Consider the following 83853-nt stretch of genomic DNA (forward strand, 5'->3'; position numbering starts at 1 on the left):
TTCACCTATGTGCTATCCAACGATGCATTCTATTTCGGCGTGCTGCCCATCTGGGCACAGACCGCTGCCCACTACGGAATTGATGCGAAGGAAATGGCGATTGCCTCGCTGATCGGTCAGCCGGTGCACTTGCTCAGCCCGTTGGTGGCCTCGACGTACCTGCTGTGCGGCCTGCTGGACATCGACTACGGCGACAACCAGCGCGTCTCGCTGAAATGGACCGTGGGCACGGTGATGGTGATGTTGCTGGCGGCGATTGCGATAGGTGCAATCACCGTCATCAACTGAGGAACGACTGTCGCGGGCGGGACAGTCCTTGCGCCCTCAGCTACATACAGGTCGCAACCGCCGCTGAGGAAATACCGCGCCGCCGGTACTCTGGGGCGACCGCCCGGGAGATTTCCAATGACACTACGCACTTGCTTGGCCGCTCTATTGGTACTGACCGCCTCCACCGTCTTTGCCGCCCCTGGTTACGATCATCTTTTTGCATTCGGTGATAGCTACTCCGACAACGGCGCGGGCGAACGCTTCACCAAAACCCTGGCCACGCAGAAGGTCAAGGACGCGCAGGAACTGCCCGGTTCGTTGTATTGGAAAGGCCGCTGGAGCAACGGCCCGACTGCCGTCGAGAACCTGGCACACGCCTTGAAAATACCCTTGACCGACTACGCGGTCGGCGGGGCCAAGAGTGGCAACGGCAACTACTACACCTGGATGGAGCCGGCGCGCGACACCGGCGTTTCGGGCCAGATCGCTGATTACCTGACGTCCGCCAAGGCACACAAGGCGGACCCGAGGGCGCTGTATTTCATCTTCATTTCCGCCAACGACTTTTTTGAATGGGCGGATTTCTCGCACCCGGAATCGGTTGCAGTGCTCAGCCAGAACAGCGTGGCAAATATCCAGACGGCCACCGAGACATTGATCGCTGCAGGCGCGAAGCAGGTGATGGTGGTGGGCACGACGGATTTGACTCATGTGCCGGCGGTGGTGCAGGGCAATCAAGTCGAGAATGCAAAAAACTATCAGCAGACGCTAGAACAAAAACTTCCGGTAGTGCTGAACACATTGGCCAAAACCCACCAGGTCAGCATCAGCTACTTCGACCATGTGGCGTTCAGCGACAAACTGCGCGCCGCCCCCGAGGTTGCTGGGTTCAAAGACCTCGATACGCCCTGCCAACACACCTATCCGGACGTGAAACCGGTGTGTGAAAACCCGGATGCGCATTACTACTGGGATGAATGGCACCCGACGCGCAAGGTCCATGCCCTGGCCGCCGAGGCGATGCTTGAAACCCTGAAGTCCAGCCGCTGACAGCCGGGTTTATTCCGGCTTGAGCAGCGCCTCGTAGTCCGGGCTGATTTCCGCCAGGATCATCAACGCCGCCGCGCCCAGCGCCACGGCGTCGTGCCCGGCGGTGCCCATTTGAATGCGTGGGTGCAGGCGATCCGAGCGGCTGCTGATGGAGCGACTCAGGGGTTCGAGGCGGGCGATCAGCCGGACCAGAATCGCTTGGGGCAGAAAGCCGCTGATGAGGATTGTCTGCGGGTCGAGTACCGACTCAAGAATGTTGATGGCCTGCTTCAACGCGGGCGCCGCTTCGTCGAGCCAGGCGTCGACGCCTTCATTGAGTTCCTCGTCATTCATGACCCACGTCGCCAGGTCCTGCTCGGCCGGATGCCCCAGGTGCTCCAGCAGCGCGGCGATGGAAATGTAGCGCTCCAGGCAGCCCTGATTACCGCAGTAGCAGGTCTTGCCGCCTGGGATCACGGTCATGTGCCCGATCTCGCCGGCGTTGTGCCAATGCCCGGAATACAGGCGGTTGTCCAGGTACAGCCCAGCCCCCAGGCCGCTGCCGATAAACAGATGGACGAAGTTATGCAGGCCGCTGGCGATGCCATACAGCCGCTCGCCCATGGTCGCTGCAGTGGCGTCGTTTTCAATTAGCACCGGAAGGCCGATTTCCCGCTGCAACCTTAGCGGGATGCCCGGGTCGTCCCAGCCGGACATCGCCGTGGGTCCCACGCAGGTCATGCCTTCAACACTGAAAGGCCCCGGCAAGGCAATGCCGACGCCGAGGAAGCGGCCGCCCGCACGCTGCCCGCGCAAATCCTTTACGCAGCCCACGATCAGCGGCAATGCCTGATCGAATGTAGGGTAGCTGACCGTCAATGTCACTTGCGCCACCGTCTCGCCGAGCAGGTCCAGCAACACGGCAATGATGCGATGTTGTTCGACGTGAAAGCCGATCGAGTAGCCGCCTTCGGGGTTCAGCGACAACGGTACCGGTGGCTGGCCACGGCCGCCCTTCTCGGCCGCATGGGCCAGCAAGACCCCCTCTTCCTGCAGCTCGGTGACGATGTTCGACACCGTCTGCGCCGTCAGCGAGGTCAGCCGCGTGAGATCAGCGCGGGTCAGGCGCCCGCTCTGGCGAATGGCTTCCAGGATCACCCGACGGTTGTGCTGTCGGGCATGTTCGGCGTTGGTGCCGGTGGTCACCGCACGTTTGAGCTTGGGATTTTTCATGAGCTGATAATCCGTCGCCGCGATTAATTAAATCAAGTTGAATTAATACTCGCATCGTGCTTTTCTTAGCGCCTCGGACGATTGCGCCTGCAGCAATTTCCGATTACGCCCCATAAAAACAATGACGGGTCGATAGAAGCCCTTGATGGCACGCAATCCCTTTGCAACTGCCCTTGTCCCCTTCTGTCACTCGATTAAGAGGTCGTTCCCCCATGAGCACGTTGACACCCGTCGATCCGGACTTGCCCAACGGCAAACGCAAAATCGGTCTGTTCCCCGCCATTACCCTGAACATGAGCCAGATGTGCGGTGTCGGGCCATTCATCACCATTCCCACCATGATCGTGATCATGGGCGGCCCCCAGGCTTACCTCGGCTGGATCCTTGGCGCCTTGCTCGCCCTGTGTGACGGGTTGGTATGGGCCGAACTCGGTGCCTCGCTGCCCGGCGCGGGCGGTACTTACAATTACCTGCGGGAAGCCTTCGGCAAGCGCACGGGCAAGCTGCTGCCGTTCCTGTTCGTATGGACGGCCATGTTGTTTATCCCGCTGATCATGTCCACCGGCATCATCGGCTTCGTGCAATACCTCACATGGTTCTGGCCCAACATGAGCCAGACCGCCGGCAACCTGATCGGCCTCGCCGTGATCTGGCTGGTGATCGTGATGCTGTGGCGCAAGATCGAGTCCATCGCCAAATTGAGCATCGTGCTGTGGGTGATCATGCTGATCAGCATTGGTGCGCTCATCGCCGCCGCCTTTACCAATTTCCATGCCGACCTGGCCTTCAGCTTCCCCGAGGGCGCCTTCAACCTCGGCGACAGCAGCTTCTGGCTGGGCATGGCCGGCGGCCTGACCATCGGTATTTATGACTACCTGGGCTACAACACGTCGGCGTACCTGGCCGGTGAAGTCGAGCAACCCGGGAAGGTGATTCCCAAGTCGATCGTGTTTTCGATCATGGGCATTCTCGCCATCTACCTGTTGATGCAAGTGGGTGTTTTGGGCGTGGTGGATTGGCACCGCATGCTCGACCCCGAATCCGCGGCCTACAAGTCCGTAGCCTCGGTCGTACTCAGTGAAACCTGGGGCAGCACTGCCGCCGGGATCGTCACCGTACTGATCTTGATCACTGCCGTCGCTTCAGTGTTTGCCGGGCTGCTCGGCGGTTCCCGGGTGCCGTTCGAAGCCGCAAAAGACAAGGTGTTCTTCAACGCCTTCAGCAAGGTTCACCCCAGGCACGCGTTCCCGACCTACGGCATCCTGAGCATGGGCCTGCTGACATCTGTGGGGTTCATGATTGGACGCCTGACTGACCTGAACACGCTGATTCAGCTGCTGACCACGGTGATGATCCTGGTGCAGTCTGTGGCGCAGATCATCTCGTTGCTGGTGCTGCGCAAGACCAAGCCGCACCTGGCCCGGCCTTACAAAATGTGGCTGTACCCGGTACCAGCGATTATCGCGCTGCTGGGTTGGGTTTATATCTATATGGCGTCCAACCATAACGCCCCCGGTGCTTACCCAATCCAGTGGTCGCTGGTGTGGGTAGCGGCCGGCAGCGTGGCCTATCTGCTGTGGGCGCGCGTGCAAAAACTGTGGCCTTTCGATAAGTGATGAGCGTTATGCACGAACCATTGAAAACAACGGGCGCTGCGGCGCCCCGGCAAGGGCTGCTGCTGGCGATTGATGTCGGCGGCACCAAGACGCAGGTCGCCTGCTACAACATTGCACACCCGCGCATGAACACGCGGATTCTCGCGACCCACGCCGACGGTTTATCCGGCGTGCCGGCACTGCAACGCATCCTGGATGCCGCCCATGCCTGTGTGGCCGAGTTCGGCGACCTGCCGGTGCTGAGCGTGGCTGCGGTGTTTCCCGGCGTGGTGCGCGGGCCCACCTTGCTGATGGCGCCCAACACCCCGGGCTTCGAACGCCTCGACCTGCAAGGGTTGATCGCCCAGGCGTTTGGCAATGCCCCGGTAGCCCTCGATAACGATGTAAAGGCCGGCGCCCTGGCCGAAGTCCGCTGGGGCTCGCTGGCCGGTGTCGACAACGCGATCTACCTGAACCTGGGCACGGGCCTTTCGGCGGCGGCGATTGCCAACGGCAAACTGATTCGCGGCCACAACGGCGCCGCCATGGAAATCGCCTACCTGCTGTCACCGTTTCTCGACCCAGCGCAGCCTGATCAGTGGCGTACCTATGAGCACGGTGGCGCGCCGCTGGAAGAGCTGTTTTCCGGTAACGCCTTGAGCGAGTTGGCGGTGCAGATGCTTGGGCACGGGCATCAGGCGCTGGACCTGTTTTCCAGCGTCGACCCGCAGGTACGCCAGGCGCTGGAGCTGCGGATCGCCGCGTGCGCCGTGCAAGTGGCCAACCTGGCGGTGGCGCTGGATGTGGAGCGCATCGCGATTGGTGGTGGCCTGTACCGCCAGGCCTCGACACTGGCGCCGATCCTCGAACAACTGATCCGCCGCGTGGTGCCCTTCCCGCCCACTATCGCCGCTGCGCATTTCACCCACGACGCACCGCTGTGGGGAGCCCTGAGCATGGCCATGGAAGCCGTCGGCTTGAACGCCATCGCGCAGCAGGTGCTCAACGCCGGCAACACCCTTTATCAGGAGTTGAGTCATGTCATTGATGCTCAGTGAAACCGCGTCGATCCCGACTATCCTGCAACGCATGCTTGATGATGACCGCGCCGTGCGCGCACTGGTCGCGCAGTTGGAAAGCGACTTGCCCGAACTGATCATCACCGTCGCGCGCGGCAGTTCGGACCACGCAGCCGCCTATTTCAGCTACGCGATGATGAGCCTGGTGGGCGTGCCCTGCCTGTCGATCCCGCTGTCACTGGCCAGCCTGCAACAACCGCCGCTGCGCCTGAAAAAATGCTGGGTGGCCGCCTTTTCCCAGTCCGGTAAAAGCCCGGACTTGATCGACAGCGTGAGGTATCTGCAACAACAGGGTGCGGCCTCGGTCGCACTGGTCAACACGGCGGACTCGCCACTGGCGGCCATCACCGGGCATGAAATCCTCTTGCCCGCCGGCCTGGAACAAAGCGTGGCGGCGACCAAAAGCTATGTAGCGATGTTAATGGCAAGCGCTCAAATCGTGGCCCGCCTGGCCGCAGATAACACCTTGGGTCAAGCGCTACTCTCGCTGCCACGGCAGATGAATGAAGCCGCGAGCGAGGACTGGTCACCGGTGCTCAACGTACTGCAAAGCGCCGACAAGATGATCGTGATCGGTCGCGGTGCCGCCCTGCCGATTGCCCAGGAAGCCGCGCTCAAACTCAAGGAAACCTCAGGCATTCAAGCCGAAGCGTTTTCCAGCGCCGAGGTCCGGCACGGGCCGATGGAAATCATTGAGGAAGGTTATCCCGTGCTGGCGTTCGCCCCTACGGGCCCCGAGCAAGCGGGCACGCTGGCGTTCGCCGACGACATGCGCGCACGCGGCGCCAGGGTGATGGTAGTGGCGCCACGGGGCACCGCTTGTGCGGGGTTGCTGCCCAGCGTTCCAACCGCGCATCAATTGCTGGAGCCGTTCACCATGATCCAGGGGTTTTACCTGATCGCGGCGCAACTGGCCGTGGAGCGGGGGCGTAATCCGGATCAGCCGAGGTTTTTGAAGAAGGTCACGCAAACCCACTGAGTCAGGGGGAAACCGCCCGGCCGGCGTTGGCCATGGGCGATTGTACCTAGACAATATCAATTAGAGATCACCGCACACTGGTCGCCTGCCGATACTGGCGCGGCGTAAACCCGGTCAACGCCTTGAACTGCCGGGTAAACGCACTGTGGTCGGTATACCCGCACTGCAACGCCACCTCAGTGATCGGCAGCTCGGTATGCAGCAGCCGGTGCGCATGTTCCAGGCGTACCTTCTGGATCATCTGGCGCGGTGTCAGGTGGAACACGCGCTTGCAGTAGCGCTCCAGCTGCGCCACGGAAATCCCGGCGATCCGCGTCAGTTCACCCAACGTGACCCGCCGATTGAAATGCGCCCGGATGTGCTCGTCCACCGCCGCCAGCCGTTGATAGGCCGGGTGGGTTTCGCTGGCGGTTTGCAGGTCGACCGAGATGCCCGCCAGACCGATGATTGCAGCGTCGCGGCTGTACAGCGGCCATTTGTGGGTCAGGCACCAACCCGGCTCGCGGGTACCGTAGAGGTGCAGTTCCAACTGGTCTTCGAGGACAAATCCCTGCTCCAGCACCCGCCGATCCTGCTCGGTATAGCCGGGCCCCAACTGCGCGGGAAATACCTCGGCGCTGGTTTTTCCCAACAGCGGTTGCAAGTCCTTCAAGCCGCACCGCTGCACCAGGGTGCGGTTGGCCAATACGTAGCGCGCCTGCACGTCCTTGATAAAGATCGCGGCATTGGGAATCACGTCCAGCATCGGCAACAGCAACCCCACGCCGGCCAGTAATTCTTCGATGGTCTGTGGACGATTCGACTCGCTCCCTTGGCATAGGGTCGCGAACGCGCTCTGCATCATGACGCTCTCTCCTGCATTTTGCGGACAGGCCAGGCGCCCGGCGGGCGGTGCCTGGCGAGCAGATTGCCGCATGGCGGTAGCCCTGTCGAGCACTCGCAATTGTGCTGATTTCGTCATCGCAGCCTGCGCAAAACATCAATCGCGGCGCCGTTGATGGGTTCACTGTATGGCCACTGCATGCCTATCCAATAACCCACAAGAAGGCGCCGCCATGTCAGCCCAAGGCAAGTTCAAGAAACAGCTTTCATTGATCGACCTCACCTTTATCGGACTGGGAGCGATCTTCGGTTCGGGCTGGCTGTTCGCGGCCAGTCACGTCTCCGCCATCGCCGGACCGGCGGGGATTTTTTCCTGGTTGCTGGGCGGCTTCGCCGTGTTGCTGCTGGGCATTGTGTATTGCGAACTGGGGGCGGCATTGCCCCGCGCCGGCGGCGTGGTGCGCTACCCGGTTTATTCCCACGGCCCGCTGCTGGGCTACCTGATGGGCTTTATCACGCTGATCGCGTTTTCAAGCCTGGTGGCAATTGAAGTGGTCGCCTCGCGCCAATACGCCGCGGCGTGGTTTCCCGAGTTGACGCAGGCGGGTTCCAGCAACCCCACCGTCCTCGGCTGGTTCGTGCAGTTTGCGCTGCTCTCGCTGTTTTTCGCCCTCAACTACCGCAGCGTGAAGACCTTCGCCATGGCCAATAACCTGGTCAGCGTGTTCAAGTTCATCGTGCCGCTGCTGGTGATCGGCGTGCTGTTCACCTTTTTCAAGCCGGAGAATTTCCACGCCCAGGGCTTCGCGCCGTTCGGCCTGTCGGGGATTGAAATGGCCGTGTCTGCCGGCGGGGTGATTTTCGCCTACCTGGGTCTGACGCCGATCATCTCGGTGGCCAGCGAAGTGAAGAACCCGCAACGCACCATTCCGATTGCACTGATCCTGTCGGTGCTGCTCTCCACTGCAATCTACGTGCTGTTGCAGACCGCTTTCCTCGGCGGCATTCCCACCGAAATGCTCGCCAACGGCTGGGCCGGCGTCGCCAAGGAACTGGCCCTGCCGTACCGCGACATCGCGCTCGCCCTGGGCGTGGGCTGGCTGGCGTACCTGGTGGTCGCCGATGCCGTGATCTCCCCCAGCGGCTGCGGCAATATCTACATGAACGCCACGCCACGGGTGATCTACGGCTGGGCGCAAACCGGAACCTTCTTCAAGATCTTCACCCGCATCGACGAAAAGTCCGGCATCCCGCGCCCGGCGCTGTGGCTGACCTTTGGCCTGTCGGTGTTCTGGACCCTGCCCTTCCCGTCGTGGGAAGCGCTGATCAACGTGGTGTCCGCCGCGCTGGTGTTGAGCTACGCCGTGGCGCCGGTGTCCGTGGCCGCCCTGCGCCGCAATGCGCCTGACCTGCCGCGCCCGTTCCGGGTCAAGTGGATGGGCTTGCTCGGCCCCCTGTCGTTCATCATCGCCGCGCTGATCGTCTACTGGTCCGGCTGGAGCACCGTGTCGTGGCTGCTCGGCCTGCAAATCCTGATGTTCGTGGTGTACCTGCTGTGCGGCCGTTTTGTGCCGACCCTGCACCTGAGCCTGGGCCGCCAGGTTCGCTCCTCCGCCTGGCTGATCGGCTTCTACGCCGTGACCATCATCCTGTCGAAACTCGGCAGCTTCGGTGGCCTGGGCATCCTCGGCCATCCCTTCGACACCGTGGTCGTCGCCGCTTGCGCGCTGGGGATTTATTACTGGGGCGCGGCCACCGGCGTGCCGGCGCACCTGGTTCGCCTGGAAACCGAAGACGACGAAAGCGAAGCCCCTGAGCCCGATATCGGCCGGGCACAGCTGGCTTCCTGAGCCTCAGCCAACCACTGGATGGATTGTTCTATGAAACGAGTGCACATCATTGATTCCCACACCGGCGGCGAGCCCACGCGCCTGGTGATGACGGGGTTTCCCACGCTGGCCGGCGAGACCATGGTCGACAAGCTCGACGACCTGCGCACCCGGCATGACCAATGGCGCAGGGCGTGCCTGCTGGAGCCCCGTGGCAACGATGTTCTGGTGGGCGCGCTGTATTGCGCGCCGGTCTCGGCCGATGCCACCTGCGGCGTGATTTTCTTCAATAACGCCGGCTACCTCGGCATGTGCGGCCACGGCACCATCGGCCTGGTTGCCTCGTTGCACCACTTGGGGCAGATCGCGCCGGGGGTGCACAAGATCGACACGCCGGTCGGCCCGGTCAGCGCCACGTTGCACGCCGACGGCGCGGTCACGTTGCGCAATGTGCCCGCCTATCGCTATCGCCAGCATGTCTCGGTGCAAGTGCCTGGACATGGCTTGGTCTACGGCGATATCGCCTGGGGCGGCAATTGGTTCTTCCTGGTTTCCGATCATGGCCAAGCGCTGGAAATGAACAACGTCGAAGCCCTGACCGACTACACCTGGACAATGCTCAAGGCCCTCGAAGCCCAGGGCATCCACGGCGAAGACGGCGCCCTGATCGACCATATCGAACTGTTCGCCGACGCCCCCCAGGCCGACAGCCGCAACTTTGTCATGTGCCCAGGCAAGGCCTACGACCGCTCGCCCTGCGGCACCGGCACCAGCGCCAAGCTCGCATGCCTGGCGGCCGACGGGAAACTCGCCGCCGGTGAGCCATGGATACAAGCCAGCATCACCGGCAGCCAATTCGAAGGCAGCTATGAATGGGAGGGCGAACGTGTGCGCCCTTCCATCACCGGCCGCGCCTACATGACCGCCGACAGCACCTTGCTGATCGACGAACAGGACCCCTTCGCGTGGGGCATCTGAACCGCCCCCGCCCCTTCAATCAAACTGGAGCTGAAACAATGAATACCACTATCTTCACCGGTTGCATCCCTGCATTGATGACGCCGTGCACCGCCCAGCGCAAACCGGACTTTGACGCACTGGTCGCCAAGGGCCGCGAACTGATCGATATCGGCATGAGCGCGGTGGTGTACTGCGGCTCCATGGGCGACTGGCCGTTGCTGACCGAGGCCGAGCGCCAGGAAGGCGTGGCGCGCCTGGTGGCCGCCGGTGTGCCGACCATCGTCGGCACCGGCGCGGTCAACAGCCGTGAAGCCGTGGCCCATGCAGCGCATGCGGCGAAGGTCGGCGCCCATGGTTTGATGGTCATCCCGCGGGTGCTGTCCCGTGGCGCATCGGCGACGGCGCAAAAAGATCACTTTGCAGCCATCCTCAAGGCGGCGCCAAACCTGCCGGCGGTGATCTACAACAGCCCTTACTACGGCTTCGCCACCCGCGCCGACCTGTTCTTCGAACTGCGTCGCGAGTACCCGAACCTGATCGGCTTCAAGGAATTCGGCGGTGCTGCAGACCTGCGCTACGCGGCCGAACACATCACCTCCAAGGACGATGACGTGACCTTGATGGTCGGCGTGGATACCCAAGTGGTGCACGGCTTCGTCAACTGCAACGCCACCGGCGCAATCACCGGCATCGGCAATGCACTGCCACGGGAAGTCCTGCAACTGGTGGCCTTGAGCAAGAAAGCCGCCAAGGGCGACGCCACTGCACGTCGCCAGGCGCGGGAGCTGGAGTCGGCGCTGGCGGTGCTGTCGTCCTTCGACGAAGGCTGCGACCTGGTGCTGTTCTACAAACATCTGATGGTGCTCAACGGCGACAAGGAATACACCCTGCACTTCAACGAGACCGATGCCCTCAGCGATGCCCAGCGTCGTTATGCAGAGAACCAGTACGCGCTGTTCCGCCAGTGGTACGCCAACTGGTCGGCCGAGCAGAACGTCGCTTAACACTATTCAAGGCAGCAAAAATCAAATGTGGGAGCTGTCGAGCTCCGGCGAGGCTGCGATGGGATCACCGCGGTGTACCTGCCAGACCGCAGCGCCTGCATCGCAGCCTCGCTGGGGCTCGACAGCTCCCACAGTGGATTCTCTTCGCCAAGCCCATCTTTACTTTCCAGGACTACGCCATGACTCTGACGGGCACCATGCTGATTGGTCAGCACTCCATTCCAGGCAGCCGCGAGGCCATCCGGGCGATCAATCCTGCCACCAACCTTGCGTTGGAACCCGCCTACGCCGGCGGCACCGCCGAACATGTCGAACACGCCTGTGCGTTGGCCTGGAGCGCCTTCGATAACTATCGCGAAACGCCGTTGGCGGCTCGCGCCGAATTCCTTGAAACCATCGCCAACGAAATCGAAGCCCTGGGCGATAAACTGATTGAACGGGCGATGGCCGAGACCGGCCTGCCCCGCCCACGCATCCAGGGCGAACGCGGGCGCACCTGCCAGCAATTGCGCACCTTTGCCCGCACCGTGCGCGCGGGTGAATGGCTGGATGTGCGGGTGGATACTGCACAACCGGACCGCCAGCCGCTGCCTCGCTCGGACCTGCGTCAACGCCACGTACCGCTGGGGCCGGTGGCCGTGTTCGGCGCGAGCAATTTTCCGCTGGCATTCTCGGTGGCGGGCGGTGATACAGCGTCGGCACTGGCGGCCGGTTGCCCGGTGATCGTGAAGGCACACGGCGCGCATCCTGGCACCAGCGAACTGGTGGGCCGCGCGGTGGCCCGGGCCGTTCAGCAATGTGGCCTGCCTGAGGGTGTGTTTTCGCTGTTGTATGGCTCGGGCCGCGAGGTCGGTATCGCGCTGGTCTGCGATCCGCGCATCAAGGCCGTGGGTTTCACCGGCTCGCGCAGCGGCGGTATTGCCTTGTGCCAGGCGGCCCAGGCGCGCCCCGAGCCGATCCCGGTGTATGCAGAGATGAGCTCGATCAATCCGGTCTACCTGTTTCCCGCTGCGTTGAGCGCACGCGGTGAAGCATTGGCACAAGGTTTTGTCGCGTCCCTGACCCAGGGTGCCGGCCAGTTCTGCACCAACCCCGGGCTGGTGATTGCCGTTGCAGGGCAAGCGCTGGACCACTTCGTCGGCACGGCTGCCAACCTGCTTCAACACAGCACTGCCCAGACCATGCTGACACCGGGGATCTTCAAGGCTTACGAAGACGGCGTCAGCGCCCTGACCCGGCATGCTCAGCTCGCAGGTACCGGTCTGCCGGCAGAAGGGCCGAACCAGGGACAGGCCCATTTGTTCGTGACCCAGGCCCGGGACTTTCTCGCCAATCACAGCCTGCAAGCCGAGATATTCGGCGCCACGTCATTGATCGTGCAATGTGCCAACGTCGATGAGGTCCGCCAGGTCAGCGAACACCTGGAGGGCCAACTGACCGCAACCCTGCATCTGGATGACGACGACCTGGCAACTGCCCGCGCGCTGCTGCCGACCCTGGAACGCAAGGCCGGCCGCCTGCTGGTCAACGGCTGGCCGACCGGCGTTGAAGTGTGTGATGCGATGGTGCACGGCGGACCATTCCCGGCCACCTCGGACTCACGCACCACCTCGGTGGGCACCGCCGCGATCCTGCGATTCCTGCGGCCGGTGTGCTACCAGGATTTCCCGGATAGCTTGCTGCCGACGGCCCTGCAACACGGCAACCCATTGCTGCTGCGGCGCTTGCTCGACGGTCAGAGGGAAGCCTAGAACATGTCCGATAACGTCATGCCAGACGTCGCCGTAGTGGGCGCCGGCATCATCGGCGTCGCCTGCGCGCTGCAACTGGCGCGCCAGGGCCGGCGGGTGGTCATCATCGATCAGCAGGAACCCGGCCACGGCGCCTCGTTCGGCAATGCCGGCCACCTGGCGACCGAGCAAGTGTTCCCCATCGCGGATGCGTCGATCCTGACGCGTTTGCCCGCCATGCTCATGGACCCGATGGGCCCGCTGCGCCTGGACTGGAAATACCTGCCGCGTGCACTGCCATGGTTTACCCGGCTGCTGCTGAACCTGCGCCCGGCGCCCTTCCAGCGCACCGTCGCCGGGATCCGCGCGCTCAATGAAGGCAGCCTGGGCGCCTGGCACCGGCTGCTGGGCAGCATCGAGCGCCCGCACCTGATGCGCGAAGACGGCTCGTTGCTGGTCTTCGAGCGCGCCGAGTCTCGACAGGCCATTGATGCATTGCAGGCACGCATGAGTCAGCAGGAAGTGCCGGTGGACCACTGGCACGCCAGCGTGGTGCAGGACGCGGCGCCACAACTCAGCAAAGGGATTCAGGGCGGGTTGTTCTTTCCTCGCACCGGGCATTTTCTCGATCCCTATGGGGTGGTTTGCGAGCTGATGGAAGCGGCCAAGGCCAGCGGGGTGCAATTTCTCAAGCGCCAGGTCGTGGGCGGGAAGCTGGACGAGCACGGTGTTTCATTGCGGACCGACCAAGGCACCGTGGCCGCGCGCCAGGTGTTGATCGCATGCGGTGCGCACTCAGCCAGCCTGACCGGCGCACTGACTGGCAAAAAGGTCCCGCTGGATACAGAGCGCGGCTATCACCTGATGTTGCCCCATGAGCATGGACGGTTGCCGTTTGCGGTCACGTCATTGGAGCGCAAGTTCATCATGACGCCCATGGACGGCGGATTGCGGCTGGCAGGTACCGTGGAGTTCGCCGGCCTTGATCGCCCACCGAACATGGAACGCGCGTGGCAGTTGCATCGACTGAGCCAGGGGCTGTTTCGTCGTGACTTGAGTGCCGAGGACGCGACGCCGTGGATGGGGTTTCGCCCTTCCCTGCCGGACTCGTTGCCGATTATCGACAAGGTGTGCGAGGGCAAGGTGCTGCTTGCCTTTGGGCATCAGCATCTGGGCCTGACGCAGGCTGCGGTGACGGCTGAGTTGATTGCACGGCTGGCATCGCCTGCGGCCGCGTCCAACGGGCTGCCGGCACTTGGGCCCTATCGGCTGGATCGTTTCTGAGATCATCGGAAACGTCTTGCTACTGTTTCGCACTTTCGGCGATACAAGGCAGGTCATTATCGTGCATGACCTTACGGTTACGCTCCGTTGAGAACCTGCCTTGAACAACCACACCTGTATGCAGCCCCGTCCATCGATGCGCAGAACGCTCCGAAGCGTTGCTTGCGGCATGCTCGCCCTATTGCTCTGCACGACAGCCCTGGCAGAACCGGGCATGCCGCTTGGCCAGAAATCATTCGAAGCGTATCGCGCCGCTACCTTGCAATGGCTGCGGGACCATCGTGACTTCCAGGGCATCGACAAGGATGCCGAACTCAACTGGAACGCCCCGCAGGAATGGCGCCCGGCGGGTGCCCCCAAGCGCGGGATCATTCTGGTGCATGGCCTGGGCGACTCACCCTGGTCTTTCCACGATATCGGCAGCGCACTGGCCGCCCGCGGCTTCCTGGTCAGGACCGTGCTGCTGCCCGGCCACGGCACGCAACCGGCCGACATGCTGCAGGTGCGCATGGAAGACTGGCGCCGGGTGGTGGACGAACAGGCTGCGATCCTTCGCGCAGAGGTGGGAGAAATCTACCTCGGCGGCTTTTCCACCGGCGCCAACCTGGTACTCGACTACGCCTACAAACACGACGACGTCGCGGGGCTGCTGCTGTTCTCTCCCGCGTTCCAGTCCAGCATGACCTACGACTGGCTGACACCCCTGATCAGTTGGGCGCGCCCCTGGCTGCTGGCGCCAGACGCCAGCCGGCCACAACAGAGCCTGGTGCGCTATATGACAGTGCCCACCAACGGTTTTGCCCAGTTCTACCGCAGCAGCCGGCTAGCCCGCCAGGACCTGGAGCGGCGCCCCTATGACAAGCCGGTGTTCATTGCCGTCGCAGCCCACGACTCAGTACTCGATACGCACTACGTGCTGGAGACCTTCCAGCAACGCTTCAGCAACCCCCATAGCCGCCTCGCCTGGTACGGCACATTGCCAGAGAGCGCCTGGGATACCCGCCGTGTAAAAGCGCGTACCGACTACCTGCCGGAGTTAAGGATCAGCCAGTTCTCCCACATGGGGTTGCTGTTCTCACCCGACAACGCTCTGTATGGCGAACAGGGCAGCCTGCGGTTTTGCTGGAACGGCCAGACGGACGACGCAACCCGCGCCTGCGAACAAGGGGCCGACGTGTGGTATTCGGACTGGGGCTACCGTGAGCCGGGCAAGATGCATGCGCGGTTGACGTTCAATCCGTATTTCACCTGGCAGCTTGGGGTGATTGACGAGGTCCTGGGCAAGCAGGACCTAGCGAGTCATTAAACGGCAAATCCGGTAAACCGCGTTTATCCCGCGACGCCCAGGAACGGCAGCGCCAGGTACAACTTGATCACGATCGCATTGGTGATATCGATGAAAAAGGCGCCCACCATCGGCACCACCAGAAATGCAATCTGCGATGGCCCGAAACGCTGGGTCACCGCCTGCATGTTCGCAATGGCAGTTGGCGTGGCACCGAGCCCGAAACCGCAGTGCCCCGCCGCCAGGACCGCCGCGTCATAGTTGCTCCCCATCACCCGGAACGTCACGAAAATCGCAAACAGCGCCATCATCAACGCCTGCGCAGCCAGCAGGATGAAAATCGGCAGGGCCAGCGCGGCGAGGTCCCAGAGCTTGAGCGACATCAATGCAATTGCCAGGAACAACGACAGGCTGACATTCCCGAGCACCGAGACTTCGCGCTCGAATACCTGGTGCCAGCCCAGCGCCGACAGGCCATTACGCAACACCACACCGACAAACAAGACACACACAAACGTCGGCAGCTCAAAGGCCGTGCCCTGGATAAAACCGCTGAGGAACGTGCCCACTTGCAGGCTGATGGCGAGCAGCGCCAGGGTCTCGATAAACGAGAAGGAGGTGATCATGCGCTCTTGATTCGGCTGCTCGAATCCTTTTGGCCCACGCGGTTGTACCGGCGCCAGGGCGGGCGTCTGGACGCGCTTGATCAGCAGGCGAGCGACCGGGCCGCCAATCAGGCCGCCGAGCACCAGGCCAAAGGTCGCGGAAGCAATGGCCAGTTCGGACGCCGACGCCACGCCATACTTCTCGCTGAACACCGCGCCCCAGGCCGCGCCGGTCCCGTGCCCACCCGACAGCGTAATGGAGCCCGCCAACAACCCCATCAACGGATCGAGCCCCAGCGCCTTGGCCAGCGCAATCCCCATCGCGTTCTGGACCACCAGGAGCGCCGTCACCACCAGCAGGAAAATCCCCAGCACCCGCCCGCCTTTCTTCAGGCTGGCGAAATCCGCATTCAAACCAATGGTGGCAAAGAAAGCCAACATCAGTGGCGTCTGCAGCGACGAATCAAACCGGACCTCAATGCCAGCGAGCATACGCAGGACCAGGAGCAGCACCGCCACCACTAAACCGCCGGCCACCGGCTCCGGAATATTGTAAGTGCGCAGGAAACCGACTCGAGCGACCAGCCCGCGCCCAAGTAAAAGCACCAGGGAGGCGGCGACCAGCGTTGAATAGAAGTCGAGTTGAAGCATGGGGCAGCTCTCTGTAGTTATTTATGACGAATCGGGGCAGGCCTATCGATCCTTCGGAACAACACAGGAAGAGTAGTAGTACGACGCCATCTTTAACCTCGGAAAAGTCCTAACGTTGCCGAACGGAATCCCCAGGACGTTCAGGCGAAAGACTTGCGAAGCGCAATCTGAAGGGGCACGACGAGAAAATCGAGTGCATGACAATGGCTGCAGAACTGCGTCTGGACGGGCGCTTTACAGGTCCGCGGCATCCTGCCGACTCAGCGCCCATTCGAATCTGCCCTACCTGGCCGTGCTTCTGTGTTGGCCAATGAGTACCAAGGGACAATTGCGGCCGCTCTGTTGCTGGGCGTCGCAACGGCGCTGGCCGCGAACCTGTACCCTGGGAATAAATATTCCCAATAAAAAAGCCCGCTCAATGCGGGCCTTTTTTTCCATGATTATCCGGAAAAAGGTATGGGTTCAACCATATAGCAATCAACGCAGTCTGAAGTGATGACGTTATCCAGGATCAGAGGGGATTCGGTCGCAGGTCGAAGGAACCCCGTACGAATGGATGCGGTATAGACCCCAACGTTTACTGTATTGAGGCGAGCCCTTGCGTTAATCGACACACAATCAATGCTGTAATTCATCCCCATCCCCAAGCCGCAATTTTCACCACCTGAATTAATCACGCGGGTAGAGTCCTGCCCCTCGATGACGACACCCCAGGCGGTCTGTTCAGGATCGACACCTGGCTCTGTAGCCGTGCAATAACTATCAAGAATGGTGTTGTACTCACCACCGTTGTCCAGCAGCAGCATGCAGCGCCCAGTCCAGTCGACCGACGTGATGTTCTCGATCACACAATGTTGCGCGTAGTGCAGATGCAGCCCTACCGCAGCGTCCCCGGTGAATTCAAGGTTGCGGATGTACACGTTTTTAATCGGGTCACATAAAGCCACGATTGCGCCCTGGGGATGATCACGTTTGATTACGCGATTAACAATCAATGAGTTAGCCAGCACATAAATAACCTGGCGAACCTCCAGCGGGCCGTCGAGTGGCATCGGGTAGGTTGCAAAATCGGTTGAAGCATCCGAGATGACGATCCAGGAACCGTTTGTGTACGGAGTGGTATCAGCCACGGAGATTTCGGTCGTATTGACGTAGGCCGGCGCGGTCAGATAACTGCCCGGGCGAACATTACCCTGGTAGTCGATGGCGGCATAACTCGGATCTGTTGGGTCCAGCGGGTTACGACCGATCCCTGAAACGTCAATAGTGACCTTATCGATCCCTGGGGCAGGCTCGATGATCTGCCCACTGTAGGGCCAGTTGTCATCACGGTTTAGCAGGACTGTTGTCCCGATCGGGCAGTCAGTGCCATTGATTTGAATCCAGCGGTATCCGGCCTTCATCACCGACTGGAGTTGAGGGCCGTTATCCGCAGAGGGATCCGGCGTAAAAACATAAGGGGTATCGCTGTAAATTGACATATGACTTCTCCTGATTTCCCATGGCCATTTTTTGGCGAAACAACTGTACATATATACAGCTAAAAATCCTACAAAAGCAGTATTCTCTAGCTCACTTTATTGCCCACCGACACCGCCATACGCATCACACGCGCCGGACGCGTGATCACTCCGTTGTCGCGTTCAGTGAGGCTGATCGGAGACGGGAAAAGAAGATGCCGAAGCACGCTCGAAAGAAGCACAACGGGATAAATCGACAAGCCAGGGAGGGACGCCGAATTGTCATTTTGAGGAGGTAGGTTGCAAAGGCTTCGCACATCGCAACAAAAAAGGGCCCACCTTTCGGTGAGCCCTTCCAGACCGCCCAGAAGAGCGGATTTTGTTTGGTCGGCGCCATTGGACTCGAGCCAGCGACCCCCACCATTTGAAGGTGATCCCGAGAAATATGTAACCGATTGATCCACAGGGGAAAATTCTCCCTTTTGAAGGCTACGAATTTGCCGTTTCACCCTATAAGAATCAATAACTTAGGGTTGTATATTCCTACAGTAGTCATCCACTCCCAGTGTCCTGCCAACCGAACAACTCGAAATACTCTCGCTACGCCGAAACACGTCTACAATTTCAGCAATTCGAACGGATCTTCGATTACCGCAATACAAAGGAACCATCATGCCACTTATCAATTTTCGATCACGTTTCGCGCTTTCGGCAAGCTTGCCATGACAAGTTAACTATTCTGGCGCGCAGATGGGCGGCATGACGCTGCCTCAAAAGGCGCTCAAGACAATAAAGAATGCATGAAGTGTGCCTTTTTAAGTTTTGTTACTACAGGGATAGTCGAACATGCTTTTATTTTTATCAGCTGTTTTACTGTGCATTCCACTAAGAATATTCGTGCCTGCTCTTGGCGTTGAAATTGCCCCATCTGACTTGCTATGCCTACTTATCCTCCCTTACATACTAATCATTCACCACAAGATAAATAAGTGGCTGCTACTCAGCATAATTTTCTCTTTCATCTCACTAATATACATACAATTATTTATCCAGCCGGGAAACATCGCCAGATCTATTTTCTCCATAGCGTTTTTCTTCAAGCCATACCTGGTCTATTTGCTGGGTAGAAACATTGGAGAGTCAAGCATTCACCCTGACAGGTTCAACAAGACATTGATTTATCTACTCACGGCAACCGCGCTTGCAGCAACGGTTGACGCGATTTTCATGAAGGGCCACGTTACTATATTTACTGAATTTGAGCGTATCCCAGGCGAAGTCATTTACGGTGCCGTCTTCGACCCTACATTTTTCGGTATGAAATTTCATGGTAGCAATGGAATAAATGGAATAGCTGTATTTTTTTCGACGGCATTCATGATTTGTCTAGCGCTAGGCGTAATCATGAAACCCAAAAAAAGCATACGGATTATTTCCTACACTGGAATGTTGTGCAGCTTAATACTCGTACTAGGCAGTGGATCTAGACAAGCTGCATTTGGTTTAATCGTTAGTTGCGTATGTTGCTTCTTCGCGGGAAAAATGACAGTCGGCAGGATATTTAGAGCTGCTCTATACATCACGCTTGCCATCGTTACATCTGCAACCATAATAGCGATTTTTTCAGACTACTTTATTGAATTATTCGCCAAAATACTTTTGATGACAGACAACATCTACTCTGGAAATTGGGATGGAGTTTCATCAGGAAGATTAGGCCTGTACATGATAATTATTGATGACTTAATAAGCAGCCCGATATTTGGTACTGGCTTTGGTGGCTATGGGCTTTTTAACTCTGAGCTTGGCTACTTCGATAACGATGTGAGCACATCAGGTTATACGCCACACAATCAATATTTAGGTGCCATTTGGAAAATGGGAGGTCTTGCTGGATTGTTCTATCTGATATTCCTGTGGAGCATCGTAAAACCTTTCTTCAAAATCCCTCAAAGCGATGAATTTCAAAAGAGATTTTACATTGCAATGATGGCAATGGTCATACCATTCTTTACTGTATTCAATGTATTTCAAGATGGTCTTTCTTCCCCATCTACAGGCCCTATATTTCTGCTGATAATGGGTTTCTACTGGCGACGCGCATTCAACTTAAGCTCAAAAAATAATTCAACAATGCCTGCCCAACCTCACGCTGCATTCCATCCGGTCAATTAAATAAAAAGCATAAGCCGCACTAGGCATACGTATCGTTTTTTAGAGCGCCTCGCGAGAGGGAATGATCGCCAGTCCTAGGGAAGCCTTCGGGTTGGGGGCAAGAGAAAGCCATTCAGGGAATATTTCTTGAGCGAAGAAGGCAGAGAGCGCTCTGAAGACACCGCAGATCGAACTCGGCGAATTGAAGCGGGCGTCCACGGAGCCCGGCATTCTCAGCATGAAGCTTGCTGCCAACCAACGCGACTACCTGCTCAGGGAGAACCAGCAACTGCTGACGGAGCTAAAGAAATTCACAACATAGGCAGAATGACACCAGCTTTTGGCTTTACGAGTGCAATCTGTATAGAATTCGCCACAAAATCGAAACATGTCAGAAATAAAAAGGAAAAATCATGCAACGGATCGCTTTTGCGAACGCCTTACGCGGTATCGCAGCCATCTGTGTGGTCATTGCCCACTACATCCTGATGTTCAACTATCTCCGCGGTGAATTCGGCGGCCTTCCGGCACTTGCGGAGAACCCGTTTCCAGGCATGATGATCAGCGTCTTCAACCCGCTCGACAATTTGAACATGGGTGCGTTCGGTGTTGCTTTGTTCTTCCTGATCAGTGGCCTGGTGATTCCAATCTCAGTCGCCAGCCTGCAAGGCAAGCAGCTCGCAAAAACGAAGTTTGTCATAGGTCGGTTGTTCAGGATCTGGCCTACCTACATTGTCGGGCTGCTGATCACGCTTGGTGCGCTGGAGGTTGCTGCGGGCTACATGGGTTACACAACCTCATACACTGCACCACAAGTACTGATGCAGATGTCGTTGTTCCGTGACTGGTTCGGCAGCTCGACACCGTTGGACGGGGTTGTGTGGACGCTTGAAGTGGAAATCAAGTTTTACCTGGTGGTACTTCTGTGTTGGTCGATGATTGGCAGGGGCAAGCTCTTTCCTCTATTCGCCCTGGGTATCGCAACCATCCTGGCCGCGAACCTCTATCCGGGGAATATCTACCAAACGGGACCGCTTGCCGCCTTTGTTTACCCGATCAAATACATCTTCTTCATGCTGATCGGCGTGGCGTTTAATTATCACTTCCGAGGCCTGCTGAGTCTTGAACGGCTGTTTGCCATTTCCGCAGGAATGCTTTGCGTTTTCGGTTACAGCTGTATCACAGAGGGGTGGCAGATCGAGGTTATCGTTTCCTACTGTGCCGCCTTTGCACTGTTCACATCCTTCTACCTACTGGCCCAGGACTGGAGTGGCGGCCCGGTGTTCGACTTCCTGGCGAATATCAGCTATCCCCTGTATGCATGCCATGGTGCCTTTGGCATCGTAGGAATGCGCATCATGATCGACCAAGGTATCAGCGAAATTCCGGCATTGATTATTCAAACAGCTATAACGATCCTGTTATCTTGGTTGATACACAAGGCCATCGAAAACCCGACACATATCCTTGGCAAGAAGATCGCGAGGTCACTCGACGATCCTAAAAACCTGCAGCACGTTCCGCTGTAACATTAAAAAGCCCGCAAAATGCGGGCTTTTTCATGCCTGTTTTTAGGAAAACGGCTGTGGATTAACGATGTAACAATCGACGCTATCATCACTGATGTATGTGTTCAGGGCGAGCGGGCTGCCTACTTTTGGCCTCAAGAATCCGCTACGGATAGATGCAAACGTTACAGCGGCGTTCACCGTATTCAGCCTGGCCCGGGTGTTTACGAACACGGTGTCAATGCTATAGGTCATCGCCGCACCGTTGCCGCACCGCTCGCCGCCAGAGTTAACTATTTTGGTCGAGTCCTGCCCCTCCACCACCACACCCCAGGCATTTTGCTCAGGGCCTACGCCTGCTTCGGTACCGGTACAGTAGCTATTCAGGATCAGGTTGTTCTCACCGCCGTTGTCGAGCAACAGCATGCATCGACCTCTCCAATCCACCGACGTAATGTTTTCAAGTACGCACTGCTGCGCGTAGTGCATATGCAGGCCGACGGTGGCGTTACCGGTGAACTCAAGGTTGCGGATGTATACGTTTTGGATCGGCGTGCACTTGGCGACAATGGCGCCCAGCGGGTGTTCACGCTTGATCACGCGGTTGATGATCAACGATCCAGCCAGAACAAAGATGACCTGGCGGACTTCCATAGGGCCATCGAGTGGCAGCGGCATATTGGGGAAATCAGTCGACGCGTCAGAAATAACGATCCAGTCGCCGTTGGTGTACTTCGATGAGTCACCGACAAAGATCTGGGTCGTATTCACATGCGCGATGGCGGTCAGGTAGCTGGCCGGAAGCACGTTGCCCTGATAGTCGATAGCCGCATAGCTAGGGTTAGACGGCTGATCCGGGTGTCTGCCCACGCCTGTGCAGTCGATTGTCACCTTGTCGATGCCAGGTGCTGGCTCAATGATCTGCCCGCTATACGGCCATTTGTCGTCACGATTCAGAAGAACGGTGGTGCCGATTGGGCATTCGGTGCCATTGATTTGGAGCCAACGGTAACCGGCTTTCAACAGCGCTTGGATCCGTGGCCCATTATCATTCTCAGGGTCCGGGGTGAAGACGTAAGGGGTATCTCTGTAAATCGGCATGAACTCTCTCTTAATTCTTTTATTGGCGCCAAATCGGCACCGACTAACTGTACATCCATACAGTTATTTTATAAAGGTCTTGCGCAAGCAATTGATAATATTGTTTTTTATCTTGCCTTCTGTGAGAAAGAATCTCTGTCCTGTCAAGACCTACCGTTTATACATTTGATCGCAATCAACGAGCAATCGCTCCGGCGTACGCCTGCCAAGCCGCAGCGCGGTCACGACGCTCCCCCATTCGTCGGTGATGGCGATAATTCGTTGAGCATGCGCTGAGTAACCTTTGGCTCTACGGACTGCATGAAATCCTGTTGTCGCTCAGGCAGAAGCGCCGCCTTCAAGATCCCGTTGACCCGCTCTGCCAAAGCATTTTGGTAGCAGTCATAGCCGCCCGTCATGGAACACCGGATGCCGTGTTTCGCGTGCTGTTCCTGGTACATTCCCAAGCGATACTGGCCGGCTCTGTCCGAGTGATGAACCAGTGGCTGCGCGGTTTGATCCTGATTCACGGCTCGACGTAACCTGCACTACCGACTCGGTGTGCAGACTTTCATGGACCTGGTAATCACGACCTTTCGTGAAAAAGCATCCGTCACAAGTCTCAGATAGGCCACACCTTCCTGAACGGGCAGTTAGGTGATGTCAGCTACCCGGATTTTTTCCGGACCGATTGGAACAACCTGATCAGGACCCGGTTTAAGTAGGTGCGGATAGCGCAGAAAGCGATGATGACTGTCGGTCGTCTTGTGCTACGCCCGCTTGCGGACCACCAGTAAACGCCTTCGGTGCAGGATCGAAAACAGCCGATCTCGCCCCACTTGCAGTTCAAGTTGAGGCTGGCAACGCAGCAAGTGGTGCAGCTTTCGGGTACCCAGACGCGGCCGACGCTGACTTTTTTGTTGAACGAAGTCGGCAACTTTCTGATCCAGAACCAGGCGAGTTGCATCGGTGCGATTGCGTTTGCAGTAAGCCTGTCGGCTTATCCCCAAGCACTGGCAAGCCCTGCTGATGCTCAGGTTCTGGATTGGTTTATGCGCGAGGAATTGCCGGGACGCTTTTTTTACGACAGAGAGACCATAGGCGTTTTTCAAGACATCCACGACCGCCTCGAAAAACTGCGCTTTCTGATTGGAAAACGCCAACTGTTCTTCAAGCATCTTTGATGCGTTGCCATGGCGTTAGTGGTCGGTTTCTGTCGGGCACAGAACCCATCCCGGCGAGCCAATCGATGTGCCGGGGCTCCACTCTTGCCGACCACGCTTGCGTAACCACGTCAGAACGGTGGTTTTGCCTTGAATCCGGTAGCGCTCTTGAGCCTATTTACAGCCCAGCTCGCCGTTTCGACTTGGTCGACGACCGACAATTTAAAGGTCAGCGTGTAGTCTCGATGGCTACGCCTTTTTCCTGTCTCCATTACGCCCTCCTGGAAATAGATCAGAAGGTGTAGACCTCATTCAGGACGAAACACAGGCAACAAAAAAGGGCCCACCTTTCGGTGAGCCCTTCTAGACCGCCCAGCAGAGCGGATTTTGTTTGGTAGGCGCGATTGGACTCGAACCAACGACCCCCACCATGTCAAGGTGGTGCTCTAACCAACTGAGCTACGTGCCTGCTGTGAGGCGGCATTCTACGGAATTCCCGAGGGGTGTCAACACCTTTTTTGCAGCTAAGCCTATGAATATGCGAATTTTTTATTTGTGGCCAGCACAACGGTATTTTCCGGCGGCTGGCAGCGGATTTTCAACTCAGGTAGGATCGGCGCACTCGTAAAAAATATAAAACAGAGGTTCCAGGATGGCGAACACCCCCTACCCCCAGTCGTATTACGCCGCGTCTGCGAATGCGGTACCTCCTCGCCCAGAGCTGCAAGGTGAAGTTGAAACCGATGTGTGCGTGATTGGCGCCGGTTATACCGGCCTGTCCAGTGCGCTGTTCCTGCTGGAAAACGGCTTTCGCGTGACAGTGCTGGAAGCTGCCAAGGTAGGCTTTGGCGCGTCGGGCCGCAATGGTGGGCAGATCGTCAACAGCTACAGCCGTGATATCGATGTGATCGAGCGTAGTGTCGGCCCCCAGCAGGCGAAATTACTCGGCGACATGGCATTTGAAGGCGGCAGGATCATTCGGGAGCGGGTGGCCAAGTATCAGATCCAGTGCGATCTGAAGGACGGCGGTGTGTTCGCGGCACTGAACAGCAAGCACATGGGCCACCTGGAGTCGCAGAAGCGCCTGTGGGAGCGCTACGGCCACACCCAGCTGGAGTTGCTGGACGAGCGGCGCATTCGCGAGGTGGTCGCCTGTGACAACTATGTGGGCGGCCTGCTCGACATGAGCGGCGGGCACATTCACCCGCTGAACCTGGCGCTGGGCGAAGCGGCAGCCGTGGAGTCCCTGGGCGGCACGATTTATGAGCAGTCGGCGGCGACTCGCATCGAGCGCGGCGCCAATCCGGTAGTGCATACGGCGCACGGCAAGGTCAGGGCCAAGTTCATTATTGTCGCGGGCAACGCCTATCTGGGGAACCTGGTTCCGGAACTGGCGGCCAAGTCGATGCCGTGTGGTACGCAGGTGATTACCACCGCGCCACTGGGCGATGAACTGGCGAAGACGCTGCTGCCGCAGGATTACTGCGTCGAGGACTGCAATTACCTGCTGGACTACTACCGCCTGACGAGCGACAAGCGCCTGATCTTCGGCGGTGGCGTGGTGTACGGCGCGCGTGACCCGGCGAATATCGAGGCGATCATCCGGCCGAAGATGCTCAAGGCCTTCCCGCAACTCAAGGACGTGAAGATCGACTACGCCTGGACCGGCAATTTCCTGCTGACCTTGTCGCGCCTGCCGCAGGTCGGTCGCCTGGGGGATAACATCTACTACTCCCAGGGCTGTAGCGGCCATGGCGTGACGTATACCCACTTGGCGGGCAAGGTACTGGCGGAAGCGCTGAGAGGCCAGGCAGAACGTTTTGATGCGTTTGCCGGCCTGCCGCACTACCCCTTCCCCGGCGGACAACTGTTGCGCACGCCGTTTGCGGCGCTGGGGGCCTGGTATTACGGGTTGCGGGACAAGCTGGGATTCTGACCCCGGACCACGGGGCTGGCTTGCCGGCCCCTGTACTTGCCGCGCCGGCACCCAATCGCAGACACAAAAAACCCCGGTCTTTCGACCAGGGTCTTTGCTATCGATCCAACCAAGCCAGCGGCTTGCTTTGGCGTCTCAGGGCGTTCAGTGGGCCCTGGAACAGATATGGCGCAGCGGACGGGACTCGAACCCGCGACCCCCGGCGTGACAGGCCGGTATTCTAACCGACTGAACTACCGCTGCGTATCGCTCAGACTGCTGAAGTGTCACCTTCAACCGCCTTCAAACATCTGACTGACCAACCTTGGCTGTTCAATCTCAAATCTGAAACATCAGACCTGGAAAATATGGCGCAGCGGACGGGACTCGAACCCGCGACCCCCGGCGTGACAGGCCGGTATTCTAACCGACTGAACTACCGCTGCGCGTCGGTGCAACCTTTAACGTTGCGTCTTGCCCTAGGGCAAAACTCTCAAGAAGTGGTGGGTGATGACGGGATCGAACCGCCGACCCTCTGCTTGTAAGGCAGATGCTCTCCCAGCTGAGCTAATCACCCTTTGCTTCGTTGAGGCCGCGAAATTTACGCAGGTAGCGGACCTAAGTCAATAGCCTGCTTGAAGTTTTTCTGAAAAAGACAAAATGGCTTCAGGACCGCGACCCGCCCTACTCGGTGTAAATCATCTTCTTGCTCATGCCGCCGTCGACGACGAACTCTTGCCCGGTGACAAACCCGGCATTGCGCGACAGCAACCACGCCACCATCGCCGCTACGTCTTCCACAGTGCCTACCCTGCCCGCCGGGTGCTGGGCGTGATCCGCATCCGTCAGCGGCTCGGCACGGCGTGCAGCCGGGTCACGGGCATCGATCCAGCCCGGGCTGACGGCATTGACCCGTACTTCCGGCCCGAGGCTGATAGCCAACGCGTGGGTCAGGGCCAGCAAACCGCCCTTGCTCGCCGCATAGGCTTCGGTGTCCGGTTCCGACTGGCGTGCCCGGGTCGACGCCAGGTTGACGATGGCGCCGCCGTGGGCCCGCAGGTAGGGCGCACAGTGCTTGGCCAGCAACATGGGACCACTGAGGTTCACCGCCAGTACACGATTCCAGTAAGCCAGGTCGAGACTTTCCAGGGTGATGTTGCGCGGGTCGGCCACAGCGGCATTGCACACCAGCGCATCCAGGCGCCCGAACTGGCCAAGTACCTCGGCCACGCCCTGGGCAACCTGCCGCTCATCGGCCACGTCCATGGTAATAAACCAGGCGTTGTCGCCGAGCACCTTGGACACCTTGGAACCCCGCTCTCGGTCCAGGTCCGTCAATACCACCTGCCAGCCTTCGCTGATCAACCAGGCGGCAATCCCCAGGCCGATGCCCCGCGCCGCGCCGGTCACCAGCGCGACCCGCCCGTTACTGGCGCTCGCCGCCTCCATGGACCACTCGATCACAGGGCAGCCAACCCACGGGCCAGGTCGGCCTGCAGGTCAGCGACGTCTTCCAGGCCCACCGCAATGCGGATCAGGCTGTCACGGATCCCGGCAGCTTCACGCTCCTGCGGCGCCAGGCGGCCGTGGGAGGTGGTGCTCGGGTGAGTGATAGTGGTCTTGCTGTCACCCAGGTTGGCGGTGATGGAGATCAAGCGAGTCGCATCGATAAAGCGCCAGGCGCCCTCTTTGCCGCCCTTGACCTCGAAACTCACCACGGCGCCGAAACCACGCTGCTGGCGCTGGGCCAACTCGTGTTGCGGGTGGCTCTTGAGGCCGGCGTAGTGGACTTTCTCGATGCCGTCCTGCTGCTCCAGCCACTCGGCCAGGGCCTGGGCGTTGGCACAATGGGCCTTCATCCGCAGGCTCAAGGTCTCCAGGCCTTTAAGGAAGATCCAGGCGTTGAACGGGCTCAGGGTCGGGCCGGCGGTGCGCAAGAAGCCCACCACTTCCTTCATCTGCTCGCTGCGGCCGGCAACCACGCCCCCCATGCAACGGCCCTGGCCGTCGATGAACTTGGTGGCCGAGTGCACAACGATGTCTGCGCCCAGCTTCAGCGGCTGCTGCAATGCAGGGGTGCAGAAGCAGTTGTCGACGATCAGCATCGCGCCCTTGGCGTGGGCCACTTCGGACAATGCGGCAATGTCCACCAGCTCGGCCAATGGATTGGACGGCGACTCGACGAACAGCAATTTGGTGTTGGCCTTGATGGCCGCGTCCCAGCCGGACAGGTCCGCCAGCGGCACGTAGTCGACTTCAATACCAAAACGCTTGAAGTACTTTTCGAACAGGCTGATGGTCGAACCAAACACGCTGCGCGATACCAGGACGTGGTCGCCGGCGCTGCACAGGCTCATGACTACCGCGAGAATCGCAGCCATGCCCGTGGCAGTGGCGACAGCTTGCTCGGCGCCTTCCAGCGCGGCGATACGCTCTTCGAACGCGCGCACGGTCGGGTTGGTGTAACGCGAATAAACGTTGCCCGGTACTTCACCGGCAAAACGCGCAGCGGCGTCGGCCGCAGTGCGGAACACATAGCTGGAGGTAAAGAACATCGGGTCACCGTGCTCACCTTCCGGGGTGCGGTGCTGGCCGGCGCGCACAGCCAGGGTATCGAAAGCTACGCCATCGAGGTCGCTGTCCAAGCGACCGGCATCCCATTCCTGACTCATGCTCTACTCCTCAACTCGAATGCTTTATCAAAGATACAAAACCGGCCCCTCAGGGCCGGTGTCTACTCAGTTGTTGTACAGGTCGATGATCGCGCTGACCGCCTGGGTCTTGATCTTCGAGGAATCGTTACGGGCCTGCTCGATCTTGTTCAGGTAGGCCTCGTCGACATCGCCGGTGACGTACTTGCCGTCGAACACCGCGCAATCGAACTCCTCGATCTTGATCTTGCCACCACCGACGGCTTCGATCAGGTCCGGCAGGTCCTGGTAGATCAGCCAGTCGGCGCCGATCAGGTCCGCAACGTCCTGGGTCGAACGATTGTGGGCGATCAGTTCGTGGGCGCTCGGCATGTCGATGCCGTACACGTTCGGGTAACGCACGGCAGGCGCGGCGGAACAGAAGTAAACGTTCTTCGCACCGGCTTCGCGGGCCATCTGGATGATCTGCTTGCAGGTGGTGCCGCGTACGATGGAGTCATCCACCAGCATCACGTTCTTGCCGCGGAACTCCAGCTCGATCGCGTTGAGCTTCTGGCGCACCGACTTCTTGCGCGCAGCCTGGCCAGGCATGATGAAGGTACGGCCGATGTAACGGTTCTTGACGAAGCCTTCGCGGAATTTCACGCCCAGGTGGTTCGCCAACTCCAGCGCAGCGGTGCGGCTGGTGTCCGGGATCGGGATAACCACGTCGATGTCGTGATCCGGGCGCTCGCGCAGGATCTTGTCCGCCAGCTTCTCGCCCATGCGCAGGCGCGCCTTGTACACCGAAACACCGTCGATGATCGAATCCGGACGCGCCAGGTAGACGTGTTCGAAGATGCACGGGGTGAGTTTCGGGTTCAGTGCGCACTGACGGGTGTGCAGCTTGCCGTCTTCAGTGATGTAGACCGCTTCGCCCGGCGCCAGGTCGCGAATCAGGGTAAAGCCCAGCACGTCCAGGGACACGCTTTCGGAAGCGATCATGTACTCGACGCCTTCGTCGGTATGACGCTGGCCGAACACGATCGGGCGGATGCCGTGGGGGTCGCGGAAACCGACGATACCGTAGCCGGTCACCATCGCCACTACCGCATAGCCACCGACGCAGCGGTTGTGCACGTCAGTCACGGCAGCGAACACGTCTTCTTCGGTCGGCTGCAGCTTGCCGCGCTGGGCCAGCTCGTGGGCGAACACGTTCAGCAGTACTTCGGAGTCCGAGTTGGTGTTGACGTGGCGCAGGTCAGATTCGTAAATCTCCTTGGCCAGTTGTTCAACGTTGGTCAGGTTGCCGTTGTGCGCCAGGGTGATGCCATAGGGCGAGTTGACGTAGAACGGCTGGGCTTCGGCCGAGGTCGAGCTGCCCGCTGTCGGGTAGCGCACGTGGCCAATGCCCATGTGCCCGACCAGGCGCTGCATGTGGCGCTGATGGAACACGTCACGCACCAGACCATTGTCCTTGCGCAGGAATAACCGGCCGTCGTGGCTGGTCACAATACCGGCAGCATCCTGGCCGCGGTGCTGGAGGACGGTTAGCGCGTCATACAGCGCCTGATTCACGTTCGACTTACCGACGATACCGACGATGCCACACATGCGACGCAACCCCTACTTAATGAATCTTGACTGAACACAACTTACTGAGGCGTTTTGGCCGGCAAGAGGTGTTCCTTGAACGGAAGATCAGCGGGTACGCTGATCCCGCTGGCCAGCCACTGACTGCTCCACCCCAAAATGAGGTTTTTGGACCAATCTGCAACCAATAGAAATTTTGGCACGAGTACCGACTCCTGCCACCACGAATCCTGCTGTACCGGCCCCAGGCTCAACAGCCCGACCGCCACGACCACCAGCAAGCCGCCACGCGCGGCGCCGAAGGCCATGCCGAGAAATCGATCGGTCCCGGAGAGGCCGGTGACGCGTATCAATTCGCCGATAAGATAATTGACCATTGCCCCCACCAACAACGTGGCGATGAACATGATGGCGCAGCCCGCGATGACGCGAGCCGAAGGTGTCTCGATGTATCCGGCCAGGTAGACAGACAATGAACCGCCGAACATCCAGGCTACAACTCCTGCGATGATCCATGTCAGCAGCGACAATGCTTCTTTGACGAAGCCGCGGCTCAGACTGATCAAAGCGGAGATGGCGACGATTGCAACGATCGCCCAATCAACCCAGGTAAATGGCACAGTTCAGCCTACAGACGGATAAGGCGGCGCATTTTAGCAGAGCGCTGGGCTATCGGTAAGCTGTGATTGGCAGTGCATTTGAAATCAATGAGTTATAGGGGAAACCGGCCTGTTGCGGCACACCCAAAACACCTGTGGGAGCGGGCGTGCTCGCGAAGGCGGTGGGGCAGCCAATAAATCTGCTGACTGATAAACCGCTTCGCGAGCAAGCCCGCTCCCACATTGACCGCATTCCAGCTTGAATCCTTGCAGCCTCAGCCTTTTTCGGGCTGGAAGCGAACCACAAAACCCTTGAGGTTCTGCTGGCGATCCAACAGGTCCCGCAGGCGATCGGCTTCAGCCCGCTCGATCAGCGGCCCGATGAATACCCGGTTCTTGCCATCGGCGCTGCGGATATAGGCGTTGTAACCCTGGGTGCGCAGCTTCTTCTGCAACGCATCAGCACTTTCGCGGTTAGCCAGGCTGGCCAGCTGGATCGACCAACTGATCGGCAAGCCATTCGGGTCAATACGGCTCTGGCCCACGTCCGGCTTGCCTGGTGCCGCAGGTTGCGGAGCCACAGGTTTTGGCGCTGGCGCCGGCGCCGCAGGCTTCGCAGCAACTGCAGGAGCAGCAGGCGCAGGCTTAACCACCGGCACGCTCGGCTGCACCGGCATCGACGGCGCTTGCTGTGCAGCCACTTCGTCATCGGTCGGCACCGGCTCTTCTTCCGGCAGCGCTTGCGGCTCGGGAACCACCACCGGCTCAACCTGAACCTGAGGCACCGCAGGCGCCTGGGGCGCAGCTGGCGCTTCAACGGTCACTTGGCGCTGCTCATCCTGACGGGAAAACAGCATCGGCAGGAAAATCACCGCCAACGCCACCAGGACCAGGGCTCCAACCATTCGCTGCTTGTATGCGCTATCCAGTAATGCCATGTGCAGCTTCCTCCGTGGAGCGCCGGGCCAACCATTCGAGCGCCTCGGCAACACAATAAAATGATCCGAACAACAGAATCTCATCCTCAGGCGTCGCAACCGCGCACTGGGCTTCCAGGGCGGCTGTCACGCTTGCATGGGACGTCACGGACGCGCCAAGGTTCTGCAAGGCAACCTGCAACTCGATGGCAGGACGACTGCGGGACGTATCCAGCGGTGCAACCGCCCAGGCCTGGACGTCGCCCAGCAAGGGTGCAACCACGCCGTCCAGGTCCTTGTCGGACAACAACCCGAACACCGCGAGGCGGCGACCGGCGGGCGGCGTGCGTGCCAGGCGCCTGGCCAGGTATTCAGCGGCGTGAGGGTTATGCCCCACGTCCAGCAGCAGGTTCAGGCGCTTGCCCTCCCAGTCGAACGTGCGCCGGTCAAGGCGCCCCACCACGCGAGTAGCCTGCAACGTAGCGGCAATCTGCTCGGCATGCCAGGGCAAATCCAGCAACAGGTAGGCTTGCAGCGCGAGCGCGGCGTTTTCCATCGGCAGGTTCAGCAGTGGCAAGTCGCGCAACTCGACGGTTTGACCGCGCGCGTCAAGCCCGCGCCATTGCCAGAATTGGTCGCCAATCTCGAGATTGAAATCACGCCCGCGCAGGAAGAACGGGCAATCCAGCTCGCGCACCTTGTCCAGCAAGGTATGCGGCGGGTCCAGGTCACCGCACAGTGCAGGCTTGCCCTGGCGGAAGATCCCGGCTTTTTCATAGGCCACGGACTCACGGGTGTTACCCAGGTAGTCCGCATGGTCGACGCCAATACTGGTAATCAGCGCCAGGTCGGCATCCACCACGTTGACCGTGTCCAGACGCCCACCCAGGCCGACTTCCAGCACCACTACATCCAGCTGCGCACGCTCGAACAGCCAGAACGCCGCCAGGGTGCCCATCTCGAAATAGGTCAGGGAAATCTCGCCACGCCCGGCATCAAGTGCGGCGAAGGCTTCGCAGAGTTGCTCGTCAGTGGCTTCGACGCCATTGAGCTGCACCCGCTCGTTGTAGCGCAGCAGGTGCGGCGAGTTGTACACGCCGACCTTCAGGCCCTGGGCTTGCAGCAAGGCCGCGACAAAGGCGCAGGTAGAGCCCTTGCCGTTGGTGCCGGTCACCGTGATCACACGCGGCGCCGGCCGGCCCAACCCGAGGCGGGCCGCTACCTGTTGCGAGCGCTCCAGGCCCATGTCGATGGCTGACGGATGCAACTGCTCAAGGTAGGCGAGCCATTCGCCCAGGGTACGTTGGGTCATATGTTTGCAGGCACCGGTGGCACGACAATCGGCTCGATTTTAGGCGCGACGTACACAGGTGTCGGCAGGCCCATCATTTGCGCCAGCAGGCTACCCAGGCGCGGACGCAGTTCGCCGCGCGGAATGATCAGGTCGATCGCGCCGTGCTCCAGCAGGAACTCGCTGCGCTGGAAGCCTTCCGGCAGTTTTTCGCGAACGGTTTGCTCGATAACACGCGGGCCGGCAAAGCCGATCAGCGCCTTCGGCTCACCGACGATCACGTCACCCAGCATCGCCAGGCTGGCGGACACACCGCCGTAGACCGGGTCGGTCAGCACGGAGATGAACGGAATACCTTCTTCGCGCAGACGCGCCAGTACCGCGGAGGTCTTGGCCATTTGCATCAGCGAGATCAGTGCTTCCTGCATCCGCGCACCGCCGGAGGCGGCGAAGCAGATCATCGGGCAACGGTTTTCCAGCGCGTAGTTGGCGGCACGTACGAAACGCTCACCGACGATGGCGCCCATCGAGCCGCCCATGAAGGAGAATTCGAAGGCCGAAACCACCACCGGCATGCCCAGCAGCTTGCCGCTGACGGAAATCAGCGCGTCCTTTTCACCGGTCTGCTTCTGGGCCGCGGTCAGGCGGTCCTTGTACTTCTTGCCGTCGCGGAACTTCAAACGGTCAACCGGCTCCAGGTCAGCGCCCAGTTCGGAGCGACCATCGGCGTCGAGGAAAATATCAATGCGGGCGCGGGCGCCGATACGCATGTGGTGATTGCACTTGGGGCAAACGTCCAGGGTCTTTTCCAGCTCCGGGCGGTACAGCACCGCGTCGCAGGATGGGCACTTGTGCCAAAGACCTTCAGGAACCGAGCTTTTCTTCACCTCGGAACGCATGATCGAAGGGATCAGTTTGTCTACTAACCAGTTGCTCATGCTTTCTTTCTCCAGTACCGGTGGCTTGAACACAGCCCCGCGTATGCCCTTGAGCTAAATTCATATGTGGCGATGACACAAACTGGACGGGGTCAGACGTTCGACCAGCCATTTCCTGCCTGTGCCCTCAGCCTTCCAGACAACCTGCCGTGCAGGGTTGCCACTTCATTTCCGGGCCTCCCACAGGCGGCGCCGGGCTGTTTTACACAGTGGTAGTTATGGACGGCGGCAGACTGCCAGCCGTCACATCGTCCCGCTGCTGTCGCGCACGGCCTGCATGAATGCGCGAATCCTTGCGTGATCCTTGATGCCCTTGCCCTGCTCTACCCCGCCGCTGACGTCCACGGCATACGGCCGAACCTGCTGGATGGCACTGGCCACGTTGTCCGGATTCAGGCCGCCCGCGAGGATAATCGGCTTGCTCAACCCTTCGGGAATCAACGACCAGTCAAACGCCTCGCCCGTACCACCGGGAACGCCTTCGACGTAGGTGTCGAGAAGAATCCCGCGAGCCCCGCCATAGGCAGCGCATGCCGCAGCAATATCGTCCCCGGCCTTGACCCGCAGCGCCTTGATGTACGGGCGCTGGTAGCTCTCGCACTCGTCCGGACTCTCATCGCCATGGAACTGCAGCATGTCCAGTTGCACGGCGTCGAGGGTTTCATTGAGCTCGCAGCGACTGGCGTTGACGAACAACCCCACGGTGGTCACGAACGGCGGCAACGCGGCAATGATCGCCCGCGCCTGCAACACATTCACCGCCCGCGGGCTTTTGGCATAAAACACGAAACCGATGGCATCGGCCCCCGCCTCGACCGCCGCCAACGCGTCTTCTATGCGGGTAATCCCGCAAATCTTGCTGCGAACGGCAGACATGTCGATGAAACCTCAGGGCGTGTCCGGGAAAGTCCCGGATGGTAACAAATGCTTTTGAGGGCGTCAGCCGCCAAGTTCGCTGAAACCTGTGAGGAAGTGTGGCCCGATGAATCGCTGGGGCAATTCGAACTCGTCGCGGTACTCCACATCCACCAGGTACAGGCCGAACGGATGCGCCGTGACGCCGCCGGTACGGCGAATCCGGCTTTCCAGGACTTCCCTGGCCCATTCCACCGGGCGTTCGCCGGTACCGATGGTCATCAGCACCCCGGCGATATTGCGCACCATATGGTGCAGGAACGCGCCGGCGCGGATATCCAGCACGATCATCTTGCCGTGGCGCGTCACCCGCAGGTGGTGGACTTCCTTGATCGGCGACTTGGCCTGGCACTGGCCGGCACGGAACGCGCTGAAATCGTGGATACCTACAAGATGCTGGGCCGCCTCGGCCATGCGCTCGGCGTCCAGCGGGCGGTGGTTCCAGGTGATTTCTTCGTTGAGATGGGCCGGGCGGATCTGATCGTTGTAGATCACATAGCGATAACGCCGGGCGATGGCCTTGAAGCGCGCGTGAAAGTCCGCCGGCATCACCTTGGCCCAACTGACGCTGACGTCGTGGGGCAAGTTGATATTGGCGCCCATCACCCATGCCTTCATCGAGCGCTCGGCCTGAGTGTCAAAGTGCACCACTTGCCCGCAAGCGTGCACGCCGGCATCAGTACGCCCGGCGCACATCAGCGACACCGGTGAGTCGGCGACTTTCGACAGGGCCTTCTCCAGGGTTTCCTGCACCGTCGGCACACCGGAGGCCTGGCGTTGCCAGCCACGATAGCGCGAGCCTTTGTATTCCACGCCCAGGGCGATTCTGAAAAAGCCTGCGGCCGCCATTTCGGCGACCGCGTTATCTATATTTGCCAAGAACTGAGAGCCTGATGAGTTGCGCAAAGGCGGCCATTATAAGGCCGCGCGCCTGGGACGCCATGGGTTTGGTGCCTGGATGGCAAAACGGCAGCCCGAAGGCTGCCGTTGTATTTACCGCGCGTATCAAGCCAACCGGCTGAGCATTTCCTTGGCTTCGCCCTTCTGACCGTCATCGCCTTCCTTGAGCACCTCGCCAAGAATGTCCCGCGCATCGTCGGCGTCGCCCATGTCGATGTAGGCCTGCGCCAGGTCGAGCTTGGTGGCCACTTCGTCGGTACCGGAGAGGAAGTCGAATTCCGGCTCATCGCCACCCAACGCCGCGTCGTCGGCGGTGAAGGACGGTTCGATTGGCGGATGTTCCAGGCTTTGCGACAGGCGATCCAGCTCGGCGTTGACATCATCAAGCTCCGACGCAAACGCGTCCGGCTTGGCCGCTGCAGGCGCCTCGGGTTCGTCGGCCAGGGACAGGTCGAAATCCTCCGGCAGGTCGAGGTCGTCCAGGTCGGCCGGCGTCAGTGTCGGCGGCTCTACCGGCGGCAGGTCCTTCATCTGGTCTTCAAGGCCGGAGAGGAAGTCGTCGTCTGACTGGGTCGACGAGGGTGGATCGAGTTGCAGGTCCAGGTCGAAATCCGACAGGTCTTCCGCGCTGGCCTTGGCCTCGGTCTGCTGTTGCAGCACCGATTCAAAGCTCAGGTCGTCGTCCGACGTCGGGCGGACCACAGCTGGCGAAGCAGCCTCCAGATCGTCCAGGCTGAGGTCGAAGTCAGTGTCAAACGCGTCCGGCGCAGGCTCAGGTGCAGGCGGTGCCGGGTCGTCCTTGAGCAGGTCCTTGACGTATTGGGCGTCGAGAGCGGCAGCGGCAACGGCAGCGCTGACGCCTGCTGCGAACACGGCCATGGCCGGGAAGCGGCTTTTCAGCTGTTCGACCTGGGCATGGTTGTCGCCATTGGCGACCAACTGGCGCTCCTGGGTGACAAACCCGTCCTTGTTGCCCTGCAAGCCGTGGACTTCCATCAGCTTGAGACGCAGGTCACTGCGGGCGGGCTCTTGCTTGATTGCATCTTCCAGCACTTCCGCAGCCTGGTTCAGGTGGCCACGGTCGATATGCGACTGGGCTTGCGCCAGGGCGTCGGTCGGACGCTGCACAGCAACAGGTGCGACCACCGGGGCAATCACCGGGGCAACCACCGCCGCCGGAGCTGGAGCTGGAGCTGGAGCTGGAGCTGGAGCTGGAGCCAGCTTGACGTTCGGCGGCGGTACATCAAGGCCTTCGAAACTGTCAGATGGCAGATCGTGATCAATGTTCGGCGCAAATTCCGGCTCTTCAGCCAGGGCCCGTGCCATGCGCAGGTGCTTTTCTTCTTCAAGCCGCGCATTGCGATGACGGGCCCACAGCAGCAGAAGCAACAGCACCAGCAAACCCGCTGCGCCGCCGATCACCCCCAGCACGATCGGGTTGGTCAGCAGGTCGTTGAATTTACCTTCAGTGCTGGCAGGTGCCGCATCCGGCTTGACCGGGGTCTCGACCGGCGCAGCCGCGGGGGTTGCTGCCGGAGCTGCCGCTGCCGGCGCAGCCGCTTGTGCAGCCAGCTCGGCCGGCATCGCCGCCGTTGCAGCAGGCTGCGCCGCAGCGCCACCCGGGGTCTGCAACTTGGCCAGCTGGTTGTTCTTGAGCTCGATCAGCCGCTGCAGCTTGTCCAGCTGACTTTGCAGGTCAGCCATGCGGCTTTTCAGTTCTTCATTCTCGCGACGGGTCGAATCCAGGCTTTCCTGGGTCACCGCCAGCTTGTTGTTCAAGGCCCGGCTGTCGCCCGCCGCGCCCTTCCCGCCTTTCCTGGCCGCTTCGGCCGAGACCAGACTCAAATTGTCCTTGGTATTGGTCTGCGACGGCGCATTACCCGCCTGGGTACGCTTGGTCGCGTCCAACTGCGCCTTGCCGGCGAGCTGATTGCCGCCACGGAGGCCCTCGCGCCACGCCGCGTTTTGCGCCGTCACTTCAGCAATCGCCTCTGGCTGCGGCAGGCTGGTGCTTTGCCCTGAATCCGGCAGGCGCAGGACCTGGCCGGTTTTCATGCGGTTGATGTTGCCGTCGATAAAGGCGTCAGGGTTCAGCGCCTGAATGGCCAGCATGGTCTGCTGCACCGAGGCGCCATTGCGGTTTTTCGCGGCGATTTCCCACAAGGTGTCACGGGAAGTCGTGGTGTGTTCCTTGGCCTTGGTGACTGCCGGAGCCGTCGTCGCAGGCGCACTCAAGCGTGGCGCGGGTGCAGGTGCACCGGCGGCCGGGGTCGACTGGTCGAACTTGGCCGGGTCCAGCAACACGCTGTAGTCGCGCATCAGGCGACCGTTGGGCCATTGCACCTGCAGCAGGAAACGCACGTAGGAATCCGGCAGCGGCTTGCTGGAGGTGACACGCACCACACTGCGGCCGTTGGGATTGACCACCGGGGTAAAGGTCAGGTCGTTCAGGAACGCCTGGCGATCGACGCCCGCATCCACAAAGGCCTGGGACGACGCGAGGCTGGGGGTGATCTCGGAGGCGGTCAGGCCACCGACATCGAGTAACTCGATTTCCACCGACAGCGGCTGGTTCAGCTTCGACTTGAGGGTCATCTCCCCAAGCTGCAGTGCTTGCGCCATACCGGAGGACAGCGCCGAGGCGGCCGCTATTGCTAACACCAGTTTGCGAACTTGAACCATAGCCTCATCCTTTTTGAACACTCCCCGGCCGGCGAGAAGGTGGGTAACCGCTGCCATTAGGCATGGCGAGCCGATAGGTCACCGACGCGCAATTTTTCCAGCTTGGGGCCAAGCATAGCGCTTGGCTAGAATCAATCTACAAATTGCCGCCAAGTATCTTTTACACAAGGCCTTTTATCAACAACTGCGCCAGCTGTACGGCGTTCAGTGCCGCCCCTTTGCGTACGTTATCTGACGCCAACCACATATTTAGTTCCGCAGGGTCATCAACACCGGCACGAACCCGGCCCACGTAGACCACGTCCTGACCGACCGCATCGCCCACAGCCGTGGGGTAATCGCCCTCTTCCACCAACTCGACACCCGGTGCCGAGTCCAGGGCACGGTTGACGGCAGCGAGATCCACCGCTGCCCCCAATTGCAGTGACACAGTCAGGCTATCGCCAAAAAACACCGGGGCTTGAACGCAAGTGACGGAAATCTTTAGCAAAGGCATTTCCAGCACGGCGCGCAATTCGTGCACCAGGCGTTTTTCCAGGGCGGTGTGGCCTTGCGCGTCAGGCTTGCCGACCTGGGCCAGCAGGTTAAAGGCCATTTGCCGGTCGAAGAACTTCGGCTCCAGCGGGCGCACATTCAGCAACTCGGCGGTCTGCCGGGCGAGTTCGCTGACAGCCTCACGGCCCTGGGCGGAAACGGCGAGGTTGGCGGTGACGTTGACGCGCTGAATGTCCAGCAAGCCGCGCAGTGGCGCCAGCACCACGGCCAGGGCAGTGGCCGACGGGCTTGGGCTGCTGACCTGATAAGGTTTTTTCAGGCCATCGAGGATCTGCGCGTTGGCTTCCGGCACTACCTGCGGCGCCTGATCGGCCGGCAAGGCGCCGGACAAGTCGATCAGGGTGCAGCCCGCAGCGGTGGCGCGCGGGGCAAAACTCAAGGTGACCGCAGGGCCGGCGGCGAAGAACACCAGTTGGACTTTGCTGAAATCGAATTCATCGACTTCCCGCACCCGCACGTTCTTGCCACGAAACGGCACCGAATGCCCGGCCGACTCGCTGCTGGCCAACAGGTGCAGGCTGCCTACCGGGAAGTCCTGCTCTTCGAGGATCTGCACCAGGGTTTCGCCAACGGTGCCGGTGGCGCCGATCACGGCAATATCAAAGGTCTGGGTCATGGGGGCTGCCTCGGGCATTGCGGGGGGAGCGGCACTTTACCGGGTGGCTGGGGGTGAGGCAATTAACCTGGGGGTTGTGGTGTGGCTGATGGCCTCTTCGCGAGCAAGCCCGCTCCCACATTCGAGCGAGTTTCTTCAGTTGAAATGCGATCAAATGTGGGAGCGGGCTTGCTCGCGAAGAGGCCCGAGCGCGCAATAAAAAACCCGCGCCTGTCACCAGAACGCGGGTTTCTTATTACCAGCAGCGATTACCGCTCCAGCAAGATCCGCAGCATGCGACGCAACGGCTCAGCCGCGCCCCACAGCAGTTGGTCGCCGACGGTGAACGCGCCCAGGTACTGCGTCCCCATGTTCAGCTTGCGCAGACGGCCAACCGGCACATTCAGGGTACCGGTCACCTTGTTCGGGCTCAGTTCCTGGATGCTGATATCACGGTTGTTCGGCACCAGCTTGACCCAAGGGTTGTGCTGGCTGATCAGCCCTTCGATATCGGCGATCGGCACGTCTTTGTTCAGCTTGATGGTCAACGCCTGGCTGTGGCAACGCATGGCGCCGATGCGCACGCAGATACCGTCCACCGGGATCGGGCTCTTGAAGCGACCGAGGATCTTGTTGGTCTCGGCCTGGGCCTTCCACTCTTCACGGCTCTGGCCGTTAGGCAATTCCTTGTCGATCCACGGGATCAGGCTGCCGGCCAATGGCACACCGAAGTTCTCGGTCGGGTAGGCCTCGCTGCGCATGGCCTCGGCCACACGGCGGTCGATGTCGAGGATCGCGCTGGCCGGGTCAGCCAGTTGATCGGCGACAGCGGCGTGGGTCGCGCCCATCTGCTTGATCAGTTCACGCATGTTCTGCGCGCCGGCACCGGAGGCCGCCTGATAGGTCATGGCGCTCATCCACTCCACCAGGCCGGCTTCGAACAAGCCGCCCAGGCCCATCAGCATCAGGCTGACGGTGCAGTTGCCGCCGATGTAGTTCCTGGTGCCCGCGTCCAGTTGCTGGTCGATCACCTTGCGGTTGACCGGGTCCAGCACGATCACCGCGTCATCCTGCATGCGCAGGCTGGAAGCGGCGTCGATCCAGTAACCCTGCCAGCCGGCTTCGCGCAGCTTGGGGAAGACTTCGCTGGTGTAGTCGCCACCCTGGCAGGTCAGAATGACGTCGAGGGTCTTCAGTTCTTCAATGTTGTAGGCGTCCTTGAGCGGAGCAATGTCCTTGCCCACGGACGGCCCTTGACCACCTACATTGGAGGTGGTGAAAAACACCGGCTCAATAAGATCGAAATCCTGCTCTTCCAGCATCCGCTGCATGAGCACGGAACCGACCATACCGCGCCAACCGATCAGACCTACACGTTTCATCGCAACTACACCTTGTTCAAAAGTGGGCCGCCTTGCAGCAACATCTGCAAGCGGGCCCGAGAGATTACAGATTCCGCAGCGCGGCGACTACTGCGTCGCCCATTTCTTGCGTACCGACCTTGGTGCAACCCTGGGACCAGATGTCGCCAGTGCGCAGGCCCTGGTCGAGCACCAGGCTCACGGCCTGCTCGATGGCATCCGCGGCGTCGGTCAGGTTGAAGCTGTAACGCAGCATCATCGACACCGACAAAATGGTCGCCAACGGGTTGGCAATGCCCTGCCCGGCGATGTCCGGCGCCGAACCGTGGCACGGCTCGTACATGCCCTTGTTGTTGGCATCCAGGGAGGCCGACGGCAGCATGCCGATGGAACCGGTAAGCATCGAGGCCTGGTCGGACAGGATGTCGCCGAACAGGTTGTCGGTGACGATCACGTCGAACTGCTTCGGCGCACGCACCAGCTGCATGGCGGCGTTGTCGACGTACATGTGGCTCAGCTCGACGTCCGGGTAGTCCTTGGCGACTTCTTCGACGATTTCACGCCACAGCTGGCTGGACGCCAATACGTTGGCCTTGTCCACCGAGCAGACCTTCTTGCCACGCACACGGGCCATGTCGAAACCGACACGGGCGATACGGCGGATTTCACTCTCGCTGTACGGCAGGGTGTCGTAGGCCTGACGCTCGCCATTCTCCAACTCGCGCACGCCCCGTGGCGAGCCGAAGTAGATACCGCCGGTCAGTTCGCGGACGATCAGGATGTCCAGGCCCGCGACGATTTCCAGCTTCAGGCTGGAAGCGTCCGCCAGTTGCGGGTAAAGGATCGCCGGGCGCAGGTTGCCGAACAGGCCCAGTTGCGCACGGATCTTCAGCAGGCCGCGCTCAGGGCGGATGTCACGTTCGATCTTGTCCCATTTCGGGCCACCCACGGCGCCCAGCAGCACGGCGTCGGCTGCGCGGGCACGCTCCAGGGTTTCGTCGGCCAGAGGCACGCCGTGCTTGTCGATGGCCGCGCCGCCGATCACGTCGTGGCTCAGTTCGAAGCCCAGGCTGTACTTGGCGTTAGCCACTTCCAGCACCTTGACCGCTTCGGCCATGATTTCCGGACCAATGCCGTCGCCAGGGAGAATCAGAATCTGCTTGCTCATGCGTTCCTCATTTCATCAAGCGACCCGCCCGTGGGCAGGTCGGGAAAAATTAATCAGCGTTCGGCCCACACCACCAGCACGTCGGTGCTGAAGGTGCCGTCGGCTTGAATCTCGAAATAATCGCGCACTTCCTGGCCCATTGCCTTTTGCAGCTCCAGGATCGCGGCACGCAATACCTCTGGGGTGCGCATGCGCTCGACCCACGAGGTGTATTCCAGGCGCAGGCGCTGGCGGCTGCTGTTGCGCACATGCAAACCGGCTTCGCTGAGCTGGCGCATCCACTCGCCGGCGGAATAGTCACGCACGTGGCTGGTGTCGCGCAGCACTTCGACGGTTTGCAGGTAAGTGTCCAACAGCGGGCTGCCCGGTGACAAGACATCCACGAAAGCGGCCACGCCACCCGGCTTGAGCACCCGGCGCACTTCACGCAGGGCCAGGCCCAGGTCGCTCCAATGGTGCGCCGAGTAGCGGCTGAACACGAAGTCGAATTCGCCATCGGCAAACGGCAAGCGCTCGGCGGCGCCGTGCACGGTGCGGATGTTGTCCAGGCCACGGTCCACGGCAGCGGCGGCGACCACGTCAAGCATCTGCTGGGACAGGTCGTACGCCACCACTTCCTTGACCAACGGTGCCACGTTGAAACTCACATGACCGGCGCCGCAACCCAGGTCCAGCAGTCGTGCAGCGCCCTGCCCGGCCAGTTCGGCCTGGAGCAGCGCGAACTCGGTGCCTTGAGCATGTACTGCGCTGCTCAGGTAGGCCGAGGCCTGTTCGCCGAATTGTTTTTGCACGACTTGGGTGTGGGCAGTGCTGGTCATGATGATGTCCCTGGTTTTTGTGTTGCTGTTGCTGGCCCTTTCGCGAGCAAGCCCGCTCCCACATTCGACCGAGTTCCTTCAGTTGAAATGCAATCAAATGTGGGAGCGGGCTTGCTCGCGAAGGGGCCAGTCCGGTCTACATGGAATCAAGCGTCGCGAAACAACCAAGGCTGGCTGGCCCGGTGTTTGGTTTCAAACGCTGCAATCGCATCACCGTCCTGCAAGGTCAGGCCGATGTCGTCCAGGCCATTGATCAGGCAGTGCTTGCGGAAGGCGTCCACTTCAAAGTGATACACCTTGCCGTCCGGACGGGTCACGGTCTGTGCCGCCAGGTCGATGGTCAACTGGTAGCCCACATCGGCTTCCACCTGCTGGAACAACTCATCCACTTCGGCATCGCTCAAGATGATCGGCAGCAAGCCGTTCTTGAAGCTGTTGTTGAAGAAGATGTCGGCGTAGCTCGGCGCGATGATGCTGCGAAAGCCATATTCTTCCAGGGCCCACGGCGCGTGCTCACGGCTGGAGCCGCAACCGAAGTTTTCCCGGGCCAGCAACACGCTGGCACCCTGGTAACGCTCGGCGTTGAGCACAAAGTCCTTGTTCAGCGGGCGCTTGGAGTTGTCCTGGTAGGCGTAGCCCACGTCCAGGTAGCGCCACTCGTCGAACAGGTTCGGGCCAAAACCGGTGCGCTTGATCGATTTCAAGAACTGCTTGGGAATGATCTGGTCGGTGTCCACGTTGGCACGGTCCAACGGCGCGACTAAACCGGTGTGTTGAGTAAAAGCTTTCATCGGGTATTCCTCAGATCAATTCGCGAACGTCGATGAAACGACCGTTGACGGCAGCCGCAGCAGCCATGGCCGGGCTGACGAGGTGGGTACGGCCACCGGCGCCCTGACGCCCTTCGAAGTTACGGTTGGAGGTGGACGCGCAATGCTCGCCCGACTCCAAACGGTCCGGGTTCATCGCCAGGCACATCGAGCAACCCGGCTCGCGCCATTCAAAACCGGCTTCGAGGAAGATCTTGTCGAGGCCTTCGGCTTCAGCCTGGGCCTTGACCAGGCCCGAACCTGGCACCACGATCGCCTGCTTGATGGTCGAGGCGACTTTGCGGCCCTTGGCGATCACCGCCGCAGCGCGCAAATCCTCGATCCGCGAGTTGGTGCAGGAGCCAATGAACACGCGATCCAGCTGGATGTCGGTAATCGCCTGGTTGGCTTTCAAGCCCATGTACTTCAAGGCGCGCTCAATGGAACCACGCTTGACCAGGTCGGTTTCCTTGGCCGGGTCCGGCACGTTCTGGTCAACGGCCAACACCATTTCCGGCGAGGTGCCCCAGCTGACTTGCGGCTTGATCTGGGCGGCATCGAGAGTAACCACGGTGTCGAACACCGCATCGGCGTCGGAAACCAGGTCTTTCCAGGCTTCGACAGCGGCGTCCCAATCAGCACCGGCAGGTGCGAACGGGCGACCCTTGACGTAGGCAATGGTCTTTTCGTCCGCCGCCACCATGCCCACGCGGGCACCGGCTTCGATGGACATGTTGCAGATGGTCATGCGGCCTTCGATGGACAGGTCGCGAATCGCGCTGCCGGCGAATTCGATGGCGTGGCCGTTACCGCCGGCGGTGCCGATCTTGCCGATCACGGCGAGGACGATGTCCTTGGCAGTGACGCCGAAAGGCAACTCACCTTCCACCGACACCAACATGTTCTTCATTTTCTTGGCGACGAGGCACTGGGTGGCGAATACATGTTCCACCTCGGAGGTACCAATACCGTGGGCCAGGGCGCCAAACGCCCCGTGGGTAGAGGTGTGGGAGTCGCCGCAAACCACGGTCATGCCGGGCAAGGTAGCGCCCTGCTCCGGGCCGATCACGTGAACGATGCCTTGACGCACGTCATTCATCTTGAATTCGGTGATGCCATATTCGTCGCAGTAATCATCGAGGGTCTGCACCTGGAGGCGCGACACGGTGTCGACGATGGCGTCGATCCCGCCTTTACGCTCCGGGGTGGTCGGCACGTTGTGGTCCGGGGTGGCGATGATCGAGTCGACGCGCCAAGGCTTGCGCCCGGCCAGTCGCAGGCCTTCGAACGCTTGGGGCGAGGTCACTTCATGGATGATGTGACGGTCGATGTAGATCAGCGACGACCCATCATCGCGCCGTTTCACTTCATGGGAATCCCAAAGCTTGTCGTAAAGCGTTTTGCCGGCCATCACGCGGTCCTCATCAGGTGTTTCTATGCCCCGGGCCTTGAACGATTCAATAACCCTTTGGCTTGTGAGGCTGATGGTATGGCGCTACATTAAATAACTCAAATTCATATTTTTTATGCTTTGGATTACCAACTGGAATAGCACAATGGACCTGGCCAACCTCAATGCCTTTATCGCCATCGCCGAGACCGGCAGCTTCTCCGGTGCCGGTGAACGCCTGCACCTGACCCAACCGGCCATCAGCAAGCGCATCGCCGGCCTGGAGCAACAATTAAAGGTGCGCCTGTTCGACCGGCTGGGGCGTGAAGTCGGCCTCACCGAAGCCGGACGGGCGCTGCTGCCCCGGGCGTATCAGATTCTCAATGTACTGGACGACACCCGCCGCGCCCTGACCAACCTGACCGGCGAGGTCAGCGGTCGTCTCACTCTGGCCACCAGCCATCACATCGGCCTGCACCGCTTGCCACCGGTCCTGCGCACGTTCACCCGGGAATACCCGAATGTCGCGCTGGACATTCAGTTTCTCGATTCGGAAGTGGCCTACGAAGAAATCCTCCATGGCCGCGCCGAAGTGGCCGTAATCACCCTGGCGCCGGAGCCCCACACGCTGGTGCGGGCCACCCCGGTGTGGGACGACCCGCTGGATTTCGTGGTGGCGCCGGAACACAGCCTGATCAGCAACGGCAGCGTCAGCCTGGCGGACATCGCCCGGCACCCGGCGGTGTTTCCCGGCGGCAACACCTTTACCCACCATATCGTGCAGCGGCTGTTCGAGGCCCAGGGCCTGACGCCAAACATCGCCATGAGCACCAACTACCTGGAAACCATCAAGATGATGGTCTCCATTGGCCTTGCCTGGAGCGTGTTGCCGCGCACCATGCTCGATGACCAGGTGGCACGCATCGCTTTGCCGGGCATACAGCTCAGTCGCCAGCTAGGCTATATCGTGCACACCGAAAGGACGCTGTCGAACGCTGCGCGGGCTTTCATGAGCCTATTGGATGCACAGGTCGATCTGCCAGGGAATCAGGCTTGAATCGCCGTGGCCCGTAGACCGTGGAACCCGCGCCGAACGCCCATCGAGCCAAGGCCCTTTGATAATGCGCAACCCCGTCGATACCGTGCCACCCCTGCCCCGCATCTACGCCCTGGACCCACAGGAGGCGGAGCAAAGCTGGGACAGCGCGCCGCAACTGCTGGCGGCGCTCAACGCTGCCCGGCTGGGCGCCTGGAGCTGGGAAATCGATACCGGCCGGATCAGCTGGTCCCGAGGCACTCAGGCCCTGTTCGGCTTCGACCCGCGCCAGCCGCTGCCTGAAGACCTGGAGTACCTGGACCTGCTGGCCCCCGAGGACCGCACCAAGGTGGTCCGGGCCTTTCATGCGGTGCTGGCCGGCGAACCCGCTGTCCAGGCCATGCACCACCGTATCCAATGGCCCGATGGCAGCCTGCACTGGCTGGAAATCAACGGCAGCCTGCTACCGGACAAGGCCGGGCGTCGTCGAATGATCGGGGTGATCCGCGAAATCACCCACCAGCGCGAGCGCGAACACGCCCTCAGCCATTCGGAAAAGCGCTTCGCCACCCTGTTCCATTTGTGCCCGCTGATGGTCCTGCTGACCCGCCAGGCGGACGGCCTGATCAGCGAAGCCAACCAGTATTTCGAAAGCCTGTTCGGCTGGCCGTTGGCCGATGCCATTGGCCGCAGCACATTGGAGCTGGGCCTCTGGGTACACCCCGAACAACGCGCGCATCTGGTCAAGGCCACCCAGCGCAAAGGCGCCCCCATCACCATGGAAGTGCAGTTTCGCGCCAGCAACGGGCAGGTCCACGATGGCACCCTCAGCGCCCAGAAAGTCGAGCTGGACGGCGAGGACTACCTGATCAGCACCTTCCTCGACACCACCGAGCGCAAGAATGCCGAGCAGGCCCTCAAGGACAGCCAGGAACGCCTGGACCTGGCCCTGGACTCGGCGCAACTGGGCACCTGGGACTGGCACATCCCCAGCGGCATGCTCTATGGCTCGGCCCGCGCCGCCCAACTGCACGGGCTGGAACCCCAACCGTTCCACGAATCCTTCGAGGCCTTCTTTGAAGGCATGCCCCAGGAAGAGCGCGAGAGCATGCGCAACGCCTACCGCACCCTGCGCGAAGGCCCGGCGGGCAACTACCAACTGACCTACCGCGTGCAACTGGAAGACGGCAGTTCACGCTACCTGGAAAGCCGCGCCCGCCTGTATCGCGATGACACGGGCGTACCGTTGCGAATGGCCGGGACCCTGCTCGACATCACCGACCAGGTTGAACGTGAGCAGCGCCTGATCGCATCCGAAGAAAAATTCGCCAGCCTGTTCCTCGCCAGCCCCGACCCAATCTGCGTGACGCGCCTGGAGACCGGCCAGTTTATCGAGATCAACCCGGCCTTCACCCAGACCTTCGGCTGGACCGCCGCCGAGGTGCTCAACAACAACGCCGAGCAGATCGGCTTGTGGGAGGAGTCCAGCCAACGCCTGCAGCGCATCGAGCAGGTGATCCGCGAACAATCCCTGAGCAACGTGGCAATCACCGTTCATCACAAGAACGGCCAGACCCTGAACTGTGTGATATCCAGCCGCCTGATCCAGGTCAGCGACCAACCCTGCATCGTCACCACCCTGCGGGACATCACCCAACAACAGCGCTCGGAAGCGGCGCTCAAGGCCAGCGAAGAGAAGTTCGCCAAGGCCTTTCATTCCAGCCCCGATGCGGTGTCGATCACCGAGCGCGATACCGGGCGCTACGTGGAGGTCAATGACGGTTTCTGCCGCCTCACCGGCTACCGCGCCGAAGAAGCGATCGGCCTGACGCTGTACCAGATCGGCATCTGGGCCGATGAAAACCAGCGCGCGGCGTTATTGGCCGAGTTGCAGATCAAGGGCCGCATTCATCACCTGGAAATGCTCTGGCACAACAAACGCGGCGAAGTGCTGGCGGTTGAAGTGTCGGTGGAGCCCATCACCCTCAATGAAACCCCCTGCCTGTTGCTGACCGCCCGGGACGTCAGCCTGCTGAAAAACGCCCAGGCGCAGATTCGCCACCTGGCCTATCACGACCCCCTGACCAACCTGCCCAACCGCGCCCTGTTGATGGACCGCCTGAGCCAGCAGATCGCCCTGCTCAAGCGCCACAACCTGCGGGGCGCCCTGCTGTTTCTTGACCTGGACCATTTCAAGCACATCAACGATTCCCTCGGCCACCCGGTCGGCGACACGGTGCTGAAGATCGTCACTGCACGCCTCGAAGCCAGTGTGCGCATGGAAGACACCGTGGCACGCCTGGGCGGCGATGAGTTTGTGGTGCTGCTCAGCGGCCTGGAAGGCACGCGCCCACAAGTCAGCACTCAGGTCCAGGAGCTGGCCGATACCCTGCGCGAACTGTTATCCGAACCGATGTTCCTGGATGGCCACCGCCTGCAAGTCACCCCGAGCATTGGCGTGGCGCTGATCCCCGATCACGGCTCAACCCCGGCCGATTTGCTCAAGCGCGCCGACATCGCCCTGTACCGGGCCAAGGATTCAGGGCGCAACACCATCCAGATGTTCCACAACAGCATGCAGAAAACCGCCAGCGAGCGGCTGCGCATGGAAACCGACCTGCGCCTGGCCCTGTCCCGCGGCGAGTTCAGCGTGCATTACCAACCCCAGGTGGATGCGCGCGGCAACACCATCGTCGGCGCCGAGGCCCTGGTGCGCTGGCAACATCCGCAGTTGGGCGCACAGTCCCCGACGGAATTCATCAAGGTCCTGGAAGACAGCGGCCTGATCCTTGAAGTCGGCACCTGGATCCTCGACGAAGCCTGCAGCACCTTCGCGCAGTTGATTGCCGAGGGCCTGGTAGACCCGCTGAACTTCAGCCTGTGCGTCAACATCAGCCCGCGGCAGTTTCGCCAGAATGATTTTGTCGAACGGGTAGAACGCAGCCTGCGCACCCACCACCTGCCTTATACCCTGCTGAAGCTGGAAATCACCGAAGGCATCGTGATCCAGAATCTGGACGACACCATCAGCAAAATGCGCCGCCTGAAAAAGCTCGGCGTGAGTTTTGCGATGGATGATTTCGGCACCGGCTATTCGTCGCTGACCTACCTCAAGCGCCTGCCGGTGGATGCGCTGAAGATCGACCAGTCGTTTGTGCGCGACGCCACCCATGACCCCAACGATGCGGAGATCATCCGTGCCATTGTGGCCATGGCGCGCAGCTTGAACCTGGACGTCATTGCCGAAGGAGTGGAAACCCCTGAGCAACTGGCGTTTTTGCAGGGGCTTGGGTGTCATTTGTATCAGGGGTATCTGCACAGTCGGCCCTTGCCGGTGGAAGGGTTCAGGCAGGTACTGAAGCGAATGCCCCAGGCCACTTCATCGGAATAAGTTGCACCGGATTTTCCTGATGGGCAGCTGCTTTTTGAGCCTGTAGGTTCAAGTGCTTTCCATTTTCGGGCACACCTACCATGCAGGATGCAAAGCACTCCCCGGCGCTGCTGGGCGGCGCCTCGAGATAACCGGCGCCAGGGTTGATGGACACCATGGGAGCAGACAGGGCATACAGCCAATGCTGTTGAATTTCATCCATGAGCAGGAGGTTCCAGAGTCGATGAGAGTAGCCGAGGCCAACTACCTATGCGGACACAGATTGCAAGGCATATGCAGCCGGCTACCATCGGACTTGTCTTTTCTGCGCGCAGAAAAAAGACCACGAGATCTCGTGGCCTGTGTTTCTCAAACTCTGCACCTTTAAACCTAAACCAGCGTTAGCGCCGTGCCCTCTTCATCCATCCAGCTTGATGATTTCAGTGGGTGTTTATACCCGTAATCATCAAAAGCCCCATCAACGACGACAACAGAATGCATGAAGTTCGCCAACGTGCCGGTTGCACCATCTGCCAGCGCCTGGACGCTGCTGCTTCGGGTAAAGGCGAACAAACCCAGACGCCGCAGTGCATCACCAGGGGTCTCGCCATCATTGAGCGTGCTCATCGCCGCTTCAAAGCTCTCGCCGGCACGAAACTCGTGGTTCTCCATTTGCGCCCGCTTGGCGCTGACGGCGTACAGGAAATTCGCATCCTTGAGCAGGCCGGCGTCGGTGCCTTTGAAATTCGAGTGTTCCCGGGCTGTTTTCAGTTCGGCATGGGTCAAGCTGACCTTGCTGGAATCGCGCATCGTCACGGTGTAACCGTCGCGGGTCTCGGTGATGTTTTTATAGATGCCCCGGGGACTTTGCCCATACTTCATCATCGCCGCCTTGATCGCCGATACCGTGACACAGTTCCCCTCGACACCTTGATAGAATCCACTCCAGATATCCCCAGGCCTGACCCCGACCGGTACATTGGAAATAGGCGGGGGCCGCGAGCTTGAACCAACGGGCACTCCGTCCGGTACCTCCTCGGCGAGCATGTAGCCATAAGATTTGACGATAGATGGCTTGTCACCATTGCTGTGCTGCAGGCCATCCAGTACCAAGGCACTCGAATAGCCAAAAGTACTGACCACCCCCACCGCGCCCTGCTCCTGCATCTTGGCGGGTGGCACGATGCGCAAGAAGCCAGTCATGCCCAAGCCCTTCAACACGCGGTATTCCGTATCGCCTTTGAGCGTGTTCGATAAAACCTTTTCAAACGATGCCCCAGGGTCCTGGTCACCGCGGGTCATCTGCTTGCGTTTCGTGTACGCCGCCAGCATGAAGTTGGCCTGCTTCACCGCGTCGGGGTTGTTCCCAGCGAAACGCGAGGCCGTGGTCGCTTGCTGCAACTCTTGCCGGGAAAAATGCAGTTCGAAACCGTCCTTCATCGTGATGTCATAACCGTCTCCCGCCGGGGTGACTTTCTCGAACATATCCGTGGCGTCTGGACCAAACCTCATCATCATCATTTTTATGACGCAGGCATGGCTGCTGCCATCAACAACCTCACCGAATCCTCGCTCGGCCGCGTTAAATCCGCTGAGAATGTCAACGGGCTTGCGGCCACGCCGGGTGGACGGCGTATCGACGTGGGGAACATCGACCGGAGCAACCGGCACATCCCGCTTGACCGGCTTAGCCGTTTGCCCCTCCTTGTCCAGCACGTAGACGTAGGGACGGTCGGGGCGATATTGACGGTCAAACCGATGCGCCACCCCATCCCGAATCAACGCGGCACCGAAGTTATGCGCCTCCATGACGCCGACGGAGTTCTTGCCGACGAGTTGCTCCGAAGGGATCTGCTGCATAAAACGGCCCATGCCCATGCCCTTGAGCAGGTTCGATGCAGTCTCACCCTGTAAGGACGTGGTCAAGGCCGCGTTAAAGCTGCTGCTGATACGGCTGTCGGAACTGGACAATTGTTTGCGCTTGACGAAGACAGCCAATGCGAAATTCGCGTTTTCCACTGTACTGGCATCACCACCGACAAATCTCGACGCTGAGACAGTGCCATGCACTTCATGATCGGCAACATGCAACTTATAACCGTCTTTCAGCGTAACGTCATACCCCGAGCCAACGCGCTTTACTTCATCAAATAGATCAGCGCGCGCAGGACCGAAGGTCGATATCATCATCTGGATAACAGCAGAATGGCTGCTCGTATCAAAATGCTCACCGAACTGTCGCTCGGTAGAATTCAAAGTACTTACACTGTCGACGGATTTATTTTCGCCCCCGTATACACGCGCCGGATGATGGACCGCCGTACTCATTGCATAACCCGTATTCATCGTAATCATGGAGCACTCCTTTAAAGGGCGAACACACAACAGCCCGTGGTAACGCTGCCACTTGTGCACTGCGCTCAGGCATAAAAAGAAAGTGCATGAACACGGCATACAGTATTTTCTGCACGCCATGAACTGCACTCAGTCAGATAATAAGTTCAACAAGATCTAGTTATAGATTTAACGTGTTGCGCAGCAACGATCATCTTCTTATTGTTTTATGGACGGCCCGTTAGCCAACCAATGCAATAGCCCGTCCAAACCGCGGTCTTCCCGCTTTAGTCCCATACATCTCCTCACACCCATCAACCACTGCTACAGAGTGCCTGCTCCTGTTGACCATACCGATCAATGATTTATCAGCAAACGCACTGACCGGAACTTCTTTCATATGCTGGCGCAAGCCCAGACGCTTGAAGCCTTCCCCGGGCCCCGTTTCGTCCTCACCGTCGTTGAGGCTGTTTATCGCGGATTGAAAGCTCCTGCCTGCAGTCCCGTCATTGTTTTCCAGCATCGCTCGCTTGGCGCTGACGGCAAATAGAAAGTGCGCATCCTTGAGCATGCCGGGATCGCGCATCGGGACAAACTTCGAGCCACGCCTGGCTTGGGCCAATTCATCCTTGCTCAAATCCAGCGCGTACCCGTCACGCATGACAATGTGATAGCCATCACCCTTGGCTTGAACAGACTTGAAGATATCGGTCGGGCTTTGACCGAACTTCGCCATCGCCGCCTTGATCGCCGAAATGGTCACGCAATTACCATCAGGGCCCTGGCGAAAACCGTTCCATATATTTGCCGGCTTGGCGCCGTTGCGCTTATCGGACAGATCAGGAAGCGGCTGCGGTGTTGGATCCGGCAGGGGTGCATCCGGCTTGGGCAGCACTGCCGGCGGGGGCGCAGGCGTTACCTTGGTCGCCACTGTATTCGCCAGTTCCTTGCCCGCCAGCAGGCCTTGCAACTGTGTAAAAAACTGGGTGAACAGTTCGAGGAGCTTTGCTAACAGCGGGGTGTCGCTGGCTGTGTTCCCAACGGTACTTTGATCGTTATTACCGAACGATGAGAGGACCTGGTTATTAACGAATACCGGCTGCACGGGAACCGATCGTCCTGGTGTGTTGCCGGTTTGCGAATGTTGATAATAGTTTCTGACCGCGCCCGCATTATTGATTTCTGAACAAGACATATAACCATCCTTCATCAAGGGCCCCCCGACGTTTTTTATCGGGAGCGCCTTGTTGAAAAAAACTGAGGAAGTGGCCGACTTACCTGCTTATCCGGCGGCCGGGATTAAACCGCCAGTCGTTGTCGAACGCTCGACGCCTGCCGCTGGTTTCGAACTCAAAGAAATCCTCAGACGGCCCTGGCGAAGTGATGTCCGGCTCCGGCTTATCCGGCTTCGGAGCATCTGGTTTAGGCGCATCCGGCTTCGGTGGGACCGGAGCGTCTGGCTTCGGCGGGACCGGTGCATCGGGCTTCGGTGGGACTGGCACGTCTGCCTTCGGCGGAACCGGTGCATCGGGCTTCGGCGGAACCGGCACGTCTGGCTTCGGCGGGACCGGTGCATCGGGCTTCGGCGGAACCGGCACGTCGGCCTTCGGCGGAACCGGTGCATCGGGCTTAGGCGGAACCGGCACATCCGGCTTCGGCGGGACCGGTGCATCGGGCTTCGGCGGGACCGGCACGTCTGGCTTCGGCGGGACCGGTGCATCGGGCTTCGGCGGAACTGGCACGTCTGGCTTCGGCGGGACCGGCACGTCCGGCTTCGGCGGGACCGGTGCATCTGGCTTCGGCGGAACCGGCACGTCGGCCTTCGGCGGGACCGGTGCATCGGGCTTAGGCGGGACCGGCTTCGTTGCATCCGGGTGAGGACAATGGCAGTTCATCACTTGGACCGTGACGTTCACGTCGGAACTGCTCCGGGCGTTCGGCTGCACGTCCTTGCCCGATGCGGGGTCTGGCCTGCGGGGCTCTGGCAGGGGTTTAGGCGTTACCTTAACCTCGGAACTCGGGACCGCTGGATTGTTTGCTGGCTTGTCTTTCTGTACCGACACCTCAGGGTTGGGCCCGGACTTGTCCTTGAGTGCAGTGTTCAATACCGGCGAGTTGGTCTCGGCTTTGTCCTTGGCTACAGTGTTCGGCACTTGCGAGTCAGTCCCCGCCTTGTCCTTGGTCGCAGTGTCCGGCACATTCGATTTACTGTCCGCCTTATCCTTCACCGGAGTATCGCTACTCTTTTCGGGTTTAGGCAGCGGGCCAGCATCGGGTACCAACTTGGGCATCCCGCCCTGCCCGGACAGCATGTTCCGTATGGCCTTGAATGCATATTCAAACAACTCGAACAACTTCTCGAGTGCATCCTTGTTGAAGGTGACGGTTCCATCCGTCACCACGGCGGGATTGTTTTTCAATACTGTGCCGGGCGTATTCGCCCGGATTTCGCCGGCGCTCTTGTCGACAGACTTTGGCAGGTCTGCATTCTGCTGATTGAAGTCATTAGTCAAGCGAGGGAAATTATTGACCGACAAATTAGACATAAACAAATCCTTATTCAGTGATTGCCAAAACTCCTTCAGCGGTCTGCAAACAGACCGTCCAGGTTCTGGACTGGAAACAAACCCGAGTGCTGCACACTCCCTACTTTCGTGGGTGTTGCGAGCATCGGGTTCCGAAAATCGGCCTTCACATAAGGAAATCAAATGAAAATAGAGACTTTATCCTATGGACTTTCCGTAAAACATCATGCTTACCCGGTGGTCGCCGTGGGCAAAATGGATATATCAGGCAACAGTCAGCCGTTAAGGCAAATTGATGAAATCACTCACCCACGCCAGTCATTCATATCTGTGTTATTGCGCGCGCCCCTCATACTCCAACTAAAAAAACTTAAAAATATGCGCCGCTGACACCGCAAGACTCTGTAGCAAACAAGAAACTTGCTCACATATATAAAGCAATCAAAAAGCTCTAGTCACGTGCCCACAAACACTCGCTGTTAACGATCCGTGGCCTTATTTCAAGCAAAAAAAAGGGCGCCCACGGCACCCTTTCCTACTGAATTGAAACGCTTATATATATGTACTCAATTTTGCAGCGCAACCGAATCAGGCACCCCTAACAATCGTCCTACCTGCTCCAGGTCGGTTTCCCGCCGCATCAGCGTAAATAGTTCAACTGCTTCGGGATAGTTGCGGGTCAGCATCGCCAGCCATTGCTTCAAGCGTCCCGGCGCCTGGCGCTCGGTCAATTGCTCAACGGATTGCCGCCAGAATTCCTGGAGCATGGGTTGCATCTGCGCCCAAGTCATCTCGACCACCTCTTCCCCGGCCCGCGCGGCAGCAATCTGCCGGGCCAGGTCGGGACGAGCCACCAGGCCGCGACCGAGCATGATGTCTTCGACACCACTGATTTCGCGACACCGCCGCCAGTCTTCAACGCTCCAGATATCACCGTTGGCGAACACTGGCACCTTGACCACCTCTTGCACACGCGGGATCCACTCCCAGTGCGCCGGAGGTTTGTAGCCGTCAGCCTTGGTGCGGGCATGCACCACGATATGCGCTGCGCCGCCTTCGGCCAGGGCCGTGGCGCACACCAGGGCACCGTCGGGGCTGTCGAAGCCCAGGCGCATCTTGGCCGTGACGGGAATATGTGCCGGCACCGCACGCCGTACGTGTTCGACGATCTGGTTAAGCAGCTCCGGCTCCTTGAGCAGCACCGCACCGCCACGGGACTTGTTCACGGTCTTGGCCGGGCAACCGAAGTTGAGGTCAACCACCTGAGAGCCCAGCTCACACGCCAGGGCGGCGTTTTCCGCCAAACACACCGGGTCTGAACCGAGTAACTGCACACGCAGCGGCACGCCGGCAGCGGTCTTGGCACCGTGCAGCAACTCAGGGGCGAGTTTGTGGAAATAGGCAGGCGTCAGCAGGCGGTCGTTGACCCGGATGAACTCGGTCACGCACCAATCAATACCACCGACCCGGGTCAGCACGTCCCGCAGGATGTTGTCGACCAACCCCTCCATGGGCGCCAAAGCAATTTGCATGGAAAACACTCAACGAAAAACGTGGCGCAGTTTACTGGTTTCAGACGCTGGCAGGTAATTCGCCTTGCAGCGCAGGGCCATAACCCTCAAGAAATTCCGACGGCATGCGCTTGGGCTTGCCGCTGGACAGTTCGATGCAGACAAAGGTGGTTTGCGCTCGCAGCAAGGTAGCGCCATCACGCGGGCGTACCAGCTGGAAGCGTCGGGTCATTTTCAGGCGCTGGTCCCAGTCGACGATCCAGGTCGCCAACTGCAGCTCATCGCCTTCGTAACCGGCGGCGAGGTAATCGATCTCATGACGCACCACGGCCATCGCGCGATCCAGCCTGCGGTACTCGCTAAGGTCCAGCCCCAGGCGCTGGGAATGGCGCCAGGCGCAGCGTTCGAGCCAGGACACGTAAACGGCGTTGTTGGCGTGCCCCAGACCGTCGATGTCGTCGGCACCGACCTGCAGATCGATGATAAACGGCGCTGCCAAATCCCAGCCCATGGGGTGCTCCCGGTCGATTAATGTCGGCGGCGAGCAGTGTAACCCATGGCTCAGGCGGTTTGGCGCTCCGGCACGTGGCGGCCGGCCAGCAGCGCCAGCACGCCTTCGATCACACGCGGATCCGCCAGCACTTTCTGGTGCCCGCCCTGCTCCAGGCGCAGCAGGCGGCTGTCGAACCAGGCGTCATGGATGACCTGGCAAGCCTTGACCGAGACGAAGGTATCGTCTTCGGCATGCACGATCAGGCCCGGGATATTCATTTGATAGTGGGCGACATCGAGGTGCTTGAGAGGCATGCCCATCGTCAGCTCGACCTCCTGGATAAACGCCGAACGCGCTCGCGCCGGCAAACCGACCATGCCGGCAAAGCCGCGCAGTACGTCGAGAAACCGCGAGGGTGCGGCGATACTGACCAACGCCTTGGTGCGCAAGCCCAACTGCACCGCCAACATCGCGCTGGCCCCACCCATGGAGTGACCGACAACCGCATGCAGCGGTGGCAGTTCGGCAGCCGCTTCCAGCATGGCACGGGCAAACAGCAGCACATGGGCTTCGCGCCCCGGCGAACGCCCGTGAGCCGGACCATCCAGCGCAACCACCGAATAACCCGCCTCCACCAATGCGCTGATCAGGCTGGCGAATTGCGTTGGGCGCCCTTCCCAGCCGTGCATCAACAGCACCGCAGGGCCCTGGCCCCACTTCAGCGCCGACAGGCCGAAACGCAAAGTGATGCGCTCGGACTGCGCCAGCAGCGGCAGCTCCCAGTCACGGGGCGGCAAATCGCGAGGCGTCATGAACACCCGACGCATCTTGCTGGCCACCGTTTGCGGCGCCAGCCGGCCCAAGGTGCCATTGACGCCACGAATCCATTTCAACGTGCCCATCGCTCATCCCTCAGGCCAGAAGCCGTTCTTAACGCACTGCGGACTTGGCCGCACGCAACACACGATCCGATAACTCACCCGGGCCCAGGGCGCGGGCCAGCGACAAGCCGCCGATCATCAGCGCCATGTCGGCCAGGGCCTTGTCGGTGTCTTCCGGGCTGGCGGCCAGCTGTGCTGCCATCAGTTCGCAGTGTTCGTTCAAGGCCTGGCGAAATTCGTCCGGCAGGCGGCTCATCTCGCCCACGGTGGACGGGATCGGGCACGCCTGGCTGGTGGAGTCACGGTGTTTACGCGACAGGTAGAACGCTGCGACCAGCGCGCGACGCTCTTCACCGGTCAGCGAGGAGTCCATGTCATCGACGGCGGCGCGACGCCGGGCCAGCAACTCGGTGAAGGCCTCCAGCATCAGTGCGTCCTTGCTTTCAAAGTGCGCGTAGAAACCGCCGACGGTAAGCCCCGCCGCGCCCATGACTTCGCCCACACTCGGCTCGGCCGGGCCGCGTTGTACCAGGGCGGCGCCGGCCGCTTGCAGAATGCGTTCGCGGGTTTGCGCTTTTTTATCGTTCATCGTTGCCTCCGAATCTCATGCCTCGAATATTATTACCATAATAATATTTCGCAAGCCACAGGCATGACCATTGGTCAGAAGAACACTCAGGGAAAAAGGAAAGAGGATTGGCTAAACGCCAGACAAACAAAAGGGCCATTCAATAATTGAATGACCCTTAAAAATCCCGCAGAGCGGGTAATCGTGGCGTCCCCTAGGGGACTCGAACCCCTGTTACCGCCGTGAAAGGGCGGTGTCCTAGGCCACTAGACGAAGGGGACACAAACCTTCTGTACAACTGATCAGCGCTGAGGACTGATCGAATTCAAGGACGGTGTGGCCAGACCTTGAACCTGTAAATTGGTGGAGCTAAACGGGATCGAACCGTTGACCTCTTGCATGCCATGCAAGCGCTCTCCCAGCTGAGCTATAGCCCCTCGTCGGTGAGGACGGGGCGAATCTTAATGGCGTATTCGAAACGTGTCAAATTTATTTTCAACAATTTTCAAAATTTTTTGCCGAGATAACAATCACTTACCGAGCAAACCCCGGAAAACCGGGGTTTGGCCGTTACAACGGCGTGCTTAAGCGATAGCGCCCAGCAGCTTTTCCCATTCCTTGTTTTCTTTCTTCGACACACCACCAAGCAAATCAAGGGCTTGGCGCAGACGGAAGCGAGTCAGGTCCGGGCCCAGAATTTCCATCGCATCGAGCACCGACACCGAACTCGCCTGCCCGGTGATCGCGGCAAACATCAGCGGCATCGCATCGCGCAATTTCAGTTCCAGGGATTCAACCACCGCCTGGATAGTCGCGGTAATCGCATCCTTCTCCCACTGGCGCAGGCTTTCGAGCTTCCACAGGATCAACTGCATCAACTGGCGAACCTGGTCACCCGAGAGTTTCTTCGACTCAAACAGCTTCACGTCCGGGTTCACGCCACCGGCAAAGAAGAAACTCGCCAACGGTGCGACCTGGCTGAAGGTCTCCACCCTGCCCTGCACCAGCGGCGCGATCTTCATCATGTACTCGGGGTTCAACGCCCACTGCTGCACGCGGCTGGCGAACTCTTCCACCGGCAGGTCACGCAGCCACTGGCCGTTGAGCCACGACAGCTTCTCGATGTCGAAGATCGGCCCACCCAGGGACACACGAGACAGGTCGAAGTGATCGACCATTTCCTGCAACGAGAACTTCTCGCGCTCGTCCGGCATCGACCAGCCCATGCGGCCCAGGTAGTTGAGCATCGCTTCGGGCATGAAGCCCATGCGCTCGTAGAAAGTCACCGAGGTCGGGTTCTTGCGCTTGGACAGCTTGCTCTTGTCCGGATTACGCAGCAGCGGCATGTAGCATAGCTGCGGTTGTTCCCAGCCGAAGTACTCGTACAGCAGGATCAGTTTCGGCGCCGATGGCAGCCACTCTTCGCCACGCAGTACGTGGGTGATGCCCATCAGGTGGTCGTCCACCACGTTGGCCAGGAAGTACGTCGGCAGGCCGTCGGTCTTCATCAGCACTTGCATGTCCATGCGGTCCCACGGGATCTCGACGTCACCGCGCAGCATGTCCGGCACCACGCACACGCCTTCGCTCGGCACCTTCATGCGGATAACGTGCGGCTCGCCGGCGGCCAGGCGCCGGGCCACTTCTTCCTTCGACAGCAGCAGTGCGCGGCCGTCATAACGCGGGGTTTCGCCACGGGCCTGTTGCTCGGCGCGCATCTGGTCCAGCTCTTCGGCGGTGCAGAAGCACGGGAAGGCATGGCCCATGTCAACCAGTTGCTGGGTGTACTGCTTGTAGATGTCGCTGCGCTCGCTCTGGCGATACGGGCCGTGGGGGCCGCCGACGTCCGGGCCTTCAGCCCAGGTAATGCCCAACCAGCGCAGGGCATCGAAAATCTGCTGTTCCGACTCGCGCGTGGAGCGCAGTTGATCGGTGTCTTCGATCCGCAGGATGAATTCACCGCCATGCTGCTTGGCAAAGCAGTAGTTGAACAAGGCGATGTAAGCAGTACCTACGTGGGGATCCCCAGTAGGCGATGGCGCGATGCGCGTGCGGACGGTGGTCATGGCGGGTCTCGAATTGGCGATAAAACTGAAAATGAAACAAGGGGCGAATGGTAACAGCCCCAAGCCCTTGGGCTCCAGCGTGGGGAGGCGAACAAAGGGCATATGAGACAAGCTCCGGTCTCAAGTCTCGACATGGCTATTTGCCAGACCGTTCGCTGGCTATATTCCATTACCTTTTGTCGACGACATTATTGCCATGCCTGCCCCGCTCAAACGCCGCCTGTTTATCTTCCTGTTTATCGTGGTCCTGATCGCCGCGGGCTTTTTCGCCCAGTGGTTCTTCAAGGGCCGTTTTTATGAAAGCACCGACAACGCCTACGTCCAGGGCGAGATCACCCGGGTCTCCAGCCAACTGGGTGCGCGCATCGTCGAGGTGCTGGTGGGCGACAACGAGCACGTGGAAAAAGGCCAACTGCTGGTCAAGCTCGAAGGCGACGACTTCCACCTCGCCGTCGACCGCGCCAACGCCGCCCTGGCCATGCGCGAAGCCGAGCGCGTGCAGGCCCAGAGCAAACTGACCCAGCAAGCCAGCCTGATCGCCGCCGGTGCAGCCAAGGTCTCGTCCAGCCAGGCCACCCTCGGCCGCTCGCAGATCGACCTGAACCGCGCACAAACCCTGCGCAAACCCGGCTATGTCTCCGAAGAACGGGTCACCACCCTCGACGCCGACAACCACATCGCCCGCTCCCAGGTGACCATGGCCCAGGCCGACCTGCAGGGCCAGCGCCAGCAGGTCAACGCCCTGAACGCCGAGATCAAGCGCCTCGACGCGATGATCGCCAACGCCAGGACTGACCTGGCCCAGGCCGAACTGAACCTGACCCGCAGCGAAATCCACGCGCCCATCAGCGGCCTGATCGGCCAGCGTGCCGCGCGCAACGGTCAATACGTACAGGCCGGCGCCTACCTGCTGTCGATCGTCCCGGACCAGGACATCTGGGTGCAGGCCAACTTCAAGGAAACCCAGATCGGCCATATGCAGCCTGGGCAAAAAGCCGAGCTGACATTCGACGCCTACAGCGATACTCCAATCGAAGGCCGCGTGGCCAACCTGTTCGGCGCTTCCGGTGCGCAATTCAGCCTGCTGCCGCCGGACAATGCCACGGGCAACTTCACCAAAGTCGTACAACGGATTCCGGTCAAACTGACCTTCGCCACCGACAACCCGCTGCAGGGCAAAATCCGCCCGGGCATGTCGGTGACGGTCAAAGTGAACATCCAAGACCCGCACGATGGCCGGTGATCAACTGCTGCCGCCGGTAGGCGAACCGAGCCGGCGCGACTGGATCGCGGTCATGAGCGTGATGCTCGGCGCCTTCATGGCAGTGCTCGACATCCAGATCACCAACTCGTCCCTCAAGGACATCCAGGGCGCGCTGTCGGCCACCCTGGAAGAAGGTTCGTGGATTTCCACCTCCTACCTTGTGGCCGAAATCATCATGATCCCCCTCACCGCCTGGCTGGTGCAGCTGCTGTCGGCGCGTCGGCTGGCGGTGTGGGTCTCGGGCGGGTTCCTGATCGCCTCGCTGATGTGCTCCATGGCCTGGAGCCTGGAAAGCATGATCGTATTCCGCGCGCTGCAGGGCTTTACCGGCGGCGCGCTGATCCCCCTGGCGTTCACCCTCACGCTGATCAAGCTGCCCGAACATCACCGCGCCAAAGGCATGGCCATGTTCGCCATGACCGCCACCTTCGCCCCGTCCATCGGCCCGACCATTGGCGGCTGGCTCACGGAAAACTGGGGTTGGGAATACATCTTCTACATCAACATCCCACCGGGCCTGATCATGATCGCCGGGCTGCTGTACGGCCTGGAGAAAAAGGACTCCAACTGGGACTTGCTCAAAAGCACCGACTATCTCGGCATCCTTACCATGGCCGTAGGCCTTGGGTGTTTGCAGGTGTTTCTGGAAGAAGGCCATCGCAAGGATTGGCTGGAATCCAGCCTGATTGTCAGCCTGGGCACCGTCGCCCTGTTGAGCTTGATCACCTTTGTGATCGTGCAGATGTCCAAGCCCAACCCGCTGATCAACCTGCGGATCCTCGGCAATCGCAATTTCGGGCTATCGAGTATTTCGAGCCTGGGGATGGGCGTGGGGTTGTATGGCTCGATTTATCTGCTGCCGCTGTACCTGGCGCAGATCCAGAACTACAACGCCCTGCAAATCGGCGAAGTGATCATGTGGATGGGGGTTCCGCAGCTGTTTTTGATTCCGCTGGTGCCCAAGCTGATGAAGTACGTGTCGCCCAAGTGGCTATGTACGCTGGGGTTCGGGCTGTTCGGGTTGGCGAGTTTTTCATCGGGGGTGCTGAACCCGGACTTTGCCGGCGACCAGTTCAACCGCATCCAGATCATCCGTGCGTTGGGGCAGCCGTTGATCATGGTGACAATTTCGTTGATTGCCACGGCATACATCATGCAGAAGGACGCGGGGTCGGCGTCGAGCCTGTTCAATATTTTGCGAAACCTGGGCGGGGCGATCGGGATTGCGTTGCTGGCGACGCTGCTGGATGCACGCACCAAGACCTACTTTGATTACCTGCGTGAGGCGATTGTGCCGACCAATCCACAGGTGGCAGAGCGCATGGCCAGGCTGACGGAGACGTTTGGCAGTGAGACGGCGGCGTTGGGCAAGTTGAGTGAGATAGCGCATCAGCAGGCGCAGATCATGGCCTATAACGATGCGTTCCATTTTGTAGGGTTGGCGCTGGGGATCAGTATGGTGGCGATCTTGTTGACCAAGGCGTTGCCGGCGGGGCTTAAGGCTGGGGAAGCCCACTGAAATAACCTGTGGCGAGGGAGCTTGTTGTGGCGAGGGAGCTTGCTCCCGCTGGAGTGCGGAGCGCTCCCAGAATTTTGGGGCCGCTTCGCAGCCCAGCGGGAGCAAGCTCCCTCGCCACAAAGAGCTTGAAGATCGTTCCCACGCTCTGCGTGGGAATGCCTCACTGGACGCTCCGCGTCCGCTCTTGGGACGCAGAGCGTCCCGGGCTGCTTTCCCACGCAGAGCGTGGGAACGATCATCAGACCGCCAGTAACCGCTCCCGCAACTTGCCGATCTCATCGCGCATCTGCGCCGCCGCTTCAAACTCCAGATCCCGCGCCAACTGGTACATCTTCTCTTCCAGCTGGCGAATACGCTTGGTGATCTCGCTCGGCGAACGCAATTCCGCTTCGTACTTGGCATTCTCCTCCGCAGCCTTGGCCATGCCCTTGCGCTTCTTGCTGCGCGAGCCCGGCACCGTTGCGCCTTCCATGATGTCGGCGACGTCCTTGAACACACCCTTCGGCGTGATGCCATGTTCCAGGTTGTAGGCAATCTGCTTGTCGCGACGACGCTCGGTCTCGCCAATCGCCCGTTCCATGGAACCGGTGATCCGGTCCGCATACAGAATCGCCCGGCCATTCAGGTTGCGCGCCGCCCGGCCAATGGTCTGGATCAACGAACGCTCAGACCGCAGGAAGCCTTCCTTGTCCGCATCCAGAATCGCCACCAGGGACACTTCCGGCATATCCAGGCCTTCACGCAGCAGGTTGATCCCCACCAGCACATCAAAGGCGCCCAGGCGCAGGTCGCGGATGATTTCCACGCGCTCCACGGTGTCGATGTCCGAGTGCAAATAACGCACGCGCACGCCGTGGTCGGCCAGGTAATCGGTCAAGTCTTCGGACATGCGCTTGGTCAGCGTGGTGACCAGCACCCGCTCCTCCAGGGCCACGCGCTTGGTGATTTCCGAGAGCAAGTCATCCACCTGGGTCAGCGCCGGGCGGATTTCGATTTGCGGGTCCACCAGGCCGGTCGGGCGCACCAGTTGCTCAACTACCCGCCCGGCATGTTCGGCCTCGTAGTTACCCGGCGTGGCCGAGACAAAAATCGTCTGCGGGCTGATGCCTTCGAACTCGTCAAAACGCATCGGCCGGTTATCCAGCGCCGATGGCAGGCGGAAGCCGTATTCCACCAGGGTCTCTTTACGGGAACGGTCACCTTTGTACATCGCGCCCACCTGCGGCACGCTGACGTGGGACTCGTCGATCACCAGCAAGGCATCGTCCGGCAGGTAATCGAACAAGGTAGGTGGCGCCTGCCCGGACTCGCGGCCCGAAAGGTAGCGCGAGTAGTTTTCGATGCCGTTGCAGTAGCCCAGCTCGAGGATCATCTCCAGGTCGAAGCGGGTGCGCTGTTCCAGGCGCTGGGCTTCCACCAGCTTGTTGTTGGAACGCAGGTATTCCAGGCGCTCCACCAGCTCAGCCTTGATGCCCTCGATGGCGCCCATCAGGGTTTCGCGCGGGGTCACGTAGTGGCTTTTCGGGTAGAAGGTGAAGCGCGGCAGCTTGCGGATCACTTCGCCGGTCAACGGGTCGAAGGCCGACAGGCTCTCGACTTCATCGTCGAACAGCTCGATGCGGATCGCTTCCAGGTCGGATTCCGCCGGGTAGATGTCGATCACATCGCCGCGCACGCGGAAGCTCGCCCGGGCGAAGTCTATGTCGTTGCGGGTGTATTGCAGGCTCGTCAGGCGACGCAACAGTTCGCGCTGGTCGAGTTTGTCGCCGCGGTCGACGTGCAGCACCATCTTCAAATAGGTTTCCGGGCTGCCCAGGCCGTAGATGCACGACACCGTGGTGACGATGATCGCGTCTTTACGTTCCAGCAGCGCCTTGGTCGCCGACAGTCGCATCTGCTCGATGTGGTCGTTGATCGAGGCGTCTTTCTCGATAAAGGTGTCGGACGACGGTACGTAGGCTTCCGGCTGGTAGTAGTCGTAGTAGGAAACGAAGTACTCCACCGCATTGTTCGGGAAGAACGCCTTGAACTCGCCATACAACTGCGCGGCCAGGGTCTTGTTCGGCGCCAGCACCAGGGTCGGGCGGTTCACCTGGGCGATCACGTTGGCGATGCTGAAAGTCTTGCCGGAGCCGGTCACCCCGAGCAAGGTCTGGTGCGCGAGGCCGGCCTCAATGCCTTCGACCATCAGGCGGATGGCTTCCGGTTGATCGCCGGCGGGCTCGAAGCGGGTGACTAGCTGGAAATCCGACATAACGTACCTCTTGAGTCACCCCGGGGCCGGAAACAGCAACGGGGACGAAAAAGACCGCGACCCGCGACTGTTCGGCGCAGGTTGCAGGAAAAAACCATGATAGCTGTAGAAGTGGAGGCGAATGTGACGGGTTTCAAGGCAATCGTCCTACATGCCGTTGGTCACCCATGTTGCAATAAGACTAACGGTCGGTAAATAAACCGAAAAACTTGGCCGAAAAGCCGTTTCGGCTGTCGCCGTGAGCAGTGATGGCCTCTATACTAGCTCCCCGTTTGTGCACCGCTCTAGTGCATTCGGCTGGAGCGCGACACGTCCCTCCACTCTCTATAGAGCTGCCGCAAAAATGAGCCTGTTCTCCGCTGTCGAAATGGCACCACGCGATCCAATCCTGGGCCTCAACGAAGCATTCAACGCCGATACCCGAACCACCAAGGTGAACCTTGGCGTGGGCGTTTACTGCAACGAGGAGGGGAAGATTCCACTCTTGCGTGCCGTTGCCGAAGCGGAAGCCATTCGCGTGGCGCAACACGCCGCCCGTGGCTACTTGCCGATCGACGGTATTGTCGCCTACGACCAGGCCGTGCAAAAGCTGCTGTTCGGCGCGCAATCGCCGCTGATCAGCTCCGGCCGCGTCATCACCGCCCAAGCGGTCGGCGGCACCGGCGCCCTGAAAATCGGCGCTGACTTCCTCAAGCAACTGCTGCCCAACGCCGTCGTCGCCATCAGCGACCCGAGCTGGGAAAACCACCAGGCGCTGTTCGAAAAAGCCGGCTTCCCGGTGCAAACCTATCGTTACTACGACGCCGCCACCCACGACGTAAACCGCGCCGGCCTGCTGGAAGACCTCAACGCCCTGCCGCCACAGTCCATCGTCGTGCTGCACGCCTGCTGCCACAACCCGACCGGCGTCGACCTGAGCCCGGCCGACTGGCAACAAGTGCTGGACGTGGTCAAGGCGAAAAAACTCGTGCCGTTCCTCGACATGGCCTACCAGGGCTTTGGCGACGGCATCGACGAAGACGCCGCTGCGGTGCGCCTGTTCGCCGAGTCGGGCCTGACTTTCTTTGTGTCCAGCTCGTTCTCCAAGTCGTTCTCGCTGTACGGCGAGCGCGTGGGCGCCCTGTCCATCGTCACCGACTCCAAGGAAGAAAGCGCGCGCATCCTGTCCCAGGTCAAGCGTGTGATCCGCACCAACTACTCCAACCCGCCGACCCACGGCGCGGCGATCGTGGCAGCGGTGCTGAACAACCCTGAGCTGCGTGCCCAGTGGGAAGCGGAACTGGCGGAAATGCGCCTGCGCATTCGCGGCATGCGCGAGCAGATGGTGGCTGACCTGGCCAAGGCTGCTCCGGGCCACGACTTCAGCTTCGTCGGTCGCCAGCGCGGGATGTTCTCCTACTCCGGCCTGAGCGTTGAACAAGTGACACGCCTGCGTAGCGAGTTTGGTATCTACGCGCTGGATACCGGTCGTATCTGTGTGGCGGCGTTGAACCAGAAGAACATCGATGCCGTGACCAAGGCCATCGTTCAGGTGCTGTAAGCCTGTTGTGATGCAAAAAAGGGGAAGCCGGTGGCTTCCCCTTTTTCATTCTGAAAACCGCGCCCCCTGTGGCGAGGGAGCTTGCTCCCGCTGGGATGCGAAGCGGCCCCAAAACCTGCCACCGTGAACTTTATGAATGAATGCGGTGCCTGAATTGGGGCTGCTGCGCATCCCAGCGGGAGCAAGCTCCCTCGCCACAGGGTGGGTGGTTTGCCTTCAAGAGCGGGTGTTCAGCCCCTAAAAATTCGCTGCTTTCAGTCCGCTGCCCCTAGACTGACAGCAAGACAGTCCCTTCCCCTTGAGTATCCTATGAGAAACGACGACCTGGACCTGCGTGCCGACCGCGACGAACTGGACCACTTCACCCCGCGCCCACCCCCCGCCAAGCGCCAGAAAAGCCTGGTGCTGCAAATCGCGCTCGGCGTATTCCTCGGTGGTTTGGCCTTATGGCTGGTGCAACTGGGCGCCGGCGCCCTGATGGCCAAGCTGGCCATGGGCACCTTCCAGTTCGGCGGCTAACTAGTTGCCCGCGGGCCTGTCGAAGTGAATCCTGGAGAAGTGACGCAGCCACCAGTACAACATCGCCAGGCCGTAACCCAAAAAAGCCGACCCTGCTGACGAATAGAGCACCTGAATCAGCGGGGACTCATAAAGGCATTTGCGGGTGCAATCGGGCTCTTCCGGGAAAGCCACAGTTAAACAGGACATTCCGACGCCAATCATGGTCGCCACCGGCAAGACCGCCATATGGCGCCGTCGATTGACCAGTGAACGCAGGAAGGCCCTTCGATAAGGCCCCCAGCGCGCAATCAGCACCCCATAGAAAACGCTGAACAGCCAAGCCAGTGAAAAGATCAGTTTGGTCACCGGCGGGAAGTACGAGCGTTGCGCCCATTTCTCTATCGACGGCAGCGCTTCTGCGAGCCCACCCACCAAGGCATTGGCCCACCTCAGATTGAGAAAACCTTCACTCAACCCTCCAAACACCAGGACCGATGTGAACGCCAGCGGCACCCAGAATATGAGGCGTTGAAAAAAACGGTCCTTTGTCGGCGACTCAACGACTTTCGAGCCTGGAGGCTTAAGCATGGTTTCCCTTCCCTACTGGCAAACGGCCTAAGGCCACTAGCCATCAGCGTAGTCGAGAACACATCAACCTCACCCCACCTCTTGAACGCTCCTCCAGCAATCGGTTTGGCCTTTTGTCTGGTGCAAGCAGGCCCCCTGCAGTTCGGCGGCTGACAAAGATCAAATGTGGGAGCCGTCGAGCTTTAGCGAGGCCGCGATAGCGGTGGATCAGGCACCATCAATGTCGACTGTGCCGACGTCATCGCAGCCTCGCTGAAGCTCGATAGCTCCCACAGGGGGCCTGTGTGACTGATGCAACTGGGTACCGGCGCCCTGATCGCCAAATCGGCCATGGGCACCCTGCAATTGGCATCTGACCAAAACCAAATGTGGGAACCGTCGAGCTTTAGCGAGGCCGCGATAGCGGTGGGTCAGGCACCATCAATGTCGACTGTGCCGACGTCATCGCAGCCTCGCTAAAGCTCGACAGCTCCCACAGGTGGCCTGTGTGACTGATGCAACTGGGTACCGGCGCCCTGATCGCCAAATTGGCCACGGCCCCCCTGCAATTTGGCGGCTGACAAAGACCAAATGTGGGAGCCGTCGAGCTTCAGCGAGGCCGCGATTGCGGTGGGTCAGGCACCATCAATGTCGACTGTGCCGACGTCATCGCAGCCTCGCTAAAGCTCGACAGCTCCCACAGGGGGCCTGTGTGACTGATGCAACTGGGTACCGGCGCCCTGATCGCCAAATCGGCCATGGGCACCCAGCAGTTCGGCGGCTAACCAAGACCAAATGTGGGAGCCGTCGAGCTTTAGCGAGGCCGCGATAGCGGTGGGTCAGACACCATCAATGTCGACTGTGCCGACGTCATCGCAGCCTCGCTAAAGCTCGACAGCTCCCACAGAGGACCTGTGTGACTGATGCAACTGGGTACAGCCGCTCTGATCGCCAAATGGCCATGGGCACCCTGCAGCTTGGCGGCTAACCAAGACCAAATGTGGGAGCCGTCGAGCTTCAGCGAGGCCGCGATAGCGGTGGGTCAGGCACCATAAATGTCGACTGTGCCGACGCCATCGCAGCCTCGCCGGGGCTCGACAGCTGCTACGGCTACGATGCCAGGGCCAGGCCACGCTCTTCCAGCAACTGCACAAAACTGTTCAGACTCTGCGACACCGTACCCCGGCGCCAGATCAGCCAGGTATTCAGAATCCGGAACGTATCGGTCAGCGGCCACACACTCACCGCCGTAAACCCCGGCATGCTCTCCAGCATGCTCCGCGGCATCAGCGCCAACCCGGCACCGGCACTCACACAGGCGAGCATCCCGTGGTACGACTCCATCTCGAAGATCTTCCCCGGCACCGCGCCATCCTGTGAAAACCAGCGCTCGAAGTGATGCCGGTACGAACAGTTCGAACGAAACGTGTAGATGCTCTCTCCACTCACATCCCGCCCCCGGGTGATCGGCGCGTGATGCAACGGCGCAATCACCACCATCTCCTCCTCGAACACCGCCACGCCCTCCAGCGTCGCGTGCAGCACCGGCCCATCGACAAACGCCGCCGCCAGCCGCCCCGACAACACACCCTCGATCATCGTGCCGGACGGCCCGGTGGTCAGGTCCAGCTCAACCTTGGCGTGCTTCTGGTTATACGCCGCGAGCAACGCCGGGATGCGCACCGCCGCCGTACTCTCCAGCGAGCCCAACGCAAACGCGCCCTGGGGTTCCTCCCCCGCCACCGTCGCCCGGGCCTCTTGCACCAGGTCAAGAATGCGCCGCGCATACCCGAGGAAATTCCACCCGGCCGGTGACAAACGCAATCGGCTCTTCTCGCGAATAAACAAGTCCACGCCCAGGTCCTGCTCCAATTGCTTGATCCGCGTGGTCAGGTTCGACGGCACGCGATGGATCAATTGCGCGGCAGCGCTGATGCTGCCTTGCTCGGCAACGGCTTTGAAAATTTCCAGCTGGACCAGATCCAAGTCATTCTCCAAACGTGAACGTATTGCTTAATATTATTCAGTTTCCGAAAAAGATACAGCCCCGTACGCTGGCCTCCATCCCATTCACTGCGCAGGACGGTGCCATGAACTCCATTTCCTCCCAGACCCACGCGTTATCGATCAACCCCGCCAACGGTGAAACGGTCGCCAGCTACCCGTACGAAACCGAGGCGCAGCTGGATGCCGCCCTCACCCGCTCGATCAACGCCTTCCGCAACGGGCGCAATACCCCCGTCGCCCAGCGCGCCGAATTGCTGCTGGCCCTGGCCAGCACCCTGCGCGACCAGGCCGAAGAAATGGCCCAGATGATCACCCTGGAAATGGGCAAACCCATCGCCCAGGCCCGTGGCGAAATCGAAAAATGCGCGCAACTCGCCGAGTGGTATGCGGCCCACGGCCCAGCCATGCTGGCCCCGGAAGCCACCCTGGTGGACAACGGCACCGCCCAGATCGAATACCGCCCGCTGGGCCCGATCCTCGCTGTAATGCCGTGGAACTTCCCGGTGTGGCAAGTGCTGCGCGGTGCGGTGCCAACCATGCTCAGCGGCAACACCTACGTGCTCAAGCACGCGCCTAACGTGATGGGCAGCGCGTACCTGATGAAACAAGCCTTCCAGCGCGCCGGCTTTGCCGATGGCCTGTTCGAAGTGATCAACGTCACCCAGGACGGCGTGTCCAAAGCCATCGCCGACCCGCGCATCGCCGCCGTGACCCTCACCGGCAGCGTGCGCGCCGGCATGGCCATCGGTTCCCAGGCCGGGGCCGCGCTGAAAAAATGCGTACTGGAGCTGGGCGGTTCCGACCCGTTCATTGTGCTCGACGACGCCAACCTCGACGAAGCCGTGCAAGCCGCCCTGATCGGCCGTTTCCAGAACTCCGGCCAGGTGTGCGCCGCTGCCAAGCGCCTGATCATCGAGGAAGGCGTGGTAGAAGCCTTCACCGCCAAATTCCTCGAAGCCAGCCGCAACCTGCTGATTGGCGACCCGACCGCCAGCGAAACCTACATCGGCCCGATGGCCCGCTTCGACCTGCGGGACGAACTCGACGGCCAGGTCCAGGCCACCCTGGCCGAAGGTGCCACCCTGCTGCTGGGCGGCAACAAAGTCGAAGGCGCGGGCAACTATTACGCCCCCACCGTGCTGGCCAACGTCACCGACCAGATGACCTCGTTCAAACAGGAACTGTTCGGGCCGGTAGCCTCCATCATCACCGCCCGCGATGCGGACCACGCCGTGGCCCTGGCCAACGACAGTGAATTCGGCCTGACCGCCAGTGTGTTCACCACCGACCCGGAAAAGGCGCGCCACATCGCCAACCAGCTGGAAACCGGCGGGATCTTTATCAACGCCTACAGCGTGTCCGATCCCCGGGTCTCGTTTGGTGGTGTGAAAAAGAGCGGCTTCGGGCGGGAGTTGTCGCACTTCGGTGTGCGGGAATTCTGCAACGCGCAGACCGTGTGGCTGAACCGCCGCTAAGACACGCACTGCAAACGATGGCCCGCCCTGCGGGTCATCGTGTTGTCTGGTTCAGCACCGTCACGTACGCACCGAACATATCCGCCATGGCGTCCGCATAGGCGGTTACTTGCGCCTCGGTGCGCGGGCTTCCCGAGAATTCCTTTGCCACCGAACTGAAGGTGGTGGCGATCAAATCGCAGGCCAGGGCGCGGGTGGCTTCAGGCACCTGCGGCAGCAGTTCCAGCATGAACGCCTGGAAAATCTGTTGCCCTTCTGCGCGAACCTCATGGGCTTCGGGCGCATCACGGTACAGCGGCGCGGCGTCGCTCAAGGCGACCCGCATCTGCGCCTCCTCACACTCCGAACGAATGAACGCATGCACCAACGCCCGCAAGCGCTCAAGGGCCGGCTGGCTTACGTCCTGCAGAATGCGGCTGAGCATCTGCGAGGTTTGCTGCCACTCATCCGTCTGCAGCCGAAACAGGATGGCCGCCTTGTTGGGAAAGTACTGGTACACCGACCCCACGCTGACACCGGCCTTTTCCGCGACACGGGCGGTGGTGAAACGGCTGGCACCTTCCTTGGCCAAAACCTGAATAGCCGCTTCGAGAATGGCCGACACCAACCCGGTGGATCGCGCCTGTTTGGGCTCTTTGCGTGAGGAAATCTGCGAGGTCTGGCGATCGGTCATGGGGCGTTCCTGCTGCCGTTGGAATGCGAATAGCGAATGTGACGAATTGTTCGCATACTTTAAATGCGACGAATCATTCGCATACTAGCCCGGCGCCTCACGGCGCTCAACCTGCAGCAGGACATCCCCATGAATACGCTTACCTCGGCCCCGATGGCGGCCCTGATTGAACGGCTGTACACACAGGCCGATGCCGCCACCAGCCCCATCATCAACACAGTGACCCACGAAGAACGCGACCGCCTGATGCGCAGCAAGACCGACTACCTGGCACTCTACGGAATGCTGAAAGACCTGTGGTTGCCCGTCTCCCGCGACACCGGCACCCTGCTGTACATGCTCGCACGCAGCAGCAAAGCGCAGGCCATCGTCGAGTTCGGTACTTCGTTCGGCCTGTCCACCCTGCACCTGGCGGCCGCCCTGCGGGACAACGGCGGCGGCACGCTGATCAGCAGCGAGTTCGAGCCCTCGAAGATCGCTCTCGCCCGGCAACACCTGGAGCAAGGCGGCGTGAGCGACCTCGTGGAGATCCGCCAAGGCGATGCCCTGGTTACCCTGGCCACCGGCCTGCCCGACAGCGTCGACCTGCTGCTGCTCGATGGCGCCAAGGCGCTGTATGGCGACGTGCTGAACCTGGTGGAAAGCCGCCTCAAGCCCGGCGCGTTGATCATTGCCGACAACACCGACTACTGCCCCGACTACCTGGCCCGGGTGCGTTCGCCGGCAAATGGCTACCTGTCGGTGCCGATCGGTGACGACGTCGAGCTTTCCGTTCGCTTGGGCTGATGCCCGCCAGAGGATTCAACTCATGTCTGGATTGGTAAGCCCAGTGGTACTGAAATTACTGCCCATCACCCTGGCGGTGTTTGTCGGGTTCCTGATCATCGGCATGCAACTGCCGGTGCTGCCGCTGCACCTGCACAACACCTTGGGCATGGACCCGCTGGTGGTGGGCGTGGTGATCGGTGCGCAGTTTGCCGGGGCACTGTTGTCGCGGTCCTGGGCCGGCAATTTTGCCGATATGCGCGGCCCCAAGCGCGCCATGCTCGTGGGCATGCTGGTGGCGGCCAGCTCCGGCTTGATCTACCTCGCGTCCCTGGCGTTTGTGGCGTCGCCGGTGGTCTCGGTGTGGGTGTTGCTCGCCGGGCGCGTGGTGCTGGCGCTGGGGGAAAGCCTGATCGTGACCGGCTCGATGGGCTGGGGTGTCGGGTTGGTGGGGCCGCAAAATACCGGCAAGGTCATGGCCTGGATCGGCATCGCAATCTACGCCGCGTTTGCCCTGGGCGCGCCCCTCGGGGTGGCGGTGAATAGCCAGTGGGGTTTCAGCGGGATCGCCGTCGGGACCATGGTGATTCCGCTGCTGGCACTGGCCATCGTCGCCGGAGCGCAAGGCGTTGCGCCCACCAGCCAGCGGCGCACCTCGTTTTTCAAGGTGCTGCGCTCGGTGTGGGTACCGGGGTTGGGCCTGGCCTTTGCAAGCGTCGGGTTTGGCGTGATTACCGCGTTTATCGCGCTGCTGTTTGCCACCAAGGCCTGGGGCAATGCGTCATTGGCGTTTACCGCCTTTGGCCTGGCGTTTATCGGCGCGCGGATTTTCTTTGGGCACCTGCCCGACAAGATCGGCGGTGCCAAGGTCGCGCTGGTGTGCGTGATAATCGAAGCCGCCGGTCAGCTGTTGATCTGGGGCGCGGACAGCGCCTTGACCGCCTACCTGGGCGCGGCGCTGACCGGTTTCGGCTACTCCCTGGCGTTTCCCGGCTTTGGGGTGGAGGCGATAAAGCGCGCGCCGCCCCAATCCCGCAGCCTGGCGATGGGTGCGTATGTGGCGTTCCTGGATATTTCGCTGGGGGTCAGCACCCCGCTGATCGGCGCCTTGGCCGGCGTGGCCGGAGTGGCATCGGTGTACCTGGCGGGCGCGGTGGCCGTGGCGCTGTCGGTGATCGTGGCGCTGGCGTTGCTTTTCAAGGCGCCAGTGGCAGAGCGCGAGGTTTATACTTCGCCACCTCGCCCTTAACCCACATCACCCGAGATACCCGATGAGCCTTTCCCTCTCTACAACCCCTGCGCGCAAGCCGCTCGCGCCCCTGCTGGCGTTTGCCATCCTGCTGTTCGGCGCCGTCTTCCTGCAAAACAGCGTCGGCTCGCGCCAGGTGCTGTTGCTGGTGGTCGGCGCCGCACTGGGTTTGACGCTGTACCACGCCGCTTTCGGCTTCACCTCGGCCTGGCGAGTGTTCATCACCGACCGGCGTGGCGCGGGCTTGCGTGCGCAGATGGTGATGCTGGCGATTGCCGTGGTGCTGTTCTTCCCCGCGCTGGGGGCCGGCACCCTGTTCGGCCAGCCCGTGGTCGGGCTGGTGGCACCGGCCGGGGTTTCGGTGGTGTTCGGGGCATTCATTTTCGGCATCGGCATGCAGCTGGGCGGCGGTTGTGCGTCCGGCACCCTGTTCACCGTGGGCGGTGGTAACGCGCGCATGCTGGTGACGCTGTTCTTCTTTATCTGTGGTTCGTTGATCGCGACTCACCACGTCGACTGGTGGTTCTCGCTGCCTTCGTTCCCGGCGGTTTCCATCGTCAAAAGCTTCGGCGTGGTGCCGGCCTTGCTGCTGAGCCTGGCCGTATTTGGCATCATCGCGGCAGTCACCGTGCGCCTGGAAAAAGGTCGTCACGGGCAACTCGAAGCCGGCGTCACCAGCGAACACCAGGGCCTGCGCCGCTTCCTGCGCGGGCCATGGCCATTGGTGTGGGGCGCAATTGGCCTGGCCCTGCTCAACTACGCCACCCTGGCACTGGCCGGGCGGCCATGGGGTATCACTTCGGCGTTCGCGCTGTGGGGCGCCAAGGTTGCCGGCGGGTTGGGCGTAGACGTAGGCAGCTGGGCGTTCTGGCAAATGCCGGGCAATGCCAAGGCCCTGGCGGCGCCGGTGTGGGAAGACGTCACCAGCGTGATGGACGTCGGCATCATCCTCGGTGCGCTGTTGGCTGCGGGATTGGCCGGGCGTTTCGCTCCAAGCCTGAAGATTCCGGCACGCTCGCTGTTCGCCGCGGTGATCGGTGGGTTGCTGCTGGGTTATGGCTCGCGACTGGCGTACGGCTGCAACATCGGCGCGTACTTCAGCGGGATTGCCTCGGGCAGCCTGCATGGCTGGGTGTGGTTGGTGGCGGCGTTTATCGGCAATAGCGTGGGCGTGCGGTTGCGGCCGTTCTTCTTTGCAGGTGAGCGTCCGCAGGTAGCGTTGAGCGGTTGCTGACTGATCGTTCCCACGCTCCGCGTGGGAATGCCGCCGGGGACGCTCTGCGTCCCGCTGTTGGTGACGCGGAGCGTCACGGGATGCATTCCCACGCAGAGCGTGGGAACGAGCAGCATCATCGGCTTTTTGAAATCACTCCACTCATGTACTGATTCAAGTCGCGGAAGTCCTGAACTTTCCAGGTGAACGGTGACAACCTCACACCGTTCTCCCGCAACGTTCTGGGAATCAGGTCGCCATTTGGACGAAGAATGACGGACGACACGATAACGCCCGGATAATCACTCAAGCGTTTTTTGAAAGTAGCCGTTGTCAGGTCAGGCGTAGGCGGATTGCTTTTATTCGCCAAGGGTCCCGTGCCTTTGATATCCGCGCCGTGGCACATGGCGCAGCGCTGCAGATAAATGTTTTTCCCGTTAGCGTTGTCCGCAAAGGACAGTGATGTTTGAACCAGCGATAAAATCCCCAGCGACGCGATGAACGACTTTCTTATTTTCATCTTTCCATGTGGCCTTGTTGTAAAAATCCAATATCAACCAACCGAGCGTAAACGACCCGTGATCCAATCGCGGCTGTAAGCCAGCACGCGGCCCGACATCGCCGTCGGAAAATGAATAAACCCATGAGCCGCCTGCGGTAACAAAAACACCTCGGACCCCGCCCATCGCTCGGCCATCTGCAGCGTGTCGTCCAGCAACGGGTCCAGCTCCCCCACAAACATCAGTGCCGGCGGCAGCCCGGCAAGGTCGCCATACAACGGTGACAACGGCGGCTGCCGACGCTGCTCGTCACTCAGGCCCGGCGTCAGCAAACGCAGCGCCTCCACCATGCCCGGCCCGTCCAGCAGCAGCGTTTCGCGTCCTGCCGTACGTACGCTCGGTGTACCGGTCAAATCGTAGACGCCGTAATACAGCACCGCCCCACTCACCCGCGCCAGCAATTCGGGCGATTGCTTCAGCGCCAACAACGTGGCCGCCGCCAGATGCCCACCGGCAGACTCGCCGACAACGATCACCGGCAGGCCGGCGAACTCCTCACAGTCCCCGAGCAACCAGCGCGCCGTGGCCAGGCAGTCTTCCAGAATCCCTTCGACCGGCGTATTCACCGCCAGCCGATAATCCACCGACACCACCGCCACCTCGCACGCATTCACCATGGCCACGTTGAGGTCGTCATTCATCTGCGCATTGCCGATCACCCAGCCGCCGCCATGGATATCCAGCACCACGCCTTTGGCCTTGCCCTTCGGCCGAATGATGCGCACCGGCACCGAGCCCACCCGCCGGCTTTCAGCGTGCAGGCCATGCTTGAGCAACTTGTTGCCGGCCACCATCTGGCTGGAGCGCAACAGCGCCTGGATCACCCGGGGCGTCACGCGGTTGCGGATGCGAAAACGCGGCATCCAGGCGAGCTTCTGGTTAAAGCGCTGCATTTGCGCCAGTTCATGTTCTTCAGCAGGCCACAGCGTGTGAGTTCCCAATTCGATATTCCCTCTATCTCTAAAAGAGATGTTCACCTTGGCCAGTGTGCGCGGGCATCATGGCAATGATGTTTCCGCCCTCTCCCCACGTCGCCAGGCTCAGCGGTTATTGCGCAGGATGGAGAAATTCAACGCAGCCGCAACGCTGAGCCACACCAGGTACGGGAACAGGATCAGCCCGGTGATCAAATCCAGGCGCACCGTCAGCAGCACCATGGCGGCCACTACCAGCCACAGCAGCGTGATGATCACCATCCCGGCGAAAATCCGGTGGGCGCCGAAGAACACGGGCGTCCACAGGGTGTTGAGTGCGATCTGTGCGGCCCATAGAGCCAGCACGATTTCGCTGCCGGGAATCAGGGTCAGCCGGTAGCCGGCCCAAGCCAGCAGCAGGTAGATGATGGTCCAGGCGACCGGGAACAGCCAGTTGGGAGGGGTGAAGCTGGGTTTGACCAGGGTGGCGTACCAGTCGCCCGGCTTGAAGATGATGCCGGTGCTCGCAGCAGCACCGCAGGCCAGAAGAAAAATAAGGAAGGTGATCATCGCGTGTCCTTGGCTCAGGGTTCGTTACAGCTTGGACGCCCTACACACCGGTAAAAGTTCACACGGCCCTGTAGGAGCAAGCTTGCTCGCGAAAAACGTCAACGCTAACGCGGGGCAACGGGGTAAATCCGTCATTTTGAAAGACAACACCACCTTGCTCCATTGCCTACGCTTACGTCAGAATCCGCCGGCTTGTGCACCTGGGTGGCCATCTCTAAGGTTGCTCGGTCGCTGAAAACTCAGTGATCGGGTTTAGTAGCCCTAGGGTCAATTACACATAGTGCATGAGCTGCATCTATCAGACGTTCTTGTCTGTGCTTGATGGTGGCTGTGCGTAGGGCGCCTTCGGGTGCGCCGGCTTTGTGTAATTCCCCGGTCTACTAACCTGCGTACAGCTGCCACCCTATTGTGTAGTAGCGAAAGGGTGTCGGCCCCATTCAGGAATTGCACCATGTTCAAAGTAACGCCGAATCCTCCTAACACGCCTGATCAAAAACTCCACCAGGCTGCCCAGCGCGCCATTGATCACTACCTCAATCCCGGCACTGATGCCGAGACAGTCCCAGAGACAACCGCCCTCTTCAGCGTCACCTCCGGCGTCAGCAGCGAAATCCTGATCGCCAACAGCTACGAAACCGTTTCCTCCGTCAGCGCCCTGCTGCTCGACCTGTCCGACGAACTGACCGGCAAAGACCGCGACGTGGCATTGGCCATACACCAGCTGAGCGAATTGAGTGTGCTGCTGATCGGCAAACTGATGGACCGCGAAACACCTCGGGCGTAGAGCCCAACGCGGTCCTGCGGGACTAGCCCTTCAACTCACCCAACCGATTACTCGCCGCGTCGTCGTATGCCACATACAACGACTCGGCGATTTGGCTTTTGATGGCCTTGGCGCTTTCCAGACCCAATACAAAACCTTCGGCTTTGCCGCCTGCGCGGTTCAGGTCTTCTTTGGTGTCAGCACCGGTGATGGCGTCGAGGAGCTTGATGGCCTGAGGGCCTACGCCTTTTGGGAGGCTGATTTGGTCGATGCTCATTGGGATGCCTCGGATGAGATGCGGGATGGGGTGGTGCGGGTGAACGAGGTCATGGGCGATACCTTGAGATTGAGGTCGGTAGCGCGTGGAACCACTGCCGGGGGTGGCATGGTAGACCGGTATGGGAATTAAAGGGGTGGTTTCGGCCAGAAGCAGTCGGTCGCGATCAGAAAGGTTTGACGACAACGAGTCGCTCTCGCACTCTGTTTATAACCCATTCATTCATCAGGTTCCCGCATGTCATTAGCGACCGTAGTGCTGCTCGACTCCTGGCCACAGCCAAGTACGTCGCCTGAACCAGTGGTGTTCGCCACGGACACGCAACTATGTTTACGGTATTACACCACCGGAGAAGAAATAGCTGTGGTTCATTTTCCGCTAGTAAAGAAAATCCAATTCGGTTCGCCAAACGACGAAGCTTTGGGCGGCCATCCGCTCATTGGACTTGGCCTAAAGCATTACCAAATTCATCGAATAGATAATTCGCCTTGGTTAGCAGAGCTTGAGCAAAGGAACGCCATTCATCCTCGACACGACAAACAGCGGTTCATGAAAGATGCTATCCACTATGTCTTTACGTTTCAGGACTCTACCTTGGAATGCATCGTAATCGAGGGGGCGTTCTGGCATCCCAAAGTGCAAGTCTTTACCTCGGAGCAGGAGGCAAAGGATGGCTGGCGCACACTGGTGAATGACGTGGGTGCATTAACCCAATAGTCAGGAGCGGATGGCTGCGTTGGGTCGGATAGCGACGGTATCCCTCCCGCCGCCAAGGGTTCATACCTCGGTCTGCTCAGAAATCTCCAGAGCATCGTCTACCTCAATACCTAGGTAGCGTATCGTGCTTTCCAGCTTGGTATGGCCGAGGAGCAGCTGCACCGCTCTCAAATTTTTGGTTCTTCTGTAGATCAGCGTCGCTTTGGTTCGGCGCAACGTATGTGTACCGTATAAAACTGGATCGAGACCTATTGAAGCCACCCACGCCTTGACGATACGGGCGTATTGCCGCGTAGACAGGTGCTCGGAATCTCGAATGCGACCGGGAAACAAAAAATCGTCGCCTTTGAGATGTGCGATCCGCATCCAGGATTCCAGCGCCTTTCGAGTCTGTTCTATTATCTCGAACTGAACCGGCCGTTTAGTCTTTTGCTGCATGACAATTACGCGAGGCGCGACGTGCTGGCCGTGGGAGATGTCGCTAACCCGCAGCTTGGTCAGATCGCACGCACGTAGTTTGCTGTCGATGGCCAGATCGAAGAGCGCCTCGTCTCTGCTTTTGCCCGTTATCTGGAGCCTGACCCGGATTTCCCAGATGTCTCTGAGACGGAGCGGAGCTTTCTGCCCTATCAACTTTCCTTTGTTCCAAGGATTTTTCGATTGGAAGGCTGTACTAGGCATGATGTGTCCTCCGTATGTGTGGAGAGACAAGCATGGACCCCATAGGCAAAGGATCGGGCGCTAACCGATCCTTTGCAGCCGGTCGTCAGCCCACGATCCGGCGGGCGTACAAATCCAGAACCGCCGCGAAATACAGCCACCGCTTACCGACCTTGATATACGTCACGTCCCCGCACCACACTTGATTGGCCGCCGTGACATCAAACTTGCGCTTGAGGACGTGCGGCGCCACCAACGCCTCAACGCCGGGCGATTTGTACTTATGGCGCCGGCGCCGGCGCTGACGACTGGCGATACCAGCTTCGCGCATCAAGCTGCGGGCCATGTACCGCCCGACACGATGTCCATTAGCTTACAGCTCTTTGGCCAAGGTGCGTGTACCAATGCTACGGAGGATTGCTGGATGTTAGTCACTCTCAATTTTTCTGAGTATTTTCCCATCCTCACGTGGAGGTCGTCCGAACAAACGGTGGTATTCACGACTGAACTGAGAAGGACTCTCGTAGCCGACCGCAAGACCTATATCCGCTATCCCTCTCAAGGAAGAGGCCAACAGTGATCGAGCCATTTGGAGTCGAACATGCTTTTGGAATTGGATAGGACTTAATGATGTCGCCGCTAGGAAATGCCGATAAAACGACGTAGTACTCATACCTGCTACGTCTGCCAACTTCTCTATTCGGATGGTCTGTGCGTAGTGGTCTCTGATCCATTTAATCGCTCGTGCGATCTGCATCGTTCGGCTGTCAGCAAGACCAAGCTGCCGGACCATTGCACCTTGTTCCCCGTTAATGAGGCGCCACAGAATTTCGCGTTCAATTGAATGCGCTAAAATTGGAATGTCGTTTGGTTTATCTAAAAGCCTTATGAGCCGGACAACGGGATCAAGTAAATCATCACTTAATTCACTTACAGCAATACTGGACTGCTCACCTTTCATTTTTTGTGGCGCGCTGCTTTCTAGCAACAACGAAGCTATTGCTTCGGGCCTCAGGACTAATCCAAGGCCCAGCAGTGGTTCCTCTTCGCTTGCCTGTATCACATTGGAGCTAAGCGGTAAATCGACCAGGTAAATCAGATACTGCCCTGTGGCATATCGAAATACCTGCTCGCCTAGGGCGACCTGTTTAGCGCCCTGTACCACGAGGGCCAGGGCGGGCTCGGCGATGTGGCGGACTGGCTGCGTCGGCGCGGAATAGCTCGATAACACGACGTTTGGCAGCGCGGGTCGAGCAGCGTGCGATGCGGCATGGCGAAGGATGAGTTGCTTCAACTCGTCCAGCAAACTTGTGTTCTTTTTCATGACGAAACTCTACCTCGCCGGCAAACGATGCGTACCCGATGAAATCACATTTGGAAGGATTGTGCAGATGAATGGCAGCTTCAGGCTACCTCTGAAATTGCCTGGCATTGTTCAATTGCGTCAATGCCAGTCGCCAGGCGTTAGGCAGCACGTTCACCCCAGCAATTAAGCCGGTAAGGAGTTTCAACATGAAGCAAAAAATCGTTACTTTCGAAAGTGCTGGGCTCAACCTCGTGGGCAATCTTTACAGCTCAGATGGCTTGGCGAGCGGGCCACAAGCGGCAGTTGTAGTGGTGCATCCTGCCAGCGGCGTCAAAGAACAAACCGCTGCCTTATATGCCCGTCACCTCGCAGAGCAGGGTTTTATTACGCTCGCGTTCGACGCAGCTTACAGCGGTGAAAGTGCGGGTGAGCCGCGTGGTTTGGAAGATCCGGCACATCGCATTGAGGATATTAAGTCTGCAGTTTCATTCATGAGCGTTCGTGATGACGTTGATTCAGAGCGAATTGGCCTGCTGGGTATTTGCGCCGCTGGCGGGTATGTGATTCCGGCCACCGCGACCGACCATAGAGTTAAAGCTGTCGCTATGGTTAGTGGCGTCAGTATTGGCGAATTCTTCCGGGTGGGTTATGACGGGAAGCAGCCTCCTGAGGTTCTCAAGATGATGCTGGATAGTGCTGCGAAGGCACGTACTGCCCAAGAGCGCAGCGAGGGGACACAAACCTTCCCGATTTTTCCGTCTGATGAAGCGGCGGCCCGCACGCTCGGTCAGTACGTATACGAAGGATGGGAGTACTACTGCACTCCTCGTGCTTATCATCCGCGATCTACTAAACAGATGCCTTGGGTCAGCGTCGACAAGATGGCGCTATTTGAGGGTTTCCGCTTCATCGACAGGGTTGCACCACGTCCCTTGCTAGCCATTGTAGGAACGGAAGCCGCCACCAAGTGGATGATGGAAGAGGCTTTCCCCAGGGCAGGAGAGCCGAAGGAGTTACTTTGGGTAGAAGGTGCGAGTCACGTCGATCTCTACGACAAAGAGCAGTACGTAACGCCAGCGATAGTGAGGCTCAACGAGTTCTATCGAAAAAATCTGCTGGGTTGAGTATTTTTCCGCTTGCGGCTACTGGTCCTGTGGGGACAGTTCCCTGATATGGGAAGGGCACAGGCTGGACGGGAGATTGGCTACGGACAGATGGAGAAACTCTCTAATCTGGAAGCGTTGCCTGCGCACGGCTTTGAGGTCTCGTGTTTCCCCTACAAGATCAAATACGCCTTGGTTGGTTTTGTGAGGGCGGTAGCCATCTTCGAGGAGGATGTGTGAGCAGTGACCCTCCATGAGTCCACCCGATGCTGTCAGGTAAAACCTGGAACGAGGACTAATCTTCCTGGTCCGCAGGTCCTTGCCTTCAGCACGTCCTGTGCAAGTGCGGCGTCTGCCAAGGCAAACGAAGCCGCAACGGTCACTCGTAGAGCTCCGGCGTCAACCAGGTCGACAAGCCGTGCGAGAATCTCAGTATCGTGTCGGGCGAAAACTGTAGTTATCCCGGGGCCGCTATCCGCTATTGAGCAGACTCTTGCATTTGGGTCAGCAGCCATAGCCTTAGCCAACCTGCCGTGGCCGGCGCAATCCACGATGGCCGTCACGTCGGTGGATGTGTGCCTTCTGAGTTCGGCGACATCATTCGACAGCATGGGTTCTGCTTCGAGCGACCTCACATAGGTGTGGTGTTGGGCAGAAGCGCTGCCAATGACGGTAGCGCCTGAGAGCACCGCGAGTTGGGTCGCCAGCGAGCCTACGCCTCCTGATGCACCGAGCACCAGAACGGTATCTGCTTCAGACACGCGCAACGTTTCAATCACCGCACGATAGGCCGTCAGACCGGCAAGTGGCAGTCCGGCCGCTTCGGCCCATGACACGTTCTTCGGCTTTCGCCATAAGCGTTCCACAGGCACGCTCACCAGCTCGGCGTAGGTGCCGTTATGCAAGATGTGTTGATGCGTATAGGCGATGACTTCATCACCTGGTTGGAACTCGACTACCCCGGCCCCCACACGCTCGACGATGCCGGCAAGGTCCCATCCAGGTACTACCGGAAACCAGGTCTCCATGAAGCTCTCGCCAAAACCGGCCTGTAATGCGATATCGGCCGGGTTGACGGTCGCGGCTTTCATTCGCACGATCACTGAGTTCTGCGACAGCTTCGGTTCTGGCAAATCACCGTATTGGAGGACTTCCGATCCTCCGAAGCCACTATAAAAAACACCCTTCACAGTACTTCTCCTAGAAGGCATACGGGATGTCGTGATAAATGCGCATGTGCGCGATCATCCAACGCCCATCGACTTTCTGCAGGATCGGCCGGTAGTAGCCACTCTCGATCGGGGTGATAGTGCCTTGCGCGCCAAACGCCCCTTGCGGCCAACCATCTTCGGGCTTTTCTGCGCCGACGACGTTGAACACTACAAAATGAACGTCCAGCGTTCCGGTGTTGCCATTCACTTCGATGAGCGGGTCATGGGTGGTGTGGTGGCTCCAACCCCGTGGTGGGTGGGGCTTCATCATCGTGGTAACAGCTGCGCCAATGGCCTGCGATCCGGCCAACTCGCCAAAAAGCTCAGGCGTACCTGCATTGTTGTAGAAAACCTCGACCTTGGCATCGGGTAGGAAGAGGTTGCTCATGGACGCGCCGTCTCGGTAATCAGCCGCCCTGACGTAGCGCGCCATGACCTGCTGAATTTCACGCTCTTCGGACATCGGAGTTCTCCTTGGGGATAATGTGTGCCCATAGAAATACATCCATCGCGACATATATGCAACAATAATGGATGCATATTAAAATGATCAGGAGTCGTAAATGATCGATGTCCGTTTCCCAACGGCCTTGCAGATGATGCTCAGCCTGGCGCTGGCTCAGGCCGAAGGCGTCGAACGCTTGAGTTCTGCTCAATTGGCTGTGGGGGTCGATTCCAATCCGACCTTTGTCAGACGATTGTTGGTGCCCTTGATTCAGGCGGGCCTTGTTCACTCGACTATGGGGCGAGACGGGGGGGTGAGCCTTGGTGTTGACGCCACTGCGATCACGCTCCGCGATATCTACAAGGTGTCGATGGGGGGCAAGAAGCTGTGGGTCGGGCGCAGCGATATCCCTCACCGCTGTCTCGTCAGTTGTAATGTTGAACGGTTCTTTGGGAATTTGGCTGACGAAGTCGATGAGTCGGTGTCGCGTTTGTTAGGTGGGCGGACACTGGCCGATGCGCTTCAGGAACTTCGCAGCCTCGATACGCAGCGTACGTAGGTGGCGAACCGGGACGCCAGCGCCATGAACTCAGCGTCCGCTGGATCGATACCGAGGAACTACGCAAGGCATTGCTGGCGATAGGATGCACTAAAGAGCAGCGCTAACTGTTCACTTGCCCAATGAGTGAATCGCTAACCGGCCAAAAGCTGACCTTCGAA

At 60.0% G+C, this 83853-nt stretch carries 71 protein-coding genes, 6 tRNA genes and 2 pseudogenes (1 of these 79 only partly in view); 30 read left to right on the forward strand and 49 right to left on the reverse strand.

Annotated features, from left to right (window positions below):
* Both HX839_RS30050 and HX839_RS30055 read left to right on the forward strand, forming a co-directional pair.
* Positions 1–288, forward strand: partial view of a CitMHS family transporter gene (locus HX839_RS30050; protein WP_008438714.1) — the end only. The gene continues 999 nt to the left of window position 1, outside the view; only the last 288 of its 1287 coding nucleotides appear in the window; the start codon falls outside the window, past its left edge; it ends in the stop codon at positions 286–288.
* Positions 289–405: 117 nt separating this feature from the next.
* Positions 406–1320 (forward strand): SGNH/GDSL hydrolase family protein, encoded by a 915-nt coding sequence (locus tag HX839_RS30055; protein ID WP_008438716.1) that lies wholly within the window; start codon positions 406–408, stop codon positions 1318–1320.
* A gap of 9 nt (positions 1321–1329) precedes the next feature.
* On the opposite strand, the gene HX839_RS30060 is transcribed toward HX839_RS30055, so the two are convergent.
* Positions 1330–2532 (reverse strand): ROK family transcriptional regulator, encoded by a 1203-nt coding sequence (locus HX839_RS30060; protein WP_008438718.1) that lies wholly within the window; start codon positions 2530–2532, stop codon positions 1330–1332.
* A gap of 212 nt (positions 2533–2744) precedes the next feature.
* Here HX839_RS30060 and HX839_RS30065 point away from each other — a divergent pair, with 212 nt between their 5' ends.
* Genes HX839_RS30065 through HX839_RS30075 form a run of 3 tightly spaced genes read left to right on the forward strand, consistent with a single transcriptional unit; the run spans position 2745 to position 6185 of the window.
* Positions 2745–4148, forward strand: coding sequence for an APC family permease (locus tag HX839_RS30065; RefSeq protein WP_008438720.1), 1404 nt, complete (start codon positions 2745–2747; stop codon positions 4146–4148).
* Between the two features lie 8 nt (positions 4149–4156).
* Positions 4157–5185, forward strand: coding sequence for an ROK family protein (locus HX839_RS30070; RefSeq protein WP_008438722.1), 1029 nt, complete (start codon positions 4157–4159; stop codon positions 5183–5185).
* Positions 5166–6185: an SIS domain-containing protein gene (locus HX839_RS30075; RefSeq protein ID WP_177068141.1), complete on the forward strand. Its 1020-nt coding sequence runs from the start codon at positions 5166–5168 to the stop codon at positions 6183–6185. Before HX839_RS30070 ends, HX839_RS30075 begins: the two co-directional genes overlap by 20 nt.
* Before the next feature lie 67 nt (positions 6186–6252).
* On the opposite strand, the gene HX839_RS30080 is transcribed toward HX839_RS30075, so the two are convergent.
* Positions 6253–7029, reverse strand: coding sequence for an AraC family transcriptional regulator (locus HX839_RS30080; protein ID WP_174717779.1), 777 nt, complete (start codon positions 7027–7029; stop codon positions 6253–6255).
* Between the two features lie 211 nt (positions 7030–7240).
* Here HX839_RS30080 and HX839_RS30085 point away from each other — a divergent pair, with 211 nt between their 5' ends.
* The 6 genes from HX839_RS30085 (at position 7241) to HX839_RS30110 (ending at position 15120) form a co-directional block, all read left to right on the forward strand.
* Positions 7241–8857, forward strand: a complete 1617-nt coding sequence (locus tag HX839_RS30085; RefSeq protein WP_102605124.1) for an APC family permease — start codon at positions 7241–7243, stop codon at positions 8855–8857.
* A gap of 30 nt (positions 8858–8887) precedes the next feature.
* Positions 8888–9814 carry a 4-hydroxyproline epimerase gene (locus HX839_RS30090; protein ID WP_177068142.1) on the forward strand — a complete coding sequence of 309 codons (927 nt, stop codon included), beginning with the start codon at positions 8888–8890 and terminating at the stop codon, positions 9812–9814.
* Between the two features lie 38 nt (positions 9815–9852).
* Entirely contained in the window at positions 9853–10800 is a 948-nt protein-coding gene (locus HX839_RS30095; protein WP_087693960.1) for a dihydrodipicolinate synthase family protein, read from the forward strand.
* 179 nt (positions 10801–10979) lie between these two features.
* On the forward strand, positions 10980–12551 hold the full coding sequence (locus HX839_RS30100; protein ID WP_177068143.1) for an aldehyde dehydrogenase (NADP(+)): 1572 nt from the start codon (positions 10980–10982) through the stop codon (positions 12549–12551).
* A gap of 3 nt (positions 12552–12554) precedes the next feature.
* A complete protein-coding gene (locus HX839_RS30105) occupies positions 12555–13814 on the forward strand; it encodes an FAD-binding oxidoreductase (RefSeq protein WP_177068144.1) in 1260 nt (419 codons plus the stop codon).
* Between the two features lie 169 nt (positions 13815–13983).
* Positions 13984–15120 (forward strand): carboxylesterase, encoded by a 1137-nt coding sequence (locus HX839_RS30110; RefSeq protein WP_023659010.1) that lies wholly within the window; start codon positions 13984–13986, stop codon positions 15118–15120.
* 23 nt (positions 15121–15143) lie between these two features.
* Here HX839_RS30110 and gltS read toward each other — a convergent pair whose 3' ends face one another.
* Positions 15144–16355 (reverse strand): sodium/glutamate symporter, encoded by a 1212-nt coding sequence (gene gltS, locus HX839_RS30115; protein WP_008438737.1) that lies wholly within the window; start codon positions 16353–16355, stop codon positions 15144–15146.
* Positions 16356–16795: 440 nt separating this feature from the next.
* Complete coding sequence (locus HX839_RS30120; protein WP_177009384.1) at positions 16796–17836, reverse strand: hypothetical protein; 1041 nt, start codon at positions 17834–17836, stop codon at positions 16796–16798.
* A gap of 876 nt (positions 17837–18712) precedes the next feature.
* Here HX839_RS30120 and HX839_RS31965 point away from each other — a divergent pair.
* Together HX839_RS31965 and HX839_RS30130 are read left to right on the forward strand one after the other, a co-directional pair.
* Complete coding sequence (locus tag HX839_RS31965) at positions 18713–19990, forward strand: O-antigen ligase family protein (RefSeq protein WP_177068145.1); 1278 nt, start codon at positions 18713–18715, stop codon at positions 19988–19990.
* Positions 19991–20382: 392 nt separating this feature from the next.
* Positions 20383–21498, forward strand: a complete 1116-nt coding sequence (locus HX839_RS30130) for an acyltransferase (protein ID WP_177009382.1) — start codon at positions 20383–20385, stop codon at positions 21496–21498.
* Positions 21499–21540: 42 nt separating this feature from the next.
* On the opposite strand, the gene HX839_RS30135 is transcribed toward HX839_RS30130, so the two are convergent.
* The 3 genes and pseudogenes from HX839_RS30135 to HX839_RS30150 form a co-directional block, all read right to left on the reverse strand.
* Positions 21541–22578 (reverse strand): hypothetical protein, encoded by a 1038-nt coding sequence (locus tag HX839_RS30135; RefSeq protein WP_177021768.1) that lies wholly within the window; start codon positions 22576–22578, stop codon positions 21541–21543.
* 287 nt (positions 22579–22865) lie between these two features.
* Positions 22866–23992 (reverse strand): annotated as a pseudogene (locus HX839_RS31725) (IS3 family transposase); the annotation flags it as partial.
* A gap of 120 nt (positions 23993–24112) precedes the next feature.
* A tRNA-Val gene (locus HX839_RS30150) sits at positions 24113–24189 on the reverse strand.
* A gap of 183 nt (positions 24190–24372) precedes the next feature.
* Between HX839_RS30150 and HX839_RS30155 the strand changes: the two genes are divergently transcribed.
* On the forward strand, positions 24373–25656 hold the full coding sequence (locus HX839_RS30155) for an FAD-binding oxidoreductase (protein ID WP_003212689.1): 1284 nt from the start codon (positions 24373–24375) through the stop codon (positions 25654–25656).
* A 166-nt stretch (positions 25657–25822) separates the two neighbouring features.
* Here HX839_RS30155 and HX839_RS30160 read toward each other — a convergent pair.
* The 19 genes from HX839_RS30160 to leuC all read right to left on the reverse strand — a co-directional run bounded on the left by HX839_RS30160 (position 25823) and on the right by leuC (position 44817).
* Positions 25823–25899, reverse strand: a tRNA-Asp gene (locus HX839_RS30160).
* A 105-nt stretch (positions 25900–26004) separates the two neighbouring features.
* A tRNA-Asp gene (locus HX839_RS30165) sits at positions 26005–26081 on the reverse strand.
* A 55-nt stretch (positions 26082–26136) separates the two neighbouring features.
* A tRNA-Val gene (locus HX839_RS30170) sits at positions 26137–26212 on the reverse strand.
* Positions 26213–26319: 107 nt separating this feature from the next.
* The gene (locus HX839_RS30175) at positions 26320–27084 is read right to left on the reverse strand and encodes an SDR family oxidoreductase (RefSeq protein ID WP_003212687.1); all 765 of its coding nucleotides are present in this window, start codon (positions 27082–27084) and stop codon (positions 26320–26322) included.
* An 11-nt stretch (positions 27085–27095) separates the two neighbouring features.
* A complete protein-coding gene (locus HX839_RS30180) occupies positions 27096–28307 on the reverse strand; it encodes an O-succinylhomoserine sulfhydrylase (protein WP_008438742.1) in 1212 nt (403 codons plus the stop codon).
* A 66-nt stretch (positions 28308–28373) separates the two neighbouring features.
* The gene (purF, locus tag HX839_RS30185; protein WP_003212683.1) at positions 28374–29879 is read right to left on the reverse strand and encodes an amidophosphoribosyltransferase; all 1506 of its coding nucleotides are present in this window, start codon (positions 29877–29879) and stop codon (positions 28374–28376) included.
* 41 nt (positions 29880–29920) lie between these two features.
* Positions 29921–30478 (reverse strand): CvpA family protein, encoded by a 558-nt coding sequence (locus HX839_RS30190; protein WP_003212681.1) that lies wholly within the window; start codon positions 30476–30478, stop codon positions 29921–29923.
* Between the two features lie 254 nt (positions 30479–30732).
* Entirely contained in the window at positions 30733–31395 is a 663-nt protein-coding gene (locus HX839_RS30195) for an SPOR domain-containing protein (protein WP_087693954.1), read from the reverse strand.
* Positions 31379–32686 (reverse strand): bifunctional tetrahydrofolate synthase/dihydrofolate synthase, encoded by a 1308-nt coding sequence (gene folC / locus HX839_RS30200; RefSeq protein WP_008438745.1) that lies wholly within the window; start codon positions 32684–32686, stop codon positions 31379–31381. The genes HX839_RS30195 and folC overlap by 17 nt, the downstream gene beginning before the upstream one ends.
* Positions 32683–33603, reverse strand: coding sequence for an acetyl-CoA carboxylase, carboxyltransferase subunit beta (gene accD / locus HX839_RS30205; RefSeq protein WP_003212675.1), 921 nt, complete (start codon positions 33601–33603; stop codon positions 32683–32685). The genes folC and accD overlap by 4 nt, the downstream gene beginning before the upstream one ends.
* A 243-nt stretch (positions 33604–33846) precedes the next feature.
* Positions 33847–34479, reverse strand: coding sequence for a phosphoribosylanthranilate isomerase (locus HX839_RS30210; RefSeq protein WP_003212673.1), 633 nt, complete (start codon positions 34477–34479; stop codon positions 33847–33849).
* A gap of 63 nt (positions 34480–34542) precedes the next feature.
* Complete coding sequence (gene truA / locus HX839_RS30215) at positions 34543–35367, reverse strand: tRNA pseudouridine(38-40) synthase TruA (protein WP_003212671.1); 825 nt, start codon at positions 35365–35367, stop codon at positions 34543–34545.
* A gap of 156 nt (positions 35368–35523) precedes the next feature.
* Complete coding sequence (locus HX839_RS30220; protein ID WP_177068148.1) at positions 35524–38100, reverse strand: FimV family protein; 2577 nt, start codon at positions 38098–38100, stop codon at positions 35524–35526.
* A gap of 160 nt (positions 38101–38260) precedes the next feature.
* A complete protein-coding gene (locus tag HX839_RS30225) occupies positions 38261–39271 on the reverse strand; it encodes an aspartate-semialdehyde dehydrogenase (RefSeq protein ID WP_003212668.1) in 1011 nt (336 codons plus the stop codon).
* A 248-nt stretch (positions 39272–39519) separates the two neighbouring features.
* Positions 39520–40632 (reverse strand): aspartate-semialdehyde dehydrogenase, encoded by a 1113-nt coding sequence (gene asd / locus HX839_RS30230; RefSeq protein WP_003212667.1) that lies wholly within the window; start codon positions 40630–40632, stop codon positions 39520–39522.
* 64 nt (positions 40633–40696) lie between these two features.
* Complete coding sequence (gene leuB, locus HX839_RS30235; protein ID WP_177068149.1) at positions 40697–41779, reverse strand: 3-isopropylmalate dehydrogenase; 1083 nt, start codon at positions 41777–41779, stop codon at positions 40697–40699.
* Between the two features lie 53 nt (positions 41780–41832).
* Complete coding sequence (locus tag HX839_RS30240; protein WP_003212662.1) at positions 41833–42597, reverse strand: class I SAM-dependent methyltransferase; 765 nt, start codon at positions 42595–42597, stop codon at positions 41833–41835.
* Between the two features lie 146 nt (positions 42598–42743).
* Complete coding sequence (gene leuD / locus HX839_RS30245) at positions 42744–43388, reverse strand: 3-isopropylmalate dehydratase small subunit (protein WP_003212660.1); 645 nt, start codon at positions 43386–43388, stop codon at positions 42744–42746.
* A gap of 10 nt (positions 43389–43398) precedes the next feature.
* Positions 43399–44817, reverse strand: a complete 1419-nt coding sequence (gene leuC / locus HX839_RS30250; RefSeq protein WP_008438759.1) for a 3-isopropylmalate dehydratase large subunit — start codon at positions 44815–44817, stop codon at positions 43399–43401.
* Between the two features lie 145 nt (positions 44818–44962).
* Between leuC and HX839_RS30255 the strand changes: the two genes are divergently transcribed.
* A complete protein-coding gene (locus HX839_RS30255; protein ID WP_003212656.1) occupies positions 44963–45853 on the forward strand; it encodes a LysR family transcriptional regulator in 891 nt (296 codons plus the stop codon).
* A 64-nt stretch (positions 45854–45917) separates the two neighbouring features.
* Positions 45918–49223 carry a bifunctional diguanylate cyclase/phosphodiesterase gene (locus HX839_RS30260; RefSeq protein WP_087693952.1) on the forward strand — a complete coding sequence of 1102 codons (3306 nt, stop codon included), beginning with the start codon at positions 45918–45920 and terminating at the stop codon, positions 49221–49223.
* Positions 49224–49592: 369 nt separating this feature from the next.
* Here HX839_RS30260 and HX839_RS30265 read toward each other — a convergent pair whose 3' ends face one another.
* The 3 genes from HX839_RS30265 to HX839_RS30275 all read right to left on the reverse strand — a co-directional run bounded on the left by HX839_RS30265 (position 49593) and on the right by HX839_RS30275 (position 54082).
* The gene (locus HX839_RS30265; RefSeq protein ID WP_177068150.1) at positions 49593–51557 is read right to left on the reverse strand and encodes a hypothetical protein; all 1965 of its coding nucleotides are present in this window, start codon (positions 51555–51557) and stop codon (positions 49593–49595) included.
* A gap of 220 nt (positions 51558–51777) precedes the next feature.
* Positions 51778–52746 (reverse strand): hypothetical protein, encoded by a 969-nt coding sequence (locus HX839_RS30270; protein ID WP_256344218.1) that lies wholly within the window; start codon positions 52744–52746, stop codon positions 51778–51780.
* 64 nt (positions 52747–52810) lie between these two features.
* Positions 52811–54082, reverse strand: a complete 1272-nt coding sequence (locus tag HX839_RS30275; protein ID WP_177068151.1) for an adhesin — start codon at positions 54080–54082, stop codon at positions 52811–52813.
* Positions 54083–54244: 162 nt separating this feature from the next.
* Here HX839_RS30275 and HX839_RS30280 point away from each other — a divergent pair, with 162 nt between their 5' ends.
* The gene (locus tag HX839_RS30280) at positions 54245–54451 is read left to right on the forward strand and encodes a hypothetical protein (RefSeq protein ID WP_023659019.1); all 207 of its coding nucleotides are present in this window, start codon (positions 54245–54247) and stop codon (positions 54449–54451) included.
* Between the two features lie 176 nt (positions 54452–54627).
* Here HX839_RS30280 and HX839_RS30285 read toward each other — a convergent pair whose 3' ends face one another.
* From HX839_RS30285 to gltX, 7 genes are all read right to left on the reverse strand, one after another.
* The gene (locus tag HX839_RS30285) at positions 54628–55593 is read right to left on the reverse strand and encodes a tRNA-dihydrouridine synthase (RefSeq protein ID WP_003214454.1); all 966 of its coding nucleotides are present in this window, start codon (positions 55591–55593) and stop codon (positions 54628–54630) included.
* A 40-nt stretch (positions 55594–55633) separates the two neighbouring features.
* Positions 55634–56083 carry a thioesterase family protein gene (locus tag HX839_RS30290; RefSeq protein WP_177068152.1) on the reverse strand — a complete coding sequence of 150 codons (450 nt, stop codon included), beginning with the start codon at positions 56081–56083 and terminating at the stop codon, positions 55634–55636.
* Between the two features lie 50 nt (positions 56084–56133).
* Positions 56134–56967, reverse strand: coding sequence for an alpha/beta hydrolase (locus HX839_RS30295; RefSeq protein WP_003214459.1), 834 nt, complete (start codon positions 56965–56967; stop codon positions 56134–56136).
* Between the two features lie 28 nt (positions 56968–56995).
* The gene (locus tag HX839_RS30300; RefSeq protein ID WP_003214462.1) at positions 56996–57535 is read right to left on the reverse strand and encodes a TetR/AcrR family transcriptional regulator; all 540 of its coding nucleotides are present in this window, start codon (positions 57533–57535) and stop codon (positions 56996–56998) included.
* Positions 57536–57719: 184 nt separating this feature from the next.
* Positions 57720–57795, reverse strand: a tRNA-Glu gene (locus tag HX839_RS30305).
* Positions 57796–57875: 80 nt separating this feature from the next.
* Positions 57876–57951, reverse strand: a tRNA-Ala gene (locus tag HX839_RS30310).
* A gap of 147 nt (positions 57952–58098) precedes the next feature.
* Complete coding sequence (gene gltX / locus HX839_RS30315; protein WP_102368519.1) at positions 58099–59580, reverse strand: glutamate--tRNA ligase; 1482 nt, start codon at positions 59578–59580, stop codon at positions 58099–58101.
* A gap of 196 nt (positions 59581–59776) precedes the next feature.
* Here gltX and HX839_RS30320 point away from each other — a divergent pair, with 196 nt between their 5' ends.
* Both HX839_RS30320 and HX839_RS30325 read left to right on the forward strand, forming a co-directional pair.
* Entirely contained in the window at positions 59777–60823 is a 1047-nt protein-coding gene (locus HX839_RS30320) for an HlyD family secretion protein (RefSeq protein ID WP_102368518.1), read from the forward strand.
* Complete coding sequence (locus HX839_RS30325; RefSeq protein WP_102368517.1) at positions 60813–62363, forward strand: MDR family MFS transporter; 1551 nt, start codon at positions 60813–60815, stop codon at positions 62361–62363. The genes HX839_RS30320 and HX839_RS30325 overlap by 11 nt, the downstream gene beginning before the upstream one ends.
* 238 nt (positions 62364–62601) lie before the next feature.
* Here the strand turns inward: HX839_RS30325 and uvrB are convergent, their stop codons facing one another.
* Complete coding sequence (uvrB, locus tag HX839_RS30330; RefSeq protein ID WP_003214470.1) at positions 62602–64617, reverse strand: excinuclease ABC subunit UvrB; 2016 nt, start codon at positions 64615–64617, stop codon at positions 62602–62604.
* A 343-nt stretch (positions 64618–64960) separates the two neighbouring features.
* On the opposite strand from uvrB, the gene HX839_RS30335 reads away from it, so the two are divergent.
* Both HX839_RS30335 and HX839_RS30340 read left to right on the forward strand, forming a co-directional pair.
* Entirely contained in the window at positions 64961–66157 is a 1197-nt protein-coding gene (locus HX839_RS30335) for an amino acid aminotransferase (protein ID WP_177048027.1), read from the forward strand.
* A gap of 309 nt (positions 66158–66466) precedes the next feature.
* Positions 66467–66676, forward strand: a complete 210-nt coding sequence (locus tag HX839_RS30340; protein ID WP_134326069.1) for a hypothetical protein — start codon at positions 66467–66469, stop codon at positions 66674–66676.
* Here the strand turns inward: HX839_RS30340 and HX839_RS30345 are convergent, their stop codons facing one another.
* The gene (locus HX839_RS30345; RefSeq protein ID WP_177068153.1) at positions 66677–67246 is read right to left on the reverse strand and encodes a hypothetical protein; all 570 of its coding nucleotides are present in this window, start codon (positions 67244–67246) and stop codon (positions 66677–66679) included.
* Between the two features lie 1089 nt (positions 67247–68335).
* Positions 68336–69211 (reverse strand): LysR family transcriptional regulator, encoded by an 876-nt coding sequence (locus HX839_RS30350; protein ID WP_003214475.1) that lies wholly within the window; start codon positions 69209–69211, stop codon positions 68336–68338.
* A gap of 104 nt (positions 69212–69315) precedes the next feature.
* On the opposite strand from HX839_RS30350, the gene HX839_RS30355 reads away from it, so the two are divergent.
* On the forward strand, positions 69316–70707 hold the full coding sequence (locus tag HX839_RS30355) for an aldehyde dehydrogenase family protein (protein WP_177068154.1): 1392 nt from the start codon (positions 69316–69318) through the stop codon (positions 70705–70707).
* A gap of 34 nt (positions 70708–70741) precedes the next feature.
* Here HX839_RS30355 and HX839_RS30360 read toward each other — a convergent pair whose 3' ends face one another.
* Positions 70742–71380 (reverse strand): TetR family transcriptional regulator, encoded by a 639-nt coding sequence (locus tag HX839_RS30360; protein ID WP_177068155.1) that lies wholly within the window; start codon positions 71378–71380, stop codon positions 70742–70744.
* Between the two features lie 129 nt (positions 71381–71509).
* Here HX839_RS30360 and HX839_RS30365 point away from each other — a divergent pair, with 129 nt between their 5' ends.
* From HX839_RS30365 to HX839_RS30375, 3 genes are read left to right on the forward strand one after another with little or no spacing between them, the layout of a single operon-like run.
* Positions 71510–72166, forward strand: a complete 657-nt coding sequence (locus HX839_RS30365) for an O-methyltransferase (protein WP_003214482.1) — start codon at positions 71510–71512, stop codon at positions 72164–72166.
* Between the two features lie 22 nt (positions 72167–72188).
* On the forward strand, positions 72189–73394 hold the full coding sequence (locus HX839_RS30370) for an arabinose transporter (protein ID WP_177068156.1): 1206 nt from the start codon (positions 72189–72191) through the stop codon (positions 73392–73394).
* A gap of 22 nt (positions 73395–73416) precedes the next feature.
* The gene (locus HX839_RS30375; RefSeq protein WP_177068157.1) at positions 73417–74628 is read left to right on the forward strand and encodes a YeeE/YedE family protein; all 1212 of its coding nucleotides are present in this window, start codon (positions 73417–73419) and stop codon (positions 74626–74628) included.
* Positions 74629–74743: 115 nt separating this feature from the next.
* Here the strand turns inward: HX839_RS30375 and HX839_RS30380 are convergent, their stop codons facing one another.
* The 3 genes from HX839_RS30380 to HX839_RS30390 form a co-directional block, all read right to left on the reverse strand.
* Positions 74744–75127: a cytochrome c gene (locus tag HX839_RS30380; protein ID WP_102368511.1), complete on the reverse strand. Its 384-nt coding sequence runs from the start codon at positions 75125–75127 to the stop codon at positions 74744–74746.
* Positions 75128–75160: 33 nt separating this feature from the next.
* Positions 75161–76060, reverse strand: a complete 900-nt coding sequence (locus HX839_RS30385) for an alpha/beta hydrolase (RefSeq protein ID WP_177068160.1) — start codon at positions 76058–76060, stop codon at positions 75161–75163.
* Between the two features lie 147 nt (positions 76061–76207).
* A complete protein-coding gene (locus HX839_RS30390; RefSeq protein WP_087694353.1) occupies positions 76208–76648 on the reverse strand; it encodes a TspO/MBR family protein in 441 nt (146 codons plus the stop codon).
* A gap of 454 nt (positions 76649–77102) precedes the next feature.
* Between HX839_RS30390 and HX839_RS30395 the strand changes: the two genes are divergently transcribed.
* Positions 77103–77435: a DUF6124 family protein gene (locus HX839_RS30395; protein ID WP_087694351.1), complete on the forward strand. Its 333-nt coding sequence runs from the start codon at positions 77103–77105 to the stop codon at positions 77433–77435.
* A 22-nt stretch (positions 77436–77457) separates the two neighbouring features.
* On the opposite strand, the gene HX839_RS30400 is transcribed toward HX839_RS30395, so the two are convergent.
* On the reverse strand, positions 77458–77691 hold the full coding sequence (locus HX839_RS30400) for a hypothetical protein (RefSeq protein ID WP_003214497.1): 234 nt from the start codon (positions 77689–77691) through the stop codon (positions 77458–77460).
* Positions 77692–77928: 237 nt separating this feature from the next.
* On the opposite strand from HX839_RS30400, the gene HX839_RS30405 reads away from it, so the two are divergent.
* Positions 77929–78408: a hypothetical protein gene (locus HX839_RS30405; protein ID WP_023659022.1), complete on the forward strand. Its 480-nt coding sequence runs from the start codon at positions 77929–77931 to the stop codon at positions 78406–78408.
* Positions 78409–78468: 60 nt separating this feature from the next.
* Here the strand turns inward: HX839_RS30405 and HX839_RS30410 are convergent, their stop codons facing one another.
* From HX839_RS30410 to HX839_RS30420, 3 genes are all read right to left on the reverse strand, one after another.
* A complete protein-coding gene (locus HX839_RS30410; RefSeq protein WP_177068158.1) occupies positions 78469–79089 on the reverse strand; it encodes a tyrosine-type recombinase/integrase in 621 nt (206 codons plus the stop codon).
* Between the two features lie 85 nt (positions 79090–79174).
* Positions 79175–79414: a DDE-type integrase/transposase/recombinase gene (locus HX839_RS30415; RefSeq protein WP_256344773.1), complete on the reverse strand. Its 240-nt coding sequence runs from the start codon at positions 79412–79414 to the stop codon at positions 79175–79177.
* 81 nt (positions 79415–79495) lie between these two features.
* On the reverse strand, positions 79496–80392 hold the full coding sequence (locus HX839_RS30420) for an AraC family transcriptional regulator (protein WP_003214501.1): 897 nt from the start codon (positions 80390–80392) through the stop codon (positions 79496–79498).
* Between the two features lie 188 nt (positions 80393–80580).
* On the opposite strand from HX839_RS30420, the gene HX839_RS30425 reads away from it, so the two are divergent.
* Entirely contained in the window at positions 80581–81498 is a 918-nt protein-coding gene (locus tag HX839_RS30425; RefSeq protein WP_177068159.1) for an alpha/beta hydrolase, read from the forward strand.
* Positions 81499–81529: 31 nt separating this feature from the next.
* A pseudogene (locus tag HX839_RS31730) lies at positions 81530–81717 on the forward strand (cyclase family protein); the annotation flags it as partial.
* A gap of 32 nt (positions 81718–81749) precedes the next feature.
* Here HX839_RS31730 and HX839_RS30430 read toward each other — a convergent pair.
* Both HX839_RS30430 and HX839_RS30435 read right to left on the reverse strand, forming a co-directional pair.
* Entirely contained in the window at positions 81750–82667 is a 918-nt protein-coding gene (locus HX839_RS30430; protein ID WP_003214504.1) for an NADP-dependent oxidoreductase, read from the reverse strand.
* Positions 82668–82677: 10 nt separating this feature from the next.
* Complete coding sequence (locus HX839_RS30435; RefSeq protein ID WP_003214505.1) at positions 82678–83151, reverse strand: nuclear transport factor 2 family protein; 474 nt, start codon at positions 83149–83151, stop codon at positions 82678–82680.
* Positions 83152–83251: 100 nt separating this feature from the next.
* On the opposite strand from HX839_RS30435, the gene HX839_RS30440 reads away from it, so the two are divergent.
* Positions 83252–83692, forward strand: coding sequence for an Rrf2 family transcriptional regulator (locus HX839_RS30440; RefSeq protein WP_003214506.1), 441 nt, complete (start codon positions 83252–83254; stop codon positions 83690–83692).
* The last annotated feature ends 161 nt before the right edge of the window (positions 83693–83853 follow it).

The sequence above is a fragment of the Pseudomonas sp. I8001 genome (assembly GCF_013385345.1).
Lineage (GTDB): Bacteria > Pseudomonadota > Gammaproteobacteria > Pseudomonadales > Pseudomonadaceae > Aquipseudomonas.

Bases quoted from the DNA above. Each gene is read 5' to 3' on its own strand.
- HX839_RS30325 (WP_102368517.1), top strand. From the start codon at position 60,813: ATGGCCGGTGATCAACTGCTGCCGCCGGTAGGCGAACCGAGCCGGCGC.
- HX839_RS30360 (WP_177068155.1), bottom strand. From the start codon at position 71,380: ATGACCGATCGCCAGACCTCGCAGATTTCCTCACGCAAAGAGCCCAAA.
- HX839_RS30055 (WP_008438716.1), top strand. From the start codon at position 406: ATGACACTACGCACTTGCTTGGCCGCTCTATTGGTACTGACCGCCTCC.
- HX839_RS30355 (WP_177068154.1), top strand. From the start codon at position 69,316: ATGAACTCCATTTCCTCCCAGACCCACGCGTTATCGATCAACCCCGCC.
- HX839_RS30285 (WP_003214454.1), bottom strand. From the start codon at position 55,593: ATGCAAATTGCTTTGGCGCCCATGGAGGGGTTGGTCGACAACATCCTG.
- HX839_RS30225 (WP_003212668.1), bottom strand. From the start codon at position 39,271: ATGACCCAGACCTTTGATATTGCCGTGATCGGCGCCACCGGCACCGTT.
- HX839_RS30255 (WP_003212656.1), top strand. From the start codon at position 44,963: ATGGACCTGGCCAACCTCAATGCCTTTATCGCCATCGCCGAGACCGGC.
- HX839_RS30340 (WP_134326069.1), top strand. From the start codon at position 66,467: ATGAGAAACGACGACCTGGACCTGCGTGCCGACCGCGACGAACTGGAC.
- HX839_RS30180 (WP_008438742.1), bottom strand. From the start codon at position 28,307: ATGAGTCAGGAATGGGATGCCGGTCGCTTGGACAGCGACCTCGATGGC.
- HX839_RS30265 (WP_177068150.1), bottom strand. From the start codon at position 51,557: ATGATTACGATGAATACGGGTTATGCAATGAGTACGGCGGTCCATCAT.
- gltS (WP_008438737.1), bottom strand. From the start codon at position 16,355: ATGCTTCAACTCGACTTCTATTCAACGCTGGTCGCCGCCTCCCTGGTG.
- HX839_RS30290 (WP_177068152.1), bottom strand. From the start codon at position 56,083: ATGGGCTGGGATTTGGCAGCGCCGTTTATCATCGATCTGCAGGTCGGT.
- HX839_RS30420 (WP_003214501.1), bottom strand. From the start codon at position 80,392: ATGAAAAAGAACACAAGTTTGCTGGACGAGTTGAAGCAACTCATCCTT.
- HX839_RS30410 (WP_177068158.1), bottom strand. From the start codon at position 79,089: ATGCCTAGTACAGCCTTCCAATCGAAAAATCCTTGGAACAAAGGAAAG.
- HX839_RS30300 (WP_003214462.1), bottom strand. From the start codon at position 57,535: ATGAACGATAAAAAAGCGCAAACCCGCGAACGCATTCTGCAAGCGGCC.
- HX839_RS30320 (WP_102368518.1), top strand. From the start codon at position 59,777: ATGCCTGCCCCGCTCAAACGCCGCCTGTTTATCTTCCTGTTTATCGTG.
- HX839_RS30365 (WP_003214482.1), top strand. From the start codon at position 71,510: ATGAATACGCTTACCTCGGCCCCGATGGCGGCCCTGATTGAACGGCTG.
- gltX (WP_102368519.1), bottom strand. From the start codon at position 59,580: ATGACCACCGTCCGCACGCGCATCGCGCCATCGCCTACTGGGGATCCC.
- HX839_RS30415 (WP_256344773.1), bottom strand. From the start codon at position 79,414: ATGGCCCGCAGCTTGATGCGCGAAGCTGGTATCGCCAGTCGTCAGCGC.
- truA (WP_003212671.1), bottom strand. From the start codon at position 35,367: ATGGCGGCCGCAGGCTTTTTCAGAATCGCCCTGGGCGTGGAATACAAA.
- HX839_RS30345 (WP_177068153.1), bottom strand. From the start codon at position 67,246: ATGCTTAAGCCTCCAGGCTCGAAAGTCGTTGAGTCGCCGACAAAGGAC.
- HX839_RS30370 (WP_177068156.1), top strand. From the start codon at position 72,189: ATGTCTGGATTGGTAAGCCCAGTGGTACTGAAATTACTGCCCATCACC.
- HX839_RS30130 (WP_177009382.1), top strand. From the start codon at position 20,383: ATGCAACGGATCGCTTTTGCGAACGCCTTACGCGGTATCGCAGCCATC.
- HX839_RS30100 (WP_177068143.1), top strand. From the start codon at position 10,980: ATGACTCTGACGGGCACCATGCTGATTGGTCAGCACTCCATTCCAGGC.
- leuB (WP_177068149.1), bottom strand. From the start codon at position 41,779: ATGAGCAAGCAGATTCTGATTCTCCCTGGCGACGGCATTGGTCCGGAA.
- HX839_RS30435 (WP_003214505.1), bottom strand. From the start codon at position 83,151: ATGTCCGAAGAGCGTGAAATTCAGCAGGTCATGGCGCGCTACGTCAGG.
- HX839_RS30275 (WP_177068151.1), bottom strand. From the start codon at position 54,082: ATGTCTAATTTGTCGGTCAATAATTTCCCTCGCTTGACTAATGACTTC.
- HX839_RS30095 (WP_087693960.1), top strand. From the start codon at position 9,853: ATGAATACCACTATCTTCACCGGTTGCATCCCTGCATTGATGACGCCG.
- HX839_RS30060 (WP_008438718.1), bottom strand. From the start codon at position 2,532: ATGAAAAATCCCAAGCTCAAACGTGCGGTGACCACCGGCACCAACGCC.
- HX839_RS30270 (WP_256344218.1), bottom strand. From the start codon at position 52,746: ATGAAGGATGGTTATATGTCTTGTTCAGAAATCAATAATGCGGGCGCG.
- HX839_RS30110 (WP_023659010.1), top strand. From the start codon at position 13,984: ATGCTCGCCCTATTGCTCTGCACGACAGCCCTGGCAGAACCGGGCATG.
- HX839_RS30155 (WP_003212689.1), top strand. From the start codon at position 24,373: ATGGCGAACACCCCCTACCCCCAGTCGTATTACGCCGCGTCTGCGAAT.
- HX839_RS30295 (WP_003214459.1), bottom strand. From the start codon at position 56,967: ATGGGCACGTTGAAATGGATTCGTGGCGTCAATGGCACCTTGGGCCGG.
- HX839_RS30280 (WP_023659019.1), top strand. From the start codon at position 54,245: ATGAAAATAGAGACTTTATCCTATGGACTTTCCGTAAAACATCATGCT.
- HX839_RS30260 (WP_087693952.1), top strand. From the start codon at position 45,918: ATGCGCAACCCCGTCGATACCGTGCCACCCCTGCCCCGCATCTACGCC.
- HX839_RS30135 (WP_177021768.1), bottom strand. From the start codon at position 22,578: ATGCCGATTTACAGAGATACCCCTTACGTCTTCACCCCGGACCCTGAG.
- HX839_RS30075 (WP_177068141.1), top strand. From the start codon at position 5,166: ATGTCATTGATGCTCAGTGAAACCGCGTCGATCCCGACTATCCTGCAA.
- HX839_RS30385 (WP_177068160.1), bottom strand. From the start codon at position 76,060: ATGCAGCGCTTTAACCAGAAGCTCGCCTGGATGCCGCGTTTTCGCATC.
- HX839_RS30065 (WP_008438720.1), top strand. From the start codon at position 2,745: ATGAGCACGTTGACACCCGTCGATCCGGACTTGCCCAACGGCAAACGC.
- asd (WP_003212667.1), bottom strand. From the start codon at position 40,632: ATGAAACGTGTAGGTCTGATCGGTTGGCGCGGTATGGTCGGTTCCGTG.
- HX839_RS30105 (WP_177068144.1), top strand. From the start codon at position 12,555: ATGTCCGATAACGTCATGCCAGACGTCGCCGTAGTGGGCGCCGGCATC.
- HX839_RS30090 (WP_177068142.1), top strand. From the start codon at position 8,888: ATGAAACGAGTGCACATCATTGATTCCCACACCGGCGGCGAGCCCACG.
- leuC (WP_008438759.1), bottom strand. From the start codon at position 44,817: ATGGCCGGCAAAACGCTTTACGACAAGCTTTGGGATTCCCATGAAGTG.
- HX839_RS30220 (WP_177068148.1), bottom strand. From the start codon at position 38,100: ATGGTTCAAGTTCGCAAACTGGTGTTAGCAATAGCGGCCGCCTCGGCG.
- HX839_RS30380 (WP_102368511.1), bottom strand. From the start codon at position 75,127: ATGAAAATAAGAAAGTCGTTCATCGCGTCGCTGGGGATTTTATCGCTG.
- HX839_RS30400 (WP_003214497.1), bottom strand. From the start codon at position 77,691: ATGAGCATCGACCAAATCAGCCTCCCAAAAGGCGTAGGCCCTCAGGCC.
- HX839_RS30405 (WP_023659022.1), top strand. From the start codon at position 77,929: ATGTCATTAGCGACCGTAGTGCTGCTCGACTCCTGGCCACAGCCAAGT.
- HX839_RS30335 (WP_177048027.1), top strand. From the start codon at position 64,961: ATGAGCCTGTTCTCCGCTGTCGAAATGGCACCACGCGATCCAATCCTG.
- HX839_RS30175 (WP_003212687.1), bottom strand. From the start codon at position 27,084: ATGGAGGCGGCGAGCGCCAGTAACGGGCGGGTCGCGCTGGTGACCGGC.
- HX839_RS30120 (WP_177009384.1), bottom strand. From the start codon at position 17,836: ATGTCAATTTACAGCGATACCCCTTATGTTTTTACGCCGGATCCCTCT.
- folC (WP_008438745.1), bottom strand. From the start codon at position 32,686: ATGACCCAACGTACCCTGGGCGAATGGCTCGCCTACCTTGAGCAGTTG.
- HX839_RS30375 (WP_177068157.1), top strand. From the start codon at position 73,417: ATGAGCCTTTCCCTCTCTACAACCCCTGCGCGCAAGCCGCTCGCGCCC.
- HX839_RS30425 (WP_177068159.1), top strand. From the start codon at position 80,581: ATGAAGCAAAAAATCGTTACTTTCGAAAGTGCTGGGCTCAACCTCGTG.
- HX839_RS30210 (WP_003212673.1), bottom strand. From the start codon at position 34,479: ATGTCTGCCGTTCGCAGCAAGATTTGCGGGATTACCCGCATAGAAGAC.
- accD (WP_003212675.1), bottom strand. From the start codon at position 33,603: ATGAGCAACTGGTTAGTAGACAAACTGATCCCTTCGATCATGCGTTCC.
- HX839_RS30195 (WP_087693954.1), bottom strand. From the start codon at position 31,395: ATGGCATTACTGGATAGCGCATACAAGCAGCGAATGGTTGGAGCCCTG.
- HX839_RS30085 (WP_102605124.1), top strand. From the start codon at position 7,241: ATGTCAGCCCAAGGCAAGTTCAAGAAACAGCTTTCATTGATCGACCTC.
- purF (WP_003212683.1), bottom strand. From the start codon at position 29,879: ATGTGTGGCATCGTCGGTATCGTCGGTAAGTCGAACGTGAATCAGGCG.
- HX839_RS30070 (WP_008438722.1), top strand. From the start codon at position 4,157: ATGCACGAACCATTGAAAACAACGGGCGCTGCGGCGCCCCGGCAAGGG.
- HX839_RS30240 (WP_003212662.1), bottom strand. From the start codon at position 42,597: ATGACCAGCACTGCCCACACCCAAGTCGTGCAAAAACAATTCGGCGAA.
- leuD (WP_003212660.1), bottom strand. From the start codon at position 43,388: ATGAAAGCTTTTACTCAACACACCGGTTTAGTCGCGCCGTTGGACCGT.
- uvrB (WP_003214470.1), bottom strand. From the start codon at position 64,617: ATGTCGGATTTCCAGCTAGTCACCCGCTTCGAGCCCGCCGGCGATCAA.
- HX839_RS30440 (WP_003214506.1), top strand. From the start codon at position 83,252: ATGATCGATGTCCGTTTCCCAACGGCCTTGCAGATGATGCTCAGCCTG.
- HX839_RS30080 (WP_174717779.1), bottom strand. From the start codon at position 7,029: ATGATGCAGAGCGCGTTCGCGACCCTATGCCAAGGGAGCGAGTCGAAT.
- HX839_RS30395 (WP_087694351.1), top strand. From the start codon at position 77,103: ATGTTCAAAGTAACGCCGAATCCTCCTAACACGCCTGATCAAAAACTC.